Genomic DNA, 115,343 nt, shown 5'->3' with positions numbered 1-115,343 from the left:
CTGGGCAACGGCCTTTCGGCCATGGCATCCGGTGGCGGCACGCTGTGGACTGCACGCTTCATTGCCGGACTGGGGCACGGCGCGATCATCACACTGAGCTTCACCTTCGTCGGCCTGACGCGCAAGGTGGACCGCAACATCGCCTTGTATCTGGCTCTGCTGCTGACCTACGGCGCGATCGGCGTGTGGCGGATGCCGGCGTTTCTCGATCGGTTCGGCCTGCCGGCCCTGTTCTGGCTGTTCGCCGCCCTTCTCGTTCTCGGGCTAGCCACCGTGCGCAACGTGCCCCGCACGCACGAGGCGCGGGCCGAAATTCCTGAAGGCGCGCGTGATCTGCCGCATGGCATGGTTGCGGTCGCGCTGGCGGGCGTGCTCGCGTACAACATCGCGCAGGGCATCGCCTGGGCCGTGCTGTTCCTCGTCGGCATCGCGGCCGGTCTTGGCGAACAATCCGTGGCCGACGCGCTGTTCGCCTCGCAGGTGCTGGCGATCGGCGGGGCGCTCGCCTCGGTGTTTCTGGCCGGGGCACTGGCGCGCGACCGGGCGATCATGATCGGCATTCTCGGCGGCGGGGCGTGCATCGGGCTGCTGCTGGCCCATCCCGGCATCGTGCTGTTCGCGATCAGCGTCTGCGGCTTCAACGTGTTGTGGAATTTCGTCCTGCCGTTCATCCTCGGCACCGTGGGCGAGTTCGACACGCGCGGGCGCATGATCGGCCGTGCCGTGGCGATGCAGATGCTCGGCCTTGGCACCGGGCCGTTCCTGGCCGGGCTGCTGACCAACGGATCGAGCTATGCCCTGGTCGAACTGGCCTGCATCTTCTTCTTCCTTGCCAGTTTCGCGCTGCTGCTTCTGCCGATGCAGGCGCACCGCCGCCTGCTCGCGCCGCAGGGCTGAGCGATACCGCACGCAAGGCGCGGGCGGCATCTGCAAAACGGAAATGTCCCGATCTGCCAAGCGTGACGGGACGCATCGGTATCTCCTGCAATCGACACCGGCGCGTCAGCCGCATGGCGACGGTCCGGGCGACACAGGGAGACTACGCAATGACGCAGCCGTATCATCGACTGTTCCAGGCTTCGCCGATGGCCATCGCGGCGGCCATCGCGGTCATCAGCGCCACACCGGCCTTCGCCGAGACGCAGCCGGCCGCGGAAGCGACCGAAGCGCCGCAGCAGGGCTTCGGCGATATCGTCGTCACCGCCAACAAGCGCAGCGAGAACCTGCAGAAAGTCGGCATCTCGGTCTCGGCCTATTCGGGTGACCAGCTCAAGGCGCTGGGCATCACCGATACCACGCAGATCACGCAGCAGATCCCGGCGTTCCAGTTGAACGCGTGGTCACCCAACGTTACGATCTTCAACCTGCGCGGCATTTCGCAGAACAACTTCACCGATTACCTCGAAGCGCCCGTCGCGGTGTATATGGACGATGCCTACATGGGCTCGATCAACGGCATTTCCGGCCAGTTGTTCGATACCAAGCGCGTGGAAGTGCTGCGCGGCCCGCAAGGCACCCTGTTCGGCCGCAACGCCACCGGCGGCCTGGTCCACTACATCAGCAACGATGCCAGCCAGGCCGATTTCAATGGCTATGCCGAAGCCAGCTATGAACGCTTCAACCGGCGCGCGCTGGAAGGCGCGGTCGGCGGATCGATCACGCCGGGGCTGCGCTTCCGCGTGGCCGGGCGCGTGGTCAAGGCGGATGGCTATATCAAGTCCGCCGCCGCCCTGCCCGGCACTTTCGACGGCAACGGGCAGGATCTGGGCGGCGAAAACGCCTGGGCCTTGCGCGGCACCGTGCAGGCCGACATCGGCAGCGACGGCAAGCTGGACCTGTGGTTTAAGCACAGCGAGGACAACCACGTCGCCACCGGCGGCTATGTCTTCGACAACTGCGATCTGCTCGCCAACGGCTATTGCCACGTCAATCCGGCCGGCCTCAGCGACGGCACCGGCGGCGTCATCAACGGCATCACCGGCGCCAAGGCCAGCCCTTACCAGAACTTCTCCAACGATCGCGGCAACTTCGATCGCCGGACCGACATCTATCAGGGCAAGCTGGTCAAGAAGTTCGGCGGCGTGGAACTGACCGCCATCACCAACTACACCGATCTCAAGAAGTCCTATGCCGAGGATGGCGATGCCCTTCCCGTCACCGTCATCCAGTTCCTCACCACCGCGCGTTACAAGCAATTCAGCCACGAATTGCGCCTTTCGGGCGACAGCGGCCCCTTCCGTTGGCAGGCGGGCGCCTATTACCTCAACATGAAGATCGCCGGCTCGCTCACCACCATCGGCGCGCCGGTGCTGGGCACCGCCTTCGCCATCAACGGCGCGGCCAACGATCCGCGCGTGGTCGAGGACTATAAGCTGCGGTCGAAGAACTGGTCGTTGTTCGGCCAGGGCGAATACGATCTGTCCGACAAGCTGACCGTGATCGCCGGGGTGCGCTATTCCAAGGACAACAAGTCGATCGACTATACATCGCGCCTGATCGACACGGGCTTCCCGACCGTGGTGCGCGCCACGGACGAAGCGTTTGCGGCCGTCGTTCCCGGCATCAACCGCATCAAGTATGGCGACTGGGCGGCCCGCGTTGGCCTGAACTACAAGCCCAATCCCGATACCCTGCTGTTCGTATCGTGGAACCGCGGCATCAAGGGCGGCAACTGGACGCTGAGCGCGGACGTGACGCCCGCCAACTTCCGCCACGATCCCGAACGGCTCAATTCGTTCGAGGGCGGCGTGAAGTGGTCCAACGCCGATCGCACGCTGCGCGCCAACCTGACGGCCTATCACTATATCTACGACAACTATCAGGCGTTCTCGGTACTGGGCGGCCTGCCTCAGGTGAGCAACAGCGATGCGCGGGCCACGGGCACGGAGCTGGAAGTGTTCTGGCAGCCGGTCAAGCGGCTCAACGTGAACCTTGGCGCGACGTGGGAAACCACCAAGGTCAAGCAGATCCTGGGGCCGGGCAGCCAGATCGGCCCCGAATTCTTCCCCGGCGCGCCCGATGCCCAGTATTGCGCCAATCAGCGTGACGGCACCTTCCTGTGCACCTATCCGCAGAAGGCGATCACGGACGCCAAGCTGCCCAACGCGCCGAAGTTCAGCATCAATTACCTGTTGCGCTACAATATCGACGCTTTCGGCGGCAACCTGGCGGCGCAGTTCGATGGCGTGTGGTACGATGACCAGTATCTGGAAGTCACCAACGGCGCTTCCTCGCTGCAGAAGGCCTACAACGTCTCGAACGCGTCGCTGACCTGGACCACCGCCAACGACCGCCTGTCGGTCCAGGTGTTCGGGCGCAACGTGTTCGACAAGGCCTACCGCGCCTACACGCTCAACCTCGGCATTCTCGGCACCACGTCGGTCTATGCCAAGCCCGCCACGTATGGGGCGAGCGTGACGGTGCGCTGGTAACACCCGACATGAGGGCGACGCCGGGCCGGGTTTTCCGGTCCGGCGCTGCCCCCTGCCGGCCGCCCCGGACTATCGGGCGCTTTGCAATTCTGGCCATTCACCCCTCAGCGCAAAAGGAATTGATCCTAAGCATCATGCTGCGCTGCAACTGCGGCCTTCGATCAATTGCATTTTCGGGACGGGCCATAGCTTTCGTTTCGTGAACAGAAGCCGGCCGCGACGATTCAGCGGCGGCATGAACAGGGGAGTTCATCATGGGGGTCCACCGCACATTGGGACGCAGGTTCGGCCTGCTCGGTACGTCGATGCTGGGGGCGATGATCGTCGCCGCGCCGGCCTTCGCGCAGGAAGCGCCGCAATCCGCCACGGAAGGCACGAACGACGCCAGCGGCGAAATCATCGTCACCGCCACGCGCAAGTCCGAAGCATTGAGCAAGGTTCCGCTGAGCGTCAGCGCCTTTTCGACCGAAACGCTCGACAAGCGCGGCGTGCGCGATTTCAGCGACGTGATCCGCCAGACGCCGGGTGTGGTGTTCGAAGCCACCAACACCACCACCAACATCGCGATCCGCGGCATCAATTCCACCGTCGGCGCGGCGACCACCGGCGTCTACATCGACGATACGCCGATCCAGGTCCGCGCGCTCGGCTACAGCGGCGGCAACGCCTATCCGGTGATCTTCGATCTGGAACGCATCGAAGTGCTGCGCGGCCCGCAGGGCACGCTGTTCGGCGCGGGTTCGGAAGGCGGCACGATCCGCTTCATCTCGCCCCAGCCGAGCGCCACCACCACCTCTGGCCGTATCCGCTCGGAACTCTCCTTCACCGAAGGCGGCGCGCCCAGCTATGAAATCGGCGCGGCGTTCGGCACGCCGATCGTGCAGGACAAGCTGGCGATCCGCGCCAGCGGGTACTACCGCCGCGATGGCGGCTACATCGACCGGGTGCGCTTCGAGGACAAGTCCGTCGTCCAGAAGAACGCCAACTGGAACGAATCCTACGTAGGCCGCGTGGCGCTGGCATGGACACCCACGCCGCAACTGACGATCACGCCCTCGGTCGTGTTCCAGAAGCTCAACACCAACGACAGCGGCGAATCCTGGGACAACATCGCGGCCGACCAGACCCAGCCGAGCGTGCCCTTCTCCGACTATGCGAACAACAAGCTGCTCAACGGCAACCGCGTCCGCGAATGGAGCAAGGACCGCTTCGTGCTGCCCTCGCTCAACATCCGCTATGACCTGGGCGGCGCGGACCTGATCGCGATCGGTTCCTATTTCGACCGCAAGCAGACGTTCGTGTCGGACTACACCACCTTCGACCAGAGCCTGTTCACCGGCATCACTCTGCCGATCTTCCCCAACCAGTCCGCATTCAGCGACTTCGTGAACACCCAGAAGAACTGGACCGGGGAACTGCGCCTGCAATCGACCGCCAAGGATTCGAAGATCTCGTGGGTCATCGGCACGTTCTACCAGCAGGCCAAGCAGACCTCTATCCAGCAGGTCAACGACACGTTCTTCTACCAGTACGCGCCGTTCCTCGCCGGCATCCTCCCGCCCTTGGTCAACGGCAAGCTGATCTATGATCAGGCCACCACGTCGAAGGACACGCAATACGCGGTCTATGGCCAGGTCAATTACAAGCCGGTCGACCGGCTGACGCTGACGGTCGGCCTGCGCTATGGCGAAACCAAGTTCGCGATCAACTCCTTCGCGCAAGGGCCGGTGGTCGGCCCGTCGGTCACCGACGTCGGCACGCAAAAGGAACATCCGTTCACGCCCAAGTTCGGCATCGATTTCCAGGTGACCGACCGCACGCTGATCTACGGCTCGGTGTCCAAGGGCTTCCGTCCAGGTGGCTACAACCCGCAGGTCGGTTCGCCCTGCGGACCCGAACTCGCCTCGCTCGGCTATCCCGGCGGTCGCCCCAAGCTTTACAATTCGGACTCGGTGTGGAGCTACGAACTGGGCCTCAAGACGCGCGTTGCGGACGGGCGGCTGGGCATCCAGGGCAGCGCCTACCAGATCGACTGGAAGAACATCCAGCAGTCGGTTGCGCTCAATTCCTGCGGCTTCCAGTTCACCGGCAACCTTGGCAACGCGCGCAGCCGCGGCTTCGACCTGCAGCTTGACCTGAAGGTCAGCGAGCAGTTCTCGCTCCAGGCCGAAGTCGGCTATACCGACGCCAAGTTCCTCAACACCTTCCTGGGCGGCCCCAGCGCGACGGTGCCTTCGGTGACCAAGGGCAACCACATCGCCTCGCCGCCGTGGACCGTGTCGGTGCATGGCCAGTACGACATCCCGCTCGGCGAGAACAAGGCCTACGTCCGGACCGACTTCGACTACCGCGCCTATCAGAGCGCGCTGACGCCGGGCATCGATCCGCGCAACGGCGGGTCCGACCCGACGCTGTCCAACCCGCCGGCGGTGAAATCGTGGTCGATGCGCGCAGGCTACCGCTTCAGCGGCGTTGATGTCTCGGTGTTCGTGAACAACCTGCTCAACCAGCACATCTGGGCCGGGCGGCGTTCGCGCGACAACGGCTTGTCCACGATCTACCGTTCGAACATCGTGCGTCCGCGCACGTTCGGCCTGACCGCCGCCTACAGCTTCTGAGGCGACGGCCAGCAAATCGAAAAGACGACAAGGGGGAATACCGACGATGGCTGCTCACTGGAAACACCTGCTTGCGGCGACCAGCCTCGTCGGCCTCCTTGCAACGGGCGGCGCAGCCGCCGCGCGTGCGCCCGCGAAAGCCGCTGCACCGCGAACGGCGGACATCCGTTTCATCAACGGCCACATCTACACACCCACCGGCTGGAAGACCGCCATGGCGGTGCGTGACGGCAAGATCGTTTCGCTCGATACGCGCACGCCCGCGCGGCAGGTGATCGATCTCAAGGGCCAGACCGTGCTGCCGGGCCTGTACGACATGCACGTCCACCCGATCCTGCAGGCCAAAGGCGGCGAGGGCCGCTGCCGCGTCCCGCAGGATGCCAACGCGGCCAAGCTGCTCGAACTCGTTACCGCCTGCATCAAGCAGGCGAAGCCGGGCGAATGGGTGACCGGCGGCCAGTGGCAGGCCTCGCTGCTCGAAGGCACGCCGATCACCGCCGCGACGCTCGACGCCATTTCGCCTGACAACCCGCTGATGCTGTTCGATGTCAGCGGCCATAGCGTGTGGGCCAATTCCAAAGCGCTTGCCGCCGCCGGCATCACCGACACCACGCCCAACCCCGAAGGCGGGATCATAGAGCGCGATGCGGCGGGCAAGCCAACCGGCGTGCTGCGCGAAACGGCGGGGCGGCTGGTTACCGGCAAGGTGCCGGCGCAATCGCGCGAGGAAACCGGGAAAGTCCTGCGCGAACACCTCGCGATGCTCGCGTCCTATGGCGTCGTTGGCTATGTCGAGGCGATGGCCTTCCGCGACGATCTGGAAGTCTATGCGGACCTGGCCGACAAGGGGCTGCTGAAGCAGCGCGTGCAGGCCTGCATCGCCTATTCCGAAGCTGGACAGGCCAATCCCGATTTCGACCGGACCGTGGCCGACCGCGCCAAATACGCCCGGCAGCTGTTCAACGCCAACTGCATCAAGGTCTTCGCCGACGGCGTGCCGACCGAAAGCCACACCGGCGCCATGCTGGGCGACTATCAGGCCGGCCAACCCAACGCCCCGGCCCGCGGACTGCTGCTGTTCGATCCGGCACAGATGGCGGCCAATCTGGTCAAGTGGGACAAGCTGGGCGTGACCGTGCTGTTCCACGCCGCCGGCGACCGGGCGGTGCGCTCCGCGCTCGATGCCATCGCCGCCGCGCGCAAGGCCAACGGCATGGGCGGCCCGATCCACCAGGTTGGCCATTCCACCTTCGTCGACCCGGCCGACCTTCCCCGCTTCAAGGCGCTCAAGGCGGCGGTCGAATATTCCCCCTACCTGTGGGACCCGCAGCCGATCAACGACGACATCACCAGCGCCGTAGGCGAACCGCGCATCGATCGCGTCTGGCCGATCCGCGAAGGGTTCGAGGCGGGCGCACTGGTCATCGCCGGGTCCGACTGGGCGGTCGTGCCCAAGCCCGATCCGTGGATCGGCATCGAAACCGCCGTCACGCGCCGCAATCCCGGCGGCGGCACGCGCAGCTTCGGCCTGAAGGAAGCGATCACCCTGCCCCAGGCGATCACGATGTTCTCGATCGATGCCGCCACCCGGCTCGGCACCGCCGCCACCGCCGGATCGCTGGAAACGGGCAAGGTCGCGGATTTCATCGTGCTGGACCGCGATCCCTTCGCCGGTCCGCCCACCGCGATCCATGACACCCGCGTGCTCGAAACCTGGGTGGGCGGCACGCGCATCTACCAGCGCGCGAAACCCTGATCGATGCGCCGGCTGGCGATCGCCCTCACCCTTGGCGTGCTGGCGATCGCCGGTTGCGGGCGCGCGCCCGACCAGCCACCCGCGCAGGCGGCGGCCGCGATCGCGGCGGTCGAACACGACGCGACCGGATGGCCGAGCTATGGCGGGCAGCCTTCGGGCACCAAATATTCCGCGCTCGACCAGATCAACCGCGGCAACGTCGGCTCGCTGCAAGTGGCCTGGACGTATCACACCGGCGAAATCTCGTCCGGCACGAACGATACCGACGCCACCGTCAGCGAACTGACGCCGGTCTATGCCAACGGGCATCTCTATATCTGCACGCCGTTCGGGCGCGTCGCCTCGCTCGATCCGGCAAGCGGCCGGCAGGTCTGGTCGTTCGATCCGAAGAAGCCGCGCAGCGGCAACATGTATGCCGAGAACTACTGCCGGGGCGTCGCCTACTGGGAAGCACCGGACCCGCAGGCCCGCGCCGCCGAGTGCGGCAAGCGCGTGCTACTGGCCGGGCAGACGGGCATGCTCCTGGCGATCGACGCCGACCGGGGCCGCGTGTGCCCCGGCTTCGGCCAGGGCGGGCGCATCAACCTCGCCGCGCTGGACTACAAGGGCGAAGGACCGCTCGCCAACACCTCGCCCCCGGCGATCTATCGCAACGTGGTGATCGTCGGCGCTTCGGTCACCGACAACAAGTTCCGCAACTCGCTCGACGGTATCGTCCGCGCGTTCGACGTCGTCACGGGGCGCGAGCTGTGGAGTTGGAACCCGATCCCGCCCGGACTGTCGGACCGGACCGGCGCGGCCAACACCTGGGCGCCGATCTCCATCGACGCGCAGCGCGGCTGGGTGTTCCTGCCCACCGGCAGCGCCAGCTGGGACACGCTGGGCATCAACCGCATCAACGCGATACCGGACGCGAACGCCGTCGTCGTGCTGGATGCGCAGACCGGCCGGCGAGTGTGGTCCTATCAGACGATCCATCACGATCTGTGGGACTACGATCTGCCCGCCATGCCCACGCTGGCCACGATCGAACACCAGGGCCGCCCGGTCGATGCCGTGATCCAGGGCACCAAGACCGGCAATATCTTCGTGCTCGATCGCCAGACCGGCAAGCCGCTGTTCCCGGTGCGCGAAATGCCGGTGCCCCGAAGCGACGTGCCCGGCGAACGAGCGTCACCAACCCAGCCGATGCCGATGCTGCCACACCCCGTCACCTCGCAGGCGCTCACCGCCGATCACGCCTGGGGCGCGATCGGGTTCGACAGGTGGCGCTGCAAGACGAAGCTGGCAGCGTTCCGCAACGAAGGCATGTTCACCCCGCCAAGCATCAAGGGCTCGCTCCTGCACCCCAGCTTCCTCGGCGGCACCAACTGGGGTGGCATTGCCTACGATCCCAACACCGGGCTGGCCGTGGTCAATTCTTCCAACCTCGTCTCCTCGGTAATCCTCAAGCCGCGCGCCGAATACGATGAAAAGCGCGACAAGCGGCCGGGCGTCTCGGTCTATGAAATGCGCGGTTCGCCCTACGTCATGCTGCGCGAAGTGCTGCTCTCCCCGCTGGGCGCGCCGTGCAATCCGCCGCCGTGGGGCCAGCTGACCGCGATCGACATGAGGACCGGGCAGACGCGCTGGCAGATCCCGTTCGGCCGCATCCGCTTCTCGTCCGGCCTTTCCTCCCCCGCCTCGTGGGGCGCGCCCAACCAGGGTGGCCCGATCGTGACGCGCGGCGGCCTGATCTTCATCGGCGCCAGCCTCGACAGCCGTTTCCGCGCCTATGATATCCAGACCGGGCGCGAGGTGTGGAGCGCGCGGGTTCCCGCACCCGCCACGGCTACGCCGATGACATTCCGCCATACCGACGGGCGGCAGTACGTGGTCGTCGCCGCCGGCGGCCATGGCGGATTTGGCACACCGCTCGGCGATGCGCTAATCGCCTATGCCCTGCCTCGAAAGGATTGATCCGATGCCCCGTATCGTTCCTGCCCTGATCGCGCTTGCGGTGGCGTGCATGCCACTGGCGGCCAACGCCGGCCCGCCCGCGTGGCGCGCCAAAGTCGAAACCTTCGCCGCCACCCATTTCAAGCACACCGCGTGGGGCTTCGCCCATTCGCGGCGCGACTATGCGCTGGCATCGGCGCTGGCGGCCGAGGACCATGCCACGGTCGATGACGATGTGCTTTATGCTGCAGCCATGCTGCACGATATTGCAGCCTTCGCACCATGGGAAGACGCCAAGAAGGACCATGCCGATCGCGCGGTCGAGCTCCTGCCCGCCGTGCTACGCGATGCGGGCTTTCCGGAGGCGAAGATACCGGCGGTGCTGGAAGCCACCCGCACGCACATGTTCGACCGCAAGCCGGTCGCGCCCGAAGCCGTCTATCTGCACGATGCCGATGCACTCGACTGGCTCGGCGCGATTGGCGTCTATCGGCTTGTTTCGCTGGTCGATGCGAACGGCGGACAGCCCGATGGAGCGGCCACCGTCGCGCAACTGCGCACCTTTCTCGCGGCGGTTCCGGCAGGCGTGGTCAGCCCCGCCGCCAAGCGGGCGCTACCGGGGCGCGAAGCCTGGCTCAAATCATTTCTGGAAACGCTCGGCGCGGAAAGCGATGGGATGAAGCAGCTTTAGGCGGTATGGACAAATTCCGGCCTGGCCGGAACGGCAGCTATCCGAGAATTTTCCGTGGGGTAGGCCTTTCCGAAAACGACAAATACATGTCATTCCGATGCCGCCCTGGGACGAAACCTGCCAATTTCCGCCATTCAAAATGTCGTTCAAGGCCCGCTGACTTTGCGGAGAATTAGTCGCTTGCGCCCCCCGTCTGAAAACCGTCGCTGGTAAATGTTGGCTGCGTTGTGCCCGCGAGAGGAATAATTCGATTGGCGATGTAGGCTGCCGCGAGGGCGACTGCCCCTACAAAAAGAGCGCCTACCCATTTGGGCGTTGCGAACGGCAGCAAGTCGAAAACAACTTGCATAGCGGGACCGGCGATTGCTCCCATCAGAATGGCCCGTTTCAGATTGATCCAGCTTTTCCAGCGACCGATTGTGAGCCTCACCGCAAAGACCAACAGAATCGCCCAACTGACGACGGAGATGGCGAGCAAGGTTAGGCTGCGATTTGAAGCCGCAATCCGGATGTCGAGCACCCTTCCATCGCTGAGCCAGATCAGGAATAGAACCAAAACCAGCATCGCAATGAATAACGCAGCTTTGAGCGTAGACAGAAACTTGGACTTGAATTGGTGCATAAGGCTCACATTAGCAAGCCTGTGAGTATTCACAATATAGAACGATGCGGGCGAAATCGCGCAAATGCAGTTGCATGAACGTCCGCATTCCGCGACGCGACAACTAAAACTGGACTGTTCGCTCCCCCTAACCCCGTTGCCGTTCCGTCCCTTGCCGGCGATTCCCGATAGCTGTCGGCCCTCCTGAGCAGGATTTGTCCACGTGCCCTATGCAACATCGCTTTCGCGATAGCGCTTTGGCGTGGTGCCGAAATAGCGGTTGAAACTGCGCACGAAGCTGGCGCTTTCGGAATAGCCGACGGCCAGCGCGATTTCGGCCACGCCGCGCTGGCTCTGGCGCAGCAGGCGCGCGGCGGCGTTCATGCGCCGGTCCTGCACGATCTGCCGCCAGCTAACGCCTTCCGAACGCAGCCGGCGGTTCAGCGTGGCGACCGAGATGCCCAGCGTCTCGGCCGCCTCCTCCAGCGTGGGCGTCGTATCCAGCGGGCTGGTCTCCAGCAGGCGCATCAGATAGCCCGAAGGGCATAGCGCGTTCTCGGTATCGGCGGCGCGGCGGCGCAGGTGCTCCTCGATGATGGGGAACAGCGCCGCATCCAGTACCCCTCCGCGCTTGTCGAGAAAGCGGTCCTCGAACGAGAACGAATTGGTGTCCTGGTCGAAATAGACATCGCACCGGAAGAAATCGCGATAGGCGCGATAATCCCCGTCGCGCGCGTGTTCGAAGCGCACTTCCACCAGTTCGAAATCGGACCCCACATAGTTGCGAGCGAAGGTGTGCATCGCGGCGACGGAAAATTCCGCATCCTGCCGCCGCTTCTGCAAGGTCTGGTCGGTGATGACGTATTCGAACGTGGCAATGCCGTCTTCTTCGACAAAGCCGTTGCGCGCGGCCTGCTGCATCGTTTCCAGCAGCGAGGTGAAGCCCCGGAATGCCGCGCGCAGCGTGGGCGCGCTGAGGAACAGGAAGCCCAGCGGACCAAGGCTGTCCGATCCCGCAAGCCGCCCGGCATAGAGCCCGAAATGCGGGTTGTTGGCCCTGATCGCCGCGATCTCGAAGAAGGAGAGGAAGTCCTCCAGCGCGATGACGCCCTTGGGATCGTCAAGATCATCACGGCGCAGGTTGTACATAGCCAGCAGCGGTTCCGGGCTGCATCCGGTGAGGACAAGGCAGTTGGCGACGTGGCGCAGCACCTGAATCGAAATCGTCGGCTTGCTCATGCCACGGTTGCCTCCCTCCGGCGGGATCATTCCATAGCATCGCCCCGGAGGACAGGGGCATGCGCTGTTTGGCCGATATTGCCAAATCGGCGCGCCTGCAAACTTGGCCGATGATGCAAAGACAGCGGTCGGGCGGCGCAGTCTGCTGCGCGGCGAAAGGAATCCCGGATGACAAGCCGATCCCGCTCCCTACCCCTTCTGGCCATGGCGCTGGCCAGCGTGGCGCCAACAACCGCCAAGGCGGCCGAAGCCCCAGCCAAAACCGACGCCAATCTCCTGTTCGTGAATGGCACGGTCCTGACGCCGCAAGGCACCGCCGAGGCGATCGCCGTGCGCGATGGTGCGATCGTCGCGGTCGGCTCCAGCGCCGATGTGCTCAAGCTGCCCCATGCCGGCGCCACCACCGTCGATCTGCAGGGCCGCACGCTGATGCCCGGCCTCTACGACATGCACGTCCACGTCTATCCGGCGGGACAGGCCAAGCTCGCGTGCAAGATTCCGCAAGGCGCGGGTGCGCCGGTCATCTTCGCCACGGTCAAGGCCTGCGCCGCCAAGGCAAAGCCGGGCGCATGGATCACGGGCGGAAGCTGGGTCGCCGCGGCGCTGAAGCCCGGCGAACAGACGCGGCAACTGCTGGACAGGGCCGCGCCCGATAACCCGGTCATGCTCGATGATGAAAGCCTCCACAGCGTCTGGGTCAATTCCCGCGCGCTGCAACTGGGCGGCATCACGCGCGCCACGGCCAATCCTGCCGGCGGCGTAATCGATCGCGATGCGAAGGGCGAGCCGACCGGCGTCCTGCGCGAAGCGGCCGCGCGCAACCTGCTGGCGGTGCTGCCGCCGGTTCCGATCGACCAGCAGGTCGCGGCGATCAAGGCCGCGACGGACGAGATGCTGTCCTATGGCATCATCGGCTTCACCGATGCCGCGATCCGGCGCGACGGGGCCGAGGCCTATGCCCGTTTCGCCGCCACCGGCGGCCTCCGGCAATATGCGCGCGGGTGTGCGGTGTGGGGGCCGAATTCGGGCGGGAGCGAAGGCCTTGTCGCCGCGCGGCAGGACTATTCGAAAGGCCGCTTCCAGCTCGATTGCGTGAAGATGTTCCTCGATGGCGTGCCGCTGGAAGGCCGCACGGCGGTGATGCTGCAACCCTATGAACCCCGCCACGGGGAACATGGTTCGGATGGTACGGGTGGTGAAAAGGGCTTGATGATGGTGCCGCCCGACAAGCTTAATGCCGCCGTCACCGACTTCGATCGGCAGGGCCTGCTCGTAAAGTTCCATGCTGCCGGCGATGGCGCGGTGCGCGAAGCCGCCGATGCCATCGCCGCCGCGCGCAAGGCCAACGGCTGGGGCGGACAACACCACGAGGTGGGGCACAATACCTTCATCGATCCCGCCGACGTACCGCGCGGGCGCGAACTGCACTTCACCTGGGAGCTTTCGCCCTACATCTGGTGGCCGACGCCGATCACCTCGGTCGATATCGCCGCCGCGGTCGGGCCTGAACGGATGAAGCGGTTGTGGCCGGCGCGCGATGTCATCGAAAGCGGCGCCAACGTCGTGACCGGGTCGGACTGGCCGGTGGTGCCATCGGTCAATCCGTGGCTGGCGCTGGAAACGCTGGTCACGCGGCAAGTGCCGGGCGCCACCGGCGCACCGATCAACGAAGGGCAGCGCATCACGCGCGAACAGGCGCTGGCGCTGATGACGCGCAACGCCGCCGCCGAAATGGGCCGGCTCGATCGTGGCGGCACGATCGAGGTCGGCAAACTGGCCGACGTGATCATCGTCGACCGTAATCCGCTGACCGCGCCGGTCGGCACGATCCACCAGGCCCGGGTAATCCGCACCTACATCGCGGGCGAACTCGTCTGGTCCAGCGAAGGGAATGCCAAGCCGTGACCACTCAACCCCTGTTCCTGACAGACGAACGCACGTTCTGGCACAGCACCGGCGTACAAGCGCTGTTCCTGCCGATCGGCGACTGGGTGGAGCCGCCCTCGGGCAGCTATGGCGCTGACACGCCGGGATCGAAGCGGCGGCTGGTCAACCTCGTCCGCGCCGCCGGGTTCGATACGAAGCTGACCGTGTCGAGCGCACCGTCCGCCACGCGCGACGACCTGCTGCGCGTTCATCCCGCCAGCTATGTCGATGCCTTCAAGACGCTAAGCGACGCGGGCGGCGGGGAACTGGGCCTGTTCGCGCCGTTCTCGAAGGGCGGCTATGAAATCGCCACGCTGTCGGCGGGCCTGGCCATCGATGCGCTCGACGCGGTGCTGACGGGCCGCGCCCGCAACGCCTATGCGCTGTGCCGGCCCGCCGGGCATCACTGCCTGGCCGATCAGTCCATGGGCTTCTGCCTGCTCGCCAACATCCCGATCGCCATCGAAACGGCGAAAGCGCGGCATGGCCTTGGCAAGGTCGCGGTGCTCGACTGGGACGTCCATCACGGCAACGGCACGCAATCGATCTTCTACGATCGCGACGACGTGCTGACGATCTCGATCCACCAGGATCGCTGCTTCCCGCCGGGCTATTCGGGTTTCGAGGAGCGTGGCGAAGGCAAGGGTGCGGGCTTCAACCTCAACGTGCCCTTGCCGGCGGGCAGCGGGCACGAGACCTATCTCTACGCGCTGGAGCAGGTGGTGATCCCGGCACTGCGCGATTACGCGCCCGATATGATCGTCGTCGCCAGCGGGCTGGACGCCAACGCGGTCGATCCGCTGGCGCGCCAGCTGCTGCACAGCGACAGCTTCCGTGACATGACGGCGCGTATCGTCGCGCTGGCCGACGAACTGTGCGGCGGGCGCCTCGCGGTCATTCATGAAGGTGGCTATGCCGAAGCCTACGTGCCGTTCTGCGGCCTCGCCATTCTCGAGGCCCTGGCCGGCGAGCGCAGCGCCGTGATCGATCCGGAACTGGATTTCTTCCAGGCCCAGCAGCCTGACGAACGCATGATCGCGTTCCACAAGGTGCTGATCGACGAAATGCGCGGGCAACTGGGTTTCTGACCTTTCCCGCCGCCGCTCCCCTCGTAGCGGAGCGGAAGGACCGCCCGCCCTCGCCCGCCGAGGGCGCACTGTGCAAGGACGGTTGCGGCATGGATCGTTCCCCGATCCTTGCACGCCTCCGTCCGCGCACGCGGTTCGGATCAACCGGCCGAAGCGTTCAGCGCAGCTTTAGCCTCCTCGGTCAGAGTAAGTTCCGCCGCCCCGCAGTTCTCCGCTAAATGCGCGGTGCTGGACGTCCCTGGGATCAGCAGCAGGTTCGGTGATCGCGCCAGCAGCCACGTCAGGGCCACCTGCAGCATCGCACTGACCGAAGCTGGCACGCGTCTTTTCGCAAGGCTCTCTCCGGCGATTGCGGAGAACGAGGCCGCCGTCGATACCGCGCAGGCCGCCAGCGACCAGCCCTCCGGTAGGCTGCGGCTGAACGCGCCCGCGAATGTCGCGCGGACGGTGTTGCCGGCGATTGTGCCGCCTTTCCTGAAGACGCATCCCCGGGTCCGTATCGAGGTGACGGTGGAAGACGGCTTCGTCGACATTCTCGCTTCCGGCGCGGCCGCTTATCCGCAGGCTCAGGATTGTTCGAGCCTTCCCGCCGCGAAGTCGCGCGCGAGCGCGATAAAGGCCTGGAAGGCCGCAGAGGAATTGCGCCGATTGGAATAATAGAGGCACAGCGGCACGAGCGGCGGCGTCCAGTCTTCGAGAATGCGCACGAGCCGCCCCGCTACAATGTCATCGCGTATATCGGCTTCCATGAAATAGCCGATCCCGGTGCCGTTAGTTGCCGCGATCCGGGCCAGGGAGGCCTCGTCGAGGGTGATCGGGCCCTCGACATCGAGCTGCAATTCTTCGCCGTCCTTTTCAAACCGCCATCGGAACAAGGCGCCATTGGAAAGCCGCACGCGAAGACAGGGATAAGCGAGCAACTCCTGCGGCGCCCGGGGAATAACCCTGCTTTCGAAAAAGGCAGGAGATGCGACCACCGCCATGCGTCGCATTTGACCCAGCGGTATTGCGATCGCGTCGCTGGGCACCAGATCCGCGCTGCGCACGCCCATATCGAAGCCTGCCGCAACGACATCGACAAGCCGGCCCTCGGTGACAAGGTCGATATGAACCTGCGGATAGCGCTGCAGATAGCTGAGGACCAGCGGCGCCATGATTTCACGCGCGGCCGTCGCGAAGGCATTGATGCGCAAGGTGCCGGACGGCGTCTCCTGCTGGGCGCGCACCGTATTCATCGCTTTCTGGATCTCCTCCAGCGCAGGCTTGATCTGAGCGACGAATATCCGGCCCGCATAGGTGAGCGAGACGCTGCGCGTGGTGCGATTGAACAATCGCACGGCAAGCTCCCGCTCGAGCTTGCCCACCGCGTTGCTGATGGCCGTGGTCGACATGCCAAGATCGAGCGCTGCCGCTCGAAACGAGCCGCACCGAACGATGGCCAGGACAGCCTCGAGCTCAATCAGCGAATGGCGAGTCATTGATCCGATTTTCGTGATACTTCATGCCAATTTGTCTCGATTATCAGGCGAAAAGTCCATCGCTAAATAGGCCTCGTCACTATCGAGGAGATCAACATGTCAATGGACCTACCCAAGCCGATCGCCGACTATGTCGAGGCAAATGCCCGTCTCGACATCGATGGCATGTTGAAGCCCTTCCTCAGCAACGCCGTGTTTATCGATAACGGTAAGCACTTCGAGGGCGAGGCCGCGATCCGCCAGCTGTTTGAGGAAGAAGTGATGCCGGTGAAGGCGATCTTCACGCCCGATACCGTTCGGGAAGACGGCGGCGACGTGGTCGTCGAAGGCCCCGCCCATGGTGAGTTCCCGGGCAGCCCGCTCCGCTTCACCTACCGCTTCACGCTGGAGCGCGGCGCCATCAGGACGCTGGAGACCACGGTATGAACATCAAGACCGATCCCACCGAGTTCGCCGGCAAGCGCGTTCTCGTCAGCGGTGGCACCAAAGGCTTGGGCCGCGCCACCGTCGAACGCTTCCTGGCCGGCGGAGCCCGTGTGGTCACCGCCGCCCGCTCGATCACGGATTCCATAGAAGGCGTCGAATATGTGCAGGCCGACCTGACGACCGCGGAGGGCGGCGAAGCCTTCGCCAAGGCGGCACTCGAGCGGCTGGGTGGCATCGACATTCTCGCCCATGTCATCGGTGGCTCGGCTTCGCCAGCGGGTGGCTTCGCCGCGCTGACCGACGACCACTGGCTCGCCGAGCTGAATCTCAATCTGCTGGCGACGGTCCGGCTCGATCGCCTGCTGATCCCGCAGATGCTGGAGCGGCACGGCGGCGTTGTGGTGCACGTCACCTCGATCCAGTCCGTCCTGCCGCTGCCCGAATCCACGACAGGCTATGCTGCCGCCAAAGCTGCGTTGAGAACTTACAGCAAGTCGATCTCGAAGGAACTCGGCCCCAAGGGCGTGAGGGTCAACTCCGTCTCGCCCGGCTGGATCATGACGGAGGGCGCTGACGACTTTCTCGAAACACTGCGGGCCGCCAGTGGCGGCACGATCGAGGATGCGCGTCAGTCCGTGCTCGATGCCCTGGGTGGCATCTCGATCGGGCGGGGAGCCGCGCCCGAAGAGGTGGCCGACCTCATCGCCTATCTCGCTTCAGACCGTGCCGCCGCAATCCATGGCGCCGAGTTCGTCATAGACGGCGGGACGATCCGCACCGTTTAAGGGCCGGCTGGCACTCGTCTCGCTCAGGGGAGTTCGCCGCCTTCAATACGGCTGATGTCCGACCCTGGCCTCCTGGCTGCAGTCAACGCTCGGTCACATCGCGGTCCATCGGTGCCAGCTTGGCCAGCACCCGGTTCTGCGCGGCGAAGGAAACATGCGCTTCGCGCATTGCGCGTTGCAGGTTTTCGACCAGCGTGCGCTGTAGCCGCACGAGGTCGTGCTCGGCGAAGATCGCCTTGATCCGGGGATCGGCCACGTTGAGTTCGACGAAACGTGCGGTGATGCGGCGGATACCCGCCTGCCCGCCCAAGGCCCGCGCCATGCCTTCGCCGGCAAATGGCTTCGCCCCGGCGTTGGCATCGCTCTGCGGGTAGGGATCGACCGGAAGCTCCTCCGCCACGCTGGCCGCCCCTTGTCGCCACCGAACCCACGTCGACGTAGGCTGCGGTCAGTGATACATGGCGGGCCACCGCCCAGGCCGTCCTCGCGCAGACCATCGTGCAGGCCCTCGCCGCCGCGGGGCTTCCGGCCGCCCGGCTCGAACCACGCATTGCAGACTGTCCGGCCCCGCTCGGTTGCCGTCATGTGCGCTTACCGGCTGGCGACTTACCCCCGAAGTCGAGCGTTTGCGTGCGACCGGCCGGCTCTATGGCGCTCCTATGTAAGTGAAAGCTCCCCAGAAAGCGGGGTGCGACTGGCGCGCGCGTATCGCGATCCGCAAGCTCTCCCGAACGCGAGCGAGCGCGCAAAGCCTCTTCGGTGGCGGCATCGTAAAGAAGCACATCACCCGGCCCGGCCGCGAAGGCCTGCTGTATCTCGGCAGCCTCGAGGCGCGTTCCGGGATGAATGCGACACGCACCTATGTGCACTACAGACCGTCGACGGCGCTCGCCGGACAACTTGACCCGGCGCGGGCCATCGATACGCTCCTGGCTAAGGCAAGGTCCGCACTGTTACCCGCGATGGTGGTGCTGATTGCCGTCTTCGCGCGGGAAGCGATCGCGTCAACCTTGCGCGTCAGCGGCATGATATTGCCGATCCTCGTTTCGTCTCTCTCGCTCGTCATCTTTTTCTCCGGCTTCGTGCTGGATATCATCGAGGGCGTAAGGGGGATCGAGGAAGCCGCGCGCGCAGGCCGGCAGGTGGACCTTGTCACCCCCGCCATCCTGACAGGACTCGACCTTTACCGCGAACTTGCGAATTCGCTCATGAAGCTGTTCGAGTCTTGGATCGTGGCGCTCATAACGGCGCCCACCAGGGCGATCCGCTGGGTCGGGGCACAACTTCTCTGACGAGAACCTGCGCAAGGCGTCGGCATTGCCAGCGGGCGCGCATCTGTGCCAGACGGAGCTTCCCGACAACGATCCGATCCGGTTGCGACGTTCGGGGCCGGGGGATGCAAGCACAAGAGAAGCGCCGCACACGCATGAGCCGCGTCACCATCAAGGATGTCTCCAAAGCCGCCCGTGTCTCGATCAAGACGGTTTCCCGCGTTCTCAACAAGGAACGCTACGTCAGCGAGGAAACGCGCATCCGCGTCGAGGAAGCCGTCGCGCAGCTCAACTATCATCCCAATCTGGCGGCGCGCACGCTGGCCGGGCACCGGTCGTTCCAGATCGGCCTGATCCACGACAATCCCAGTCCGTTCTACATCTACAACATGCAGGCAGGGGTCGGGCAGCGCTGCCGCGAATCCGGCTATCGCATGATCGTGCAGCCTTGCGACATCGCCGCGCCGGGCCTGCTGGGCGATATCGGCGCGCTGGTCGATCAGGTGCAGCTGGACGGCATCATCGTGACACCGCCGGTAAGCGATTCCGTGGAGGTCCTCGCGGAACTCGAAAGGCGGCGCATCCCGATCGTGCGCGTGCAGCCCGGCACGGACCTGACCGCCACCTCCGCGGCCAGCATCGATAACGTGCAGGCCGCCGATGACATGACCTCGTACCTCATTTCGCTCGGTCATCGCCGCATCGGCTTCGTCAGCGGCCACGCGGGGTATGCCGCCAGCACCCAGCGCTTGACCGGTTACCGGCAGGCGCTGCTGCGCGCCGGCCTTGGCTATGACGCGGCGCTGGTTTCTCCTGGCCGGTTTGACTTCCAGTCGGGCGTGGAAGCGGCGGAAGCGCTGCTCGCAATGGACCATCCGCCCACCGCAATCTTCGCCAGCAGCGACGAGATCGCGGCCGGCGTGCTTGCCGCCGCGCACCGCAAGGGCATCGCCGTGCCGCGCGATCTTTCCGTGGCGGGCTTCGACGACAACGATCTGGCGCAAGTCGTCTGGCCGCCGCTCACCACCATCCGCCAGCCCGTCCAAGCTCTCGGCTATGCGGCGGCGGACCTCCTGATCGGCGCCGCCGACCGGATCGAGCGCCGGCTCCTGGCGCACGAACTCATCGTGCGCGGATCGACCTCAGCGCCCGGCGAAGGGTAATTGCTTCCGGGGACGATTATCCTTGTCTTTCTGCGTATGACAACGTTATCCTATACGCGATAAAGAGTGACGTTGGGGAGAATGCAGGATGTCGCAGGTCAGCGATCGACGCCGATGGCTTGTCGTGGGACTCGTTTTTGTCGCCATCGTGCTCAATTACGTCGACCGCCAGATTCTCGCGCTGCTGAAGCCCACGCTCCAGGCAGAGTTCCACTGGTCGGACCGCGATTACAGCCACATGGCCTCGGCTTTCCAGTTCGCTGCCGCGATCGCCTTTCTCGGCACCGGCTGGTTCATCGACAAGGTCGGGCTGCGACCCGGTTTCGCGCTGGGCGTCGGCGTGTGGAGCCTGGCCGGCATGGCCCATGCCTTTGTCTCCTCCGTCGGCGGGTTCGTGGGCGTACGCGCCGTGCTGGGCGTGGCGGAATCGATCGGCACGCCGGCCGCGGTAAAGACGGCGGCCACCTATTTCGAGCCGCGCGAACGTTCGATCGCGCTGGGGCTTGGGGGGATCGCGCCCAACGTCGGCGCGATCCTCACGCCGCTGCTCATCCCGCTGATGGCGCTGATGATGGGCTGGAAGGCGACCTTCCTGATCGCCGGCGGCCTGGGTCTGGTGTGGGTCGTGGTCTGGCTGGCGGTGCGCCTGCCCGAACAGCCGCAATCCGATGCCGAAGCGCCGACGATGGCGTGGAGCGCGCTGCTCACCGACCGCCGCCAGTGGGCCATCATCCTTGGCAAGGCGCTGACCGATCAGGTCTGGTGGTTCCTGCTGTTCTTCCTGCCCGACCTGTTCCACCGCGTGTTCGGGCTGGACCAGAGCGCGCTGGGGCTGCCCGTGGCGCTGGTCTATGCCATGGCCGCTGTCGGCGGCATCACTGCCGGGTTCCTGCCGGCCGCACTGATGGGGCGCGGCTGGAGCGTCAACGCGGCGCGCAAGGTCACGATGCTGATCTACGCCGTGATGGTGCTGCCCGTGCCGCTGCTTATCCATGCGCAGAGCCCGTGGCTTGCCGCATTCATCGTCGGCGTCGCGCTGTTCGCCCACCAGGGCTTTTCCACGAGCCTGTTCGGCCTCACGACCGATGTGTTTCCCGCGCGCGTGGTCGGCTCGGCGATCGGCATCGGAGCGTTTGCCGGAAACCTTTCGGGCATGGCGATGATCGAGTTCACCGGCTGGTCGCTCGATGCGGGGCATGGCTATCTGCCGATGCTGCTGATCTGCGCCGTCACCTATCTGGCGGCGCTGGGCGTCATCCACCTGCTGCTGCCGCGCTTTACCGCGATCGGCGGCGAACAGGAGGGCGCGTCCCCCGTCCTTGCCCACTGACGCCGCGCGCACGGCAAGGCAGGGGTTGGCTCAGCTTACCATCTCTTCGCGGATCGAGCCGCGCGCCATCCAGAACAGCGCCGACGCCACCGCGCCGAACAGCACGAAGATGAGCAGCGACCAGCGCACGCCTTCCGCTGGCCCAAGCCCGAACGTATTGCCGATCAGATCGCTCACCGCGCCGACGCCCAGCGGCCCCAGGCCCAGCCCGATCAGGTTGACGAGGAACAGCAGCACGGCAGCGGCCGTCGCCCGTGTCTGCGGCTGGACCAGACCCTGCACGGCGGCATAGCTCGGGCCGTACCACAGCGTGTTCAGCACGGGCGGGAACGCGAACATGAAGAGGGCGAACACTGCCGATTCCGTGAGCAGCCCGATGATATAGAAAGGAATGCCCAGCAGCGTGGACACTGCCGGGATCGCCACATAGGCGCGCAAGTCGCGCGCGCCGTGGCGATCCGCCAGAAAGCCGCCCAGCCAGGTGCCAGCCGCGCCGGTCAGGCCCAGCACGATCCCCAGCGTGACCCCGAGAAAGCCGGTCAGCCCCAGGCCGAAGCCATCGGCCAGCGGGATCAGCTCGGCGGCGTGGTTGCGGAAGAAGAACGGCGCCAGAAATGTCGCCGCACCATAGCCGATAAAGGCCTTGATCGCGCCGGCGAAAGCGATCAGCCAGAACGTCCGCTTCCCCCTGATTTCGGCGATAGCGTCGCGGAAGGGAATGCGCGCCACGGCCGTTGCGATCATGTCGGCGCGCAACCGGCTACGCGGCTCGATCAGCGTAAAGCGCGCCACCAGCGCCATCAGCAGGCCGGGCACGCCCGCCAGCAGGAACGCCGCGCGCCAGCCGTGCGCATCCGCCACCATTCCGCCCAGCGCCATGCCGAACAGACCGCCCAGCGGTGTGCCCAGCGCATAGAAGGCCAGGGCGGACGCGCGCTTTTCGCGCGGGGTGTAATCGGTGATCAGCGAATGGGCCGGCGGGGTGCAGCCCGCCTCCCCCACGCCCACGCCAACCCGGCACAACACGAGCTGGGCGAAGTTCTGCGCAAAGCCGCAGGCCATGGTGAACAGGCTCCACACCCCGGCCGCCGCCGCGATGATCCGAGGGCGATTGCCGGTTTCCGCCAGCCGCGCGATCGGAATACCCAGAACGGTGTAGAACAGGGCGAAGGCCAGCCCGTTCATCACCCCCAGTTGCCAGTCGGCCAGATGGAGATCGTGCTTGATCGGCTCCGCCAGGATCGAAACGATCTGCCGATCAAGGAAGTTGAGGATGTAGATCACCAGCAGAACCCACAGGGCATAGCGCCGATAGCGCTCCGGGACGGGCGACGGGGCCGTGGGCTGTTCAGTCATGGGATCCTCTCGCAACGGGTTGACACGTCGCTCCCTGCCGTTCTTATGACAACGTTATCAGGGAGAGAACACAATGGCGCGCCTGCTGGTCTTGCAGTCTGTCTGGGGTTTGGACAAATGCCCGGGCTTCGACATCGAGAACGACCTCGACACCGCGCTGGAGCGGGTGATCGACGCCGGGTTCGACGGCGTTGGCGTGAATATCGTGCGCGCGGCCCGGACCGCGGGCGTCGTCCGGGCGATGAACCCGCGCGGGCTGGCGTGGGAAGGGCAGGTCCTGGTCCATTCGGCGGATCAGCTCGCCGCCGCCATTGCCGAAGCGCACCGGCTGGGCGCACACCATCTCAACGTGCAGATCGCGGGGCCGGTGGCCCACCTGTCCGATGCGCTCGCGCTGGTCGATAGCCTCGTTCCGCTGGCGCAAAGCGCCCCGCTGCCGGTGTGGTTCGAAACGCACCGGGGCCGGCTGACCAACGACCTGCTGTTCACGCTGCGCCTGCTGGAAGCGCGGCCCGACCTGCCGCTGACGGGCGATCTTTCGCACTATCCCGTGGCGGGCGAAATGGAGCTGCCGCTGCGCGCGGACCAGCTGGCAGCGATCGAGCGCATCCTGCGCAATTGCCGCAACTTCCACGGCCGCATCTCCACAACGCATCAGGTGCAGGTCACCTTCGACGCCCCGCAGCACCATGCCTGGCGCGACCAGCATCGCGCATGGTGGCGCCGGGGCTTCGAGCTGTGGCTGGAACGGGCCGGATCGGATGAGGCGCTCCCTTTCATGTGCGAACTGGGGCCGCCGCCCTACGCGATCACCGCGCCCGACGGGTCGGAGCTTGGCAACCGCTGGGACGAAGCGCAACGGATGAAGGACATGGTGCGCACGCTCTGGCGCGAGGTCAACGGCGCACCCTGATCCGGTAGCGAAGGCCATCCGTCACGCGTCGACGTCGACCGCCGCCCGCCATGCGGCGTAAGCGGCATCGGCCTCATCCCGCGTAACCGCAGGGTGGAATTCACGGCCATACCGCACGACGGCCGACAGGTCGGCCGCGTCGAGCAGCCCCGCCCCCAGCCCGGCCGCCAGCGCTGCCCCATAGGCCGTGCCCTCCGGCACGGCATGGCGGCGCACCGGGCGCTGGAGCGTGTCCGCCTGCAACTGCAGCAAGGTATCGCTGGCGGAAAGCCCGCCATCGGCGGGCAGCGCTTCGGGCACCGGCAGCGCCTTTTCGATCACGTCGACAATATCGCGAAAGCGATGCGCGATTCCGTGCAGCGCGGCGCGCGCGACTTGCGCCGGGCCGCTGCCAAGGTTCAACCCCGCGATCATCCCGCGCGCATCGAAGCGCCCGTGGGGTGCGCCCATGCCCGCCAGCGAAGGCCGCACGATCACGCCGCCGCTATCCGCGACCGAGGCCGCGGCGGCCTCCAGGACGGAGGGGGATGCGAACAGCCCCAGCGCACCGCACATCCATTCCACAAGCGATCCCGCCGTGATGACCATCCCCTCGATGCAGAACAGCCGCTCGCCTCCGGCAAAAGCCAGTGCTTCGGCCGGCATGCTGAAGTGGGGCGCCATCGGTTGATCGCCGGCGTTCGCCATCAGCACGCCGGACGTGCCATAGGTTACCTTCCACGCGCCGCGTTCGAGCGCGCCATGCGCGACCATGCCTGCCTGCTGGTCGGCAATCAGCGCGGTGATCGGCACCACTGCGCCCAGCGCGGCGGGCGCGGTCCACGCGATCGGCCCCCAGCTTTCGACCAGCGCCGGAAACATGCTTTCGGGCAGCCGCTGATACTCCAGCAGGGCCGGGTTCCAGCCCCCGCCGCCGGCGTAGTCAAAATAGCCCGTCATCCAGCCGCAGGAAATGTCGGTCACATGCGCCGCGCCGCCGCTGAGGCAATAAACCAGCCAGCTATCGAGCGTTCCCCACTGGAGATCGGCCGCAGGCTTGCCGGAAAGCGCGATGGCGGCGGGAAGCTTGGCGGAGGGCACCTGCGGCCAGGCGGTGAAGCCGGCCGCGCGCAGATCGCGATAGGCGTCCATGCCGCGCAGGTCGCTCCACACCAGCATCGGCGCGGCCGGCTGGCCGGTGTGCCGGTCCCACACCACCACGCTGGCGCGCTGCGAGGTGACGCCGAGGACCGCGACATCCGCCATCGTGCGGCCCGCCGCCACCAGCGCTCCCGCGATCACGGCGCGGCATATGTCCCACACGCCGGCCGGGTCCTGTTCGACCAGGCCCGGGGCGGGATAGGTGCTGGCGATCGGCCGCTTGTCGACGCCCAGCACTGTGCCGGCCGGATCGACCAGCATGGCGCGGGCGCCGGTGGTGCCCGCGTCGAGCGCCAGCAACAGTTCAGGCATCGGGGATCAGGTTGCCGGGATTCATGATGCCCTGCGGATCGAGCGCCGCCTTGATGCGCCGCAACAGCGCCACGCCTTCATCCCCCAGATCATGGTGCAGGTAGGGCTTGCGCAACCGTCCCGCACCATGATGGTGCGCCACGCCGCCGCCATGCCGTGCCGTCGCTTCCATGATCGCGCGCCAGCCAGCGAAATAGGCAGGCTCCATCTGCGCCGTATCGTCGAAGGTCGCGGCGAAGCTGAAATAGAGGTTGATGCCCGAACGATAGACATGGGAGCTGTGCGCCGACGCGTTCACAACCCCCGGAAGCGCGTTCAGCGCGGCGATCGCATCGTCATAGATCGCGCCGATTTCGCTCCAGCGGCCTGAAATCTCGACCGTGTCGGCGATGTAGCCGCGCTCGAACATCTCGCGCCAGCTCGGCACATGGTTGCGCCGTTCGATCCATTGCCGCGCAGCGGCGGGATCGCCCGCCTCCAGCCCGGACGCGGCCGCGATCTCGTGCATCGCCGCCAGTTCGGCGTCGATCCGCGCCTGCGGGCCTTCGTGCACCATCAGCAGCATGGCCTTGCCGCCGCGTTCGTAGTCGCGGAACAGGCGGCGGACTTCGCGGCCATCGTACTGGCGCATGACGGGCGGACGCCAGTCGGCGCGGATGATCCGGCGCTGCGCCTCGAAACCGGCCTGCATGTCATCGGCATAGAAGATGCTGTAGCCGCGTTGTTCGGGCTTGGCACGCAACGAAAGCGTGACCCCCGTAACCACGCCCATCGTGCCTTCCGCGCCCATCAGCAGGTGCCGGAGATCCGGCCCCGCCGCCGCGCGCACCGCCTTGCCCAGCGTGACCAGCTCGCCCGTGGGCAACACCGCCTCGATCGAATGAATGATGTCCTCGATATTGCCATAGGCGGTCGAGAATTGGCCCGAAGCGCGCGTGGAAACCCAGCCGCCCACGCTGCTGATCGCGATGGACTGCGGCCAATGGCCGATGGTGAGGCCCTGCGCCGCCACGGCCTCCTCGGCCTCCATCCCGTTCAGCCCGGCATCGAAGCTCGCTAGCAGATCGTCGCTGTCGATGAAGCGAACCTTGTTCATCGCGCCCATGTCGAGCAGGATCGCATCCGGCGACGGCTCGATCCCGCCGCAGACGCCGCTGCCCAGGCCATAGGGGATCAGTGGCACGCGGTGTTCGTTCGCCAGGCGCACGACCTTCTGGACGTCCTCGACCGATTGGGGCCGCACGATCCAGCCCGGCGCGGGCACCGCTTCCCCACGCCAGTCGCGCAGATGCTTGACCGCCCACTGATCGTACCGGCGCGCGTTCCGCGCATCGCCATCGCTGGCCACCTTGTCGCCGCCCAGCGCGCTCACCAGCGCTTCTCCGATAGCCTTCATTGCCTGCATTCTCCCTGTACCTTGGCCACGCGATGCGTGTCAGGCTTGTATTTCCATCCCCGGCGTCGCTTCCAGCAGACGCCGGCTGTCCCGTTCGAGCGCGCGGCACCGGGCGACCTGATCCGCATGCTCCTGCGCGCTCCACCCCAACAGCAACCCCATCGCGGCCGCCGCCGGCTCCAGCGCATCCAGCCCCGCGCCGTGATCGAACCACGCGCGCGCGCTGCGGCGCACCCAGTAGTCCTCCAGCGTCGCCGCGCCTTCGTGCGTGACCGCGCGGCGGGCTTCGGCCGCGACATCGCCGCCATCGGCGACGATTTCCGGCGCCTCGCTGCCGTAAAGTCCCGCCAGCCGCTCGGCGGCGACCGGGGCGATGCCCGCCAGATCGGGAGCCGCCTCCCCACCGGGCAACGGCACATCCGCCGTCGCGCAGGCGCGGGCAGCGGCGCCGGTACGTTCGACCACCAGATCGACCACCCGCTCGGCCATCGCGCGATAGGCGCTGAGCTTGCCGCCCGCGATCGAGACCAGCCCGCCGGGCGACGTCCAGATTTCGTCCTTGCGCGAAACCTCGTTGGCCTTCTTGCCGGGCTGCGCGATCAGGGGCCGCACGCCGGACCACAACGCCTCGATCTCGCCATCCCTGATAGGCGCGATGTCGAGCGCCTTCTCCGTCGCGCGCAGCAGATAGTCGATGTCGGACCGTTCGGGCGCAGGCCAGTAATCCGATCCCGTGTGGAACACATCGGTCGTGCCAAGGTACGTGAACGCGCCACGCGGCACGGCGAAGATGCTCCGCTTGTCCGGCGCGCGCAGGATCAGCGTGGCGTTGACAGGGACGCGCGCGCGGGGCAGCACCAGATGGATGCCGCGGCTGAGCGAAAGGCGCGTATCGCCCTCCCCCGCTTCCAGCGCCCGCACGCGATCGACCCACGCGCCCGCCGCGTTGACGACCAGCTTCGCGCGGACCCGTGCCCCCAGCGCCTCGCCCTCCAGCGTGGAGCGCGCCACGAGGCCGTTACCGGTCAGTTCCGCCGCCGCCGCATAGTTGAGGACCACCGCGCCCGCCGCCTGCGCGGCGCGGATATTGGCCAGCACCAGCCGCGCGTCGTCGGTCAGGAACTCGGGATAGAGGATAGCGCCATTGAGGCCATCGGTGCGCATCAGCGGTTCGCGCCGGCGCAATTCCGCGAGGCCGATCGCCTCGTGCCGTTCGGCTTCGGGTACGCCGCCCAGCTTTTCGAACGTCCACAGCCCGGCGCGCAGCTTGGCCGCCATCGCCATCGACACGGTGGGGATCAGGAACGGCGTCAGCCGCGCGAGATGCGGCGCGATGCGGCGCAGGATCTGCCGCTCCGAAGCCGCCTCCTTGACCAGCGCCACATCGCCCTGCGCCAGATAGCGCAGCCCGCCATGAATCATCTTGGAACTGCGGCTGCTGGTGCCGCTGGCGTAATCGCGCGCTTCCACCAGCGCCACCGAAAGGCCCCGCATCGCGGCATCGCGGGCAATGCCGGCGCCGGTGATCCCGCCACCGATCACCGCAAGATCGAACACGCCGGCTTCCAGCCGCGCGAAAGTGGCGCGCCGGGTCCGCGAGTCAAGGAAAGTGCCGTTCATGCGCTGTACGCTACGCGAATGTCCGATGGCTTGGTAATGCAAAACAGGAATGATATGGTGACTGTTGATGAACCTGCGCCGGCTCCGCCATTTCGAAACGCTCTACCGCATCGGCAATTTCGCGCGGGCGGCGGACGAGCTTGGCCTCACCCAGTCCGCCCTGACGCGGTCGATCCAGAAGCTGGAAGGCGAACTGGATGCCCCGTTGTTCGACCGCTCGACGCACTATGTCCGGCCGACCGGCGCCGCCGAACGCCTGATCCGTTCCGCGCGCGACGTGATCGCCGCCGCCGCCAATCTCGAACAGGAAGCGCGCGGCCTGAAGCAACCGACCACCGGCACCGTCCGCATCGGCGCCGGCCCCTATCCCCTACAACCCCTGCTGACTGACGCCATCATCCGTTTCGCGCGCGATCACCCGGCGGTGCGGATAACCGTGACCGGCGGGCCGTCGGAGCAACTGCTGGAAACGCTGGTGGACCGGCGCCTCGATCTGGTGGTGTGCGATCGCGCCAAGTTCGCGACATCAGGCCATGCCGACGAGGTGCTATGCATTCCCCTGCCGTCCGAGCCGCTGGTGGTGGTCTGCCGCGCGGATCATCCCCTGCTGGCCGCCGAAGGACGCCCCGACACGGCGGCCTGGCGCTGGGCCTTGCCCCGCCCGGCACCGGGCAGCAACTTTCCGCGTGCCCTGCGCGCGCGCTTCGCCGCCGGCCTGTTCCCCGATTACGAGCTGGATTCCACCGCCGCCTGCCTCGACATGGCGCGCAGCGGCCTGGCCATCACCGTCGTGCCGCGATCGCTGGCGGCGCGCGCCTGCGCCGACGGCACGCTCGCCACGCTACCGCTGCCGGAGGGCGAACAGACGCGCGATGCCATCCACCTTCTACGTAACCGCAGCCGCAGCGCGCTGGTATCGGCCTTCGTGACCATCCTGCGGGGTACGGCCTAGGTCAGCCCCCGGCTGACGAGGCATTCCTGCACCGCGCGCTCCGCCTCGTCGATCGCGACATTGGTGAACGCCGCCGCGCCCGCATCGGCGTTGGCAATGGCGATGCGCCCAAGCGGGCGGCGACCGATCACATGCGGGCGCTGCGCATCGGGCATGTCCGGATCGCCCAGCGTGTCATACGTATAGGCATAGCCATGCGGCCAGCGGTTGACCGTGATCGCCAGGATATCGCGCCGCGCGTCGAACCCGCCCGCGCCAAGCATCCGCTGGAGTTGGGCGCGGATTTCGCGCTCGATCGTTTCGAACGGCGTCGCCAGCATGTCGGCGCGACCGGCGCGATTCTGGTCCTTGCGCGAAAGGCCGGGCTGGTTGGGATTGCGCACCATGTGCACCACCACCGGTTCGGCCGGGTCCATCGCGCTGGCATAGCCGCCGATCGCCATCGCCGTGTCGAGCGAGGCCGAGGTGTGATAGCCATTGGGCGCGCTGATCGAGCGCACGCCCAGCGCCTTCCACGCCTTCCAGTCGCGCAGCAGGACATTGGTGTACTGCATCGGCACCTTGGACGGATAGCGCAGCGCAGCTTTCTGCTCCTCCGGCAGTTCGGGCACGATATGGGGGATGATGTTGTTGAAGCAGGCCAGGATTACGTTCGCGCCGGTGACCGAACGGGGCTTGCCGTCCCGCATGTAGACGACCCGTACCGCCTTCTCGGTCAGCACGGTGGGCGCGCCGAGATGCTCGACGCGGATCGCCGTGCTGCTCAACCGCACGCGCGTCGCGTTGTCAGGCCGGTCGAGCGCCGCATAGTCGGCCGGCGCGCGTACGATCGTCTCCTGATCGAGCGCGGCGGGGCCGAACACGCCGGGCACCAGACGGTTGACCAGCAGGCGCGCGATCGAGGCGTTGCCATCGGGAAAGTGGAAATGCTCCGCCTCCGCCTCGATCGGATGCGGTAGCGCCATCCCCGCGAAGCCGGGCGACCGGCCACCGCGCGCGGCGGTATAGGCGGGGCAGGTATCGACGCGCATGTTGTTGCGAAACGCCATACCCGCAAACCAGGGCAGACTTTCGGGCCGCAGCCGCGCGTGCTTCAGCAGGAAATCGGCATAGCTCATGCGCTGGAGCGCGGCGACTTTCGCCTCGGGCGCGAGGGCCGGCAGGTAATCGACCTTGTCGGTATAGAGCCGCGTCAGGTCCGCGCGCACCGCCGGGGTCAGCGGCGCGGCGGCGAAGAACTCCGCCCACGGGCGGCGGTTCATGCCTGCAACGGTGCGATCCGCGCCGAAGTGCTCCTTATCGAAGAACGCCCCCTGCCCCAGCCCGGCATAGACCTGCGCCGAGCGGTCGTAGCGCGCATACGTCGATGGCACCACGCCAAGGTCCGCCAGCAGCGCCTTGGACGAATGGCTGTAGGGGAACGGCGTCTCGATGCTCATCGTGCCGCCGTAAGCCAGGATCGTGCGCCCCTCGTGGCGGAACTCGTTGCGCTTGGCATGGCCGCCGAAGTCGTCGTGGTTGTCCAGCACCAGTACGCGCACGTCCGGCCCCAGCGCCTTGCGATAGAACCACGCGGCGGAAAGGCCCGATATGCCGCCGCCGACCACCACCAGGTCGTAATGCTCGCCGGTATCGTCCGCCGCGACGGGGCCGGTGAAACCGCCGTCGCGCGCCAGGTGTGCTACCTCGAACGAGCCCGGATACTGTCCGCGCAGGCCGGTGCGCAAAGGCGGATAGGATGCCGCGTCCGGCGCGAGGCCAACCTGTCCGGAGGCGGCGGCCGGCATCGCGCCCACCGCCGTCGCCACGGCCATTCCCTGCATGAAATCCCGGCGCGCGATGGGTAGATCCATCCCCAGCCGCCGCGCTTCGCCGTCGCCCATCGCCATACCCCCCGCACGCTCTGCGGGGATCAAGCCTGCTTAATCCGCTTCGGGCAAGTTCTTATCGGGCGATCGGGTTTGGCGCGGCTATCCCAGCCGCTCGAACACCCGTTTCAGCACATCGTTGAGATGGGCTTCGTCCTCGGCGGGGATGTCGTGAAACACGGTCTGGTAGATCGCGTTGGCCACGGTCCAGGCCCGATCGCACGCTTCCTGCCCCGCCGGCGTCAGCGACACGTCGGTATAGCGCGCGTCCGATGCGCGCGGGGCGCATTGCACCAAGCCATCCGCTTCCATGCGCTGGATCAGCTTGAGCATCGTCGGCAGCTTGACGATGGCGAGGTCGGCGATCTCGCTCACGCCAAGCTGGCGGTTGCCGACCGACATCAGCACGCGCCAGCGCGCGACATCCAGCCCCTCACGCTTCAGGTGCTGTTCCAGCTTGCGCAGGTAGCGGCCCACCGCCTGCGTCATCCAGAAGAACGGCCAGCCGCGCGGATCGAAGTGCGCGGGGCGCGAAGCAGGCGAACTCTCGGTCATGTCCGCGCGTTTGCCGCCCGGCGCGCCGGATTGCAACGACCGCCTCAATAGAGGTTGTAGATGCCGGGATCGACGGCAAGGATCGGGGCTATCCGTTCCATCGGAATGCGCGAATCATAGGTGTCCGACGCGAAGCGGAAGGTGACCTCTCCGTCAGCACCGAAATCGAACGCGGCCGGATCGACCGCCAGCGCCGGCGCCAGATCGTCCATCGTCACGCGAACCTGCGAGCCGATCCGCGTCAGATCGTACAACTCGCGGGCAAAGGCATAGGGCATACGGATGCACCCATGGCTGGCGGGGTGGCCGGGATTGTGTCCGGCATGCAGCGCGATGCCGGTCCAGGTCAGCCGCTGCATGAACGGCATGGGCGCGTTGCTGTAGAGGTTGGAGCGGTGCCATTTCTGCTTCTGCAGAATCGCGTAAACTCCTTCCGGCGTGCTGTGCCCCTTCCTGCCCGTCGATACGGACGCCATGCCGATCAACCGGTCGCCCGCATAGACCGCCAGCGTCTGCCGCCGCAGACCGACGACGATGCGAACCGGATCGCTCCACGGCCCTTCGTCCAGCCAATAGGAGCCGGGCGCGGGCGGCGGCGCGGTAACCACGATAGCGCTGGATGACGAGGGCGGCGGCGGGGAGGATGGCTGTGCGGACTGCGGCGCGGTCTGGGCAATACAAGGCGCCGCGCAGGCGAGCGCGATCAGCCCCAGCGCCGCAACAGATCGGAAGCCCGTCATGACCATGGGATTCGTGTTAACCATGCCGGTGACCGGAGTCACCAGCAGGTTGTCATTGCCACCGCCGCGGAATGAAATTCCCCGGCGACGCGATCCTCACCGCATGTAAAGGCCCCCGTTGATGTCGATGGTCGCGCCGGTGATGAAGGTGGCATCGCGCGCGCAAAGCCGGACCGCCATCGAGGCAATGAAGGCGGGATCGCCGATCTGGCCGACGGGCACGTTGGTCAGGAACTGCGCCATGCGGTCCGCCGGCACCGTGCGATGCACCATCGGCGTATCGAGCGGCCCCGGCGCGATCGCGTTGACCGTGATCCCGAACGGCGCCAGATCGCGCGCGAAGACCTTGGTCATCGTGATGATGCCGCCTTTCGACACCGCGTAATGCGCGCCCGTCGCCGTGCCCCCGTTCTGCCCGGCCAGCGAGGCCAGATTGACGATCCGGCCATAGCCCGCCGCCTTGAACGCGCGCGCGAAGACCTGGCTGCCGACGAACGTGCCGCGCAGGTTGACCGCGAGCACGGCGTCGAACTCGTCGGGCGTGATATCCAGCACCGGGCGCGCGGCAGTGAGCGCGGCGTTGTTCACCAGCGCTTCCACGCTGCCCCAGCGCGCGACGAGCAGGCCATGCGCCGCCTCGAACGCGGCCTGATCACGCACGTCCAGCGCGATGCCCGTCGCGGTCTCGCCGCTGGCGTCGAGATCGCGCGCCAGCGCCACCGCGCCGTCCGCGTCTATATCGCCTATCCCCACATTGAAGCCGGCGGCGTGGAAGGCCCGGGCGATCGCCGCGCCAAGGCCGCTCGCCCCCCCGGTGACCAGTACGGTATCGCGCTTCACAGCAGGTATCCTATGCCGAACAGATCCTCGTCGGAATTGAGCAGCAGGATGGTCTTGCCCGCCATCCTGAGCCCCGCATCGGTACGGACGAGCCGGTAGGTCACGTCCGCTGCCAGCGTGCGGGTGCGGCCATACTTGTATTCGACAAGAATCTGCGCGCAACGCACCGTCAGCGCGCCGGGCGCGCTGTCCTCCACCACGAATCGCGAGGCGGCGCGCACCGTCCGCGCCGGCGGGGCCGACGACATCGAGAAGCCCGAAAGCAGGCGCTTGACCCGCGCTTCGCGCATCGTCGCGTCGTCATAGGCGATGTTCAGCGCATCGGCCGGGTCGCTGGCCTCGCGGTCGATCGGGATCACATAGTGCCCGCCCGCCCACAGCGGCAGCCATTCCCTGTAGGCCAGCCGGTCAAGCAGTTCGCCTTCCGCCCAGATGAAGACGGCGGCCTCGTCCAGGCCGATCGCGGCTGTGATCGTTGCCGGAGCGCTCATGCTTCCATCATCCTCTTCCACATGCGGTAAGCCGCGCGCATTCCCGTTTCGGAGGACACGTCGCCCGCGTTATGGCCCGGCTCGGCCACGCCATCGGGCGCGGCGACGCCGCGATTGACCATGATCCACACATCCTGCCCGGCCTGCGCGCCACGCTGGACGCGCTCCCAGCCTTCGGCGTCGTCGGGCGTGCCGAAACCCATCGGCCCCTGGAAGTGCTCGTGCAGCCGCAGGCGCATCCGGTTCGCCGGCGCGGGGCCGCCGTCCATGCCGATGGCGATGTGCTGGATCTCGGTCTCGTCCACGCTGACAGGCCGCAGCACGCGGAAGAACGCCATCGAACAGGCAATGTTGGGAAACATGTTGAGGTTGAACCCGGTGCCGCCCACGGCGCGCACGACCTTGCGTACCAGCGCCTCGTCATGCCCCTCGGCGCGCAGTTCATCGGCCAGCGCGGCGAAGCGTTCGGGTATCGGCGCGTCGAGGTTGTCCTCGAGATCGATGAGATCGGGGATCATGACCATGACCGAGTGGCCATTGCCCAGGTCCTCGACCCAGCCGCCCTGCCCCAGCACGTCGAACACGTCCTCGGTCTCCTCGTCCAGGCTGTCGAGGAAGGTCTTGTGGACGATCGGGAAGTGATAGGCGTCCGTCGTGTTCTCGAGCTGGATCTTCCAGTTGCCGGGGAAGCGGAACTTGTGTTCGCCCAGCGCCTTCACGCCGAAGCCCGCGCCCTGCTTCATGAACAGGTCGATCCACTTGCGCGCCGGGCCAAGCCATTCCTCCAGCGGCATGATGTCGTCGCGGAAGGTCGCGTAGATCATGCCGTTGTAGCTTTCGGTGCGCAGCGACAGCAGCGGAAACTCGTCCTTGTCGAAATCGGCGGGATAGCCCTTGGCGTGCGGCACCATGCGCAACGCGCCGTCGGGGGCATAGCTCCAGCCGTGGTATGGGCAGACGAAGACCGAGGCCTTGCCTTTCTTCTTCTCGCACACGCTGGCCGCGCGATGGCGGCAGCGGTTGAGCAGCACGTGGACTTCGCCCGCCTTGTCGCGCGTGACGATCACCGGCTCCAGCCCGACATGCGCGGTCTTGAACGTATTTGGGCCGGGCAGTTCGCTGGCGTGTGCCACCCAGACCCAGCTGTTCTTGAAAATCCGGTCCATCTCCGCGTCGAACAGCGCGGGATCGGTATAGAGGCTGGTGTGCACGCGGTCTTCGCGCACCAATGTGTTCGCTGGATCAGTCATGCAGACCTCCTTGCGGGCTGGAACAAAGGATCGATCGAAAGGTCACGCCGGGATCACCAGCTCGCGCCCGATCCGCGCTTCGACGCGCATGTAGCGCCACAGGCGATGTTCCCCGACCTCGATCGTGCGGAACAGGTTGCAGGCGGCAACGACCGTATCGCGATCGGGCACTTCGGCGAGGATATAGAACGTCCACGGCCAGCCGTTGGGTGATGTGCCGACCATGGTCTGATCGTCGTCGATCGTGCCGAGCACGGTCACACCCGGCAAATCACGGATGCCCTTCAGCATCTCGCCGGTCGCCTGCCAGACCTTGCCGATCTCGGCGGCGGGAAGGTCGAAGAAGTTCTGGAGCACGGCGCCGCAGAACAGAACGCGAAGCGGAGGCTTGGTATCGGTCATTTCGGGGATCCTTGCTGAAGGTCTGGAGTGCGGGTGCTCATGGGAAGCCGGCGGGGGCGTCGAGGCCCAGCAGCACGCGGCCGGCGTTCTGCCAGGTGCCGTCCGAGAGGAACGCGTGCTGGGGCACGACCATCGCGTCCTGCAGGTGGCGGGCGATCGGGTGGTTCGTGGCGATGCCGGTAGTGCCGCTCAGGCGATAGACCGCCTGCGCCACGTCGGCGCCCACCCGCGCCGCCTGCGTCGAGGCAAGGCGGAGCAGGGCGCGTGTTTCGATGCTGAGATCGTCGCCGGCGACCAGCGTATCGTAGGCTTCCTCGGTGATCTCGTAGAAGAACGCCCGCGCGGAGCGCAGCGCGGCTTCGGCCTTGGCCACGTCGGTCTGCAGATAGGCCCGGTCCGCCAGCGTGGGCGCGCCGGTGATCGAGGTGCGCCCGCCCGCCATCTCGATCAGGCAATCGAGCGCGCCCCGCGCGGTGCCGAGCGCGACCACGGACAGCACCTGCGCCGCCAGCGGCATCGAGGGATAGCGGTAGAGCGGCGTATCGAGGCTCGAAGCCCCGCCGCGCACGAACGTCCATTCCTCCGGCACGACCACCTTGTCGACCACCATGTCATGGCTGCCGGTGCCCTTGAGGCCGTTGACGTCCCAGTTGCGCTCGATCGTGACCTTGCCCGCCGGCATCACCGCGATCAGTGGAAGCCCCGCATAAGGGCCGCTGTTCGCGCCGTTTTCGACCTTGATGCCCACGCCGATCAGGTCCGCCCCGGTCGAGCCGCTGCCCCATGACCAGCGGCCCGAGACTTCCAGCCCGCCAGCGACCGGCACCGCGCGCTGCGGCGGATAGATGCCGCCGGCGAAGATCACGTCCGGCCCGTTGGCGTACATCTTTTCGAGCGTCGGCAGCGGCAGCGCGGACAGATAGACCGCCGAAAAGCCGAAGCTCGCGACCCAGCCCGACGAGCCATCGACCTGGCTGATCGTTTCGATCAGGCGCAGGAAGCTGGCCGGCGACATCTCGTCCCCGCCAAAGCGCTTTGCCACCATGGCGCGATAGATGCCGGCCTCGCGCATCAGGCGGACCACGTCCGCGCTGACCTGCTGGCTTTCGGAAAACGTCTCGCGCTGTTCGCGCACCGCGAGCAAGAGGCGGTCCAGCGCGTTTACGTCCTTGCGGACATCGAGTGCCACGTTCATCAGGCCTGCTCCTCTCGTTGCAGATAGGTTGGAATATCCAGCGACGGCGCCAGCGCGCGCGCCACGGCACACAGCGCGGCGTCGCCACCGATGCGGCCAACCAGCTGGATACCGATCGGAAGTCCGGTAGGCGTCGCCACGGGGATCGACAGCGCGGGATGGCCGGACAGGTTGAACTGCCGCACCAGCGCGGTCAGCTTGAGCATCGCGGCCGCGTCGGCGGCGTCCTCCAGCGTGGGCACGAACACCGGCATGGTCGGTAGCACCAGCGCGTCGACGCCTTCCAGCGCGGCATCGACTTCGGCCCGGAACCGCGCGCGCACGTCCTCCGCCTTCGCCAGATCGTCAGCCGTCACCTTGCTGGCGTTGAGCAGGCGCTGGCGCACGTCCTCACCCATGTCTGGCGATGCCGTAAGCGAACCGAACGCCGCCCAGGTCTCCGCGCCGATGATGGCGATATTGGCGGCAAACGCCGCGTCCATGCCCGGCAGCATTCTTTCCGTGAGATGTGCGGCGGAGCCAGCGAGCGCCGCATCGAACGCCTGCGCGACCGCCGGGTCAGTGGCGCAGGCCACACGCCCGAGCCGAATGGTCACGGGCTTTTCCGCGATCTCGAACGTGGGATCGATGATCGCCATCGCCCGCTCCAGCATCGCCACGCTGCCGGCAAACGGCCCGACGCAATCGAGCGAGGAGACCGCCGGGTGCGCGCCCTGCCGGCTGACCCGGCCGAATGTGGGCTTGAGGCCGAACACGCCGCAGCAGGCGGCCGGTGTGCGGATCGATCCGCCGGTGTCGGTGCCCAGCGCGAAATCGCACAGCCCGGCCGCGACCGCCGCCGCCGAACCGCTGGAGGAACCGCCAGGGACGTGGCCGGGATACAAGGGATTGACGGGCGTCCCGGTCCAGCCGTTTACGCCGGTCACGCCATAGGCCAGCTCGTGCATGTTGGCCTTGCCGATGATCCGGCAACCGGCATCGAGCACGGCCTGCACCACATCAGCATGGCGCGCGGCCGGGGGCGCATCCGCCAGCGCGGCGCTGCCGCCCCGCGTGGGATAGCCCGCGATGTCGAGCGAATCCTTGACCGCGACCCGCAGTCCGTCGCCGCCAAGCGACATCGCCTGAATGATGATGGCGTCCGCCATGTCCGTCGGTTTCTCCCCGTTATGACGAAGAGCTTACCCTAGATACTTGAATATTCAAGTATCTTAATATGCATTAGATTCAGTGCTATAGTGAAAAGGGTGCGATCCGCACGAATCATCGTTTCGATGTGTCGGTATCTTCCCGCGCGACCGGCGGATGAGACGCGCCAGGACGGACGAACGCCTCGCGGGCAGACCTAAACGCCCGCCCGGAAACGCCGCCCGACGCTCGCGAAGTCAGACGCGCGAACCGTCCGCATCCATTGGGCCAAGCGGACGGAGCGTGGCAGTTCCAGACCAAGGTCGACCAGCAGTTCGTCGACATGGTGGATCGAGAACGGCACGATATTGGTGCCCTTGCAATGGCGGCCGCCGGTGCGCGCGTCCATCCACGCCAGCCGCCGGTCGATATCGGCAACCTGCGCCGGTTCATCGGGCAAGGTGAGCCGGCCGGTCAGCAGCGCGGCGATCCAGATCGCGCCCATTTCGGCGTTGAGCTGGCAGAAGAACGACGAATTGTAGCCGTTGAACAGCAGGCGCGGCACGCCCAGCGGCACCATCGAGCGGTACAGACGGAAATTGCCCTGACGGTCGGTCACCCTGGCGCGCGTCGCATCGGGCAGGAAATCGACGCGCTGATGCCAGCCCGTGCCGCAGATCACCAGATCGGCGGGCAGGTCGCGGCCGTTAGACAGCGTCGCGCGGCCGGGCGCCAAAAGGACGATCTCGGCATCGCGCTCGAACCCGAGCTGGCCGCTGGCCACCTTGTCGTAGAAGCCGTCGCTGACGAGGCTGACCGTGCTGCGCGCGATGGTTTCCAGCGGCGTTCCGGGGTCCAGCCCGATCCGCTTGAGGCCAAGCTGGCGGCCGATCACGCCCTGCACCGTGGCCAGCAAGGCATTGCGGATGAATTTTCCGAACCCGAGCAGGCCGGAGCCGTGCAGGAACGCCTCGAACCCCTTGAGCTCCATCCACGGAAAGAGCCCCTCGCCCAGCCGGTTTAGGAACAGGTGCTTGAAATTGAGGACATTGCCGATGCGCTTCGGTATCTTCCAGATCAGATGGCGCACCACCATCGTGGTGCTGGCGCTGCGCGCGGCGATGGCGTTGGCGACATCGCACGAAGACTTGCCGTAGCCCACCACCAGAACATGGCGACCGCTGGCTTGGGCGGGATCGGTGAACTGGCTGGTATGCAGCACCCGGCCCCCCGCCGCCTCGAACGCGTCCGTACCCGGAAACGGCGGCACTGCGGGGATCGAAAAGATCCCGTTGCACAGGATCAGCCAGTCGAACGACTGTTCCGTCTCGCCGCCGGGGCCGGCAAGCTTCAGGGTCCAGCCCGGCGCATCCGCGCGTTCGCGCGTCGCCAGGACAGTGTGCGAAAAGCGGATGCGGGGCGTTACTCCGAAATGATCGGCATAGCTCGCCAGATAGGCCTGCATCTGCGCGCCCGACGGCCATTCCGGATAGTCATCAGGCATCGGCCAGTCGGAAAAGGCGTAAGTCTCGCGCGGGTTCTGCGTGGTCAGGCCCGGATAACGGCGCGAGGATGACCATACCCCGCCGAGATCCGGCTCCTTTTCGAACACCGTCACCTCGAACCCGAGCGCGGCCAGCGTCTTGGCGGTGCACAGCCCGGCAATGCCCGCACCCACGATCGCGATTGTTCCTGCCATCCTGTCTATCCCCTATGCGACAGGACATCGGGTAGGGTTTCGCGGCGCGGGCGGCCTATGCGCCCAGTGCGTGGATTGTGCGCGGGCGGCAGCATTTGCACGGCACGCCCGCGCCGCCTGCGGCAAACGCATGCAAAGTCGCACTGGACGCACATTGCCTGCAGCCGCTGAATATTCCCCCGTGCCAACCCGTGACGAGATGCACCCCACTCCGTCGACCGAACGGATCAAGCGATCTTCCGTGATCCCTGGGGGGAAATATGACTGCTCTGTTCAATGGCCCGCGCCTTGCGGGATTGCTCGTATCCCTTTCCACATCCGTTGCCCTGCCCGGCATCGCCATGGCGCAGGCGGCCGCACCTGCCACCGAAAGCGCGTCCGCGGCCGATCCGCTGGCCGGCGACATCGTGGTCACGGCCCGCAAGCGCGAGGAAAGCGCGCAATCCGTCCCGCTGGCCATCTCCGCCTTCTCGGGCGCGGCGATCGAGGCGCGCGGCGTGCAGAAGATCGATGGCCTTGCCAGCTTCACCCCGAACATGACCTTGCAGAACAACCCCAGCTTCGGCGGTGCGGGATCGTCGGCGGCGATCTACATTCGCGGGATCGGGCAGAAGGAATTCCTGCCCACCACCGAACCCGGCGTGGGCGTCTATGTTGATGGCGTCTATGTCGCCCGTTCGGTCGGCGCACTGCTCGATCTGGTCGACGTCGAACGTGTCGAGATCCTGCGCGGGCCGCAAGGCACGCTGTTCGGCCGCAATACTATCGGCGGCGCGATCAGCATCACCACGAAAAAGCCGGATGAAACGCCATCGGGCAACCTGCAGGTCACGACCGGCCGCTTCAGCCGCATCGACGTGAAGGCGAGCACCAACATCCCGCTTTCGGACACGCTGTTCTCCAAGGTCACCGTCGCCACCTTCAACCGCGATGGCTACGTCAGGCACCTCGTCGATGGCCGCGAGTTGGGCGATGTCGGCACGCTGACCGGCCGGTTCGACCTGCGCTGGAAGCCAAGCAGCACGTTCGAGGTCAATCTTGCGGTGGAAGGAACGCGCGATCGCACCAACGGCCCGGCTTTCGTGCTCTCGGGCGTCACGTACAAGTCCGCCATCTTCAACCCGCAGAACCTGCCGATGCTGCCACCCGGCAGCCCGGCCACGGCGGGCGCCTATGTGCTGAATCCTCCGTTCGATGCGCCCACCGACAACTTTACGCTGCTGCACAACTATTTCGCCACGCTGCTGGGCGGGCAGCCGTGCTTCGCGTTCGCGCCCTACAGCCCACAAGGCAATGCCGCGGCCTGCTTCAGCGATCGCTTCATCGTGGGCGACAGTGCCGATGCCGGCACCGGCCCGCAATATGCGAGGAACGACCTGTGGGGAGCGCAGGCCGTGATCGACTGGGATCTCGGCCCGGTGCAGTTGAAGTCGATCACCGCCTATCGCCATGTCAGCGGCGACTATGCCCGCGACGGCGATCATTCGCCGTTCACGATCCTGCACCTGGCGGACATCCTCAAACAGCACCAGTTCAGCCAGGAACTGCAGGTGCTCGGCAATACCGCCGACGACAAGCTGAAATACGTGGTCGGACTCTATTACTTCAACGAGAACGGCAACAATATCAACAATCTGGACTTCACGCCGGTGACCTTCCGGTCAGGCGGCAAGTTCGCCACGAAAAGCTATGCCGCATTCGGCCAGGCGACCTGGACCCCGATCCCGCTCATTGATCTGACGTTCGGTTTGCGCTACACCAAGGACCAGAAGTCGTTCCTTCCCGATCAGGAAATCCTGGTGGACAAGACTGGCGGCGCGCTGATCGCGGCCAGCCCGAACACCCCGCAGACGCGCGTGCTGCCCTATGTCACCGCCTATCGCAACGAGGATGCGGTAACGCCCAGCGCCAATATCGCGTTCCATGTGGCCGACAACGTGCTGGCCTATGCCTCGTTCTCGAAGGGGTTCAAGAGCGGCGGCTTCGTGCAGCGCGTGTTCCCGCCGCAGGCGAACATTCCCCAGTTCGGCGCAGAAAAGGCCACAGCCTATGAAATCGGCTTCAAGTCGAAGCTGTTCAACCGCCGCCTGACGCTGAACGGCGCCCTGTTCCTGACCAAATACGATGAACTGCAGGTGCAGGTCTTCACCGGCATCGCTCCGGTCACCAAGAACGCGGCTTCGGCCGAAATCAAGGGGCTGGAACTGGAGGGCCGCCTCGACGCTGGGGCCGGCTGGTTCCTGGAAGGCAGCCTTGGCTATCTCCACCCCCGTTTCACCGCGATCGATCCCGCCGCCGCCGAAATCACGCTGGCGTCGAAGTTCGAACGCGTTTCCAACTGGAGCTTGAGCGGCGCTGTCTCCAAGAGCGTGGAACTCGCAAACGGCGGCAACGTCCGTGCGCGGATCGACTGGTCGTACCGTTCGGGCGCCTACATGGACGCGCTCAATTCGCCCGAACTCTACCAACCGGGCTACAGCCTGTTCAACGCCAACGTGACCTACACTTTCCCCGGCGAAAAGGTTTCGGTCTTCGCCGGCGTGACCAACCTGACCGACAAGCAGTACCTTCAGACGGGGGTCTATGGCGCATCGTTCGGGCTCTACGAAAAGCTTTACGCACGGCCGCGCGAATGGTCGGCCGGCCTCAAGTGGTCGTTCTGACCATGGCGCGGTACGAAGAACTGGCGGGCCGTACCGCCATCATCGCCGGGGGCGCCACCCTGATCGGGGTGGCGGTCGCCCGCGCCTTCCTCGCGCAAGGTGTGCGGGTGGTCATCGCGGATATAGACCGCACAGGCGGCGAGCGCGCCGAAGCCGATCTCGGCTCCGAATCCCTGTTCGTCGAAACCGACGTCACGTCCGACGCGGCGATCGCAGCCTGCATCGCCAGCACGATCGCGCGGTTCGGGCGGCTGGACTTCCTCGTCAACGTGACGACCTCCTACCTCGACGACGGACTGGCGACGGAGCGCGAGACCTGGCTCAAGGCGCTCGACATCGGCCTGGTCGGTGGCGCGATGTTCGCGCAACTGGCGCAGGAACACCTTGCCGCCCATGCCGGCGCGATCGTCAACTTTTCCAGCGTCAGCGGCCATCGCGCGCAAAAGGGGCGCTTCGTCTATCCGGCGATCAAGGCCGCCGTGGCGCAGCTTACGCGCAGCCAGGCGCTGGAATTCGCGCGCCGTGGCGTGCGCGTCAACGCGGTGACGCCGGCGTGGACGTGGTCCAACGCCATCCTTGCCATGAGCGCGGACGATCGGGCGAAAGCCGATGCGGTGGGTGGGGTGTTCCACATGCCCGGCCGGATCGCCGACGCGGCGGAAGTGGCGGACGTGGTGATCTTTCTCTGCTCGGACGCGGCGCGCTTCATGAACGGCGCGGAAGTGGCCGTGGATGGCGGCTATCTGGCGCTGGGGCCGGAACAGCGCGAGGATCCGATCGACCGGTTGATGACCGCATAATCCCCGATCCGCGCCACACCTGTCGCATCGGTGACATGCCAGCGCGGAAAGCAGCCTTCGGGCGCAGGATTCAGGGGTTCGCGCCTCGTCCCTGCCCATTGACTCTCCACGGTGCCCGTATGATCCTGACTGTCAAAACAGGGAGCAAAATCACGGGGGGAACAGTGGGCAGCGGTTCCATTTCAGGCCTTGCCGGCCAGATTGCCATGATGACAGGCGGCAATGCCTGCGAGACATTGCCGGGCTTTGCCGTCTTTTCGTCCAACAGCCTCAGCGAAGTGCGCGAGCACATCGCGCGGACCTATTGCCCGCACCACCTCTCGGTGGCGCGGCGCGGCGAGCGGCTCGACGCCTGGCTCAACCACAAGCGCCTCAACGACATCGGCATCGGGGCGATGACCTATGGCGCGGAAGTCTCGATCGAAGGGATCGAGGACGAGGACATGCTGCTGCTGATGCAGCCGCTCGCGGGGATGGCCGAGATCGGTACACGCCAGGGAACCGTCCTGAGCACTCCGGCGATCGCTTCGGTGGTGAACACGCGCGATCTCAAACGGATGCACTGGTCCGCCGACTGCACGCAGCGCGTGGTCCAGATCAGCAACCGGGCGCTCGACCATCACGCCACGATGATGATCGGCCGTCCGCTCAGCCGCGAACTCGAATTCGCGCAGGAGATGCCGGTCAGTGCCGAGAACGCGCACTGGTGGCACTATGCCTCATTGCTCAGCATGGAACTTTCCGCCGCATCGGGAAGCGAAAGCCGCGCGGTGCTGGGAAGCCTTGAAACGCTGCTGATCCTGAAACTGCTGGAAAGCCACCCCAACAACTATTCGGAGCATCTGCGCCCGCAGCCGTGCAAGATCGCCCCGCACCACGTCCGCCGCGTGGAGCAGTTCATCATCACCCATGCCGCCGAACCGGTGACGCTGGACCAGTTGGTCGATGTGAGCGGTGTCAGCGCCCGTGCGCTGTTCGATGGCTTCCGCCGCTTTCGCGGCACCTCGCCGATGGCTTTCCTCAAGGCCGTGCGGCTGGAACGTGCACGGGACGATCTGCGCCAGGCAGAGCCGGGCACATCGGTTACGTCGGTCGCCTGCAAATGGGGCTTTTACCAGTTCGGCCGCTTTTCCGCGCAGTATCGCAAGATGTTCGGCGAGCTGCCTTCGGAAACGCTGCGCAACCTCAACTGAGGAAATCGAGCAGCGCGGCGTTGAACGCCGCGGGTTGTTCGATATTCGACAGATGCGCGGCGTCGAGCGTGACCAGTTGCGATCCCGCAATCCGGGCGGCAAGGACTTCGGCGTCGGCCGACGGCGTGGCCGGATCGCGGGCGCCGGCGATCAGCTGCGTGGGCAGGTCGATCAGGCCGATGATCGGGCGCATGTCCATGTCGCGGATCGCGGCGCAGCACCCGGCATAGCCCGCAGGCGATGTCGCCAGCAGTCCTTCGCGCACCGGCGCGATGCCGCCGAGCGCGGCGGCGCGGAATTCGGGCGTGAACCAGCGTTCGAGAATGGCCGAGGTCATCCCCGCCATGCCGTTCTCCAGTACGCTGGCAATGCGCGACTGCCATCCCGAAGGCGGCCCCATGTAGGCGGCGGTGTTGGCCAGCACGAGCCGGTCGAACCGGTCGGGCGCATGAACGCCGAGCCACTGGCCGGTCATCCCGCCGAGCGACAGTCCGCAGAAATGCGCGCGTGCGATGCCAAGCGCATCCATCAGATCGAGAACGTCGCGGCCCAGTCGGTCCAGCCCGTAGGCGCCGGCCGGAACGTCGGAGCGGCCATGGCCGCGCGTGTCATAGCGCAGCACCCGGAAGCGGGCGGCCAGCGCCGCCACCTGCGCCGACCACATGTCCATCGCGGTGCCGAGCGAGTTGGACAGGACGACGACCGGCGCATCTCCCGCTCCGTCCTCCGGACCGTCCATGCGCCACGCGATCGCGCAGCCATCGCCTACCGTCGCCATTCCCGTTTCGATCATGCCGCTCGTCTCCGTCCTTGCCAAAGGCGCAGGGACCACGCGCCGTCCCCACGGCGCATGGTCCCGGCAATGCGATCGTTGCGCGGGATCAGGCCGCTACCGCCGGCGCGCGATGGCGAGCCATGAGTTCGGTTTCGGCGGTATCGACGGCCGGGTGCAGCACGAAGTCGAAAGCGATTTCACTGAACGGGCCGTTGAGGTTCTCGGCATGGATCGCTTCCGGTTCCTCGCGGCGCACGATCTCGGGGATGAGATCATCGTGCGTGGCGAAGGCGAAATCGTCGTGCAGATAGGGATCGCCGTTGATGTTGATCTGCGTGGTCAGATGGCGATGGCCCGGCGCGGACACGAAGAAATGGATATGCGCCGGACGGTTGCCATGGCGACCGATCGCCGACAGGAGGCGGTCCGTGCCGCCCTGCGGCGGAACCGAATAGCCCGATGGCACGATGCTGCGGAACTTGTAGCTGCCATCGGCGCCGGTCTCGATGCGGCGGCGGTTGTTGTAGGCCGTCTGCGAGGGATCGAACACCGAATAGCCACCCTTGGTATTGGCATGCCAGACATCGACGATCGCGCCGGCCACAGGCTTGCCATCAAGGTCGAAGACGCGCCCGTGCATGATCAGCGTCTCGCCCGTGTCGGTGCCATCGTCCAGCCGCGCAAAGCTCTTGGCCAGCGGCGCGCCGGGAACGTAGAGCGGGCCTTCGATCGTGCGCGGGGTGCCGCCCGCGATGCCGGCGGCCTTGTCGGCGCGGTCCATCCGGATGTCGAGGAAGTGATCGAAGCCGAGACCCGGCGCGATCAGCCCGAATTCCGGCGCGGCTTCCTGCAGGAAGTGCAGCGCGTGCCAGAATTCCTCGGCCGTCACATCGAAATCATCGATGGTGGTGAACAGGTCGGACACGATGCGCCGCACGATCGCCTTGGTGCGCGCGTCACCGCCAGCCTGGTCCACGCCGGCAATGCGGGCGAGATAGCTCTGCACGCCGGATTCCTGCACGAGTTGTGATGCCATGAAACCTCTCCTTGAGCTTGCGCGACCTCAGCGGTCGTCGCTGTGGATTGACGAAGGGTGGCGGCACAGCGCCGTCACCGTGATGTCCATGAAAGGGAACAGCGGCAGGCCAGTGAGGATGGCGTGAAGCTCCTCGTTGCTCGCCACGTCGAAGATGCTGGTGTTGGCATAGGCGCCGACGTGCCGCCACAGATGTCGCCATGTGCCGGCCCGCTGCAGGTCTTCGGCCCGCGCCTTTTCCTCGGCCTTGAGCCGGTCGAACTCGGCCGGATCGAGATGCGCCGGCACCTTGACGAGCATTTCCACCTGAAAGAGCATGATTACCTCGCGACCTGGTTGAGCATGACGACGGTGCGCTCCGGCGCATCGCGGCGGAAGTGGCGGACCTTGTCCTCGTCAAGCTCGATCCCGAGCCCCGGACCCTTCGGCACCGTCAGCGCGAAGTCCGCGTATTCGAGCGGCGTGGCGAGAATTTCCTCGGTCTGGAGCAGCGGCCCGAACAGTTCGGTGCCCCAGGCCAGCGTGGCGAACGTCGAACACAGGTGCGCCGCCGCCGCCGTACCCACGCTGCCTTCCAGCATGGTGCCGCCATAGAGGCCGATATGCGCCGCCTCCGCGATCGCCGCGACCTTCCCCGCCGCGATCAACCCGCCGGCCTGCGCCGCCTTGATCGAGAAGGCATCGCCCGCGCGGATCGCCGCAAGATCGAACGCGTCGTGCGTGCCGCGCAAGGCTTCATCCGCCATGATCGCGATGGGGGCGCTGGCGGCAAGGCGCGCCATGCCCGCCCGGTCGGCGCGCGGCAGCGGCTGTTCGATCAGATCGATGCCCGCGTCCGCCAGCATCCGCGCACCCTTCCGCGCGGTCTGTTCGTCCCATGCCTGGTTGACGTCCACCCGCACCGAGGCGCTGGCGCCCAGCGCCCGCTTGATCGCCCCGGCATGGGCGACGTCATCGGCCAGGGGGCGCTTGCCGATCTTGAGCTTGAACACATTGTGCCGCCGGGCCTCGATCATCGCTTCGGCTTCGGCGATGTCCTGCGCGGTATTGCCGCTGGCCAGCGTCCACAGCACCGGCAGGCGATCGTGCTGGCGCCCGCCCAGCAGATCGGACAGCGGCACGCCGGCACGCCGCGCGATGCAATCGAGCAGCGCGGTCTCCACCGCGTTCTTGGCGAAGTGATTGCCCACGACGTTCTGCCGCAGCCGCGTCATCAGCGCGGCGGGCATCGTGGAATCCGCTCCGACCAGCAGCGGCGCGAAATAGGTGTCGATGGTGAGCTTGATGCTCTCGGGGCTTTCGTCGCCATAGGCAAGTCCGCCGATCGTCGTCCCTTCGCCCAGCCCGGACACCCCGTCCGAACAGCGCACGCGCACAAGCACCATCGACTGCCGACTGATCGAGGTCATCGACAACACATGCGGGCGGATCGTCGGGACATCGACGATCCAGGTATCAATTGTATCTATGGTCGCCAAAGGCCGAATCCTTTCCCAACCGCCATATATTGCGGCTCTTCTATTGACTCCCCCCGCGTTCGTGAAAGATCGTCTCGGTACGGATCGATACCTTTTGGATATGATATGGAACTGAGGCACCTCCGCTATTTCGTCGCCGTAGCCAACGAACAGAACTTCACGCGCGCGGCGGAACTGCTCAACGTGGCGCAGCCGCCGCTCAGCCGGCAGATCCGGCAACTGGAGGAGGAAATCGGCGCCGACCTGTTCGACCGCGATTCCCGCCCGGTGCGGCTGACCGAGGCCGGGCGGCTGCTTTACGAACATGCCGTGCCGCTGCTGGCGGGCGTCGACCAGTTGCGCGACATGATGCGCCGCTTCACCGGGCACGGGCAGCGGCGGTTCGTGATCGGCTTCGTCGGTTCCATCCTGTTCGGCCCGCTTCCCGAAGTGATCCGCCTGTTCCGCGACCGCGCGACCAATGTGGAGGTCTCTGTCCTCGAATGCACCACGACCGAACAGATCGCGGCGCTTAAGGAAGGACGCATCGACGCCGGCTTCGGACGATTGCGCTTCGAGGACCCGGCCATCCGCCGGATCGTGCTGGCCGAGGAGAAGCTGCTGGCGGCCGTTCCAGCCGATCACCCCCTCGCCCTGGCACGGCGCCCTGTCCATCTGGAAGACCTGGTCGGGCAGACCCTGATCGCCTATCCGCGGCCGGCCCGCCCCAGCTATGCCGACCAGGTCTTCAGCATCTTCCACGACGCCGGCCTGCAACCAAGCGGCGTGCAGGAAGTGCGCGAGCTCCAGACCGCGATCGGCCTTGTCGCCGCCCATGCCGGCTTCACCATCGTTCCGGAATCGGTGCAACGCTTCCGGCGTGACGACGTGGCCTATCTCCCCATCGCCGACAACACCGCGCGCTCGCCGATCATGATGATCCATCGCATGGGCGACATTTCGGCCGAACTCGCCCAGCTCATCGCGATCAGCCGCGACGTGCACGGGGTGCCGCGAGACTGAACCGACGCAGCGGAGTTCCGGGCGTGGGATACCCGGTCATCCGACGCCCGCGTGCTCATGCCAAGCTGCTGAGATGCTGACGCATCACAGCTTGGAAATGCTCAAGCGCCGCACGGGCTTAACCCCAATGCGGTGAGCCATGCTCGCCGCATTGGGGTGTCACTCCTGCCATCCACCGCCCAGCGCGCGAAAGAGCTGGACCGTTGCCGTGGCCTGCGCCATGCGCGCCTGCTCCACCGCATCCTGGTCCGACAGCGCGGAAAGGCGCGCCTGCAACACATCGCCCAGCGTCATGCGGCCGGCACGGTAGAGCGCGTCGGCCTGGTCCGCGCGTTGCGTCGAAGTCGCCAGCGCCTGCTGCAATCCCGCAAGCCGCCCATCGAATCCCGTGCGCAGGCCGTAAGCGCCTTCCACTTCCTCCAGCGCGGTAACCACCGCCTTGTCATGGCTAGCCATCGCCGCAACGAGTTCCGCATCGCCCATCGCCACGCGCGCCCTGAGGCGGCCGGCGTTGAACACCGGCACCCAGGCGGAGATGCCCGCCAGCCCGCCGGTGCCGCCGAAGCCGGGCAGCCCGCCGAGGTCGATCCGCCCGTTCTGGCCAAGGAACTGGATGCCGAAGCGCGGCAGAAGATCGGCCTTCGCGCTGCGCAGCCTCGCCGCGCGCGCCGTAACCGCGAAGGCGGCGGCGCGCACGTCCGGGCGGCGGTCCAGCACGGTCGAGGGCAATTGCCCGCCGGGCGGCGGCGGCACGGTCAGGCCATCGGCAGGGCCGGTCTCCACCGCCTGTTCGGGCGTCCCTCCGGCCAGCACTGCCAGTCGGCGACGGCGCACGTCGATCAAGGCCTCGATCGGGGCACGGCCGGCGCGCAAGGTCTCCAGCGCGGCACGGGCCTTGCTGACATCGGCGGCGGTCGCCGACCCCGAACGCATTCTCGCCCCGGCATAGGCGACAAGGCGCCCGGCGGTCGCCACGCTGGCATCCAGCAGCGCCAGCCGTCGACGCAGGCCCTGCAACTGCTGGTAGTTCTCGACGACATCGCCGACCACCAGCAGCCGCGCGCCGGCCTCGGTCTCGGCCGTACCCAGCGCAAGCGCGCGCGCCGCGGCGACATCGGCGTGGCGTCCGCCGAACACGTCCGGTTCCCAGCTCGCGCCAAGGCCGATGGCGTACCCTCCGCCGGTCACGCCGTTGTCGGCGCCGGGCAGCGACGACACCAGCGTCCCCAGCGCCCCATCCAGCCCACCGTCGCTGACGGTTCCGAACGCGGCGCCATGCGCGGCCACCGTCGGATAGAGCGCGGATTCGGCGACGGCAACCATCGCCCGCGCCGCCGCGACATTGGCGCGCGCAATGCGGATGTCGTGATTGGTGGTCAGCGCGCGTTCCACCAGCCGATCGAGCGCGGGATCGCCCCAGGCCGTCCACCAGCGCCGCACGTCTTCAGCCCGCGCATCGGCATCGCCTTCCCCGTTCGCCCGCGGGGCATCGAACCGCGCGGGCGCGGCCACGGGAGCGACGGGCGGCGAAGCCGGCGGCGGGGCCACGCACGCCGCCAGCGGCAGCATCGCAAGCAGCGGAAGTGCAAGCGCCTTCATTTTCGATCGTCCCCGCATTTCATCCCTGCCGCGCCAGCATCGCGCGGAAGCGCTGCACGGCCAGCGTTACGAACAACGCACCCCAGCCGCAGATCAGCGCCAGTTCCGGCCAGATCACGTCGATGCCCGCACCACGATAGAGGATCGCCTTGGACAGCGTGACGAACTGCGTCGTCGGCAGACACTCCGCCAGCGCCTTGATCGTCGGCGGCATGCTTTCCAATGGCGTGGCCGCTCCGGACAGCAGATAGGCGATCGCATAGACCGGCACCGCGAAAAGGCCGAACTGCGGCATGCTCGGCGCCATCGTGGCCATCCACATGCCAAGCGCGGTCACCGAGAACAGATAGATCAGCATCGAGCCGGCGAACAAGGCCAGCGACCCCGCCAGCGGAACGTCCAGTGCGCCATGGACCACGAACCACAGCGAGGCGACCGACGCAACGAGAATGACGAAACCGTTGGCCAGGATCTTGGCGAAGGCGATCTCGCTGGCGCGGACCGGCATGACCAGCAAATGCTCGATCGTACCGTGTTCCCGCTCGCGGATCACCGCCGCCCCGACGAGGATGATCGCCAGCACGGTGACGTCGGTGACGATCTGCATGACCGAGGTGTACCATGCGGAGGTCGCGTTGGGATTGAAGCGGATGCGGCTCGTCACGCGCAGCGGCAACTGTTCCATCAACCCCCGCGCGCGGAGGAACTCCAGCGTCTCCTGCGCGAAAATCTGCTGGAAATACGATGCGCCGAGCCCGGCCTGCGTCATCGCCGTGGCATCGACGAGCAGTTGCACCGTTGGCGCGCGACCGGCCAGGACATCGGCCTGGAAGCGTTCGGGAATCTCGATCACGAAGATATAGCGGCTGGCGTCCATCGCCGGCACCACGTCGGCGCGGGCGATGTCTTCGGGCGGCTTGAAATAGGGCGCCCGCACCGCATCGCGCAACTGGCGCGAAAGTTCGGAGCGATCGTTGTCGATGATCGCGACCGAGGCGTTGGAGACTTCGGCCTTCACCCCGTTGGCGACGACGACGATGGCCCCCGTGAAGGCGAACACGATCAGCAGGACCAGCGTCACGTCCTTCATCAGGCTGCGCAGTTCCTTCGCGCCGAGCAGCCAGACATTGAGAATCCAGCGCCTCATACGTCCTGCTCGCGCAGCATCAGGCGGGCGGCGGCGACATAGGCAAGCGCGAAGCCGCCCAGCGCAAGATAAGGTTCGGCGAAACTCGCCAGGCCCAGCCCCTTGGTGAACGTGCCCAGGCTGACGATCTGGAACCACGACGAGGGGAAACCGACGCCGATCCAGTAGCTCCCCCCGTCCAGGGTCGAAACCGGATAGAGCAGGCCGGAGAAATTGACCGACGGAATCAGGCAGATCAGCGAGGTCGCGAAAATGGCGGAAACCTGCGAGCGCACGAACGTGGAGATCATCAGGCCCAGCCCCGTCGCGGCAAGCAGGAACAGCAGCCCGCCGATGGTCAGGGCCAGCAGCGAGCCACGGAGCGGAACGCCCAGCACGGTGACGATGGTCGTCACCAGCAGGCCGAAGCTGACCATCGCCAGCGCCACGTATGGCGCCTGCTTGCCAAGCAGGAAGGCCCCGCCGCTCGCGGGCGAGGCATAGAAGTTGGTGATCGAGCCGATCTCCTTCTCCCGCACGATGCCCAGCGCAGTCAGCATCGCCGGGATCAGGATCAGCGTGAGCATCAGCACGCCCGGCGTGATCGCGTAGATGCTGCGGAATTCCTGGTTGTAGATGAAACGCGGCTCGATCCCGAGCGGCAGCCCGGTTATCGGCGCGCCCGGCGTCGCGGCAAGTACGTCGGCGATATAACCGGTCAGGATCGCTTCACCGTAAGCGCGGGCATTGGACGCCGGAAACGGGCTTCCGCCGTCGATGAGCAAGCCCACCTCCGGCCGCCGCCCCGCGGCGAGGTCGCGGCCGAACCCCGGCGGAATGTCGAGCACGAGTTGCACCGTCCCGTCGCGCAGCCCCCGCTCCGCATCGGCATCGCCCTGTGGCGGCGGCATCTCCCGGAAATAGCGCGAACCCTGGAAGTGCCGAACGAGATCGCGGCTGGTCGCGGTGCGATCGTGGTCGAGCACGGCGAGGCGGATGTCCTGCACATCGAACGAGATGCTGAACGCGGCGATGCAGAGAAGCGCCATCGGACCAGCCAGCGCGAAGACGAGCCGGGTCCGGTCGCGGAGCAGTTCCAGCGCCTCGCGCCGCGCGAAGGCCCAGGCGTAGGCGAACCAGCGGCCAACGCCACCGGCGCGCGGCGCTTCAGGCGGTGCTCCGGCGACATCGGCCGGCTGCAATGCCGGCGGATTGCCCGCATCGCCGTCAAGCACCGCGATGAACGCATCTTCCAGCCGCGTCACCCCCTGTTCGCGAACGAGGTCGGCCGGCGCGCCGACCGCCAGCACTCTCCCGCGATGCATCAGCGAGATGCGATCGCACCGCTCGGCTTCGTTCATGAAATGGGTCGAGACGAAGATGGTCACGCCCTCTTCGCGCGAAAGGCGGATCAGGTGGCGCCAGAACATGTCGCGGGCCGCCGGGTCGACGCCCGAGGTCGGCTCATCGAGGATCAGCACTTCCGGACGGTGGAGGCAGGCCGCGGCAAGCTGAAGGCGCTGCCGGATACCCAGCGGCAGCGAGGAAGGCGGCGTATCGGCATGGTCGGCCAGCGCGAACTCCGCCATTGCCCGTTCCACCAGCGGTCCCGCCTCCGCGCGCGGCACCCGGTAGAGCCGCGCGTGCAGCGCCAGATTCTGCCGCACCGTCAACTCCTCGTAGAGCGAGAAGGCCTGCGACATATAGCCCACCCGCATCCGCGTCGTCATGTCGCCGGGCGTGATCGTCTTGCCGAACAGCCGGGCAGCCCCGCTGGTCGCGTCGAGCAGGCCGGTCAGCATCTTCATCGTGGTGGTCTTGCCGCAGCCGTTCGAGCCGAGGAAACCGAAGATTTCGCCCTTGCCGATGCGGAAGTTGACGTGATCGACCGCGACGAAATCCCCGAATTGACGGACGAGATCGTGCGCCTCGATCGCGGGAGCGCCGCCCTCGTCACGCCACGGCGGCACCACCAGCGCTTCCTGCGAGGGCCGCCGCGCCTCGGGCAGCAGCCGAATATAGGCTTCCTCCAGCGTATCCGCGCCAGCTTGCTCCATGATCGCGCGCGTGCGCCCCTGTGCGATCACGCGGCCCGCGTCCATGGCGACGAGATGGTCGAAGCGTTCGGCTTCCTCCATATAGGCGGTCGACACCAGCACGGTGAGCGCGGGCCGCTCGGCGCGCAGCGCATCGACCAGCTCCCAGAACTGGCGGCGCGACAGGGGGTCGACCCCGGTCGTCGGCTCGTCGAGGACAAGCAGGTCGGGATCGTGGACCAGCGCGCAGCACAGCCCCAGCTTCTGCTTCATGCCGCCGGAAAGTTTGCCCGCGGGCCGGTCAGGAAAGGGCGCCAGACCGGTCGCATCGAGCAGCCGCCGCATATGCGCGGCGCGCTCGGCGGCATTCAGCCCGAACAGGCGGCCGAAGAAATCGATGTTCTCGGCCACGGTCAGCGTCGGATAGAGGTTCCGCCCCAGCCCTTGCGGCATATAGGCCACGCGTGACAGGAACCGGTCGCGTCCTGCCGCCTGCGAAAGGTCCAGTCCCAGCACCGACAGGCGCCCCTGCTGCAACTTCCGGACCCCGGCTACCAACCCCAGCAACGACGACTTGCCCACGCCGTCGGGGCCAACCAGCGCGATCGCCTCCCCCTTGGGCAGGCACAGGGATACGTCGTCGAGCGCCAGTACCGCGCCATAGCGATGCGTCACTCCGACGACGTCGATAGCCGCCGGCTCCCGCTCGTCCGGGGCGCGGTCGACCGCCACGATCACGGTTTCCGGGGCTTGAACGATGGCCAGGCCTGGCGGGGATCGGTCCTGACGAAGCCATCGGCGGTCATCCCCGCCTTGAGCCTGCCATCGAGACCGCGCGCCACGTCCGCCGGGATGCGCAGCTTGACGCGATAGGACAGCTTCTCGCGCTCGCTCTTCGTTTCGACGAACTTGGGCGTGAACTGCGCATCGGGCGCGATGAAGCCGATCCGCGCCGGGATCGCCGTGTCGAAACCTTCCGGCAGCACCCGCGCCTCGTCACCGATCCTGAGCCGCGCCACGGTTTCGGCGGGCAGGAAGATCGTGAGGTAGACGTCCTCGGGATTGACCAGCGAGACGATCTTGCCCCCGGCCGGCAGCACGGTTCCCGGCTCGACGATGCGGTATTCGACACGGCCCGGCCCCGGCGCCCTGATCTTCAGGTCGGCAAGGACAGTGTCGATCTGGGCGATCTGCGCGTCGGCCTGCGCGATCGCGGTGCGCGCTTCGTTCACGCCGCCGCCCGCGGCCGTGACGCCCGCGCTCGCGGTATCATACGCCACGCGGCGCTGCTCCAGTTCCACCGGCGAGACCATCGCCTGATCGCGCAGCTTCGCCGTTTCGCGCAGATCGATTCCCGCCAGACGGGCCTGGCCGGCGCGAACCGCGCGTTCCCCTTCCGCCCTCTCCACCGCGGCGGCCGCGCGATCACGCGCCGCCCGCGCGCCGCGCAACTGCGCCAGCGTGTCCGCCGCGTCTTCCTCGGCGATCACCTCGCCCGCGCGGACGAGGTCACCCTCCTGCACGCGCAGGGCCAGGAGGCGCCCCGGATACTTCACCGCCACATCGGTCCGCGTCATTTCGATGCGCCCGTTGCCCCGCACGATGCCATCGGGAAGATCGCTGCCGCGCGTCGCCTGCCACCACGCGAAAAAGCCCGCCGCCAGCAGGACGGCGATCACCGCCGGCACGATCCGACGAACAAGACGCTTCATTGAACGGGCCTCCGGGGCGGCGAAACGACGGGAAATACGGACGGAACCATGTCAGGCCATCAGATGCTGGCCGCTGTCGACCGGAATGACGGTGCCGGTAATCCGTCGCGCCGCGTCGCTGGCAAGGAACGCCGCCAGCGCGCCCACGTCGGCTATGTCGACAAGCTGGCCTTCAGGCACTTCGGACGCGGCGCGGTCGAGCAGTTCGTCGAACCGGTCGATCCCGCTGGCGGCGCGCGTCGCGATCGGCCCCGGCGAGATGGCGTGCGCGCGAATGCCCTTCGGCCCCAGTTCGGCCGCGACATAGCGCGTGGCGCTTTCCAGCGCGGCCTTGACCGGCCCCATCAGGTTGTAATGCCGCACCACGCGCTCCGAACCGTAGAACGTCACGCACAGCAGGCAGCCGCCCTGCGGCATCAGCGGTTCGGCGAGCCGCGCCATCCGCAGGAAGCTGTGGCAGGAAACATCCATCGCCACCTCGAAGCCCTCGGCCGAACTGTCGATGACGCGCCCGTGCAGATCCTCCTTGGGCGCGAAGGCGATCGAATGGAGCAGGAAATCAAGCCCGCCCCATTCGGCCGCCACACGCGCGAACAGCGCTTCCAGTTCGCCCGGCACGCGCACGTCGCACGGCGCCAGCCATTCCACGCCCAGCGCATCCGCAACCGGCTGGACGAAAGGCTTTGCCTTCTCGTTGAGATAGGTTGCCGCCAGACGTGCCCCGCAATCGCGAAACGCCTGTGCGCAGCCAGCCGCGATGCTGTGTTCGTTGGCGATTCCCACCACCAGCCCGCGCTTACCGGAAAGATCGACCAGCGGCGCCATCATGCCTCCTTTGCCGAAGCCAGCAGTTCGAGCGTGTGGAGCGCGATCATGCGCTCCTCATCCGTCGGGATCACGCGGACCTTCACCGCGCTGTCGGCCGTGCTGATAAGCGGCGCATGGGCCGTGTTAGCCTGCGGATCGATCGTCACGCCGAGCCAGCCCAGCCGCGCACAGACCATCGCGCGTACATCCGCCGCGTTCTCTCCGATTCCGGCGGTGAACACGATCCCGTCCAGCCCTTCGAGCGAGCACGCCAGCGCCCCCGCCTCACGCGCCGCACGATAGGCGAACAGTGCGACCGCCTCCGCCGCGCGCGGATCATCGCTGGCGGCAAGGTCGCGCATATCGCTCGAAAGGCCGGAAACGCCGAGCAGCCCTGACTCGCTGTAGAGCAGGTGCTCCACCGCCTTCGCGTCGAGGCCCTTCTGCTGGAACAGATAGAGCACCACGCCCGGATCGATCGTGCCGCAGCGCGTGCCCATGACCAGTCCGTCAAGCGCGGTGAAGCCCATCGTCGTATCGATGCTGACCCCACCCTTCATCGCGCACAGGCTCGCCCCGTTGCCGAGATGCGCCGCGATCACGCGGCCCCCGGCCATCACCGGATCGATCTCGCGCAGGCGGCGCGCGATATATTCGTAGGAGATGCCGTGGAAGCCATAGCGGCGCACGCCTTCCCCGGTCAGCGCGCGCGGCAGCGCCAGCCACGTGGCGACGGACGGCTGGGTCTGGTGGAAGCCGGTATCGAAGCAGGCCACTTGCGGAAGCCGGGGCCGGGCCGCCTTCACCGCGCGGATCGCCGCAAGGTTGTGCGGCTGGTGCAGCGGCGCCAGCGGACACAGCGCGTCGAGCTTCTCCAGCAAGGCATCCGTTATTCGCGCCGGCTCCGCGAAATCGGCGCCGCCATGAACCACGCGATGCCCCACCGCCACCAGTTCCCGCCCGACATGCGCTTCGACGCTGTCGAGAAGGTCCGCAAGCAGCGTTTCATGCGTCGCGCCGTCCTCATGCGACCAGCGCCGTTCTGCGAGCGTGACGCCGGCGGCATCCCGCGCGATCAGGTGCGGCGCAAGACCGATGGCTTCGATCTTGCCATGGGCAAGCAACCGCACGTCCGTTCCTTCACGGGCATAGAGCGCGAACTTGAGGCTCGAAGACCCGGCGTTGAGGCACAGGAGGGTTGCGCTCATGCGCGCGCATCCCCTGCTCCCGGAGCGGCCTTGGTGCCAGCGCGCGCCAGCAGCACCGCCAGCGCACACGAGGCGATCCGCGTCCGCCGGCTGTCCGCGCGGCTGGTCAGGATGATCGGCACGCGCGCGCCCAGCACGACACCGGCGGCATCCGCCCCGGCCAGGAACGTGAGCTGCTTGGCCGCGATATTGCCGGCCTCCAGATCGGGCACGAGCAGCACGTCCGCCTGCCCCGCCACCGGCGAAACGATCCCCTTTTCCCGCGCCGCCGCCTCGCTGATGGCGTTGTCGAGCGCCAGCGGCCCGTCCAGCACGCCACCGGCGATCTGGCCCCGGTCCGCCATCTTGCACAGCGCGGCGGCATCCAGTGTCGCCTGCATCTTCGGGTTGACCGTCTCCACCGCCGCGATGATCGCCACGTTCGGTCGCTCGATCCCGATCACATGGGCCAGATCGATGGCGTTGCGCGCGATATCGGCCTTGTCCTCCAGCGTCGGGGTGATGTTGATCGCGGCATCGGTGATGACCAGCGGACGCGGATGGCCGGGCACGTCCATCACATAGGCATGGCTGATGCGCCGTTCGGTGCGCAGGCCCGTATCGGCATGGACCACTTCGGCCATCAGTTCGTCAGTATGGAGCGAGCCTTTCATCAGCAAGGCCGCCTCTCCCGCGCGCACCAGTTCCACCGCGCGGGCGGCGGCGGCATGGCTGTGCGGCGCATCGATCAGGCGGAAGGCCGAAATGTCGAAGCCCGCCGCTTCCGCAGCCGCCTGGATCTTCATCGCCGGACCAACCAGCACCGGCCGGATCAGCCCCGCCTCCGCCGCTTCGGCGACCGCTGCCACGGCATCGGCGCTGCACGGGTGCGCGACGGCGGTGACCGCAGGTTCGCCGGAAGCGGCGCCCTGAACCAGCGCATGGAAGCGGTCATGACGCGCGATGCGCACGTCGGGCACGGGCACGCGCGCGCGGCTGACCTTCTCCGTCGGCGCCTTGACCTCGGCCTCCCCCGAAATCACCGTTTCACCGATCTGGTTTATACAAGCGCAAGCGAGCGTGACAATATGGTGTTCAGGCTTCTTGGCGGTGACAGTGACCGTCGCGGTAACCGTGTCGCCTACCCCCACCGGACGGCTGAACCGCAGCGACTGGCCCAGATAGATCGCGCCGGGCCCCGGAAGTTCGGTCCCCAGCACCGCCGAAATCAGCCCCGCGCCCCACATGCCATGCGCGATCACGCGATGGAACATATCGGTCTCGGCATAGGCCGGGTCCATATGGGCCGGGTTCACGTCACCCGATACGGCCGCGAAAAGCTGGATGTCGTCGGCGGTAAGCTGGCGCGTCAGGCTGGCGCTGTCGCCGATGGCGATCTCGTCGAAGGTCCGGTTCTCGATAAGGGCGGGATCGGTCATAGTCATCGCTCCAGCACGTAGCGGCCCGGCGCGGGTTCCAGCGGCGGATAACCGGCGTCGGCCCGCCCCAGCGGCGGCGGTTCCGCCGGATCACCCGAATGCGCGGCCAGCCAGACGCCCCATTCCGGCCACCACGATCCTTCGTGCCGCTCCGCCGTGGCCAGCCAGTCGTCGGGCGCCGGCGCGGCCCCGTCGAGCGGGCGCGTCGCCACGCTGTAGTGCCGGTGGCGATGGCCGGGTTCGGACACGATCCCGGCGTTGTGCCCTCCACTGGTCAGCACGAAGCGCAGCTCCGCGCCGGTGAACATGTGCAGCTTATGCACGGAGCGCCAGGGCGCGACATGATCCTGCTCGGTGCCGACCATGAATAGCGGCATCCTGAGTCCCGACAAGGTGACCGGGCGGCCGCCCACACGATAGCGCCCCTCTGCCAGGTCGTTATCAAGGAACAGGTGGCGCAGGTATTCGGAATGCATCGCATAGGGCATCCGCGTGCCATCCGCGTTCCATGCCATCAGGTCGGTCATCGGCTCCCGCTCGCCCATCAGGTAGGTGGTCAGCAGGCGCGACCAGACGAGGTCGTTGGAACGCAGCATCTGGAACGCACCGCCCATCTGGCTGCTGTCGAGATAGCCCTTCGCCCACATCATGCTGTCGATCAGATCAAGCTGCGCCTCGTCGATGAACAGGCCCAGTTCCCCCGGCTCGGAGAATTCGGTCTGCGCGGCGAAGAACGTCGTGGTGGCCAGTCGTTCGTCCCCGTCGCGCGCCATGGTAGCGGCAGCGATCGCCAGGAGCGTTCCGCCCAGGCAGTATCCCGCCGCGTGAACCTTCTGCGCGCCGGTGATCGCGCCGATCGCATCCAGCGCCGCCATCGGCCCCAGCCTGCGATAATCGTCGAGATTGAGGTCGCGATCGGCGCTGACCGGATTGTGCCATGAGACCATGAATACCGTGAAGCCCTGATCGCGCAGCCAGCGCACCAGCGAATTTTCGGGCGACAGGTCGAGGATGTAGTATTTCATGATCCAGGCCGGGACGATCAGCACCGGTTCGGGGCGCACCGTCGCGGTCGTCGGCGCATACTGGATCAGTTCCATCAGTTCGTTGCGGAACACGACTTCGCCCGGCGTGACCGCGACCTTATCCCCCACCGGAAAGGCATCGACTCCGGCAGGCGGTTCGCCGCGCAACTGGCGCCGCATGTCGTCGATCAGGTAGTTCATGCCATCGGCCAGACAGTGCCCGCCGGTTTCGAGGATGCGCTGTTGCAGAACCGGATTGAGCGCGGCGAAATTGGTGGGCGCCACCATGTCCAGTATCTGCCGCACCGCGAATTCGACAACCGCCTCGTGATGCCGGGTGACGCCACCGACCCCCGTGGTGGCGGCGTGCCACCATTGCTGCTGCAGAAGGAAGCCCTGAGCCACGATGTCGAACGGCGGCTTGCGCCATGCCGGATCGGCGAAACGCCGGTCCTGCGGCAACGGTTCGATCGCCGGCTCCGGCTCCGTTCCGGCAGGCACTTGCTGCATGGCATAGTCGGCAAGGCGCAACGCCTTGCGCCCCGCCTTGGCCGCCAATTGCATCTGTTTGCCGGGCGAAGCCGCCAGATGCATCCACCAGTCCGTGAAGGACTGGGCGATGGAAACTGGCGACAATCCCCCGGAAACCTTCGCAACGATCGCCCTGGCGGCGCTATCGACGGTCGCAGCCACGCCATCGAGCGGATCGGGACCGGAATTTTCGCCTGCTATCACCTTGGTTGCTCCGTAGCGTCGCCATCACCGACCCATGCAAGGATCACGGCCGCGATACCTTGCATTCGGTCAATTCGACAGCCTCGCCCGGACCGGCAGCACTGAAAGCGGCTCATTTTTACGTTCTGCACGAATAACTTACATTTGTGTCAATTTCTTCTCAACCCCCTTTCATGCGCCCTAGCAGATCAATCAGGGGTTGCCGCGCCCATATGGCCATCACCGCGCCACCCGCGCTTCGTCAAGCCCGCTAAACGTCTTTGTTTTTGCTGATAAAAACATATGTTGCATTTATTCGAGAATCATGAAACGTTTGTTTCAATAAAGGAAGAGCGGAGACAGGTCGCAGCCAGCGAGGTTGCCGGCCTGCGGCATCAGGCGTCCCGGCACCGGACGCGATCGAACAGGGGGTATCGGGATGAAATCATTCAGTCTTTCAATGGCGTCGCTGCTGCTCGGCAGCACCATGCTGGCCACGCCCGTGCTGGCCCAGGATGCGGTGCCAGCCGCAGACGAGGCGGATAGCACCGCCATCGTCGTGACAGGTTCGCGCATTTCCCGGTCGGACCTCAAGACCTCAAGCCCGCTGAGCGTGATCAGTTCGGCCGAAATCGCCCTGCGGCAACCCAATTCGGCCGAAGAACTCATCCGCAACCTTCCGTCGGTGCGCCCTTCGCTGGGTTCCGGCGTCAACAACGGCGGCAACGGTTCTGCCACGATCGACCTGCGCGGCCTTGGCGACAATCGCACGCTTGTCATCCTCGACGGCCGGCGGATAACGCCGTTCGGCCTCGACGGCATCGTCAACCTCAACGTGATTCCCGTCGGGCTGGTCGAACGTGTGGATGTCGTGACCGGCGGCGCTTCATCGGTCTATGGCGCGGACGCCGTCGCCGGGGTCGTGAACTTCATCACCAAGCGCGATTTCTCGGGCGTCAAGCTGACGAGCAACTACCGCATATCCGAACGCGGCGACGCGCGTCGCCTGCGCACGGACCTGCTGGTCGGCGCCAACCTCGATGGCGGGCGCGGCAACGTGGTGCTCGGCATTTCCTACAGCAAGCGCGATGCCCTCAAGGCGGTCGATCGCGATTTCTCCGCCGTTCCGGTCAGTTCGGTGACCGGCCAGGCCAGCACCTCATCGCTGTCCGTCCCCGCCATCTTCCAGTCCTCGCTGGCATCCGCCACAAGGCCCGGCGGGCTGCCCACCATCGGATATGGCGCGATCATCGATCCGACGACCGGGGCATTCCGCGCCGCCACGCTGGAGGACGCCGCGACCAGCAATATCGGCAACTATCTCCAGACTCCGCTGGAAAGCATCAATGCCTATGCCGCCGCACGCTACGAGGTAACCAGCGGAATCGAACTCTATGCGACAGCGATGTTCTCGAAGAACCGCACGCAACTTGCGCTCAATTCGACGGGCACGTTCAGCAACGCCTATGCGCTGCCGCTCAACAACCCCTATCTCCCGGCGGCGGCCCGGGCGCAGTTGTGTGCCGCCAACAACATCAGCGTCTCGGCCTGCAACGCCGCGGCAAGCGTGATCGGCGGACCGGAGGCGGCGGGATACCGCACGGTCACCGTCACGCCCTCGCGCCGGTTCAGCGAATACGGCTTCCGCTACAATACCAACGATTCCACGATGTTCCAGCTTCAGGTCGGGCTGCGTGGCAACATCACCAGCACGCTGAAATTCGATGTCTCCGGCCAGTACGGCGAAACCACCCAGAACCAGTTGCGCGAAAACTGGGGATCGAACAGCCGGGTCACGCAAGCGCTGCTCGCCTATCGTGACGCGTCGGGCAATCCCGTGTGCCAGAACACCGCCAACGGCTGCGTGCCGCTGAACATCTTTGGCGGCCTTGGTTCGATCACGCCCGACATGCTGACCTTTGTCGGGCTGGATTCCATGGTCCGCCGGCTGGTCAAGCTGAGCGTCGTCACCGGCTCGGTGTCCGGCGATCTCTTCGGCGTGACCAGCCCGTTCGCGACCAACCCGATCGCCTTCGCGATCGGCGCGGAATATCGCAAGACATCGGCGCGGGCGACGCCCGATGCTTCCGCCCAGATCCAGGGCGAAGTGCTGGGATCGGGCGCGCGCACGCCGCCAGACTATGGCAGCTACAACGTGAAGGAAGCATTCGGCGAACTGATCGTACCGCTGATCGAGGATGGTTTCGTCAAGTCGGCCACGCTGGAAGCCGGCATCCGCCTGTCCGACTATTCGACCACCGGATCGAGCACCACCTGGAAGGCAGGCGGATCGGTGGAACCGGTGGGCGGCATCAAGCTGCGCGCCATGTACCAGATGGCGGTGCGCTCGCCCAACATCCAGGAACTCTATCAGTCGCCGGTGCGCGCGCTGGGCAACCTCACGGTCGATCCCTGCGCCGGGGCGAGCCCCAGCGTCCCGGAAAGCCTGTGCCTTGCCACCGGCGCGCCCGCAGGCAGCTACGGCAGCATCCCGCAGCCCGCGTCGGGGCAGATCAACATCAGCACCCAGGGCAATCCGAACCTCGACGTGGAGCGCGCCCGCACATGGACCGTGGGCGCGGTGTTCGCACCGTCCTTCCTCCCCGGCTTCAGCGCGACGGTGGACTGGTTCCGCATCCGCATCAGCGATCTGATTTCGGCGCCCTCGCAAAGCGACATCCTCAACGGCTGTTATTCCTCGTCACTCAACCCGTCGCTCACCCCGAACGCGTTTTGCGCGCTGATCGAGCGCAACCCGGTGACCGGCACGCTGAACACGGGCGTCGAAGCCGCCGGCGTCATCCTTTCAAGCTCCAACCTCGGACGGATGGGCACGGGCGGGATCGACTGGACGGTACAGTACAGGTTCGATCTGGCGCGCGTGTTCGGCGGAAACCCCGGCCAGTTCGATCTCGCCATGAACGGCACCTGGCTCGACTACTTCTGGACCCAGTCCACGCCGAACACGATCACGCGCGAATGTTCGGGCCGCTATTCCACGGGCTGCACCAACGCTCGGCCCAAATGGAAGTGGAACGTGCGCGGCACCTATTCGTCCGGCCCCTTCTCCGCGTCGTTGCTGTGGACCCATCTGAGCGGCGTGGAGTTTGAACCGATCGGGCCGGCCGCCGGCACCGTGCCGCTGACGACGCCGCAGGCCGGCAGTTCGTCAAGCGCCTACAACGGCGTGCTGGCGGCATTCCGCAACATTCCGGCCTACGATTACTTCGACCTCAATCTCGGCGTCGATGTCACCAAGGAGCTCAGCCTCTCCCTGCTTGTCGAGAACCTGTTCGACAAACAACCGCCCCAGCTCGGCTCGGGCGTCGCCGGGACGGCGTTCAACAACGGCAATACCATGCCCACCACCTACGATCCGATCGGTCGGTCGTTCACGGTGAGCGCAAGGGTGAAGTTCTGAAATCGCGGCAGCAGCGCAGCAGGCAGGACCGGCCGGCAAGGCCGGACCGAACGGCATTGAAGGCAAATGGCAGCGTGATAAAACATTTGTTTCGTTGGGCAGGATCATGCGATGCGGGTGTAGCGTCGGGCCGGAAGGCACGAACTGCAACGTTTCGTCCGGCATTCATGGTTCGCCATGGTGCCGGCCGTGCGGGAATGCGGGATAACGGTCGGCAATTCCGCATGTCGCACGGCTATGGGCCGGCCGGACGAATATCCGCTGTCCTGCCCGACCGCACGGTGCCGTTCACTCCTATGACCAAGCCAATCGCCAGCCGGCTGCGCGAAGCCGCCCTTCAATTGCCGCCGAAGCTCGCCTCGGCCGCGCGCTATGTGGCCGATCACCCCTTCGATGCCGCAAGCATGCCGATGCGCGCGCTGGCCCGGCAGACCGGCGAGCCGCCGACGACGTTCACGCGCCTTGCCCGCGCGCTGGGCTTTCAGGGGTGGGAAGCCCTGCGCACCGAACTCATCGACGATGCCCGCATCGATCTCGAAGCCGCGCGCGAGGCTCCGTTCTCGTCACGCCCGCTGCTCCCCTCGGGCGAAGGAACGCTGGCCGGCCGGATGTTCTCCACCGACATTCACAATCTGGCCGAGCTGGACGCCACGGTGCTCGATGCCGCGGCGGCGGTGATCGAACAGGCGGGCCGCGTGTTCGTTTCGGGATACCGCTCGTGCTACGCGCCGGCGGTCCACTTCCACTACCTTTACCGCCTGTTCCGCAACGAGGTTGCGCTTGTCGGCGCGGCCGGGGGGATGCTCGACCTCGAACTCGGCGCGATCGGCAAGGGCGACGTGGTCGTGCTGTTCGGCTTCGCGCCCTATTCACGCGACGGCTTCCTGACAGCGCAGACGGCGACGGCAGCGGGCGCCGCGCTGATCGCCATCGTCGACCGCGCGGATTCCCCGCTGGCACAGGGGGCGGCGGTCACGCTCATCTTCAATCCCGATTCTCCGGGCTATTTCCCATCCCTCTCCGCCTGCACCGCGCTGATCCAGGCGCTGGCCGTCACGCTCTACCTGCGCTCGGGCGCGGAAGGACGGGATCGCCTGCGCGCATCCGAAACGCGCATCGCCGCGCATACCGCCTATCTCGACACGGACACTTCGCGTTGACCAGCCACGTTCTTCACCGGCGCCTGACCGGTGCAGCCTTGCCCCGAGCGGTGTCCGCCACAGGCATGGTCATCACCGACCATGCCGGCCGGCAGTACATCGACGCATCGGGCGGCGCGGCGGTATCCTGCCTGGGGCATGGCCACCCGCGCGTGGTGGAAGCGATCCGGCAACAGGCCGAAACGCTGGCCTATGCGCACAACGGCTTCTTCACCTCGCAGGCGGCCGAGGAACTGGCGGACGTTCTGGTTGGCCATGCCCCCGGCGGGCTGGCTTCGGCCTGCTTCGTTTCGGGCGGCTCCGAAGCGACCGAAACGGCCCTGAAGCTGGCACGGCAATACTATCTCGAGATCGGCGAACCGGACCGCGTGCATTTCATCGCGCGAAGGCAGAGCTACCACGGCAATACCTTCGGCGCGCTGGCGCTCTCCGGCAATCCGGGACGGCGCGCGCCTTATGCGCCGATGCTGCCCACCGGCTTTTCCCATGTCTCCGCGGCAGACCCGGTGCATGGCCGGCTGGCCGGGGAAACCGACGACGGCATGGCCACAAGGCTTGCCGCCGAACTGGAAGCCGAGCTCGAACGCATCGGCCCCGACCGCGTCGCCGCGTTCTGCGCCGAGACGCTGGTCGGCGCGACGGCGGGCGCGCTCGCGCCACCGGCCGGATACTTCCGGGAAATCCGCAAAGTCTGCGATCGCCACGGCGTCCTGCTCCTTCTGGACGAGGTGATGTGCGGCATGGGCCGCACCGGCACGACCCATGCCTGGGAACAGGAAGGGGTATCGCCGGACATCCAGGTCGTGGCCAAGGGCCTTGGCGGGGGTTATCAGCCGATCGGCGCCGTGCTGGCCTCGGCGCGTGTCACGCAGGCACTGGCGCGGGGGTCCGGCGGCCTGCGGCACGGCTTCACCTACATGGGGCATCCGCTCGCCTGCGCCGCCGCGCTGGCGGTGCAGCGTGTAATCGCCGAGGACTGTCTGCTGGACAACGTGGCGGCGATGGGAAGCCTGTTGCTGTCCCGCCTGCGGGATCGGTTCGCGGACCATCGCCATGTGTTCGACATTCGCGGTCGCGGCCTGCTGGTGGCAATCGAATTGTCGGCCGACGGCAACACCGGCACGCCATTTCCAGAAGCCGCGCGGGTAGCCGATCGGATCAGGACGCAGGCGATGGACCTGGGCCTGGCCTGCTATCCCGGATCAGGCACGGTGGACGGCACGCTGGGGGATCATGTCCTGCTGGCCCCGCCCTATATCGCGACCGCGGAAGACATCGCGATGATCATCAGCAGGCTGGGCGATGCCGTCGACCGGGTCTGCCAGGACGTGATGCGCGCGGTGCCGTGATGCTGACGCGGCGTGCAGCCATGGCCGGCGGGGCCGCATCGCTGGGCGTCATGGCCATTCCAGGCTGCGCGCCGCCCGGCGATCGCCAAGTGCTGCGGTTCGTGCCGCAGGCCGATCTTGCCTCGCTCGACCCCGTGTGGACGACCGCCGCGGCCACGCGCGCGCATGGCTATCTCGTCTATGATACGCTGTTCGGGCTTGACCGGCATTTCCGGCCGCAACCGCAGATGGTCGATGCCTGCGAGCAGGCCGACGAAGGCCGTCGCTGGACGCTGCGATTGCGCGAGGGACTGCATTTCCACGATGGCGAGCCGGTCCGCGCGCGCGACTGCATCGCCAGCCTCCTGCGCTGGAGCCATCGCGACGCCATGGGGCAGGCCCTTTTCGCGGCGACCGACGAGGTTTCGGCCCCGGACGATCGCCACATCATCTTCCGCCTGCGCCATCCTTTTCCGTTGCTGCCCGATGCGCTGGGCAAGATCGGCGTGAACGTGCCTTTCATCATGCCCGAGCGCCATGCCCGGACCAGCCCGTTCGAGCAGGTGACCGACCCCGTGGGCAGCGGCCCCTACCGCTTCCTTGCCGATGAACGCATCGTCGGCGCGCGGGCGGCCTATGCGCGGTTCGATGGCTACCGCCCCCGCGCCGGCGGCCGGACCGAATGGACATCAGGCCCCAAGCACGCCCGGTTCAAACGTGTGGAATGGACGATCGTGCCCGATCCGGCCACCGCGTCGATCGCGCTGCGCAACGGCGAGATCGACTGGCTCGAAGCGCCTTCGATCGACCTTCTCCCGCTTCTCCGGACCGACAGCACGGTCGCCCTGCCCGATATCGATCCGACCGGCGCGGTCGCGGTCATGCGTCCCAACCACCTGTGGCCCCCGTTCGATAACGCCGAGATCCGCCGCGCCGTCCTGCGCGTGGTCCGGCAGGATACCTTCATGCAGGCCGCCGGCTTCACACCGGACGCACGGCGCGCCGGGGTCGGCATCTTTCCGCCGGGAACGCCCCTCGCCACCGATGCCGGGCTGGATATCTGGAATGGTCCACCCGATTACGACCGTGCCCGGCGCGAAATCCGGGCCGCAGGGTACGATGGCGCACCGGTCGTGGTCATGGGGACGACCGACCCGCCCATCCTGCGCGCACTGGCCGAAGTGGGTGCCGACCTGCTCACCCGTTGCGGCTTCAACGTCGACTATCAGGTCATGGACTGGAACGCCGTGATCCAGCGGCGCGCGCGCAGGACGCGCCCCTCGGAAGGGGGCTGGAACGTGTTCTTCACCCACTGGACGGGCCTCGACCTGCTGACCCCCGCCGGCCACATGTCGCTGCGCGGCAACGGCGAAAAGGCCTGGTTCGGCTGGCCCACCGCACCCCGGCTCGAAACGCTGCGCGAAGCCTGGATGCGCGAGGCCGACCCGGAAGGACAACGGCGCATCGCACGGGAAATCCAGCTTCAGGCGCTGCACGACGTGCCCTACGTTCCGCTGGGCCAGTTCCACATGCCCACCGCCTGTCGCCGCACGCTGACCGGCATGTTGCAGGGGTTGCCGCTGTTCTGGAACGTGGAGGCGCTGCCCCATGCCTAGGCTCGCAATCGCCATGTTCCTGCACGAAGGCAACAGCTTTTCCCCGGTCACGACCGACCGGTCCGCGTTCAAGGCCGCCGTCTGGTGCCAGGGCAACGCAGCGGCTGCTGCCTTTCAGGGCACGGCCAGCGAAATGGGCGGCGCCTGCGATTTTCTGGCCGCGCGACCGGACTGGAGCGGGCAATTCCTGCGCCTGGCCCACGCGATGCCGGCCGGCCCGATCGACGCGGCGTTGTTCGATGAAACCTGCGACGAGATCGTCGCCGGGCTGATGCGGGAGCGGTTCGACGCGGTATATCTCGCCTTGCACGGCGCAATGGTGGTCGAAGGGCGTGATCTGGCGGACCTCGAGATCATTCGCCGCGTGCGCGCGGCTATCGGCCCCGACGCGCTGCTGGGCGTCTCTTTCGACATGCACGCCAACCTCGAACCCGAAATCGCAGGGCTGGTGGATTTCGCCAGCGGGTACAAGACGCATCCGCATGTCGACCAGCGTGAAACCGCGCTGCGCGTGCTGGAAGGGCTCGAACGAACCCTGAGGGGGGAAATCCGCCCGATCGGATGCATCGCGCGAACGGGCGCGATCCTGCCTTCCATCAATATGCGGACGGATGCCGGGCCGATGGCCGTGCTGGAAGACGAAGCGCGGTCGATGCTGGGCAATGGCGTGCTTGAAGCCGTGCCGTTCGGCGGCTTTTCCTACGCCGATACGATCGCCGCGGGCGCGTCGGCCATGGTCTTCGCGGACGGCGATCCCGCCCTTGCGGCGCTGACCGCCGCACGCCTGCGCGATCGCATGGATACCTTGCGGGACGACTTCTTCGTCCCCCTGCCCGACGCGCGCACCGCGATCGCGCAAGCGGTCATGGCGGCCGGGGCTGGAGCCGGCCCGGTCGCGGTCGTCGACGCCGGCGACAATCCGCTCTCCGGCGGCATTCTCGATACGCCGGCGATGCTGCGGGCACTGGTGGATGCGAACCCCGATCTGGCCAGCCTTGTCGTGCTCCATTGCGATCCCGGCGTGGTCGCCCGGGCCGTAGCGGCGGGTGTCGGGGGCACGATCGATGGTACACTGGGCGCAAGGCTGAGCGCAAGATTCGGGCCGCCTGTGCCATTTACCGCGAAAGTGCGCGCATTGGCCGCTGGCTCCTTCGCCGCGCGCCCGCCCCTGCTCTGCGGCCCCACCATGAATTTCGGGCAGCTTGCCCTGCTCGGGCTGGAGGATACGCGAATCGGGGTGATCGTTTCCAGCCTGCCGGCGTCCCCGCACGATCCCGGCTTGCTGGAGGCGCTGGGAATCGACCTTGCTGCCATCGACCTGTTCTGCGTGAAGGCCAAAAACCACTTCCGGGCCGCCTATGCGGAACGGTTCGGCACCATCATCCCCTGCGATGCCCCCGGCCCCGCCGCGCTGGATATCGCCGCGTTCCCGTTCGTTCGCGCGCCGGCGCACCTCTATCCGCTGTGCGAGCGGGACGCCTGATGGCCGGCTATGCGATACGCCGGCTGCTCGCCGCGCTCCCGGTGGCGTTCTGCGTCGCCATTCTGGTGTTCGGCCTGCTCTATCTGGCCCCTGGCGATCCCGCCGCGATCATGGCGGGCGACGCCGCATCGCCTGCCGACATCGAGAAGCTGCGGGCCACGCTCGGACTGGACCGGCCGTTCGTCAGCCGTTTCGCCGCCTGGCTGATGGCGATCGCGCATGGCGATCTGGGGACGTCCCTGTTTACCGGACTGCCCGTCGCCACCCTGATCGGGCAGCGGCTGGTGCCCACCGGCTGCCTGATGCTCGCCGCCATGACCATCGCTGTCTGCATCGGCGTTCCGCTGGGCGCGGGCGCCGCCCACAAACCGGGAGCCATAGCCGACCGGGTCGTGATGGCGGGAGGTGTCCTGGGTTTTTCGCTCCCGGTCTTCGTGGTCGGCTACCTTCTGTCCTACATCTTCGCCTACCGGCTCGGCTGGTTCGCGGTGCAAGGCTTCGTTTCCCCGCGCGAGAGCGTGCCCGGCTTCCTGCGCACGATCCTGCTGCCGGCAACGTCGCTTGCGCTGGGCCAGAGCGCGCTGATCGCGCGGGTCACGCGCGCCGCCATGCTGGAAGTGCTGGGGCAGGACTACATCCGGACGGCACGCGCCAAGGGGCTGGGTGAATTGCGCGTGATCGCCGTCCATGGCCTGCGCAACGCGGCGGGACCGGTCGTCACGGTCGCAGGATCGAGCATCGCGGCGCTGCTGGGCGGCGCGGTGGTGACCGAAACGGTATTCTCGCTGCCCGGCCTGGGGCGGCTGACCGTCGATGCCGTGCTCCGGCGCGATTATCCGGTAATCCAGGGCATCACGCTGGTCTGCGCGCTGACCTTCGTGATCGTCAACCTCGCCACCGACATGGTCTGCGCGGCGCTCGATCCCAGGGTGCGGCGATGATCGCGGGCATCAGAAAGCCAGCCGCACCGATGCTGACCGCAGGGCTGGCGCTGCTCATCCTGATCGCGATCATCGCCATCGCCGCGCCCGTTCTCAGCGGCGGTCGCGATCCCGCGCTGGTCCTGCCCCACGAACGCGCCCTCGCTCCCGGGCTGGCCCATCCGTTCGGCACCGACCAGCTCGGCCGCGACCTGCTCGCGCGGACTCTCTACGGCACGCGCATATCGCTTGCCGTGGGGCTGGGCGTGGCGTTTGCCGCCACCATCGCGGGAACGGCCATAGGCATGATCGCCGGCTATGCGCGCATTCTCGACGGTGTCCTGATGCGCGGGATCGATGGCCTGATGGCGATTCCGCCCGTGCTGCTGGCCGTCACGCTGATGACCGTCATGCGCGGATCGCTGATCAACGTCATCGCGGCGATCGCGCTGGCGGAACTGCCGCGCGTTGCCCGGCTGGTGCGCGCCAGCGTGCAAGCGGTCCGCGCCAATCTCTACGTTCAGGCCGCGATCGTGGCCGGCGCGCGGACGCCCGCGATCCTGCTGCGCCACATCCTGCCCAACATCGCGGCGGTGATCGTGGTCCAGGCGACTTTCATCGGCGCTTCGGCCATCCTGCTCGAAGCGGTCCTGTCGTTTATCGGAGCGGGCATCCCGCCGACGACGCCGAGCTGGGGCAACATCATGGCCGAGGGGCGCAGCCTCTGGCAGGTGAAGCCGCATATCCTGGTCTTCCCGGCGATCTTCCTGTCGCTGACCGTGCTGGGCGTGAACCTTGTCGGCGATGGCCTGCGCAATCGGCTCGACCCGCGCGGAAAGGCATTCTGATGCCGCTGCTGGAAGTATCGGGCCTGCGCGTGGCGTTTCCCTCGCCCACCGGGCCGCTCGTGGCACTCGAAGGCCTCGATCTAACCGTCGAAGCGGGGGAAACCGTTGCGCTGGTGGGGGAATCGGGCAGCGGCAAGTCGGTCGCCTCGCTGGCGATCATGGGCCTGCTCCCTGCCGGCACCATGGTCACCGGTCGGGTCAGGCTGAAAGGCGCTGACGTTCTGACGCTGCCGGCACGGGAACGGCGTGCCCGGCGTAGTGGCGGGATCGCCATGGTCTTCCAGGAGCCGATGACGAGCCTGAACCCCGTGCTCCCGATCGGACGCCAGATCATCGAAGCGTTGCCCGATGACGAGCGGAGATCGCGCACCGTGGCAAGCGCGCGCGCCGTCGATCTGCTGGCTTCCGTGGGCCTCACCGCGCCCGAACGGCGCCTGTCGGAATATCCCCACCAGATCTCCGGAGGAATGCGCCAGCGCGTGATGATCGCGATCGCCCTGGCCAGCCGGCCCGCGCTGATCATCGCCGACGAGCCGACCACTGCGCTCGACGTGACGGTGCAGGCGCAGATCGTGGCCCTGCTCCGCCAGATCCAGGACGAATCCGGCACCGCACTGCTGCTGGTCAGCCACGACCTTGCGCTGGTGCGGCAGATGGCCCGCCGGGTGGCGGTCATGTATGCGGGACGGATTGTCGAGCAGGCATCTGTCGAAGCCCTGTTCGCACGCCCGCGCCACCCTTATTCGGCCGGGCTGGTCGGCGCGATCCCGCGCCTTGGCGGCGGGCGGGCGGAACGGCTGGTCGAAATTCCCGGCCTTGCGCCCGGGCTTGCCGAACGCGGGCCGGGATGCGCTTTCGCGCCCCGTTGCCCGCAAGCCGCCGCCATCTGCGCCAGCCCCCCGCCCGCGCACGGAATCGCCTGCCATTTCGCGGAAGCCGCGCGATGACCGCGCTGCTGGAAATCAGCGGACTGGAGAAACGTTTCCGGCTGCGGGGCGGGCGCGTGCTGCAGGCAGTCGCCGGCGTGTCGCTGTCGATCGCGCCGGGCGAGGTGCTGGCGCTCGTCGGCGAATCGGGTTGCGGCAAATCCACGCTCGGCCGCTGCCTTCTGCGGCTGGAGGAAATCGACGGCGGCGAAATCCGCTTCGACGGCCAACGCATCGACGCGTTGCGAGCCCCGGCCTTCCGCCCCTTGCGGCAGCGCATCCAGATGGTCTTCCAGGACCCCTACGGCAGCCTCGACCCGCGCATGACGGTGGCCGAGATTCTCGCCGAGCCGCTGACCAGCCTCGGCCTCGTCCGGAACAGACATGACGCCGCGCCGCGCGTTCTCGAACTGCTCGATATGGTGAGGATGCCCCGGTCCTGCGTCACGAAGAAACCGCACGAGTTTTCCGGCGGGCAGCGGCAGCGGATCGGCATTGCCCGCGCACTCGCCACGCGGCCGGACCTGCTGGTCTGCGACGAAGCCGTTTCGGCGCTCGATGTCTCGGTCAAGGCGCAGATCGTCAACCTCCTCAGCGATCTGCGCGCGGAACTGGGGCTGGCGATGCTGTTCATCAGCCATGACCTCGCCATCGTCGAACGGATCGCGAACCGCGTGGCGGTGATGTACCTGGGGCGCATCGTCGAAACAGGCGATACGGAAGCGATCTTCTCGTCGCCCGGCCATCCTTATACGCGCGGCCTGCTCGCCGCCGCGCCCAGGATCGACGCTCCTTTCACCACCGACGGGCTGCTGTGTGGCGAACCGCCCGATCCGGCGGCTCCGCCGCAGGGTTGTCGTTTCCACACGCGCTGTCCGCAAGCCGTAGCACGCTGCGAGACCGACGACCCGTCGCCCGTTCCGCTGGCACCCGGCTGGAGCGTCGCCTGCCACTTTGCCGCCAATCCCGTTCCCGAGCCGATGGAGAACCCATGATGTCCCGTTTCCGACCGATCCTGCTCGCGCTGTCGATGGTGCCTGCATTGGCGGCACCGGTTCTCGCGCAGGAAGCGCAGCCGGCAACGCCCTCCGGAATGACGGCTCGCCTGCTGGTGTCGATGGATCGCCTCGGCGATGCCGCGATATCTCCCGACGGACGCTGGATCGCCTACGTGGTGCGGACGATGGCTCCCGATCTGTCGAAAAGCGCCACGCACATCCTGCTCGCCGATCAGGATCACCCGAAACAGCCGCATGCCGCGTTGCAGGGCGGGCCAGGACGACAGGACATGCCCACCTGGTCCGCCGACGGGCATACGCTTTATTTCCGCGGGCCGGATGCGAAGGGCGTGGCGCAAATCTGGCGGGCCGGCAGCGATGGCGCGGCGCCCGTTCAACTGACGCATGCGCCGCTCGATGTCGGTGCCTTTCAGATCGCGGCGGACGGCGGATTCGCGGTAGCTTCGTTCCGGGTCTTTCCCGATTGCCCCACGCTGGAATGCACCGTTGCGCGCGCGGCGCAGCCTTCGGTGGGGACGCTCTATACGAGCCTGAACGTGCGGTTCTTCGACAGCTATGGCGACGGGCGCTATAATGCACTGTTCCGGCTGGACCTTGGCGACGGGAAGGCGCCAGCCCCGCTGATGCCCGGCTTCGCCAGCGACGTTCCATCGCGGCCGGCGGGTTCCGCCAGCGCGTTCGCCCTGTCTCCGGACGGGAAGACGCTGGTGTTTTCGGCGCGCCCCTCCGGCGTTTCGGCCAACCTCAGCACGCTGCACCGGCTGTTCGAGGTATCGCTTGCCGCGCCCGCCGCCCCGCGCGAAATCGGCGCGGGAGACCCCGGATCGAAGCTCAACCCGGTGTTCTCGCCCGATGGCCGGCAGCTCGCCTACATGGACAAGGACGGCGTCGGTTCGGATGGCGACCGGGCGGCGGTGCGCGTGCGCGACCTTGCCAGCGGAACCGTCCGCGAAATCGGCGCCAGCATCGACCGCTGGCCCAATGCGATCGCTTGGGCGGCGGACGGGCGGACGATCTATGCGCGCAGCGACGATGACGGGCGCGAGCGGCTCTACGCCTATCGCCTTTCCGGAAAGGTCGAACGCCTGCCGGTGGACGGCGTTTCCGCGATCGATGTATCCCGACGCGGGCTGATGCTCGTGACCAGCAGCTTCTCCAGCCCGCCGCAGGTCTACACCGCCGACGCCGCCGGGCGTTCACTGCACCGGGTCAGCGACGTCGGAGCCGGCCAGATCGCCGGCATGGCCATGGCGCGGACGCATTCGCTGACGTTCAGCGGCTGGAACGGCGAACCGGTGCAGGCCTTCGTCACGGAACCGCTCAACCCCCAGCCCGGCCGCCGCTATCCCGTGCTGTTCGTGATCCATGGCGGGCCGCACGGCGTCTATCAGGACGAATGGAGCTTCGGCCGCAATCCGCAGGTCTGGGCGGCGCGCGGCTATGCCACGGTCATGGTCAATTTCCATGGCTCGACCGGGTTCGGCAAGGGCTTCGCGCAGGCGGTGCTGGAACATCGCGGCGATCGCGTGCTGGAAGACCTGCAAAAGGGATGGGCCGCCGTGCTCGCCGCCTACCCGTCTCTTGATGGCGACCGGGCCTGCGCCATGGGCAGTTCGTTCGGCGGCTACATGGTGGACTGGATCGCCGGCGTCTGGAACGAGCCGTGGCGCTGCTTCATCACCCATGCCGGCACGTTCGATACCCGCGCCTACAGCAGCGACCTGCAATGGCACGGCGACAGGCAGACCGGTGGCGCGCCCTGGGAAGTGCCCGAGGCGATCGAGCGGTTCAATCCGGTCCGCTATGCGGCGCAATGGAAAAAGCCGATCCTTGTCACCCATGGCGGTCGCGATTTCCGCGTGCCATTCGACCAGGGGCTTTCCGCCTTCACGCTGGCGCAGCGGCGCGGCATTCCCAGCGAACTCCTGTACCTGCCCGGCGAGAACCATATCGTCAGCGGCGCGGCCGCTTCGGTGCTGTGGTACGACACGGTCGACGCGTGGCTCGACCGCTGGACCGCGAAATGAGCCTGGCACTGCGGCGCTGGGCTGCTATCCCCCTGTGGCGACGTATTCTCGGCGCTTTGGTTGCCGGCGTCCTGCTCGGACAACTGGTCGGCGAGCACGTTTCCGCAGTCGCGTGGATTGGCGAACTCTGGATCCGGTTCATCCGCATGATGGTGCTGCCACTCGTCCTCGCGCTGGTGGTAAGCGGGGTGGCGGCGCTGGGCGACCCCGCACGTCTCGGACGGCTGGGCGCGCACACGATCCTGTTGCTCGTGGCCATGACCACTTTCGCGATCTGCATCGGCCTCGCGCTCGGCACGTGGCTGCAACCGGGCGCGGGCATGGCGGTGACGGTGGCCGCGGGCGCACCTGCCGCGCCCGTCGCCAGTCTTGGCGCGCAGCTCATGGCGATCGTTCCGGTCAACCCGTTCCAGGCACTCGCAGGGGGCGAGACGCTTTCGGTGATCGTCTTCGCGCTGATGCTGGGAACCGGGGTGCTGCTTGCCGGCGAGGCAGCGCAACCAGTTGCCGTTTTCGCCCACGCGGCAGGGCAGGCCATCCTGCGCGCGGTGCGGCTGGTGATGGAACTGGCGCCGCTCGGCGTGCTGGCATTGGTGGCCAATGCCGTCGGCCAGCACGGGCTGTCGGTGTTCGCCAATCTCTCGCTGCTGGCGATCGGGCTGTCCTGCGGCGTGCTCTTCCAGATCATCGTGGTGCAGGGCCTGCTCGTCCGGCTGGGCGGCCGCATGGCGCCAGCCTTCTACTTCCGCGCGATCGTGGAGGCGGTGCTTGTCGCGTTCTCGACCACGTCCAGCGCGGCGACGCTGCCGGTCAGCCTGCGCGTAGCCCACGAACGTCTGCGGCTGCCCCCGGCACTGTCGAATGCGGTGATCCCGCTGGGCGCCAGCATCGCCCGCGACGGGACCGGCATCTACGTCGGACTGCTCTGCACTTTCGCGGCGCAGGCCTTCGGCATCGCTCTCACGCCTGCCGACTACCTCGTCCTTGTCGTGGGAGCGGTGCTACTCTCGCTCGGCGCGGCAGGAGTGCCATCGGCGGCGCTGTTCATGCTCTCGGGCGTACTCTCGCTCATCGGCGTGACCGAACAGCAGACCGCCGCCATCGTCGCCCTGATCCTTCCGTTCGATCGCCTGCTGGACATGATCAGGACAGTGCCTAACGTAACCGCCAATCTCGCCGTAGCGACCGTCGTGACCCGCCACGACGCCCCCCATCAAGGAGACCCGCTGTGAAATCCGCACCGTTCAGCCCGTTCATGGCCGCCCTTTCACTGACGGGCCTTTCACTGACTGGGCTTTCGCTGGCTTCAACACCGGTCATGGCCCAGCAGGCCTCGCAGGATCATGCCGCCATCCTGACCGGGGTCGAGGAACAGACGCAGCAGATCACCCGCATGTCGCGTTCGATCTGGGACTATGCGGAAGTCGGCTACCGTGAAACGCGCAGCAGCGCGCTGCTGCAACAGGAACTGCGCAAGGCCGGCTTCACCATCGAGGCTGGCGTGGCGGGCATCCCGACCGCTTTTGTCGCGCGCTATCGCAAGGGTGCAGGACCGGTAATCGGCATTCTCGCCGAGTTCGACGCCCTGCCGGGGCTGGCGCAGGCCGCCAGCGCGGAACATGCGCCAATCGCCGGCAAGGCAGCCGGGCACGGCTGCGGTCATAACCTGTTCGGCGCGGCTTCGGTGGGCGCGGCGCTGGCGCTCAAGGCATGGATGGACAAGAGCGGCACGCAGGGCGAAATCCGGCTTTATGGCACGCCCGCGGAAGAAGGCGGCGGCGGCAAGGTCTACATGGTCCGCGCCGGGCTGTTCGACGGCGTCGATGCGGTCCTGCACTGGCACCCTGCCGATGCCAACAGCGCCGCGCAGGATCTCGCGATGGCGAACATCAGCGGCAAGTTCCGTTTCCGCGGCATTGCCGCCCACGCGGCGAGCAACCCCCATCTCGGCCGTTCCGCGGTTGATGGCGTGGAAGTGATGGACGTGGCCGTCAACGCGATGCGCGAACACGTGCCGGAAACGGTCCGCATCCACAATATCATCACGTCGGGCGGCAGCGCGCCCAATGTCGTGCCAGACTTCGCGGAAAGTTACTACTACGTGCGCGACTGGGACCCGGCGGTAGTGCGCCAGGTGCTGGGCCGGGTCCGCAAGGCCGCCGATGGTGCGGCCATGGCAACCGAGACGCAGGTCGAATTTGAACTCGTCAACGGCGTCTACGGACTGCTGCCCAACGATGCGCTGGGCCGCCTGCTGGATGCTGACCTGCGCGAAGTCGGCCCGCCGCGCTGGGACGCCGCCGACCGCGCCTTCGGCGAACGGCTGGCGACGCAGCTCGCCAAGCCGCGCCCGCTTGAGGAAGGACAGCGCATCCATCCCTATTCCGTGGGCGAGCGCGGCGCGGGTTCTACGGATGTCGGCGATGTAAGCTGGGTCGTGCCCACCGTCGGCCTGCGCGTCGCGACCTATCCACCGGGCACGTCGGCCCATAGCTGGCAGGCCGTGGCGGCGGCGGGATCGCCGTTCGGAGAAAAGGGCGCCATGGTCGCCGCCAAGACGCTGGCCCTGACCGCCGCCGACCTGATGCGCCAGCCCGAGCTGCTCAAGCAGGCGCGCGCGGAATTTGACCAGCGGCGCGGCGCCGGCTTCAAGTATGAATCGCTGGCCGGGGACCGCGCACCGCCACTCGATTACCGCAGCCGGCCGGGAGAATGACGCCCTCAGCCGGCGCCGCCGGATCGTTGCGCGCCCGGAACCCTGGCCCGATTCAGGCCAGACCCCGCACGCAACGATCGACACCGTTGCTGAGGTGCCGGGCCAGCATCTCCTCGTCCTGGAAGAAGATGTGGTTCTTCGCGCCGGACTTGAGCTGCGCGCAGATCAGTTCGTGCGTGAAGCAGTCTTCCATCATCGGATCGCGCAGGCCGATCTTGGAATATTCGCGGGCGAAGAGTTCCCCGGCGGTGCGCACCGGCGGATAGTATCCCTTGATCTCCCACACGCTGCGATCGACCGCGACGGGCCAGATGTTGAACGTGAAGAACAGGCCATTGAGCAGCCCGACGAAGAAGTTCGGGAAGATGTGCCAGAAATCGAACGAGCCCCGGAAGCGATAGCCTTCGCCCGCGTTTTCCACCTTGGTCCCGAAGGCCTGCACCGTGCCCGTGCCGAAACGGCTGGCGAGCAGCGCGGTGGGCGGGGGCGTGAAGGCATCGGGCGGCGGGGAACCGAGCACGCCGTGCAGGCCATGCAGTTCGATGGCGGTATGGCGATACTGGTTGCCATCGATCTTGACCGCGCGGGCCAGCGTCTTTTCGTGCAGGTACGGCAGATGCCAGCCTTCGAGCTGGGCTTCCTGCAAGGTCTTCCAGTTCACCTGCTCGTCGATGCGATAGGAGAATGCAGGCGTATAGCCGTCGAAGTCGAACCGGCCGATCTCGTCCGCCACCGGCCCCAGGTATTCGAGCAGCGTCTGTTCGGGCCGGTCCGCCAGATTGACGAAGATAAAGCCCTTCCAGATGGCGCAATGAACCGGCGTGAGGCCATTTTCCGCCGGGTTCACGCCGGGGAAATTCTCCGCATCGGTGATCTGCACCAGCTTGCCGGTGGTGTCATAGACCCAGCCATGGAAGCGGCACGCCAGATAGCCACGGCACGATCCTTCCGCATCCCACGCCACCGGCGCGCCACGGTGCGAACACATGTTGTGGAACGCACGATATTCGCCATCCTTGCCGCGGATCACCAGCAGCGAGGTGTCGAGAATCTTGAGGTCGGCGACGAAATAGTCCCCCGGATTGGGCGCCTGCTCCACCCGGCCCACGTTGAGCCACTTGCGGCGGAACACCCGCTCGCGCTCGAGGTCGAAGTATTCCTGCGAGGTATAGCGCTCGACCGGGATCGGGCCGCGGCCCTCTTCGGGATAGCGATCCATGAAACGGCACGGTGCGGTGCTCATGCGGCGGCTCCCTTGCCGGCCAGCGGCCAGGCATCATGCGTGGGGACGAAGCGGGAGATCGGGAAGACGTATTTCGGCGTGGGATCGCCGTACATCTCGATCGTGGCGGAACATTCCGCGAGGGCAAGGCACATGTCGAGGAGAGTGCGATCCGCCCCGTCGATTTCCGGCAGAGGCCGCTGCCCGAAATATTCAAACGCGGCCGGGCTGCGCTCCAGCATGATGTCGTAGAACGCCTGGCTCTCTTCGAGCGAGGACGACCAGCGCTTGTTGTTGCGTTCCAGTTCGCTCGGCCTGGCCCATTCCAGGAACGGCAGGAGATCTTCAAACCCGTCCGGCAATTCTCGTTCCACAAAGCCCTCCCTGTCGCACGCCACGGCATGAAAAGACTGCGGGAACGCCGCGCCGGAACGCTATCCCGCCCCTGCAACGGGTGACCGCTGAGTGCGGAATTGCGACGCGATCCGCACCGGCGACGGACAGGCGGCGTGACCCCGTCATTCCGATGGCATATAATACCTGCAAGGTATGGAGTTACGCAGATTCAGTATTGGACGCGGCAAACCGCAGGCATCACCCTTCTGCCGGAATCAGGGGAATTTTGCCGCCGGGCGCCACAGGGAGCGCTTGCGCAAGGCGATACCCGGAGAACCGTTCATGACCCATCGCATCAAGATGATCGTTCCCGTACCGGTGCCCCGGCAAGCCCTTGCCGCATTCGCCGGCCAGATCCCCGCCGGACTGGTCCGGCCGGACATCGCCGTCGAGTTCGCCTGCGCGGCGCGCGGCGGAGGAACGCTCGATTCCCTCTATGAAGGCACGATCGCCGATGCCTTCTGCCTGGAGGCGGGATGCCGCGCGGAAGAGGAGGGCTTCAGCGCGGTCTGCATCAATTCGATGAGCGATTCCGGTGTGGCGGCGCTGCGTTCGCGGCTGTCGATCCCCGTCGTCGGCACAGCACAGGCGACCTATCACCTCGCTTGCCAACTGGGCAAGAAATTCGCGATCCTTTCGATGTGGGACAACTGGCGCTGGCTCTACGACAAGGTCCTGACCGAACAGGGACTGCACCACCGCCTCGCCTCGATCCGGTCGATCGGGGTGCGCCCCGATACCGCCGAACTGCTGGCGGGCAAGGAAGACAGCGTCTTCCCGCTGCTGATGGACGCCGCGCACCGCGCGATAGAGGAAGACGGCGCCGATGTGCTGGTGCTGGGATCGACCACCATGCACCAGTCGCACGCCTATCTGGCGGCGCACCTGCCCGTGCCGGTGCTCAATCCGGGCCTTGTCGCGTTCAAGGCTTGCGAAACTTTGATCGACCTTGGCCTGTCTCATAGTAGAAAGGGCTTTGCGCCGCCGGAGAGGATAATCGACACCGTGTTTGAAGCAGCCTGAATCGGGAGTGGAATCGACCAGCTCAAGCGGAGGTCCAACGATAATGATCCCAGCCATGACTTCTGTCCGCTCGTGGGATGGCAGCGATCTTCCGCTGCCAAGCCTGACGCGTCTGGCCACACGCGACATCAACGAGGTCCACGACCACATGAGCCGCATGTTCTGCCCGCACGACCTGCGGGTGGAAGGCGGCAACCCGCCCATCGCCTTCCGGCACCATCAGGCCTCGCTCAAGTCGGTCACGTTCAACGCCACCGACTATGGCAACCCCTATGGCCGGGTGGTGGTGAACATCCCGCCGATGGACGCGCTCTATCTCGTCCAGTTCTCGCTGCGTGGCGTGGCACAGATCACGCAGGACAACGCGACCATAGAACTGCATCCCGGCCAGATGTGCGTGCTGGGCCCCGACGCCAAGGTCCGGCAGATGTTCGGAGACGGCTACAAGCACTTCACCGTCAAGATGGACAAGAACGGGCTGGAAGCCATTCTGGCGCAGGAACTGGGGTTTCGGCCGGGCGACCTCCATTTCTCGCCGCAACCGGTGCAACTCGAAGGCGCGGCCGCCGCGTTCGCGCAGCTTGTCCGGACCGTCTGCGACAATCTCGACACCGGGCTCGAAACGGGCCTGAGCGGCTTCAACCATGCGCGGGCGAGCGGTGCGGTAGAGGAGACGCTCCAGCGCCTGCTGCTGGCCGCCGTGCCCCACAACCATTCCGACCTGTTCGACGCGCCGGCTTCGTGCCCGGCCCCCTATTACGTGCGCCGGGTCGAGGAGTTCATCCACGAACACGCGCAATCGCCGATCACGCTGGAAGAAATGATCGTCGTTTCGAGCGTCAGCGCGCGGTCGCTCCATGCGGGCTTCCGGCGCTTCCGCAACACCACGCCGATGCTCTATCTCAAGAACCACCGGCTCGATCTGGCGCGGCGGCAATTGCGCGAAGGTGCCGATACCGGCGTTTCGGTGACCGAAGTCGCGCTGGCCTGCGGCTTCACCCACCTGTCGAAATTCGCGCGCGATTACCTCGAACGGTTCGGCGAGCGTCCGTCGATGACACTCAAGCGCATGTCCGGACGCTGATCGCGAAAGCGCCCCCTCAATCAAGCCCGAACTGGGCGGCAGTGAAGACGAAGCGCTCCTCCCCCGGAAAAGCCGCCAGAGCGAGCAGCCGGCCGCCTTCATGGCGCAAGTGCCATGTCCGGCGGATCACCGGTTGCTTGCGCTCAAAAGCAGTCGGATCGAACAGCACCAGATTGCAGCCGCCGCCCGGATCGCGCGCGGAACGGGTACGGATCAGCGCGATCCGGGCCTCGCGCGCCTGCGCGGCAAGGTCCTGGCAGGCCGCATAGTCCCGCGGATCGGTCCAGCGCGCCGTATCACTGTCGAAAGGCGGAAGTGTCAGATCCAGCGCCGCAGCCGTCGCCAGCGCGGCGGTGAAACTGGTATGTTCGCTTGTCGTCGAAGGCGGCGCGAAACCGGGCGACCGCTGGAAGAAACGCAGGCGCCAATAGGCCGTTTCGGCAATGGCCGTGGCCTCGCTCTCGGCCGCGTAGAAGATGCCGGGGCGCTCGTTCGCGCGACGAAAGCGGCTTTCGCTGCGATGGCCATAGCGGAAGGGCGAGGCCAGCAGGTAATGCAGCCCGCGCGTTTCCGGCGGCAGATCGGGCTTGACCGCGTCCGCCAACACTTCGAGCCGCGCCTGATCCGCCAGCCCATCGGCCAGCCGGTTGGTGGAGATGCGGTGCTGGGCTTCCACCACCCGCCAGGCGTCGCCCCGCCACAGGCGGGCTTCAGACGCGAGCGCGGTAGGCGTCCACATAGTCGCACACGGAAATCAGCCCCCGGAAACTGTCGATCAGGTCGAGCGGGCGGGCATTGAGATCGAGATTGGCGGTTTCCAGCCAGCGCCGCGCGGCGGCATCGTCACTGCCGAGCAAGGCATCGAGGCTGCGGAACAGCCGCAGCAGGAACTGGCCCGCCTCATAGGACTTGGAAGCCGGATCGAGCACCGACCGGCCGCTGCGCAGGCGCGAGACGGTGGCGGCGGACACGCCCAGCACGGTGCCCAGCTTGGTGTTGCTGAAATTCCAGAAATCGGCGATCCGCCCCAGTGCCGAGGTCAGGATTTCAGCGTCGCCGCGCGGCTGGCCATCGATCCGGGTCGCCATGACTTCTCCTTTCACATGGATGATATAGGAGAAATTCATTCATTTGAACAGATGCGTCCGCAAAAATTACCGTCAGGCATCGATCACCACGTCATCGCCCGCTACCGAGACGCAATAGGTCCTGACCGCGATCGAGCAGGGCGCACCAATCGCTTCCCCGGTGCGGATGTCGAAACTGCCCATGTGGAACGGGCAGAGGATCTTGCCGCCATCCACTTCGCCTTCGGCCAGCGAGGCATCGCCATGCGTGCACAGATCGTCGGTGGCGAAGAATTCGCCATCGAGGTTGTAAACGGCCAGCGCGCGTCCGTCGTCGAGATCGACGCGGATGACTTCGCCGGCGGGTATGTCACGGGTTGCGCAGAGTCTGATCGTCACAAGGTCACCGGTTTCTTGAATTGCCATGAAGGCACGGCCTCGCCCTGAAGGCGGACGTCGAGCTTCACTCTTGAAAAGCGCCAGCCTTCGGGTGTGAGCACGACGTCGCTGTCATACCAGCCGCCGAACCAGGTGTCGGTCGGGCTGGCGTGCGCCGGATCGCCGCCTGCGGGAGCCATCGTGCACAGCTCCCACAAGTACCAGTGGCAACGCCCGGAGCGCAGGTCCGCCGCCAGTTCGATCAGCGGCGAGACCATGTAGTGGATCGACCACAGCACCCTGTCGGCCGCCAGACCGGCCAGGCCCGCCGCGATTACATCGCGGCCGACGAGATCGGAGAACCCCTCGGCCGACCACACCGCATCGGCGGCGAAGAGCGGCCCGAGAATCGCGGGATCGTTCTTGCGGTCCGCCCCCAGCGCATAACGCGCCACGAGATCCCCGATCTCCGCGCGCGCCTCCAGCCGCGCCAGCCTGTGTTCTCCGGAAGCGCCGGGTTCCGGCATCTCAGGGATGCGCCATCGGCTGCAGACCCTGCCAGGTCGGTTGCGCGCCATGCACCGCCACGAAGCGCGCTTCCTCGAAGGCATAGGGCACGCCGACCGCACCGCCATAGAGTTCCAGGTGCGGCGCGACTTCGGCCAGCGACAGCGCGATGTTGTAGAGCGGCTGCAGCGCCTCGGGCAGGCCACCGAGCGGATACTTGTCGACTTCGGCAAGGATCGCCTCAAGGCGCGGCAGGGTCGCGTCGTAGAACGCCTTGAGCGCCTGCGGCGTTGCGGTGCGACGATGCGTCTGGCGTTCGTCGGCCGTGGGCAGCGCCCATTCGAGCCAGGGCGAAAGGTCTGCGAAATCCGCAGGCAGCGAAAGCTGGGTCATGATCTGCGTCCTGTTCAGGCGTTGACGTACTGGTCGACGACCGCGGCGCTGTGGCGGATGAGGATTTCATCGTCCTGCAGGTGCTGCTGCGTCTTCGCCCGCGATTCCATCGCCCGCTGGGTGTCTTCCATGGTGGCGGTGTCTTCGAGCCAGGCATTACGCTGGAGCGTCATCGCATGCTCGATCGCCCAGCGTTCCGCATTGGTCCTGGGCGCGCGCACGTAATAGCGGCCTTCCCAGACGGTGCGGTTATGCGCGGTCGGCCAGAACTGGTGGGTAAACCAGATCCCTTCCGACACATGCAGCAGCGTGTTCGGGAAAATGACGCTCAGCTCGAAGGCGAAATCGCCGCGATGATCGGGATTGATCGTCTTCGGCAGCATCGATTCGCCGCGGCGCGAAACAAGGCTCGCACCGGATATCGCGTTGGCCACGGCGGAAACCGGCGTCGGCTTGGCGTCCAGCGTCAGGCACACCGCGCAAGTCCGGTGAGGCCCCATCAGCTTCACGTTCTGCAGGCCGGTGGAAAACACGTTCGGGAACGAGCCCGCGTGGATCGTATCGACGTGATAGGCTTCGGCAAAGGCATCGTGCGCCACCTTCCAGTTGCACGCCAGCTCAGTGCGATAGGTGAAGCCGAAGTCCATCTCGTCGAACGGATAGCCGCGGAAGTGCTCGGCATAGTCGCCCAGGTATTCTTCCAGCGTCTGTTCGGGCTGCGGGGCAACGTTGATGAAGAGGAACCCCTCCCACACCCCCAGCGCGATTTCGGTGAGGCCGTTGTGCGCCTTGTCGAAGCACGAATAGAACCGTTCCTCGCTCGGCACACTCTTGAGCGCGCCGTCCGCGCCATAGACCCAGCCGTGAAAACGGCAGGTAACGACGGCGGCCTTGCTCTTGCCGTAGGTTTCCTCGCCGATCTCGGTCACCACCGTATTGCCGCGATGCGCGCACATGTTGTGAAACGCGCGAACCACGCCGTCCTTGCCCCGGATGATGATCGCCGACGTACCGGCAGCCTCGATCCGCTTGACCTTGTAGTCCCCGGCCTTGGGAATTTCGCTGGCGCGGCCGACGCAGAGCCAGACCTTGCTGAAAATCTTTTCCTTCTCCTGCTCGTACCAGGCGGGGGAGATGTAAGGCTCGGTCGGGATCGGACCGGAGCCGAGTTCGGGGTACTTTTCCAGCCAGCGATGTTGGATGTTCATGGCCATTCTCTCCAATGGATGCGCGTGTCCCGCCTCACTCGACGAAGATGTCGAGCGGCAGGACCGCCGAAACGATAACGTTGGGAACGTCGACAAGCTGGCCGATGCGCAGGTCCACGGCGGCGGCGCAGATCGCATAGGCCTGTTCGCGGGTGTATCCCTTGTTGGTCGCGATCCAGTCGATCATCCGCAGCAGCGCGTCGCGCGCGGCGAGCGAGAGGTCTTCGGACAGGTTGGTCAGCGCGGCAACCTTCGGGCTGTCGAGATAGGCAAGGTGCGGCGGCACTTCGCCCGCCTTCTTGACCGGCATCCCGACGATGGCGTGGAAGCGGCCGGGTTCGGTGTTGCGAAGCTGGCTGCCGCCGGTGACGTGCGGGAACACGATGTCCTTGCCGCCACCCTTGATGACTTCGCATTTCAGCGTCACGCGCGCGGCCATTTCCACGGCCGTGCCGCAGACCTCGCCATCGCCCTGCGCGAAGTGGATGTCGCCGGTCCACAGGCCCGCCCCGTCGACGAGAACCGGGAACAGGATCGTGGTGCCGACCTGCATCGCCTTGATGTCCATGTTGCCGCCGTTCTCGCGCGGGGCCACGGTGCGCAGGCCTTCGGCGGCATAGGGAGCGCCTTCGCCGAACAGCTTTTCCGGCACGGCGCGGCCCGGATCGGGCATCAGCACGAAGCCGCCCGCTGCCGCCAGGGCGCCTTCACGCTCCAGCGCGGCGGCGACTTCGGGCTTGCCGGGCAGCACACCGATCGAACCGGGGAAGGCGCACATCGGAATGCGCACGCCGGGGATCTGCTCGGAAACGGCGCAGAGCCTATCCAGCTTCCAGTTCGCGATGAACGGGCCGGAGATGACATCGCGCAGATAGCCGAAGCCCGGCACAATCGCGGTATAGCCATAGTCCGACGGCGCGATGTCGACGATCGTGACCGCCAGCGCATCGCCCCGTTCCGCGCCCTCGATATGGACCGGGCCGGTCATCGGATGGACACGGTTGAGATCGCAGGCGGCGACCTGTTCAGGCGTGGTGTCGAAATCGAACTGGCTGTCGAACGCGTCACGCGTCTCATAGACGACATAGTCCCCCGGATTGGCGCGGGCGACGGGCTCAAGCGCCCAGTGCAGGCGGTTGAAGCAGTTCGGATCGTCCTTGGCAGTGGCTCCGCTGCGCTTGATTTCGACGGTCTTCGACATGGCGCTCCCTCGTTCTGTCCGGGCATGGCCGGACCGTGGTCTGTGCGGCCATGATGGGGGTGTCCGCCGCTTGCGGGCTATCCCCGTGCCGTGCCGAATAGCCAGCTACCGCATCAAACCACGCCCCGGTCGATCACGGCGAAACCCGCAATTCCTTCATTCCCCGCCACCATTCGATCGCGCTGAGGTGTTTCTTCCAGCGCCCTGAGGCTAGCGCGCCTGCGCCCCGATGATGTTGCATGAAAGGGTCACGAAGACGCTTGCCGGCGTCCCGTGGGCAGGCGGAGCTTCCGGCAATATCGCGTAGAGCTATCCAACAGAGCGCGAAGGCCGGATCGGGGAAATCACATCGGGAGGAATCCAATCATGACACAGCACAACACGCCGGCCAGTCCTGCCGGCCTGACGGCCCATCACACCACGCGAACCTTCCGGCTGCTTGTAGGCGCATCGCTGCTGGGCCTCGCCCTGCCCGCCGTTGCCGCCCACGCCCAGTCCGCATCCGCCGAAACGTCGGCCGGCGCGGCCGAGGAAGCGAACACCGGCGTCGAGACGATTACCGTAACCGCACGCCGGCGCGCGGAATCGCTGCAGGATACGCCGATCTCGATCTCGGCAATGACCGGCGAAGGCATTGCCGCGCGCGGCATCGAGAACGTCACGCAGATCGGCGATTTCACGCCCAACGTGAAGTTCAACAGCTCCGTCCCGGTTTCGGCCAGCAACGCCACGGCCGCCATCTTCATCCGCGGCATCGGCCAGAATGACTACCAGCTTTCCGCCGATCCCGGCGTCGGCCTCTATCTCGATGGCGTCTATATCTCGCGCGGGGTGGGCAACGTGCTCGATGTGCTCAATATCGAGCGCGTCGAAGTGCTGCGCGGTCCGCAGGGCACCTTGTTCGGCCGCAACACCATCGGCGGCGCGGTCAGCGTGGTGACCAAGAAGCCGTCCGAGACGCTGAACGGCAATATCGAAGCCACGACCGGCAGCTTCAACCGCTTCCAGATCAAGGGCAGCATCGACGTTCCTCTGGCGCAGGGGGTCTATTCGAGCTTCGCCGGCTTCTACCACCGCCGCGACGGCTATGTGAAAGGCATCGTTCCCGGCGCGCCGGACCTGGGTGATACCGACAACCTTGCCGGCCGCTTCGCGCTTCGCCTCGAACCGTCCAGCAACGTGACCATCGACCTCGCCGTCGACGGATCGCGCACCCGCGAGAACTCGGCGCCCAACGTCGCGCTCAAGATCAACGAGAACGCACCCGCCGCGCAAGTGTGGAACGCGCTCTATTCCGGCGCGGCGGCGATCTGCACCAATCTTTCCAACCCCGCCCGGCTCAGCGACCAGCGCTGCTTCAACAGCCAGTGGGCGGTCGGCCCCTACCGCCACGGCGGCACCTTCACGTCGATTTCCAGCGTTTTCACCAACGGAAACCCCAGAAAGTACCAATCCGGTTCCGACGTGAACATCTGGGGCGCATCGGGCACAGTAGAGTGGAAAATCTCGCCCGAAATCGCGGTGAAGTCGATCACCGCCTACCGCAAGGTGACGGGCTTCTGGACACGCGATTCCGATCACAGCCCGGCCACGATCGTCGAAACCAACAGCGACTGGAAGCAGGACCAGTTCTCGCAGGAACTTCAGCTTCAGGGCAAGATGCTGAACGGCAAGTTCAACTGGGTGCTGGGCGGCTACTATTCGAGCGAGCACGGCAACCACAGGGACCTCGTCAACATCGTCGATGCCGTGTTCCTGAGCGGCGCGGTGCTTGACGGGGAGAGCCTCGCCTTCTTCGGCCAGGGCACCTACGAGATCGTGCACGATCTGAACCTGACCGCCGGCGTGCGCTGGACGCAGGACAAGAAGACGTTCGGCAACGCCAACCAGTACGTCGTCGAAGCCGGCTTCCTGACCGGCGCGCCCTACAACCCCGACGGGTCCGGGCTCAAGAACGGCGATCCGCTGATGGGGCCGCTCGGCCAGCGCGCGACGATCAAGGACAAGGCGTGGACGCCGATGGTCAGCCTTTCCTATCGCTGGAGCCCGGAGCTGCTGACTTATGCCTCCTACTCCGAAGGGTTCAAGGGTGGCGGCTTTACCCAGCGCGTGTTCCCGCCGTTCGCCTTCATCCCCTCGTTCAAGCCGGAAACCAGCAGGACCTACGAACTGGGCTTCAAGAGCGATCTCGCCGGCCGGCGCCTGCGCCTGAACGGCGCGGTCTTCCTCAACGACTACAACAACCTGCAGATCACCGTGAACGACCCCACGCTGGGCTTCGCGCCGATCATCCAGAACGCCGCCAAGGCCCGCATCAAGGGCTTCGAGCTGGAAATGCTGGCGCGCCCGGTGCCGGCGCTGTCGATCGAGGCGGGCATCGGCTATCTCGACGCCAAGTACCGTCAGGTGGACCTGCGCGCGCTGAGCGCGGGCGTGACGACCGCGACCAGGCTGCAGAACGCGCCCAAGTGGACGCTGAGCGCCGGCGCATCCTATGCGATCGAGGCCGCGGGCATCGGTACCTTCACGCCGCGCATCGACTGGTCCTATCGCTCGACGGTCTACAACGACGCGGTCAACACGCCGGAACTGGTCCAGCCGGGCTATCACCTCGTCAACGCCTCGATCGGCTTCAGTGACGAGGACAAGCGCTGGGGCGTGACGCTGGGCGTCAAGAACCTGACCAAGGCGCTCTACCTCGGCTCCGGCTATGCGGACTCGTTCGGCGGTATCATCGAGGGCGTCTACGGCCGTCCGCGCGAATGGTACCTCAGCGCGCGCACGTCGTTCTGATCCCGTGGCGGAAGCGGCCCGGCGCAATCCCGTCCGCTTCCGCCACCCCGGCTCGTTCATCAAAGGCCTGGCATCATGACCGAACCATCGTCGCTTGAGGACCGGATCGCCCGGCTCGAAGCGCTGCGCGCGATAGATGACCTGATTGTTGCGCTGGGCCGGGCGTTCGATGGCGGCCCTTCCGCCGATGCGCTGCGTCCGCTGTTCACCGTAGATGCCACCTTCCGCATCGACCGCTACGGCGATCTGCAGGGCCGCGATGCCATTGCCGATGGCGTGGCCGGCAATGCCGATGCGGGTTTCCGCTGGACGCTGCACTACCTCGTCTCTCCCAAGGTGGAACTGGCCGCCGACCGCACGGTGGCCGACGTGGAATTCTATCTCTGGGAGGTCGCAACCGCGGCCAGCGGACGCGCCTACTGGATCGGCGGCCGTTATCTCGCCACCACGCGGTCCGATCGGGGCCAATGGCGCTTCAGCTATCTCGAACTGATCGCCGATCTCATTTCCCACTATCCCGCGGGCTGGTCGCCAAAGCCCGGGGCACTCGCCGACGCCTGAAACCGACCACAGAGAGGACACCTCGACGATGACTGACCCCGCCAGCACCACGCTGAAGCCGGGCGCGGAGACGTTCGCCCACCTCGGCCGCAGCGTGGCTGCGATCCGCGCCGAACTCGGCACCGAACCCGTATCGGTGGACGCCATCCGCGATCCGGCGATCTACGAACTGGAGCGGGAGAAGATCTTCCGCCGCACCTGGCTGAAGGTGGCAACCACGTCGGAGCTGCCCGCCATCGGTGACTACAAGGTCAAGGACCTGCCGGTCATCGACGCCTCGGTGCTGATCGTGCGCGGCAAGGACGGCGTGGTCCGCGCGTTCCACAACGTCTGCACCCATCGCGGCAACAAGGTGGTGCCGACCTCGGACGCCGAAACCTTCGGCCGCGCGCGCGCCGGCGTCGTCACCTGCCGGTTCCACGGCTGGGTCTTCGGCACCGACGGCCCGCTGCGCTCGGTGCCGCTGGAGGACCATTTCGGCACGCTCGACAAGGCCTGCCTCGGCCTGCGCGAGATCGCCTGCGATACCTGGGAAGGCTTCGTGTTCATCAACATGGCCGATCCGCCCGAACAGACGCTGGCGGAATATCTCGGCGATTTCGGCACGCTGTTCGGCGGCTATCCCTATGCCGAAGCGACGACGGCCTATCGCTATTCCACCGTGCTCGAATGCAACTGGAAAGTCGCGCTCTATGCCTTTTCCGAAGGCTATCACGTTCCCACGATCCATGCCGGATCGCTGCCGGGCTTTCGCGGGATCGAACATTCCGATTTCAAGCTGATCGGCCCGCACGCCTCGTCCACGATCTACGGCCTTGGCATGGAAGCCGCCGCTTCCACCGCCGAATGCGCGCGCGTGCTCCACGGTAGCGCGGCCCATGCCCCGCATCCCGAGCAGGTTCCGCCCGGGATCAACCCGACGCGGCGCGCGGATTTCCAGTTCGAGCTGCCGAACGTCTTTCCCAACCTGCTGATCCATCTCGCCGCCGGCTGCGGCTATCCGGGCATGGCCTTCTTCACCCACCAGTTCTGGCCGCTCGACCACGGGCGGACCCTGTGGGAGGGCATCAACTACTTCCGCCCGGCGCGCAACGCGGCCGAACGGGTGGCGCAACTGCATGTGAACGCGCTGCATCGCAACGCCTGGCTGGAAGACACGGCAACGATGGAAGACACCTTCACCGGCATCCGTTCGGGCGCAATCGATACCATGCAGCTCATGGATCAGGAGTTCCTGATCCGGCACGCGGCGCGCACGCTGGACCGCTATCTCGCCGCCTGAACGGAAAGGATCCTCCGATGACCGATACCATCACCCTGCCCGCCGGCTTCGAAGACCTGACCGAGCTTGCGGCACACTGGGCACGCGCCACGGAAAATGCGCGGAGCGCCATCCGCTGGGCCGCTTCGGCGCAGGATTTCGCGGCGTTCTACACCGCCTTCATGCCACGCCTGCGCGCCGCGCTTGATCTGCTCGAACAGGTCCCGCTCGACGCGATGGACGAAGCACAGACCAACCTGTTCGAACTGGCCTGCGCCTTTGCCGAGGCCGCGCCCCACCACGAGCTTTATGGTGGCAGCGCGGACGTGCCGCACAGCTTTTCCGCACGCCGGTTCGTCCCCGGCCACGGCGACACGGCTTCGCGGCTGTAGGCGGCTCAGCCGGGCGCGAAGACCTGCTCCAGCAGGCCGGCCGCGCCCGGCGCCACGCATTGCGCCACGTTGAAGCGCATGAAATCGGGCGCGGTCCGCGTCAGGCTGAAAACATCGCCGGGGGCCAGAACTACCCCCTGCGCCAGCGCGGCGCGCGCGCATTCGGCGGCGTCCATCCCGCCAGGCAATTGGCACCACAGGAACATGCCCGCGCGCGGTTCGATCCACGGCACGATGCCCAGCGCGCCCAGCCGTTCGATCGTGGCGCGCCGGGCCTTGCGTAGCCGGGCGCGCAGCGTCTGCACATGGCGGCGGTAACTGCCGTCCTGGATCACGCGCAACACCAGTTCGCTCGACAACCGCCCCGCCCCGAAGGCCGTCGCGATCGACAGGTCCACCAGCCGGTCCATCCAGTCGGCGCGGATCGCGACGTAGCCGCAGCGCACCGCCGCCGACAGCGTCTTGGAAAAGCTGCCGATCTGGATCACCCGCTCCAGCCCGTCGAGCGCGGCCAGGCGCGGAGCGGGTTCCTCGTCGAAATCGGCGAAGATGTCGTCCTCGATGATGGTCAGGTCGTGGGCGTCCGCCAGCCGCAGCAACCGGTGCGCGGTGGTCAGCGAAAGGGTGGCCCCGGTGGGATTGTGGACGCCCGAATTGGTGATGTAGAGCCGCGGACGGTGCGTGACGAGCGCGTGTTCGAACGCGGCAAGGTCCGGCCCTTCCGCCGTCATCGGCACGCTGACCACGGTGACGCGGTGCGCGCGCAGCAGCGCGAGGAAATTGAAGTAGCAGGGATCGTCCACCAGCACGACATCGCCGGGCGCGATCAGCAGCCGGCAGAGAAGATCGATCGCCTGCGTGCCGCTTTCGGTCAGCATGATCTGGCCGGGGCCGCAATGCACCCCGCGTTCGCCGAGGCGCCGGGCGAGGATCTGCCGCAGCGCGGGAAGGCCCAGCGGCGTGCCGTAGTCGGCCAGGGCGCCACCACCGTCACGCGCCAGCGAACGCAGCGCCCGGCGCACCTCCTCCTCCGGCAGCCATGCGGGCGGCAGCCAGCCGCAGCCGGGCTTGGGCAGTTCGCCGGGGCTTTCGAGCGACTGGCGCGAGACCCACAGCGGATCGATCGCCCGGTCCAACCGGGGCGCGATGTCGGCCAGCGACAGCGGCTCGCCCTGCCGCGCGACATAGAACCCCGATCCGCGCCGCGCCGAAACGGTGCCTTCGCTCGCCAGCCGGTCATAGGCTTCAACGACGGTCGACTTGGACACGCCCGCCGCTTCCGCCGCGCTACGGATCGAAGGCAGCTTCGCCCCGGGCGGCAGCGCACGCGAGGCGATCTGGCGGCGCACCTGCCCCATGACCTGTTCGACGAGCGTGCCTTGCGATGAGGCCATGATCCGAAACCTTATTGCCGATTGAACCAGTACAGTTTGTTTCAACCTTACTGGATTGTCCCTGTCGCCCATCGCCGCTTCCGAGGCAAGGAGGTTGCCGGAGGACTTATGGAGAAATCGCTCGAAGGATGGTTCAGCGGCCTGATCGGCGTGGTGATCTTCAGCGGATCGCTGCCGGCGACACGCGCGGCGGTGATCGCTCTCGATCCGCTGTTCCTGACGCTCGCCCGCGCCGCCATCGCCGGGCTGATCGCGCTGGCGCTGCTGGTCGTCCTGCGCCAGCCCCGCCCGGAACGGCGCGATCTGGTGCCGCTCGTTGTCGTGGCGCTGGGCGTGGTCGTGGGTTTTCCCCTGCTTACCGCCGTGGAGCTGCGCCACATGAACGCGTCCGCATCGATCATCTTCACCGGCCTGCTGCCGCTGTCGACCGCGACGTTCGCGGTGCTGCGGGCGCGCGAACGGCCGGACCGGCGGTTCTGGCTGTTCGCCGCGCTCGGCGCGATGTGCGTGGGGAGCTACGCCTGGTCGCCGTCGCTGCGCGCCGACCCCACCGGGATTGCGTTGATGATCGCGGCGGTAATCGTCTGCGGGCTGGGCTATGCCGAAGGTGCCGTGCTCTCGCGCCGGCTGGGCGGCTGGCAAGTGATCTGCTGGGCGCTCGCGCTGACGCTGCCGGTCTCGCTCGGCGCGCTAGGGCTGGCCACGGCGCCGGTGTGGAGCGCGGTCGGTGCGCCGGCCTGGCTCGGCCTTGGCTATGTCTCGCTCGGCAGCATGTTGATCGGCTTCATGTTCTGGTATCGCGGCCTTGCGCTGGGCGGGATCGCGGCCGTGGGGCAACTCCAGCTCGTCCAGCCGCTGCTGGCGCTTGGCCTGGCCGCGCTGCTGCTGCACGAGCCGGTCGGCATGGACATGGTTGTGGTACTCGTTCTGGTGATCGGCTGCGTGGCCGGCGCCCGTCATTTCTCGCTGCGAAAGGCTTGATGCATGACCCGCTATTCCTTCCAGATCGTCGACGTCTTCGGCACCGGCGCGTTCAGCGGCAATCCGCTGGCGGTCGTCACCACGCCCGAGGAAATGGATCCTGACACGATGCTGCGCATCACGCGCTGGCTGAACTTCTCGGAAACGACCTTCCTGCTGCCACCGACCGACACGGGCGCGGACTATCGCGTGCGCATCTTTACCCCGGCGCGCGAACTGCCATTCGCCGGGCATCCCACGCTCGGCACCTGCCACGCCTGGCTGGCGGCGGGAGGAACGCCGCGCGAGGCCAACGAGGTCGTGCAGCAATGCGGCGCGGGGCTGGTGCGCGTGCGCCGCGCCGGGTCCGCGCTGGCCTTCGCCGCCCCGCCGACGATCCGGTCCGGCGCGGTCGAGGAGGACAAGCTCGACGAGATCGCCGCCGTGCTGCGCATTCCGCGCGACGCGATCGTCGCGTCGCGCTGGGTGGACAACGGCCCGGGCTGGGTCGCCGTGCGGCTGGCCTCGGCGGAAGCGGTGCTGGCGCTCGATCCGGTGCGCTGGCACGGGGCGACGATCGACCTCGGCGTGGTCGGGTCCTATCCCGCGGGTCATCCCGCCGCTTACGAGATCCGCGCGTTCTTCAGCGATCCGTTCGGCGGCCTGATCGAAGACCCGGTATGCGGCAGCCTCAACGCTTCGGTCGCGCAATGGCTGATCGGCGAAGGGCAGGTCAAGGCGCCCTACCACGTTACGCAAGGCGCGTGCCTGGGCCGGGACGGGCGGATCACGGTCGAGGCCGATAGCGAAGGCCAGGTCTGGATCGGCGGCCATACCGCAAGCCTGTTTGCCGGGACGGCGGACATCTGAACAACGCTTGGCTAATTTCCTACCAGGTAGTACCACCATGGCATCACAGCCTGGTGGTACACCCCGCATATGCAGCTTTCCCCGACTGACGGACATTTCGGCAGACTGGTGGAGCGTATCGTTGCCGGCGGGCCGGTCGTGGCGCTGTGCGCCCCTCCGGGCTTCTACAAGGGCCGGCTGGCGCAGGCGGCGGCGCGGCGCCTGCACGGCGCGGGCACGGACGGGATCGCGGTGTTCGGCCTGTGGGAACATGGCCGCGATCCGCAGGCGGCGGCCGAAGGGTTGCTGGCCGGAACGGCGCCGGTCACCGTGATCGAGGAAGCCGGCGCGGCCGACGGCAGGTTGCTGGCGCAAGTGCTGGACCGGATCGACCTTGAACGCGCCGACCGCCGGGTGATCTTCACGATCCACCAGCCCGGCGATCTGCCGCTGGCGCGCATGGCCCTGCGGACGCCGATCGACGTGCTGGACGCCGATGCCTTGCGCCTGCGCCCGCAGGATATCGCCAGCACACTGAAAGGCTCGCTGCGCCCGGCGATCCGCGCCCGCATCCAGGCCCTGGCCGGCGCCTGGCCGGTGGCGCTGGACGTGCTGACCCGCTGGGCCGCCTCTGCGCGCGAGGTGTCTGCAAGCTGGAGCGATCTCGACATCGTGCGCGAAAGTGGACTCGGCACGTTCATCGCGCAGGAAGTGCTGGCGTCGCTCACACCGGCCGAATGCGCCGCGCTGACGCACGCCAGCTGGCTGGACGCGCCCGATCTGGCGACTTTGCGAGCGATCGACAGCCAGCGGCGGGAAGACACGGTCGTCGCCGATCTCGCCTATCGCCTGAAAGGGCTGGTCGACCGGCAGGGCCAGCGCATCCATCTCCATCCCGCCTTGCGCGTCCTGCTGCGCGACGGACCACAGACCGCAGGCGCGGGGGAGGACCGCGAGAGCCTTCTGCTGGCCATGGCCGACCACTATTCCGGCACGGGCCAGCTTGCCGAAGCTGCCACGCTGGCCCGGATGGCAGGCAATTCCGGCCGTATCCGCGAATATGCCGATGCGCATGGCGCGCTGCGCATCTGGATCGTCCACGGCTTTCCCGTTCTGCGCGAACTCGTCGAGAAATCCAGCGTGGAGGACGTGGCTGCCTCGCTCGTGCTGCGGATGATGGACTGCATCGTCCACCTCAAGGGCGGCCGCATCCGCGTGGCGCAGCACCTGTACGAAACGCTGGCGGCGGAAATGGCGCAGGCCGGGATCGGCCCGCCCGATCCGCTGGCGCGCGATCTGGAAATCGTGCGCGTAACGCTGCTGGTCTATGGCTGCTCGCTGGAACGGACGAACGACCTTGAACTGCTGCGCGGCCTGACCGCCGAGCAGGCCGAAGACGCCGCCCTGCGCAGTTTCCTCTCGACGCTTTCGTGCATCCTCAATTCGCAGCGCGCCCGGTTCGATGTGGCGAGGGCCAGCCTGATCGACGCGCGCGCACAGGCCAAACTGGCCGCTTCGCATTACAACGTCATGTTTCTGTTCATGCACGAAGCCGCGATCCACCTGGCCGAAGCAAGGCTCAAGCAGGCGCGTACCTGCATGTCGGAGGCGCGCCGTCACTGGCAGCAGGGCTTCGCGCATGATGTGGGCGTGGAAACGGTGATCGCCGCGCTCACCGGATCGATCGAGTACGAAGCCGGCCAATTGACGAGCGCGCGCAATTCGGTCCGCAAGTCCGCGCACAGGATGCCCGACGCCGAAGCCTGGTTCGACATCTACTTCCTGGCCTATGAAACGATGGTGCGGCTCAACCGCATCGACCATGGCCTCGGGACCACCCTGCGCGCCATCGAGGACGAAGTCGGCAAGCTGCGCGCGCAAGGCCTGCCGCGCGTGGCCGATCTGGTGACGGGGATTGGCCTGTGCATCGTCGGCGAGGAAGCGATGCAGGGCAACGAAAGTCCCGTTCCCCCGGGCTGGATCGCGCCGGAGCCCGGGCCGACGGCCAGCTGGCAGGAGCACGAGGTGTATACGCTGGCCCGCTTCTATGAACTGCGCGCCGATGGTGCGCGCGACCTGGCCGACGCGCTTCTCGAAACCGCGCTGGAGCGTGCGGCCGCGCGCGGGCTCGAACGATCGCGGCTGCGCTTCCTGCTCGCCCGCTTCAGCGCCGCCTGCATCGATGGCGAGGACGACCGCGCGCGCGATCTGCTGGGCGCGGCCATCGCGATCGGCGCGCGCACCGGGACCAGGCAGATATTCCGCGACATGGCAGGCCCTCTCCTCGCCACTCCGCTGGCGCGCTTGCGCGAGGAGGCCCGCCTCGACGAGGTCGGACTCGCGTTTGCGGAAACGCTTGGCAACCGGCTGCGCGACCGGGGCGGTGCCGGCGCGAGCGCCCTGTCCGAGCGCGAGCGCGAAGTGTTGCGGCTGCTGGAAGGCGGCGGTTCGGACAAGCGGATCGCACGCCAGCTGGCCATTTCCGAACACGGTGTCCGCTATCACCTCAAAAGCATCTACAAGAAGCTGGGCGTCCACGACCGGGTCTCGGCGATTGCCGCTGGCAGGCGGTTCGCATCCGCCTGACTACTAATCCGAGTAGTGCCGTAATCCGATGCACTATCTCATGACTACCATGTAGAACCCTTCCCCTCCCAGCCGGGCGCGTTGCGCACCGGCCACGGCGCAGGAAAGCTGTCCTCCACCAGCGGAGGGCTTCAATGCGGATTGGCGTGGATGTGGGCGGCACGAATACCGATGCCGTTCTTCTATCAGGCAAGAACGTGCTGGGGGCAGTGAAACGCCCGACCAGCAAGGACGTCAGTTCGGGCATTGCCGAAGCGATCACCGCGCTGATTTCCGAATGCGCGATCACGCCGGACGCGATCGACGCCGTCATGATCGGCACGACCCATTTCACCAACGCCTTCATCCAGCGCCGCGAACTGGTGCCGGTGTTCGCCATCCGCATCGGCTTCCCCGCCGGGCGCGGCATTCCTCCGTTCACCGCGTGGCCCGACGATCTCAAGGCGGTGGTGCGCGGCGGATCGGCGATGGTGCGCGGCGGCTTCGAATTTGACGGGCGCGAAATCTCCCCGCTGGATGAAGCCGCCATCCTCGCCGCTGTCGAGCAAGCGCGCGCGGCGGGCATCGGCCAGATCGCCGTCTCCTGCATCTTCAGCCAGCTGAACCCGGCGCACGAGACGCGCGCCGCCGAACTGATCGCGCAGCACGCCCCGGGGATGGAAGTCTCGCTCTCGTCCGAAGTCGGCCGCGTGGGCCTGCTGGAGCGCGAGAACGCCGCGATCATGAACGCCAGCCTGCGCCCGCTCGCCGCCACCATCACGTCGGCGTTCCGGCGCGCGCTGGCCGAACTCGGCATCGCCGCGCCGTTCTACATCAGCCAGAACGACGGCACGCTGATGAGCGCCGACCACATGCAGCGCTATCCGGTGCTGACCTTCGCCGCCGGTCCCACCAACAGCCTGCGCGGCGCGGCGTGGCTGACCGGCGCGAGCGATGCGATCGTGGTCGACATCGGCGGCACCACGTCGGACGTGGGCGTGCTGGTCGCGCGTTTCCCGCGCCAATCGACCGTCCATGTCGACGTCGGCGGCGTGCGCACCAACTTCCGCATGCCCGATATTCTCTCGATCGGCCTCGGCGGCGGCAGCCTTGTCCGCGAGACGCCGGACGGCGTCACCGTCGGGCCGGATTCGGTGGGTTTCCGCCTGCGCAGCGAGGGGCTGATCTTCGGCGGCGAAACGCTCACCACCAGCGACATCGCGGTGGCGAGCGGACAGGCGACGTTCGGCGATCCCGCCCGGGTGGCCCACCTGCCCACCGCGCTGGTGGAGCAAGCGCGCGGCGCGATCGACCGGTTGATCGACGATGCCATCGACCGCATGAAAACCGCGCCGGGCGATATCCCGATGATCCTTGTCGGCGGCGGATCGGTGCTGGTTTCGGCCACGCCGCAGGGCGTTTCCGACATGATGCGCCCCGAACACGCCGGCGTCGCCAACGCGATCGGCGCAGCCATCGGCCAGGTCAGCGGCGAGATCGACCGCATCTACAACGCGCCCGACGCTGCGAGCCGCGAAGCGGCGCTTGCCGATGCCCGCGCGCAGGCGACCGAACAGGCCATCGCCGCCGGGGCCAACGCCGTCACGGTGGAGATCGTCAACATCGAGGCGGTCCCGCTGCAATACCTGCCGGGCGGGGCAACCCGCGTTGTCTGCCGCGCGGTCGGCGATCTGGCGCTTGCGGAGGTACGGTGATGGTTCGCGAAATCACGCTCGACAATATCGAACACCTGGCGATCGGATCGGCCTTCCTGGGCACCGGCGGCGGCGGGGATCCCTATCTCGGCTCGCTCCTGTGCCGCGAGGCGATCGCGCAATACGGCCCCGTCCCGATCGTTCGGCCGGAGGATCTCAAGGACGAGGACAACGTGTTCGTCGCCGCTGCGATGGGCGCGCCGACGGTGATGATCGAGAAGCTGTTCTCGATCGAGGACCAGCACCGCGCCGTGGAAGTGCTGGAACGCTTCCTGGGCCGCACCGCCACCGCGATCATTTCCGCCGAAATCGGCGGCTGCAATTCGATGATGCCGGTCGCCTACGCGGCGATGCGCGGGCTGCCGATCGTTGATGCCGACGGCATGGGCCGCGCCTTCCCCGCGCTCCAGATGACCAGCTTCAACATCGAGGGCGTGGCCTGCGCCCCGATGACGATCGCGGACGAGCACGGCAACAGCGTACTCTACCAGACGGTCACAGGTCTGAAAGCCGAGGAACTGGCGCGCCCCGTCGCCGCGGTGATGGGCGCCAGCGTGTGCATGTCGTGCTATCCGATGACCGGGGCGCAGGCGCGCCGCGCCGCCGTGCCGCTGACGCTGAGCGGCGCGATCGGGATCGGCGAGGCGATCGCGCGCGGCGGCGATCCGCGCCCGCCGCTCGACCGGCTGATCGACGCCTTGCGCGCCCACGCCTACTATGCGGACGCGGCGGTGGTGTTCCGGGGCAAGATCACCAGCCTCGAACGCGATACCACGCGCGGCTGGGTGTTCGGCAGTTGCACGATCTCCGCCATGGGCGGGGCGGATGCGGCGACTGGTGTGGCTGAAGTCCGATTCCAGAACGAGAACCTCGTCGTGCACGTCAACGGCGAACTGCGTGGCATCGTCCCCGATCTCGTCACCATCGTCGATGCCGAAACCGCGCATGCCATTCCCACCGAACGCCTCGCCTACGGCCAGCGCGTCGCCGTGGTGGCGTGCAGCGCACCACCGATCCTCACCACCCCGCACGCGCTGGACGTGGTCGGCCCGCGATGCTTCGGGCTGGACGAGGACTATGTGCCTGTCCGCGACCTGATCGGGGAGTGCGCGTGATGCGGATGCACCTGATCACCCCCGTCATCACCGAAGGGATCCGCACGCTGGACGACGTGGCACCGCTGATGCGCGACGATCTGGTGATCACCCAGTCGCTGCTCGCGCCACGGTCTGCATGGCGGACGGCCTGGTCCGCGCCGGGCTGGCGCACAGCAAGCGCACGTACGGCACGCCACGCGACAAGGAACTGAGGGGATACCCGGAGATAGGCATCGCTCGACACGGGGCATAAAAGGGGAAAGACGATGGGAACGAACAACATGAGGGGCGCTGGCCGGCTGGCCATCGCAATTGCCGGACTGACCGCCGGAACGCACGCAATGGCGCAGGAAGCGCCGCAGAACCAGGGCTTTGGCGATATCGTGGTGACCGCGCAGCGGCGCCAGGAGAACCTCCAGAACGTGCCGATCCAGGTGGCCGCGTTCTCCGAGCAGAAGATCACCGACGCCGGCATCAAATCCACCCGCGAATTCGTCAATCTGGTGCCCAACGTCTCGTTCGACGAAAGCTTCACCTATCTCAATTCGTTCGTGGTGGTGCGCGGCGTCACGCAGATCAACAATGCGGATTCGCCCGTGGCGGTGATCGTCGACGGCGTTCCCCAGAACAGCCAGAAGCAGTTGCGGATGAACCTGTTCGATATCCAGCGGATCGAGGTGTTGAAGGGACCGCAGGGCGGCCTTTACGGGCGCAACGCCATCGGCGGGGCGATGAACATCATCACCAAGGACCCGTCCGACCACATGGAAGGCGCGCTCGACGCCAGCTATGGCCGGGGCGACGCCATCGACGTGACCGGTTCGCTCTCCACCCCGATCGGCGATGACGCGGGCCTGCGCGTCGCCGGATCGTACAAGACCGACAACGGGCGCATCCGCAACACCTACAGCAACAAGAACGTCGATTTCATCGACCACGACTGGGAACTGCGCGGCAAGTTCAAGGCCTCGCTCAGCGACAACCTGAAGATCGACCTGCGCGCCTCCTACCGCGATTTCCGCGCCGGCGCGATCTATGACAGCCGCGTCCCTTCCGGGCTGGCCAACGATTTCCGGCTGCCCAGCTCGAACATCGAAGGCCTGACGTTCGGCAACCTGTTCGATACCTCGGCCAAGATCGATCTCGATCTCGGCGCCGCCACGCTGACCAGCATCACCGCCTATACCGACATCAAGGAGAGCTATCGCGGCGATCTCGATTTCGGCAATCCGGTGGACAATCCGGGTGGCTTTCTCGGCTTCGGCATCCAGGCCGGCCAGGGGCAGGACCTGCGCGTCAAGCTGACCAGCCAGGAATTGCGCCTCGTCTCCAACGGCAAGGGGCCGTTCCGCTGGATTCTCGGCGGCTATTACCTGCACACCAAGCGCAGCCTGCTGACCCGCGCCTTCATCGACCTGAACGGATCGCGCGATCAGATCGACAATCCCGCGCTGGCCCTGATCCGGCTGAGCGAGGACAACAGCAACAACGCCTATGCCGTCTATGGCAACGTCGACTACGACCTGAGCGATCACCTCACCCTGTCGGGCGCGCTGCGCTACGATCGGGACGAACGACGGCAGACCGACCTGGCATCGGGCGCGGTGCGCAAGACCAGCTTCGACAACGTCCAGCCCAAGGCGACGCTGACCTACAAGTTCAACGACCGGCAGCTCGTCTATGCGACGTACAGCACCGGCTTCCGTTCGGGCGGATTCAATGCACCCACGGTGAGCATCCCGGTGTTCCGCGCGGAAAAGCTGGCGAACTACGAGGCCGGCTTCAAGACGAGCTGGTTCGATCGCCGCCTGATCCTGAACGGGGCGGTCTACAAGGCCGTCAGCAAGGATTTCCAGTATTTCTACATCGATGTCGCCACGGCCTCGCAGATCATCGGCAATATCGACAAGGTGCATATCTGGGGCGTGGAACTGGAAATGCAGGCGCTGCCCACCAAGGGCCTGCAATTGTTCGGCGCCATTGGCACGACCGATACCAACATCCGCAAGAACGTGGTCGATCCCGCCTCCGTGGGCAACCACACGCCCAAGACCACGACCTGGTCGATGAACGCCGGCTTCCAGTACAACCGCCCGCTGACCGACGATTTCGGGCTGCTGCTGCGGCTCGACTATGCGCACAAGGGGCGCAAGTACTGGCAGGTGGACAACCGCCAGGTGCAGAACCCGATCAACCTCGTCGATGTGCGCGTGGGCGTCGAGAACGAGCGCTGGGGCCTCTATTTCAGCGGCCGTAACATCTTCAACGAGAAATATTACAGCGACTACAACCCGAAGGCCTATTCCGGGTCCGATACCGATATCGGGTTCCGCGCGCAGCCGGCGACCTGGGCCGTGGAAGCCAAGGTCAAGTTCTGACGCGGTCGGGCCATCGCGGCATCAGCCCGCCGCGATGGCCCGAATGTCTAGGCGGCCAGCAAGGCATCGATCCAGCGAGCGACTTCGCCGTTCTCCCAGGTATCGGACGCCGCCCCGATCACCACTTCGGCGATCGAACGTCCCTCGATCGGGGATTCGGTGAAGGCGTTGAACAGCCAGACGCCATGCTGCCGCGCGAACGCCGCGTGTCTTTGGTGCAGATCGGCGGACGTTCCCGGCAGCAGGAGCTGGAAGCTGTTCGCGTGGGGAATGACCGGGTGAACGATGATCCGCCCGTCGGAGGCCAGCACCTCGGCCAGATCGCGTGCGCGGCGGACATATTCGGGCATGCGGGCCAGATGCTGATCGATGCCCGCCAGCGCCGAAAGCGCCTGCGGAAAAGCCGTCGCGAGGTTGCCCGCGAAGCGCGTTTTCCATGGCGCGAGACGCCGGACGAAGGCGTCATCGCCAACCAGCGCCGCGCCGCCCAGGCCGCCGAGCCCCTTGTAATAGGACACATAGACCGTATCCGCGAGGTCGGCGAGGTCGGTCAGCGCGACGTCATACCCCGCCGCCCCTTCCCACAGCCGCGCACCATCGAAATGCAGCGGGATACCCTCTTCACGACACCACGTGGACATCGCCCGCAATTGGTCCAGCGGAGGCAGCAAATAGCCTGACCGGCGCAGCGGCAGTTCGACGACCACCGCCGCCAGCTTCTCCTCCACGGCTTGCAGCGCGGCAAGGTCGAACGGCTGATAGCGGCCGAGGCGGACAGCCTTCAGGCCGGCCACGCGTTCCAGCCCGTCCCCTTCGTCCGACGCGATATGCCCCTGCGGATGGATCGCGACCGTGTCAGTCCCGCGCGCTTCGGCGTGGACGCGGAGCGCGCAGTATTGCGCGGTCATGCCCTTGATGAAGAACCGTGCAGCCGGCTTGCCCAGCAATGCGGCCGTGCACTCCTCGAGCCGCGCCACGGCGCCACCGGCGCCATAGACATCCGCGGCCTCATCCTCGGGCGCATAGTCGGCCAGCGCGAGAAGCTGTTCGCGCGGTCCGGAAAAGCCATGGTACGATAGCGAGCGGGTGCAGGATTTCCTGATATCGGGATCGTTCATGCCGCAATCGTAAGGACTTGAGCCTATGCCGCAAGGCACGGCCGCCCCGTCAGGCGAACGGTTCGTCGATTGCCCGCGAAGGCTCGGTAAACCAGCGCGCGCCGTGATCGGTGACGTGGAAATGATCCTCCAGCCGCACCCCGAACCGGCCCGGCACCACGATCATCGGCTCGTTGGAAAAGCACATGCCGGGTTGCAGCGGCGTCTCGTCCCCGCGCACCAGATACGGCGCTTCGTGGACCGACAGGCCGATGCCGTGCCCGGTGCGATGGGGCAGGCCCGGCAGGCGGTAGTCCGGACCCAGTCCGTGCCGTTCCAGCACCGCCCGCGCCGCCGCATCGATCGCGGCGCAGGGCACGCCGGGCCGGACGGCATCGAACGCCGCGCGCTGCGCCTCGGCCTCGATCTCCCAGATCCGGCGCTGTTCGTCATCCGCCTTGCCGAAGACGTAGCTGCGGGTGATGTCGGAATTGTAGCCTTCCACCGCGCAGCCGGTGTCGATCAGCACCATGTCGCCCTCGCGCAGTTCGTCGTCCTGCGGCAAGCCGTGCGGGAAGGCGGTGGAAGCGCCGAACTGGACGATGCAGAACGTGCTGCCCCCGCTGCCGATCGCCTTGTGCGCGGCATCGATGAAGCCGCGCACGGCGCTGGCGCGGATACCGGGGGCGAGAACGCGGGCGGCGCGGCGCTGGACTTCCAGCGTCATCCGCTTGGCTTGCCGCATCAGCGCCAGTTCCGGCTCGGACTTAATCGCCCGGCACCCGTCGATGATCGGGGTGGCATCGAGGACCGAGGCAGAGGGCGCCGCCAGCCGGACCCGCTCCGCCATGCCGAACGGCAGCGCCGGATCGATCGCCAGCCGCGTGGCGCCGGCTTCGCGCAGGATCGCGGCGACCAGCGCGGAAGGACTTTCGTGCTCCTCCCACAACCGCAGATCGACATCCAGGGTCAGGATCGCCTCGAGCGACCCCTGCTCGAACGCCGGACAGACGATGTAGGGCTTGCCGCGCGGCGTCAGCACCATTGCCACCAGCCGTTCGATCATGCCCCAGCCGATCCCGGTGAAGTACGAGAGGCTGAGCCCCGCCCCCACCAGCAGCGCATCCGCCCCGGCATCGACCATGGCCGCGCGGGCACGCTCGATCCGGGCCTGCCGCTCCGCCAGCGTGATCGCGGGCGCGCGATCCGCCCACGGCTGGATGGTGGCCAGTTCGGCCGCGATGGTCGATCCGCCGATCATGCCGCCGGATCGAACCCGTAATCGCGCCGCGCCTGCTCCGGCGTGACATAGCCATCGCGCAGGTCGGCCAGCAGGCGGGATCGTTCGCGTTTCATCGGATCACCATAGCCGCCGCCCGTCGCGCTGACGAGCCGGAAGGTCTCCCCTTCCACCGCCCGCGCGCCGGTGACCATCGAATAGGTCTCCACCGAGCCATCGCGGCGCAGGATCTCGGCGCGGTTGGTGGAGCCTTCGCCACCGCCGGCCAGCCCCCACGGGCGCGAGGTGGTGCGCGTGGCGGAATAGGTGAGGAAGGCTTCCTTCGCCGTCACGCGATAATCCAGCACCACGCCCTTGCCGCCACGGTATTCGCCCGCGCCGCCGTCCTCGTCGTGCAAGGCATACCGGTCGATCTCGAAGCCGTAGCGGCTTTCGGCCAGTTCGATGGGGATGTTGAACGTCTCGCCATTGGCGGCGCAGAACTGGCCGGCATCGCCGTCGTGATCGATGCCCGCGCCCCAGCCGCCCACCAGCGGCTCGCCCATCACGAACAGGTCTTCCGTCCCCGGCAGCAGTCCGGAAATGAACGTGGCGCCCACGGTGCGCTGGTGGCCCACCGGCAGCTTGTGCGGCATCAGCGGGGCCAGCGCCTTCCACATGACCTCGATCGCGCCCAGCAGCGATTCATAGTAGATCGATACCGGCGCCGGGCTTTTCGCCGACAGGATCGTGCCTTCCGGGCAGATCACCTCCAGCGCGCGGAAGCAGCCGCCGTTGGCCGGAATCTCGGTATTGGTCACCGCCTTGAACGTGCAGCGCACGCCGGTGATCAGGCCGGCATAGGACAGGTTGATCGGCCCGGGCGCCTGGCCGCTGGTGCCGGTGAAATCGGCAACCATCCGGTCGTCGGTGATCGTCACCTTCACCTTGATCACGAACGGGCCGTTGCCGTGCCCGTCCTCTTCCACCACGTCCTCGGCGGTGAACACGCCCTTGGGCAGCTTCTTCAGCTCCTCGCGCGTCATGCGCTCGCCATAGTCGAGCAGCGAATCCATCGCCGCCAGCAGATTGTCGACCCCGTATTTCGCGGCGAGTTCGACGATCCGCCGCCCGCCCACGCGGCAAGCGGCCACGCCCGCGTGCATGTCGCCGATGGTGCTGTCGGGCAGACGGACGTTGGTGCGGATCATCTCGACCAGCGCCTCGTTCATGCGGCCTTCGTCGAACAGCTTGAGGAAGCGCAGGTGCAGCCCTTCCTGGAAGATGTCGGTCGATGCGGTGGTCGCGCTGCCGGGATAAGTGCCGCCCACTTCGGTCCAGTGCGCCTTGTTGACGGTCCAGGCGATCAGCCGGCCGTCGACGAAGACCGGATAGAGGATCACCACGTCCGACAGGTGCGTGCCGCCGCCTTCGTAGGGCGAATTGGTGACGAAGATGTCGCCCGGCCTGATCCGGTCGAGCGGCCAGTGCTCCAGCGTGCTCTGCACGGCGGTATCGAGCGTGGCGAGGAAGCCGGTCACGCCGTTGCCCTGCGCCAGCAGGTTGCCGCGCGCATCGGTCGCGCCCACGGCGAAGTCGGTCGTCTCGTAGATGATCGGGCTCATCGAGGTGCGGATCATCGCGTTGAACATCTCGTCGCCCAGGGCCACGAGCGCGTCCTTGATGATTTCCTGGGTGAAGGGATCGGTGCTCACGGGCGCGCTCCTTCGGGCTGGGGAAGGTGGACATGGTAGTTGCCAAGGCGATCGACTTCGGCGCGCGCGCCCGGCGGCAGCGGCAGGGTAACGGCCGGCTCCTGGATCACCGCCGGGCCGGACAGCGCCATCCCCGGCTCCAGCCGCAACCCGTCGTAGATCGTCGCGTCATGCACGCCGTGCGTGTCGAAATCGACGCGCCGGGTGCCCTTGACCGCATCCGCCAGCGTCAGGCCGGTCACCGCCCGCTCGGCAAGGTCGGGCTTGTCGACCGGCAGGGTGGCGACAAGGTGGAAGTTGACGAGCTGCACCGCCGCGTCGAGCCGGTAGGTGAAGCGCTTCTCGTGCGCCTCGTGAAACGCGGCGATCGCGGCGTCCACCGGCGCATCGCCATCAAGCGGGAAGGCGATGCCCACGGTATGTTCCTGCCCCACATAGCGCAGGTCCGCCCGGTATTCGAACAGCGGCGCGCGATCGCCCGCTTCGCCGGCGAAATCGCGCAGCGCCTCCGCCTCGATTTCGGCGAAGATGGCGCGCACGGCGTCGATGCTGCCGGGCGCGAGCGGAGTCAGCCGGGTGCGGATATAGTCGCGCCGCAAGTCGGTCAGCAGCATCCCCCAGGCCGAGAACACGGAGGAGTTCACCGGGATGATCACGCGCGGCACCTTGAGCTCCTCGGCCAGCGCCACCGCGTGCATCGCCCCGCCGCCACCGAAGGCCATCAGCGCGAAATCCCGCGGATCGTAGCCCTTGTTGGTGGACACCAGCCGCAGCGCGGTGGTCATGTTGGCGTTGGCGATGCGGATCACCCCCCGCGCCAGTTCCGCGCGGCTGAGCCCGAGCTGGTCGCACAGCGGCGCGAAGGCGGCATCCACCGCCTGCCAGTCCGGTTCGACCTCCCCGCCGACGAAGCTGGCCGGATCGATGCGGCCCAGCAGGAGATTGGCGTCAGTCGTGGTCGGACGGGTGCCGCCGCGCCCATAGGCTGCCGGCCCCGGCCGCGCGCCGGCCGATTGCGGCCCGACATGGAGCTTGCCGCCGGCATCGACCCACGCGATGGACCCACCGCCGTTGCCGATCTCGACGATTTCGGAAACGGGCGTCTGCACCGGATAGCCGGGCGACTTGCCGTCGCGCTCGATGTAGTAGTCGGTCGAGACCTTGATCTGACCGCCCTCGATCAGCGTGCATTTGGCCGTGGTGCCGCCGATGTCGAGCACGATCAGGTTCGGCTCGCCGATCGCCCGGCCGACATGGGCGGCGGCGTAAATGCCGCTGGCAGGGCCGGATTCGACCATGGTGATCGGGTTGGCCTTGGCCGCGGCGGCGGTGGCGATGCCGCCGTTGGACTGCATCATGTAAGGCTTCTGGGCAAAGCCGCCGTCGGCCAGTCGCTGTTCCAGCCGCTCGATATAGCGCCGCGCGATCGGCGAGACGTAGGCGGAAAGAACCGTGGTGTTGGTCCTTTCATATTCGCGCCATTCGCGACTCACTTCGTGGCTCGCCAGTACGGCCACGCCGGGCCAGGCCGCGCGGATCGCCTCCACTGTGCGGCGTTCGTTTTCGGGATTCACATAGGCGTGAAGAAAGACCACCGCGATCGCCTCGACGCCTTCCGCCCGAAAGAAATCGAGCAGCGCGGGCAACGGCGCGAGGTCGACCGGCTTCACCAGATCGCCCCGGAAATTGCTGCGTTCCACCAGTTCGGCGCGCAAGTAGCGGTCCACGAACGGCCGGGGCTTGCGGAAGTTGAAGTTGAACAGGTCCGGCCGGTTGCCCCGCGCGATCTCGATCACGTCGCGGAAGCCCGCCGTGGTGATCAGCGCGGTCTTCACGCCCTTGCGCTCGGTCAGCGCATTGATCACGACGGTGGAGCCGTGCGCGAAGAAATCGAGCGCGGCCGGCGAAAGGCCGGCCTTGACCATGGCGTTCATCACGCCCTGTTCGAATTCGGGCGGGGTGGTATCCGCCTTGGCCACCTGCACCGCGCCGGGGCGGCCGGTCTCGGGATCGACGGGATAATAGACCAGGTCGGTGAAGGTGCCGCCGACGTCGCTTGCTGCACGCACGGGAATTCTCCGGTTGGGCCTGTCGCCAGGCCCCGGTGGGAAGGGATCAGGGAAAGTGCGGCGCGGTCAGGCGCGGGGCACGATCACGGTGTTGCCGATCGGCGGCGGCGCGGCGAACAGGCCGCTGGCCGCCAGCCGGTCCTCGCCGGGCGGGGCCATGCTGTAGAGTCGGCTGGGCTTCCATCCGAACTGCACCTTGGCCAGCGCCGCCGCCTCGGTCGCCTTGTAACAGGCATAGACGGCATCGACGATCGGGACGCCGAACTCCCGCTGCAACTGCGCGTAGAAGCCGAATTCGATCGTGCAGCCCAGGATCACCGCCTCGGCCTTGTCGATCTCCACCGCCTCGCGCACCGCGCGGCGGATGGCGTCCTCGGTGGCGGCGGTATCCTGCTGGAATTCATCGACGTGGCGGCCGATGGTGCGGAACGAGGCCAGCCGGTCATGATAGCCATAGTGGCGGATGCGATCTTCCATCTGCACCTTCCACTTCTCGACGCCGATCACGACCGAGAAGCGGTTGGCGAGGTTGGACACGATCTGGAGCGCCGACTGGCACGGCGCGCAGACCACGGCATCGCCGGAAATCTCGCGCGCCTCGTCCAGCGCGGTGTCGTAGAAGCAACCGATGGCATAGCCATCGAAGCCATGGGTCGCGGCATAGCGCGCGATCGCCGTCACCGGAAACCAGATGCTGCTTTCGAACACCCGCCATTCCAGGTTGGTCAGCGCGACCGGCTCTGGAATGGCAAGCGAAACGACATGGACTTCGGCATTGGGCAGTTTGACGCGGCCGATCAGGTCGGCGATGGGCGCGTCATAGCCCGGCTGGTTGATCGGGTTGACCCAGAGGATCCTGAGCGGCGCCGTGGCCGGCGCCTCGCGGTGATGGGCGATCGCGGTCATGTCCTTTCCCTCAGAAGCTCGTCCGCAGCTCGAAGCCCCAGGTGCGCGGCGAAGCCGGCTGGACGAAGCCCCCGCTGACGAACTCGGCGTTGTACTTCTTGTCGCCAAGGTTGCGGACGAACCCGGTCAGGCTCCACTTGCCGCTGGCGTCCTCCAGCCCGGCATGAAGGTTGACGAGCTGGAAGGAAGACCGCGCCGTGGCGTTTTCCGGGTCCCAGTACTGCTTGCCGTGGTGTTCCATCTCGCCGCGCGCGAAGACGTTGAGGCCATCGGACACCGGGAAGCGGTATTGCGCGCCGATCGATCCGCTGTCGCGCGGGATATAGGGTGCCCAGTTGCCGACATCGGCGGGATTGAACGTGAACTTCTTGATCCGGCTGTGGGTGTATCCGTAGTTGGCGTAGAGGTCCAAGCCCTTGACCGGGGTGAAGGCCACCTCGATTTCCCCGCCGTAGAGATCGACCTTGTCGACGTTGACAAGGATCTGCGCGCCCACCGCGCCGACGAACACGAAGTAGAACGGGTTCTTGTCGGCGGTGTAGAACGCGGTGCCGTTGATCCGCAGGCGGCCACCGAGCAGCGTCGCCTTGAAGCCGGCCTCGGTCGTTTCCGCGCTTTCCTGCCGGGCCAGGTCGAAAGCGCCGGGCAGGTTGGCGGCGGACGCCGCGCCGGCCTGGTTGAACTGGCCAGACCGGAAACCGATGCCCCAGTCGGCGAACAGCGTGAGGTTCGGGCTGGCCTTATAGTTCAGCGTGACCTTGGGCTGCGCCTTGCTGAAATTGGCGACGCGCGAACAGGCGGTGGTGGCCGCCGCCGTGCAGCCGGCGGGAACGCCCGCGCTGCTCAGCGGATCGATCATCTGATGGCGGTGATCGTGGTCGTAGCGGAACGCGACCGCGGCTTCGAGCTTATCGGTCAGGTCATAGGCAACGTTGCCGTAAAAGGCATAGGCGGTGTTGCGGTTGTTATCAGCCAGGAACGACAGCGTGGGGTTGATCGGATTGCTGTACTGCGGCGCCTTGTAGATGCTGACGATGCCCTGCCCGTTGTCCTGCCCCGTCGTGGTCGAGATGAACCGGCGGGTGCCGAGGATGTAGGCACCGATCATCCAGCGGAAGCGGCCGCCATCGGGCGATGCGATGCGCAGGTCGTTCTGCCAGGCCTTGACGGTTTCGTACTGCGTCTGCGTGCCATCCGTGCCGAACACGTTGCGGCTGGCGGTGTAGGGGAATTGATCGCCTTCGAGGTATTCCTTGATGCGGATATAGGACAGGACGTTGGTAATCGTGCCCCAGTCCGCCTTGTTTTCCAGCTTCAGCGAAACATCGGTCAGCTCGCGGAAATTGCGGCCCCGGTTGGTGGCGCAGAACCGGCGGCTGACGCGGTCGGCATCGGGCGCCGGGCCGCCGAACGGATTGGCCGGATCGAGGAAACACGATGTGTCCGAGGCGAACTTGGCGCCCTGATACTGGAACTGATCGCCGATCGCGTTGGTGTGGCTGTAGCTCGCGCGCAGATCCGCGGTCAGCGTATCGGTCAGGAACGCTTTCAACTGGCCGCGCACGTTGCGGTCGTGCACCCAGTCGACCGTCTGGTTCAGATAATCGTTGCGCAGCAGGCCGCCGAAGTTGCGCGCGCTGCCGGCCAGGCGGAACAGCAGCTTGTCCTTGACGATCGGCCCGCTGACCGAAACCTCGCCGCGATAGTCGTTGCCGTTGCCGGCGGAAATCTGCGCGTCGAGATGAAAGTCGTTGGTCGGCTGCTTGGTGGTGACGATGATCGCGCCACCGATCGCGTTGCGCCCGTAAAGCGCCCCTTGCGGGCCGCGCAGCACTTCGATCTGCTTCACGTCGAACAGGTCGCTGGTGAACTGGCGCGCGGAAATCTGCTGGATACCGTCGGTCACCACCGCGATCGGGCTTTCGCCGTTGCGGACCTGCGAGATGCCGCGAATGGTGACGAACGAATTGCCCGCGCTCTGCGACTGGACGATCGAGATATTGGGCGTGATGCCGATAAAATCCGCCACGCCCTTTACCCGCGCATCCTCCAGCGCCTGGCTGGAAAAGGCGGTGACCGACAGCGGCGCCTGCTGCAGCGCTTCCAGGCGGCCACGCCCGATCACGACGATCTGGCTGGGGTCGGCGGGCGCGGCAGCGGCCTCTTCCGCCGGCGCTTGCTGCGCGTGCGCCACGCCAGCGGCGGACAGGACGAGCGCCGAGGCGCAGGCGGACAGGCGTATCGTGCTACGAACGGACATTGGACCCCCCTTGGTCGGATTTGTGTCTCTTCCGGCAAGGTCCGTCATCGGGCGGTCACGAACAAGCTGCCCCGGAGAGTAGCTACCCATCGGTGGAGGCGGCGGCGGACCTACCCGAACGGGGAGGTCCGGCGGCGGGCGGAGAGTCAGGCGCGGGAGGACCAGCCGGTGTCGCGCAAGGCAGACAGCGCGTGGGCGCGACGGTCCACGCCCAGCTTGGCGAAGATGTTTTTGAGGTGGAATTTGACGGTGTGCTCGGTCATGTCGAGCGCGCGGGCAATTTCCTTGTTGGTCAGTCCGCGCGAAAGCTCGGCGACGACCTCCTGCTCGCGCGTGCTGAGCACCGCGATCGGGCTGTCGTCCGCCGGGCCGGTCTCCGCCATGCGCTCGTCGATGGAGGACAGGAACGAGGCCTCGACGGGATTGCCGCCGCCGTCCCACAGCGCGCGCTTGAGCCGGCGGATCAGCGGCGCGAGTTCGGGCTGCTCGAAGAACGGCAACGCGATCCCTTCACCGGCAGCGCGCTCCACCGCCTCGCGCAAATGGCCCATGGCGTCGTCCGGCCGCCGGCCCAGCGCGGCGATGCGCGCCAGCAGCAGATGCGCGCGCACTTCATAGGGACGCGCGCCGATCGCCCGGGCACAGGCCAGCATGTCGCCCGCCCGTTCGCGCGCCTGCGCCGGATCGCGGATCGCCAGCCACGTTCCCAGTGCGAACGCCACGTCCACACCGGCGCGCCAGTGGACGGGATTGTCGCGCCAGATGCCGAGGGGGAAACGGGCGGCGAGGTGTTCCGCCAGCGGCTGCGCCTGCGCTGTCTCGCCCGCCGCACTATGGCGCAGCAGGCGCTGCGCCTGGACGATGCTCGCCAGCCGCTCCAGCCCGCGAGCGCGGGTCAGCGCATCGCCATCGGCAATCACGCGGTCCATGGCCGCGCTATCCTGTGCCAGCCAGGCAAGGCGGAAGCGGCTATCCAGCCCGGCGGCATAGATTTCGAACCAGCCATCGTAATCACAGACATGGCGGAACGCCTCGTCAAGCTCCTGCGCGGTCATCGTCAACCGCCCGTCGCCCCACAGCTCGACCAGCGCCAGCAGCGTCTCCGCCAGTGCCTTCAGGCCGCTGTCCGCGCCGAAGTTCTCGACCGCCATCGCCTTCGCGCGCTGGAGATAGGCGGTGGCGCTACGCAGTTCGCCGCGATAGCCGCACGACAGGCCCGCGTGCAGGAAGCAGTAGTTGAGGCCCAGCACCGAATTGACCGAGCGCATCGCGCCCATCGCCTGCCGCGCGAAATCCTCCGCCCTTGCCAGCTGGCCCGCGCACAGGCTGGCGACCGCCCCCGCGCAATCGAGCACGCCGCGCGTCAGTCCGTCGGCATCCGGCATCCGCTGCCGCATCGTCTCGAAGAACGACAGGAACGGCACGTCGACGGTATTGTCCTCGTACGTGCGGATCAGGACGTTGATGTTGAGGGTATCGCGCTCGTAATCGTTCAGCAGGCTCCAGTCCCCACCAGGCCAGTCACCCGCCGGCGCACCCGGATCAAGGGCCACCAGATCGAACGTCGATCGCGCCTCGCGCAGCAGACCCATCTTGAGCTTCACGTAGGCTTCGGCCAGCAGCAGGCGCGGGTGCGACAGGCGCTCTGCCGGAGGAATGAAACCCAGCAGCTGGTTGAGCTGTCCCATCCCGCCGAACAGCACCAGCCGCCAGCCGCCCGCCTGTTCCACCAGTTCGGCGCAGCGCGCGAAATCGCCGGCCAGGCTGGCGTGGCGCACCGCCTCGTCCAGCAGTCCCCGCCGTTCGAATGCTTCCGAGGCGCGCAAGTGCAGCGCGGGCACCGCCGTCGGCCTGCGCTGGCGCAACTGCGCCTGGAGATAATCGGCGAAGAGATGGTGATACCGATACCAGATCGCGTCGGCATCGAGCGGTGTCAGCAACGATTGCAGCGGCTCCAGCTGCTCCATGATCCGCCAGCTGTCGTCACGCCCCCGCAGCGCATCGGTGATCTCCACGCTGAACCGTTCGAGGATCGAGGTTTCCAGCAGAAAATCGACCGCCTCCTCGGTCAGCCCGCGCAGGACCTGATCGGAAAGGAAGCTCCACAAGTGCCCTCCCCGCGTTGCCAGCCGGCCCAGAGCGGGCGCACCGGAGGCCTGCCCCTGGCCCTGCAAGGTGATCAGGCGGGCAAGCTGCAGCGCCACCGGCCAACCCTCGGTCCGCTCCGCCAGCGCGTCGCGATCGGCTTCGGCCAGACCGACATCGAGCACCTGCCGCGATTCCGACGGCGTGAAGCGCAGCATGTCGCTGGTGATCTCCACCGCCGCGCCGCTGCCCAGCAGGCGGTGCAGCCCGATATCCGGTCGGCGGCGCGTGCTCATCAGCAGGCGCGTGCCTTCGGGCAGCAGCGCGATCCACTGCCCGAGGAACCCGTCGAGCGGCTGGGCGGACGCGCGGTGATAATCGTCAAGAATCAGCGTGACCGGCGCGCCGCTGCCGGCGAGGCGCGCGTTCAATTCGCGCACCGCGCTGTCGATGGTGATCTCGGTCAGGCCCCGGTCGGCCTGCGCCACCAGATCGCCCACGTCGACATCGGCGCTTTCCAGCGCCCGGATCACCCCGATCATGAAGCGGCGCACGTCCGCATCACCCTCGTCGAGCGTCAGCCAGCCCACGCGCCCGCCGGCGTCGCGCAAATGATCGCGCCATTGTGACAGCAGCGTGGTCTTGCCGAAGCCGGCCGGCGCGGTCAGGAGAACCAGGCGGCTTGCCGCCACCGATCCCAGCGCGGTCATCAGCCGGGCGCGGTGGACCACGCTCGACGGCATGCGCGGCACTTCCAGCTTGAGCTGGAGCATCCGCTGGGCGTCACTGGCGGTTCCGGTGCTGGGCATTCCCCCTCGACGCTGGCCGGATGGCCCCGCGCCATCCCTGCTTGCCGCCGCATAGTGTGCCGCCCCGCGCTCCGGCGCAACCTCCCCTTCCCGTGGCGGCGGCAGCGACGTCACGGCCCGTCGCGCCGGACCAGCGACAGTGGCCAAAGCGAGGTCTGGAGGTAGGCGCCGTCCAACGGCGTGGCATGCCCGGTCAGTGCCTGCAGCAGGAGCGCCCCCGCCTCCCCCTCCAGCCAGCCGCCCATCGCGACCGTCCGGTTCCGCGCCTCGTCGCAAGCGGTGATCGCCAGCGCACACCGGTCGCCTTCCTCCGCCTGCCCGTCCAGATCGGCAAAACCGGTGATGGCGATTTCGCGCCCGTCTTGCTCCAGAAAACCGTCCACCAGCGCGACGCGCCCACCCGGTTCGGCCAGCACGCGGAGGGCGAGCCGCATGCCGTCCGCGCCGCTCCAGACGCCCGACGCCGGATGGGGAACGGCCACCCCCGCCGGCGGCAACCCGGCATAGGGGGTATCCGAAGTCCTGCGATAGGTGAGCTTGTCACAATAGAGGCCGGGGCCGCACAGGCCCGGAAACTCCCCGGATGCCACGAGCAGATGATTGACCGTCACCTGCGCTCCGCCATCCTGGTCATGATACTGGCCGGCCATCGCCGACGCCCAATGCCAGCTCGGATCGGCAGGATCGCCACCGACCGAACGCCATGCGATCGCAAGAGCAAGCGGCTGGCCGTTCCCGCCGGAAGCGGTCCCGCCCCGACGGCCGGTCACGAGGTAGCGGCCCGTCGATCCGGTGGTCGATTCATACACGCCCCAGATCGCGCCGCTGCCCGCAGGCTTCTCCTCCACCGCGAGGATCATGCGCGAGCCGTACTCGTTCTCCCAGACGCCTGCGACCGTCACTCTGCCATCCCGTCATCACCAACCGGGCGAACTATCGCAGGCGCCAGAGGGCTCACATATCCTGACAGTCCAGCGCTAATGTGAATTCCAGCGCCATTTTTGCGAACCTGTTTCACGCCGCCATCTCCTCGGCCTGGGGCTGCTGGGCATGCATCCAATCGGCTGCGGCCTGGGCCTTGCTGG

Annotated in this window: 94 protein-coding genes (1 of these 94 running past the window's edge); 45 read left to right on the top strand and 49 right to left on the bottom strand. The window is 66.8% G+C overall.

What is annotated here, in order from left to right:
- The 6 genes from EH199_RS07175 to EH199_RS07150 form a co-directional block, all read left to right on the top strand.
- A protein-coding gene (locus EH199_RS07175; RefSeq protein WP_124808591.1) for an MFS transporter crosses the window boundary here: on the top strand, positions 1 to 897 show its 3' portion. It extends 261 nt beyond the left edge of the window; only the last 897 of its 1,158 coding nucleotides appear in the window; its start codon lies off the left edge, out of view; it ends in the stop codon at positions 895 to 897.
- 149 nt (positions 898 to 1,046) lie between these two features.
- A complete protein-coding gene (locus EH199_RS07170; protein WP_223806523.1) occupies positions 1,047 to 3,431 on the top strand; it encodes a TonB-dependent receptor in 2,385 nt (794 codons plus the stop codon).
- A gap of 254 nt (positions 3,432 to 3,685) precedes the next feature.
- Complete coding sequence (locus EH199_RS07165; RefSeq protein WP_223806522.1) at positions 3,686 to 6,049, top strand: TonB-dependent receptor; 2,364 nt, start codon at positions 3,686 to 3,688, stop codon at positions 6,047 to 6,049.
- A 46-nt stretch (positions 6,050 to 6,095) separates the two neighbouring features.
- Positions 6,096 to 7,805, top strand: a complete 1,710-nt coding sequence (locus EH199_RS07160) for an amidohydrolase (protein WP_124808590.1) — start codon at positions 6,096 to 6,098, stop codon at positions 7,803 to 7,805.
- A gap of 3 nt (positions 7,806 to 7,808) precedes the next feature.
- Positions 7,809 to 9,764, top strand: coding sequence for a pyrroloquinoline quinone-dependent dehydrogenase (locus tag EH199_RS07155; protein WP_124808589.1), 1,956 nt, complete (start codon positions 7,809 to 7,811; stop codon positions 9,762 to 9,764).
- Positions 9,765 to 9,768: 4 nt separating this feature from the next.
- A complete protein-coding gene (locus tag EH199_RS07150) occupies positions 9,769 to 10,434 on the top strand; it encodes an HD domain-containing protein (protein ID WP_190287177.1) in 666 nt (221 codons plus the stop codon).
- A gap of 172 nt (positions 10,435 to 10,606) precedes the next feature.
- On the opposite strand, the gene EH199_RS07145 is transcribed toward EH199_RS07150, so the two are convergent.
- The gene (locus EH199_RS07145; RefSeq protein ID WP_124808587.1) at positions 10,607 to 11,056 is read right to left on the bottom strand and encodes a hypothetical protein; all 450 of its coding nucleotides are present in this window, start codon (positions 11,054 to 11,056) and stop codon (positions 10,607 to 10,609) included.
- A gap of 207 nt (positions 11,057 to 11,263) precedes the next feature.
- Positions 11,264 to 12,274: an AraC family transcriptional regulator gene (locus EH199_RS07140; protein WP_168196151.1), complete on the bottom strand. Its 1,011-nt coding sequence runs from the start codon at positions 12,272 to 12,274 to the stop codon at positions 11,264 to 11,266.
- A gap of 168 nt (positions 12,275 to 12,442) precedes the next feature.
- Between EH199_RS07140 and EH199_RS07135 the strand changes: the two genes are divergently transcribed.
- On the top strand, positions 12,443 to 14,179 hold the full coding sequence (locus EH199_RS07135; RefSeq protein WP_223806521.1) for an amidohydrolase: 1,737 nt from the start codon (positions 12,443 to 12,445) through the stop codon (positions 14,177 to 14,179).
- Positions 14,176 to 15,288 (top strand): class II histone deacetylase, encoded by a 1,113-nt coding sequence (locus EH199_RS07130; protein ID WP_124808585.1) that lies wholly within the window; start codon positions 14,176 to 14,178, stop codon positions 15,286 to 15,288. The genes EH199_RS07135 and EH199_RS07130 overlap by 4 nt, the downstream gene beginning before the upstream one ends.
- A 140-nt stretch (positions 15,289 to 15,428) precedes the next feature.
- On the opposite strand, the gene EH199_RS07125 is transcribed toward EH199_RS07130, so the two are convergent.
- On the bottom strand, positions 15,429 to 15,821 hold the full coding sequence (locus EH199_RS07125; RefSeq protein WP_124808584.1) for an aldo/keto reductase: 393 nt from the start codon (positions 15,819 to 15,821) through the stop codon (positions 15,429 to 15,431).
- On the opposite strand from EH199_RS07125, the gene EH199_RS25055 reads away from it, so the two are divergent.
- A complete protein-coding gene (locus EH199_RS25055) occupies positions 15,736 to 15,945 on the top strand; it encodes a hypothetical protein (RefSeq protein WP_370449670.1) in 210 nt (69 codons plus the stop codon). The genes EH199_RS07125 and EH199_RS25055 overlap by 86 nt on opposite strands.
- On the opposite strand, the gene EH199_RS07120 is transcribed toward EH199_RS25055, so the two are convergent.
- Entirely contained in the window at positions 15,855 to 16,766 is a 912-nt protein-coding gene (locus EH199_RS07120; RefSeq protein ID WP_124808583.1) for a LysR family transcriptional regulator, read from the bottom strand. The genes EH199_RS25055 and EH199_RS07120 overlap by 91 nt on opposite strands.
- A gap of 96 nt (positions 16,767 to 16,862) precedes the next feature.
- On the opposite strand from EH199_RS07120, the gene EH199_RS07115 reads away from it, so the two are divergent.
- Both EH199_RS07115 and EH199_RS07110 read left to right on the top strand, forming a co-directional pair.
- Positions 16,863 to 17,192 carry a nuclear transport factor 2 family protein gene (locus tag EH199_RS07115; RefSeq protein ID WP_190287176.1) on the top strand — a complete coding sequence of 110 codons (330 nt, stop codon included), beginning with the start codon at positions 16,863 to 16,865 and terminating at the stop codon, positions 17,190 to 17,192.
- Complete coding sequence (locus tag EH199_RS07110) at positions 17,189 to 17,977, top strand: SDR family oxidoreductase (RefSeq protein ID WP_124808582.1); 789 nt, start codon at positions 17,189 to 17,191, stop codon at positions 17,975 to 17,977. The genes EH199_RS07115 and EH199_RS07110 overlap by 4 nt, the downstream gene beginning before the upstream one ends.
- Before the next feature lie 82 nt (positions 17,978 to 18,059).
- Here the strand turns inward: EH199_RS07110 and EH199_RS07105 are convergent, their stop codons facing one another.
- Positions 18,060 to 18,377 carry a group 1 truncated hemoglobin gene (locus EH199_RS07105; protein WP_124808581.1) on the bottom strand — a complete coding sequence of 106 codons (318 nt, stop codon included), beginning with the start codon at positions 18,375 to 18,377 and terminating at the stop codon, positions 18,060 to 18,062.
- A gap of 265 nt (positions 18,378 to 18,642) precedes the next feature.
- On the opposite strand from EH199_RS07105, the gene EH199_RS07100 reads away from it, so the two are divergent.
- From EH199_RS07100 to EH199_RS07090, 3 genes are all read left to right on the top strand, one after another.
- Complete coding sequence (locus EH199_RS07100; RefSeq protein ID WP_124808580.1) at positions 18,643 to 19,269, top strand: hypothetical protein; 627 nt, start codon at positions 18,643 to 18,645, stop codon at positions 19,267 to 19,269.
- A 134-nt stretch (positions 19,270 to 19,403) separates the two neighbouring features.
- Positions 19,404 to 20,411, top strand: coding sequence for a LacI family DNA-binding transcriptional regulator (locus tag EH199_RS07095; protein WP_124808579.1), 1,008 nt, complete (start codon positions 19,404 to 19,406; stop codon positions 20,409 to 20,411).
- Between the two features lie 88 nt (positions 20,412 to 20,499).
- On the top strand, positions 20,500 to 21,741 hold the full coding sequence (locus tag EH199_RS07090) for an MFS transporter (protein WP_124808578.1): 1,242 nt from the start codon (positions 20,500 to 20,502) through the stop codon (positions 21,739 to 21,741).
- Positions 21,742 to 21,771: 30 nt separating this feature from the next.
- Here the strand turns inward: EH199_RS07090 and EH199_RS07085 are convergent, their stop codons facing one another.
- Entirely contained in the window at positions 21,772 to 23,097 is a 1,326-nt protein-coding gene (locus EH199_RS07085) for an MFS transporter (protein ID WP_124808577.1), read from the bottom strand.
- 73 nt (positions 23,098 to 23,170) lie between these two features.
- On the opposite strand from EH199_RS07085, the gene EH199_RS07080 reads away from it, so the two are divergent.
- Positions 23,171 to 24,010, top strand: coding sequence for a sugar phosphate isomerase/epimerase (locus EH199_RS07080; RefSeq protein WP_124808576.1), 840 nt, complete (start codon positions 23,171 to 23,173; stop codon positions 24,008 to 24,010).
- A gap of 21 nt (positions 24,011 to 24,031) precedes the next feature.
- Here the strand turns inward: EH199_RS07080 and EH199_RS07075 are convergent, their stop codons facing one another.
- Genes EH199_RS07075 through EH199_RS07065 form a run of 3 tightly spaced genes read right to left on the bottom strand, consistent with a single transcriptional unit; the run spans position 24,032 to position 28,478 of the window.
- Positions 24,032 to 25,462, bottom strand: coding sequence for an FGGY family carbohydrate kinase (locus tag EH199_RS07075; RefSeq protein WP_124808575.1), 1,431 nt, complete (start codon positions 25,460 to 25,462; stop codon positions 24,032 to 24,034).
- Positions 25,455 to 26,858 carry an FAD-binding oxidoreductase gene (locus EH199_RS07070; protein WP_190287175.1) on the bottom strand — a complete coding sequence of 468 codons (1,404 nt, stop codon included), beginning with the start codon at positions 26,856 to 26,858 and terminating at the stop codon, positions 25,455 to 25,457. The genes EH199_RS07075 and EH199_RS07070 overlap by 8 nt, the downstream gene beginning before the upstream one ends.
- Before the next feature lie 39 nt (positions 26,859 to 26,897).
- On the bottom strand, positions 26,898 to 28,478 hold the full coding sequence (locus tag EH199_RS07065; protein WP_124808573.1) for a glycerol-3-phosphate dehydrogenase/oxidase: 1,581 nt from the start codon (positions 28,476 to 28,478) through the stop codon (positions 26,898 to 26,900).
- Positions 28,479 to 28,545: 67 nt separating this feature from the next.
- On the opposite strand from EH199_RS07065, the gene EH199_RS07060 reads away from it, so the two are divergent.
- Positions 28,546 to 29,430, top strand: coding sequence for a LysR family transcriptional regulator (locus EH199_RS07060; RefSeq protein ID WP_124808572.1), 885 nt, complete (start codon positions 28,546 to 28,548; stop codon positions 29,428 to 29,430).
- Here the strand turns inward: EH199_RS07060 and EH199_RS07055 are convergent.
- From EH199_RS07055 to EH199_RS07010, 10 genes are all read right to left on the bottom strand, one after another.
- The gene (locus EH199_RS07055; RefSeq protein ID WP_223806520.1) at positions 29,427 to 31,313 is read right to left on the bottom strand and encodes an FAD/NAD(P)-binding protein; all 1,887 of its coding nucleotides are present in this window, start codon (positions 31,311 to 31,313) and stop codon (positions 29,427 to 29,429) included. The two genes, EH199_RS07060 and EH199_RS07055, sit on opposite strands and share 4 nt — an antisense overlap.
- 87 nt (positions 31,314 to 31,400) lie before the next feature.
- The gene (locus EH199_RS07050; RefSeq protein ID WP_124808571.1) at positions 31,401 to 31,853 is read right to left on the bottom strand and encodes a MarR family winged helix-turn-helix transcriptional regulator; all 453 of its coding nucleotides are present in this window, start codon (positions 31,851 to 31,853) and stop codon (positions 31,401 to 31,403) included.
- 44 nt (positions 31,854 to 31,897) lie between these two features.
- A complete protein-coding gene (locus EH199_RS07045) occupies positions 31,898 to 32,593 on the bottom strand; it encodes a L,D-transpeptidase family protein (protein WP_124808570.1) in 696 nt (231 codons plus the stop codon).
- Positions 32,594 to 32,689: 96 nt separating this feature from the next.
- Positions 32,690 to 33,433 (bottom strand): SDR family NAD(P)-dependent oxidoreductase, encoded by a 744-nt coding sequence (locus EH199_RS07040; protein WP_223806519.1) that lies wholly within the window; start codon positions 33,431 to 33,433, stop codon positions 32,690 to 32,692.
- Complete coding sequence (locus tag EH199_RS07035; RefSeq protein ID WP_124808569.1) at positions 33,430 to 33,924, bottom strand: aromatic-ring-hydroxylating dioxygenase subunit beta; 495 nt, start codon at positions 33,922 to 33,924, stop codon at positions 33,430 to 33,432. The genes EH199_RS07040 and EH199_RS07035 overlap by 4 nt, the downstream gene beginning before the upstream one ends.
- Positions 33,921 to 35,174, bottom strand: a complete 1,254-nt coding sequence (locus tag EH199_RS07030) for a Rieske 2Fe-2S domain-containing protein (protein ID WP_124808568.1) — start codon at positions 35,172 to 35,174, stop codon at positions 33,921 to 33,923. The genes EH199_RS07035 and EH199_RS07030 overlap by 4 nt, the downstream gene beginning before the upstream one ends.
- Positions 35,175 to 35,216: 42 nt before the next feature.
- Positions 35,217 to 35,576 carry a hypothetical protein gene (locus tag EH199_RS07025; RefSeq protein ID WP_124808567.1) on the bottom strand — a complete coding sequence of 120 codons (360 nt, stop codon included), beginning with the start codon at positions 35,574 to 35,576 and terminating at the stop codon, positions 35,217 to 35,219.
- Between the two features lie 37 nt (positions 35,577 to 35,613).
- Complete coding sequence (locus EH199_RS07020; protein ID WP_124808566.1) at positions 35,614 to 36,771, bottom strand: acyl-CoA dehydrogenase family protein; 1,158 nt, start codon at positions 36,769 to 36,771, stop codon at positions 35,614 to 35,616.
- Positions 36,771 to 37,919 carry an amidase gene (locus EH199_RS07015; protein ID WP_124808565.1) on the bottom strand — a complete coding sequence of 383 codons (1,149 nt, stop codon included), beginning with the start codon at positions 37,917 to 37,919 and terminating at the stop codon, positions 36,771 to 36,773. Before EH199_RS07015 ends, EH199_RS07020 begins: the two co-directional genes overlap by 1 nt.
- A gap of 197 nt (positions 37,920 to 38,116) precedes the next feature.
- Positions 38,117 to 39,598 (bottom strand): NAD(P)/FAD-dependent oxidoreductase, encoded by a 1,482-nt coding sequence (locus tag EH199_RS07010; protein WP_124808564.1) that lies wholly within the window; start codon positions 39,596 to 39,598, stop codon positions 38,117 to 38,119.
- A gap of 260 nt (positions 39,599 to 39,858) precedes the next feature.
- Between EH199_RS07010 and EH199_RS07005 the strand changes: the two genes are divergently transcribed.
- The 3 genes from EH199_RS07005 to EH199_RS06995 all read left to right on the top strand — a co-directional run bounded on the left by EH199_RS07005 (position 39,859) and on the right by EH199_RS06995 (position 44,254).
- Positions 39,859 to 42,261 (top strand): TonB-dependent receptor, encoded by a 2,403-nt coding sequence (locus tag EH199_RS07005; protein ID WP_124808563.1) that lies wholly within the window; start codon positions 39,859 to 39,861, stop codon positions 42,259 to 42,261.
- A complete protein-coding gene (locus EH199_RS07000; protein ID WP_223806518.1) occupies positions 42,231 to 43,061 on the top strand; it encodes an SDR family oxidoreductase in 831 nt (276 codons plus the stop codon). Before EH199_RS07005 ends, EH199_RS07000 begins: the two co-directional genes overlap by 31 nt.
- Positions 43,062 to 43,225: 164 nt before the next feature.
- Positions 43,226 to 44,254 (top strand): AraC family transcriptional regulator, encoded by a 1,029-nt coding sequence (locus tag EH199_RS06995; RefSeq protein ID WP_223806517.1) that lies wholly within the window; start codon positions 43,226 to 43,228, stop codon positions 44,252 to 44,254.
- On the opposite strand, the gene pcaD is transcribed toward EH199_RS06995, so the two are convergent.
- From pcaD to EH199_RS06975, 4 genes are all read right to left on the bottom strand, one after another.
- Positions 44,247 to 45,032 (bottom strand): 3-oxoadipate enol-lactonase, encoded by a 786-nt coding sequence (gene pcaD, locus EH199_RS06990; RefSeq protein WP_370449672.1) that lies wholly within the window; start codon positions 45,030 to 45,032, stop codon positions 44,247 to 44,249. The two genes, EH199_RS06995 and pcaD, sit on opposite strands and share 8 nt — an antisense overlap.
- Positions 45,033 to 45,135: 103 nt before the next feature.
- Positions 45,136 to 46,065 (bottom strand): catechol 1,2-dioxygenase, encoded by a 930-nt coding sequence (gene catA, locus EH199_RS06985; protein ID WP_124808561.1) that lies wholly within the window; start codon positions 46,063 to 46,065, stop codon positions 45,136 to 45,138.
- Positions 46,066 to 46,092: 27 nt separating this feature from the next.
- Positions 46,093 to 46,383: a muconolactone Delta-isomerase gene (gene catC, locus EH199_RS06980; RefSeq protein ID WP_124808560.1), complete on the bottom strand. Its 291-nt coding sequence runs from the start codon at positions 46,381 to 46,383 to the stop codon at positions 46,093 to 46,095.
- A 2-nt stretch (positions 46,384 to 46,385) separates the two neighbouring features.
- Positions 46,386 to 47,543, bottom strand: a complete 1,158-nt coding sequence (locus tag EH199_RS06975; RefSeq protein WP_124808559.1) for a muconate/chloromuconate family cycloisomerase — start codon at positions 47,541 to 47,543, stop codon at positions 46,386 to 46,388.
- A gap of 105 nt (positions 47,544 to 47,648) precedes the next feature.
- On the opposite strand from EH199_RS06975, the gene EH199_RS06970 reads away from it, so the two are divergent.
- Positions 47,649 to 48,545 carry a LysR family transcriptional regulator gene (locus EH199_RS06970; RefSeq protein ID WP_124808558.1) on the top strand — a complete coding sequence of 299 codons (897 nt, stop codon included), beginning with the start codon at positions 47,649 to 47,651 and terminating at the stop codon, positions 48,543 to 48,545.
- 159 nt (positions 48,546 to 48,704) lie between these two features.
- Here EH199_RS06970 and EH199_RS06965 read toward each other — a convergent pair whose 3' ends face one another.
- From EH199_RS06965 to EH199_RS06930, 8 genes are read right to left on the bottom strand one after another with little or no spacing between them, the layout of a single operon-like run.
- On the bottom strand, positions 48,705 to 50,144 hold the full coding sequence (locus tag EH199_RS06965) for a TolC family protein (protein WP_206694940.1): 1,440 nt from the start codon (positions 50,142 to 50,144) through the stop codon (positions 48,705 to 48,707).
- A 19-nt stretch (positions 50,145 to 50,163) separates the two neighbouring features.
- Positions 50,164 to 51,291 (bottom strand): ABC transporter permease, encoded by a 1,128-nt coding sequence (locus EH199_RS06960; protein ID WP_124808557.1) that lies wholly within the window; start codon positions 51,289 to 51,291, stop codon positions 50,164 to 50,166.
- Positions 51,288 to 54,038: a ribosome-associated ATPase/putative transporter RbbA gene (rbbA, locus tag EH199_RS06955; protein WP_148092135.1), complete on the bottom strand. Its 2,751-nt coding sequence runs from the start codon at positions 54,036 to 54,038 to the stop codon at positions 51,288 to 51,290. The genes EH199_RS06960 and rbbA overlap by 4 nt, the downstream gene beginning before the upstream one ends.
- A gap of 2 nt (positions 54,039 to 54,040) precedes the next feature.
- On the bottom strand, positions 54,041 to 55,018 hold the full coding sequence (locus EH199_RS06950) for an HlyD family secretion protein (RefSeq protein ID WP_124808556.1): 978 nt from the start codon (positions 55,016 to 55,018) through the stop codon (positions 54,041 to 54,043).
- A 51-nt stretch (positions 55,019 to 55,069) separates the two neighbouring features.
- A complete protein-coding gene (fabI, locus tag EH199_RS06945) occupies positions 55,070 to 55,843 on the bottom strand; it encodes an enoyl-ACP reductase FabI (protein WP_124808620.1) in 774 nt (257 codons plus the stop codon).
- Positions 55,843 to 57,033 carry an acetate/propionate family kinase gene (locus EH199_RS06940; protein ID WP_124808555.1) on the bottom strand — a complete coding sequence of 397 codons (1,191 nt, stop codon included), beginning with the start codon at positions 57,031 to 57,033 and terminating at the stop codon, positions 55,843 to 55,845. The genes fabI and EH199_RS06940 overlap by 1 nt, the downstream gene beginning before the upstream one ends.
- Positions 57,030 to 58,451, bottom strand: a complete 1,422-nt coding sequence (locus EH199_RS06935; protein ID WP_124808554.1) for a bifunctional enoyl-CoA hydratase/phosphate acetyltransferase — start codon at positions 58,449 to 58,451, stop codon at positions 57,030 to 57,032. The genes EH199_RS06940 and EH199_RS06935 overlap by 4 nt, the downstream gene beginning before the upstream one ends.
- Before the next feature lie 2 nt (positions 58,452 to 58,453).
- Complete coding sequence (locus EH199_RS06930; protein WP_124808619.1) at positions 58,454 to 60,208, bottom strand: alpha/beta hydrolase; 1,755 nt, start codon at positions 60,206 to 60,208, stop codon at positions 58,454 to 58,456.
- Positions 60,209 to 60,629: 421 nt separating this feature from the next.
- Here EH199_RS06930 and EH199_RS06925 point away from each other — a divergent pair, with 421 nt between their 5' ends.
- The 12 genes from EH199_RS06925 to EH199_RS06870 all read left to right on the top strand — a co-directional run bounded on the left by EH199_RS06925 (position 60,630) and on the right by EH199_RS06870 (position 77,654).
- Entirely contained in the window at positions 60,630 to 63,611 is a 2,982-nt protein-coding gene (locus EH199_RS06925) for a TonB-dependent receptor domain-containing protein (protein ID WP_223806516.1), read from the top strand.
- 224 nt (positions 63,612 to 63,835) lie between these two features.
- Positions 63,836 to 64,771, top strand: coding sequence for a MurR/RpiR family transcriptional regulator (locus EH199_RS06920; protein ID WP_190287174.1), 936 nt, complete (start codon positions 63,836 to 63,838; stop codon positions 64,769 to 64,771).
- Complete coding sequence (locus tag EH199_RS06915) at positions 64,768 to 66,120, top strand: aspartate aminotransferase family protein (protein WP_124808552.1); 1,353 nt, start codon at positions 64,768 to 64,770, stop codon at positions 66,118 to 66,120. The genes EH199_RS06920 and EH199_RS06915 overlap by 4 nt, the downstream gene beginning before the upstream one ends.
- A complete protein-coding gene (locus tag EH199_RS06910; RefSeq protein ID WP_124808551.1) occupies positions 66,120 to 67,715 on the top strand; it encodes an ABC transporter substrate-binding protein in 1,596 nt (531 codons plus the stop codon). The genes EH199_RS06915 and EH199_RS06910 overlap by 1 nt, the downstream gene beginning before the upstream one ends.
- Positions 67,708 to 69,198, top strand: a complete 1,491-nt coding sequence (locus EH199_RS06905) for a M81 family metallopeptidase (RefSeq protein WP_124808550.1) — start codon at positions 67,708 to 67,710, stop codon at positions 69,196 to 69,198. Before EH199_RS06910 ends, EH199_RS06905 begins: the two co-directional genes overlap by 8 nt.
- Positions 69,198 to 70,139 carry an ABC transporter permease gene (locus tag EH199_RS06900; protein WP_124808549.1) on the top strand — a complete coding sequence of 314 codons (942 nt, stop codon included), beginning with the start codon at positions 69,198 to 69,200 and terminating at the stop codon, positions 70,137 to 70,139. Before EH199_RS06905 ends, EH199_RS06900 begins: the two co-directional genes overlap by 1 nt.
- Positions 70,136 to 70,966: an ABC transporter permease gene (locus EH199_RS06895; RefSeq protein WP_124808548.1), complete on the top strand. Its 831-nt coding sequence runs from the start codon at positions 70,136 to 70,138 to the stop codon at positions 70,964 to 70,966. Before EH199_RS06900 ends, EH199_RS06895 begins: the two co-directional genes overlap by 4 nt.
- Complete coding sequence (locus tag EH199_RS06890) at positions 70,966 to 71,913, top strand: ABC transporter ATP-binding protein (protein WP_124808547.1); 948 nt, start codon at positions 70,966 to 70,968, stop codon at positions 71,911 to 71,913. The genes EH199_RS06895 and EH199_RS06890 overlap by 1 nt, the downstream gene beginning before the upstream one ends.
- Entirely contained in the window at positions 71,910 to 72,887 is a 978-nt protein-coding gene (locus EH199_RS06885) for an ABC transporter ATP-binding protein (RefSeq protein ID WP_124808546.1), read from the top strand. The genes EH199_RS06890 and EH199_RS06885 overlap by 4 nt, the downstream gene beginning before the upstream one ends.
- Positions 72,884 to 74,938, top strand: coding sequence for a S9 family peptidase (locus EH199_RS06880; RefSeq protein WP_124808545.1), 2,055 nt, complete (start codon positions 72,884 to 72,886; stop codon positions 74,936 to 74,938). The genes EH199_RS06885 and EH199_RS06880 overlap by 4 nt, the downstream gene beginning before the upstream one ends.
- Positions 74,935 to 76,170, top strand: a complete 1,236-nt coding sequence (locus EH199_RS06875; protein ID WP_124808544.1) for a dicarboxylate/amino acid:cation symporter — start codon at positions 74,935 to 74,937, stop codon at positions 76,168 to 76,170. Before EH199_RS06880 ends, EH199_RS06875 begins: the two co-directional genes overlap by 4 nt.
- A 23-nt stretch (positions 76,171 to 76,193) precedes the next feature.
- On the top strand, positions 76,194 to 77,654 hold the full coding sequence (locus EH199_RS06870) for an amidohydrolase (RefSeq protein ID WP_124808617.1): 1,461 nt from the start codon (positions 76,194 to 76,196) through the stop codon (positions 77,652 to 77,654).
- Between the two features lie 52 nt (positions 77,655 to 77,706).
- Here the strand turns inward: EH199_RS06870 and EH199_RS06865 are convergent, their stop codons facing one another.
- Together EH199_RS06865 and EH199_RS06860 are read right to left on the bottom strand one after the other, a co-directional pair.
- A complete protein-coding gene (locus EH199_RS06865; protein WP_124808543.1) occupies positions 77,707 to 78,897 on the bottom strand; it encodes an SRPBCC family protein in 1,191 nt (396 codons plus the stop codon).
- The gene (locus tag EH199_RS06860) at positions 78,894 to 79,250 is read right to left on the bottom strand and encodes a hypothetical protein (protein WP_124808542.1); all 357 of its coding nucleotides are present in this window, start codon (positions 79,248 to 79,250) and stop codon (positions 78,894 to 78,896) included. The genes EH199_RS06865 and EH199_RS06860 overlap by 4 nt, the downstream gene beginning before the upstream one ends.
- Positions 79,251 to 79,554: 304 nt before the next feature.
- Between EH199_RS06860 and EH199_RS06855 the strand changes: the two genes are divergently transcribed.
- Together EH199_RS06855 and EH199_RS06850 are read left to right on the top strand one after the other, a co-directional pair.
- Positions 79,555 to 80,295: an aspartate/glutamate racemase family protein gene (locus EH199_RS06855; RefSeq protein WP_124808541.1), complete on the top strand. Its 741-nt coding sequence runs from the start codon at positions 79,555 to 79,557 to the stop codon at positions 80,293 to 80,295.
- 55 nt (positions 80,296 to 80,350) lie between these two features.
- A complete protein-coding gene (locus EH199_RS06850; RefSeq protein WP_223806514.1) occupies positions 80,351 to 81,379 on the top strand; it encodes an AraC family transcriptional regulator in 1,029 nt (342 codons plus the stop codon).
- A gap of 16 nt (positions 81,380 to 81,395) precedes the next feature.
- Here the strand turns inward: EH199_RS06850 and EH199_RS06845 are convergent, their stop codons facing one another.
- From EH199_RS06845 to EH199_RS06815, 7 genes are all read right to left on the bottom strand, one after another.
- Positions 81,396 to 82,118 carry an RES family NAD+ phosphorylase gene (locus EH199_RS06845; RefSeq protein WP_124808540.1) on the bottom strand — a complete coding sequence of 241 codons (723 nt, stop codon included), beginning with the start codon at positions 82,116 to 82,118 and terminating at the stop codon, positions 81,396 to 81,398.
- Positions 82,090 to 82,467, bottom strand: a complete 378-nt coding sequence (locus tag EH199_RS06840; protein WP_124808539.1) for an antitoxin Xre/MbcA/ParS toxin-binding domain-containing protein — start codon at positions 82,465 to 82,467, stop codon at positions 82,090 to 82,092. The genes EH199_RS06845 and EH199_RS06840 overlap by 29 nt, the downstream gene beginning before the upstream one ends.
- A 72-nt stretch (positions 82,468 to 82,539) precedes the next feature.
- Positions 82,540 to 82,872 (bottom strand): non-heme iron oxygenase ferredoxin subunit, encoded by a 333-nt coding sequence (locus EH199_RS06835; RefSeq protein WP_190287173.1) that lies wholly within the window; start codon positions 82,870 to 82,872, stop codon positions 82,540 to 82,542.
- Complete coding sequence (locus EH199_RS06830; protein WP_190287172.1) at positions 82,842 to 83,351, bottom strand: nuclear transport factor 2 family protein; 510 nt, start codon at positions 83,349 to 83,351, stop codon at positions 82,842 to 82,844. The genes EH199_RS06835 and EH199_RS06830 overlap by 31 nt, the downstream gene beginning before the upstream one ends.
- 1 nt (position 83,352) lies before the next feature.
- On the bottom strand, positions 83,353 to 83,724 hold the full coding sequence (locus tag EH199_RS06825; protein ID WP_124808537.1) for a hypothetical protein: 372 nt from the start codon (positions 83,722 to 83,724) through the stop codon (positions 83,353 to 83,355).
- A gap of 14 nt (positions 83,725 to 83,738) precedes the next feature.
- The gene (locus EH199_RS06820; protein WP_124808536.1) at positions 83,739 to 84,932 is read right to left on the bottom strand and encodes an aromatic ring-hydroxylating dioxygenase subunit alpha; all 1,194 of its coding nucleotides are present in this window, start codon (positions 84,930 to 84,932) and stop codon (positions 83,739 to 83,741) included.
- Positions 84,933 to 84,966: 34 nt separating this feature from the next.
- Positions 84,967 to 86,133 (bottom strand): acetamidase/formamidase family protein, encoded by a 1,167-nt coding sequence (locus EH199_RS06815; RefSeq protein ID WP_124808535.1) that lies wholly within the window; start codon positions 86,131 to 86,133, stop codon positions 84,967 to 84,969.
- 366 nt (positions 86,134 to 86,499) lie between these two features.
- Between EH199_RS06815 and EH199_RS06810 the strand changes: the two genes are divergently transcribed.
- The 4 genes from EH199_RS06810 (at position 86,500) to EH199_RS06795 (ending at position 91,140) form a co-directional block, all read left to right on the top strand.
- Positions 86,500 to 88,926 carry a TonB-dependent receptor gene (locus tag EH199_RS06810; RefSeq protein ID WP_124808534.1) on the top strand — a complete coding sequence of 809 codons (2,427 nt, stop codon included), beginning with the start codon at positions 86,500 to 86,502 and terminating at the stop codon, positions 88,924 to 88,926.
- Positions 88,927 to 89,001: 75 nt separating this feature from the next.
- Complete coding sequence (locus EH199_RS06805; protein WP_124808533.1) at positions 89,002 to 89,487, top strand: nuclear transport factor 2 family protein; 486 nt, start codon at positions 89,002 to 89,004, stop codon at positions 89,485 to 89,487.
- A gap of 28 nt (positions 89,488 to 89,515) precedes the next feature.
- On the top strand, positions 89,516 to 90,769 hold the full coding sequence (locus EH199_RS06800) for an SRPBCC family protein (RefSeq protein ID WP_124808532.1): 1,254 nt from the start codon (positions 89,516 to 89,518) through the stop codon (positions 90,767 to 90,769).
- A gap of 17 nt (positions 90,770 to 90,786) precedes the next feature.
- Entirely contained in the window at positions 90,787 to 91,140 is a 354-nt protein-coding gene (locus EH199_RS06795; protein ID WP_124808531.1) for a hypothetical protein, read from the top strand.
- A gap of 5 nt (positions 91,141 to 91,145) precedes the next feature.
- Here the strand turns inward: EH199_RS06795 and EH199_RS06790 are convergent, their stop codons facing one another.
- A complete protein-coding gene (locus EH199_RS06790; RefSeq protein ID WP_190287171.1) occupies positions 91,146 to 92,534 on the bottom strand; it encodes a PLP-dependent aminotransferase family protein in 1,389 nt (462 codons plus the stop codon).
- Between the two features lie 108 nt (positions 92,535 to 92,642).
- On the opposite strand from EH199_RS06790, the gene EH199_RS06785 reads away from it, so the two are divergent.
- The 7 genes from EH199_RS06785 (at position 92,643) to EH199_RS06755 (ending at position 102,098) form a co-directional block, all read left to right on the top strand.
- Positions 92,643 to 93,515, top strand: a complete 873-nt coding sequence (locus tag EH199_RS06785; RefSeq protein WP_124808530.1) for a DMT family transporter — start codon at positions 92,643 to 92,645, stop codon at positions 93,513 to 93,515.
- A 3-nt stretch (positions 93,516 to 93,518) separates the two neighbouring features.
- Positions 93,519 to 94,364: a PhzF family phenazine biosynthesis protein gene (locus EH199_RS06780; RefSeq protein ID WP_124808529.1), complete on the top strand. Its 846-nt coding sequence runs from the start codon at positions 93,519 to 93,521 to the stop codon at positions 94,362 to 94,364.
- Between the two features lie 108 nt (positions 94,365 to 94,472).
- Complete coding sequence (locus EH199_RS06775) at positions 94,473 to 96,929, top strand: LuxR C-terminal-related transcriptional regulator (protein WP_190287170.1); 2,457 nt, start codon at positions 94,473 to 94,475, stop codon at positions 96,927 to 96,929.
- A 134-nt stretch (positions 96,930 to 97,063) separates the two neighbouring features.
- Positions 97,064 to 98,623 carry a hydantoinase/oxoprolinase family protein gene (locus EH199_RS06770; RefSeq protein ID WP_124808527.1) on the top strand — a complete coding sequence of 520 codons (1,560 nt, stop codon included), beginning with the start codon at positions 97,064 to 97,066 and terminating at the stop codon, positions 98,621 to 98,623.
- Positions 98,623 to 99,738 carry a DUF917 domain-containing protein gene (locus tag EH199_RS06765; protein ID WP_124808526.1) on the top strand — a complete coding sequence of 372 codons (1,116 nt, stop codon included), beginning with the start codon at positions 98,623 to 98,625 and terminating at the stop codon, positions 99,736 to 99,738. Before EH199_RS06770 ends, EH199_RS06765 begins: the two co-directional genes overlap by 1 nt.
- Complete coding sequence (locus tag EH199_RS06760; RefSeq protein ID WP_124808525.1) at positions 99,735 to 99,932, top strand: hypothetical protein; 198 nt, start codon at positions 99,735 to 99,737, stop codon at positions 99,930 to 99,932. The genes EH199_RS06765 and EH199_RS06760 overlap by 4 nt, the downstream gene beginning before the upstream one ends.
- Before the next feature lie 69 nt (positions 99,933 to 100,001).
- A complete protein-coding gene (locus EH199_RS06755) occupies positions 100,002 to 102,098 on the top strand; it encodes a TonB-dependent receptor (RefSeq protein WP_190287169.1) in 2,097 nt (698 codons plus the stop codon).
- Between the two features lie 47 nt (positions 102,099 to 102,145).
- On the opposite strand, the gene EH199_RS06750 is transcribed toward EH199_RS06755, so the two are convergent.
- The 8 genes from EH199_RS06750 to EH199_RS06715 form a co-directional block, all read right to left on the bottom strand.
- The gene (locus EH199_RS06750; protein WP_124808523.1) at positions 102,146 to 103,216 is read right to left on the bottom strand and encodes a low specificity L-threonine aldolase; all 1,071 of its coding nucleotides are present in this window, start codon (positions 103,214 to 103,216) and stop codon (positions 102,146 to 102,148) included.
- Between the two features lie 49 nt (positions 103,217 to 103,265).
- Positions 103,266 to 104,456, bottom strand: a complete 1,191-nt coding sequence (locus EH199_RS06745; protein WP_124808522.1) for a Xaa-Pro peptidase family protein — start codon at positions 104,454 to 104,456, stop codon at positions 103,266 to 103,268.
- Positions 104,453 to 106,129, bottom strand: coding sequence for a hydantoinase B/oxoprolinase family protein (locus EH199_RS06740; protein WP_124808521.1), 1,677 nt, complete (start codon positions 106,127 to 106,129; stop codon positions 104,453 to 104,455). Before EH199_RS06740 ends, EH199_RS06745 begins: the two co-directional genes overlap by 4 nt.
- Positions 106,126 to 108,198, bottom strand: a complete 2,073-nt coding sequence (locus EH199_RS06735; RefSeq protein WP_124808520.1) for a hydantoinase/oxoprolinase family protein — start codon at positions 108,196 to 108,198, stop codon at positions 106,126 to 106,128. Before EH199_RS06735 ends, EH199_RS06740 begins: the two co-directional genes overlap by 4 nt.
- Positions 108,199 to 108,264: 66 nt before the next feature.
- Entirely contained in the window at positions 108,265 to 109,104 is an 840-nt protein-coding gene (locus tag EH199_RS06730; protein WP_124808519.1) for an aspartate/glutamate racemase family protein, read from the bottom strand.
- A 10-nt stretch (positions 109,105 to 109,114) separates the two neighbouring features.
- Entirely contained in the window at positions 109,115 to 111,364 is a 2,250-nt protein-coding gene (locus tag EH199_RS06725) for a TonB-dependent receptor (RefSeq protein ID WP_223806513.1), read from the bottom strand.
- A 146-nt stretch (positions 111,365 to 111,510) separates the two neighbouring features.
- On the bottom strand, positions 111,511 to 114,258 hold the full coding sequence (locus EH199_RS06720; RefSeq protein WP_124808518.1) for a LuxR C-terminal-related transcriptional regulator: 2,748 nt from the start codon (positions 114,256 to 114,258) through the stop codon (positions 111,511 to 111,513).
- 110 nt (positions 114,259 to 114,368) lie between these two features.
- Positions 114,369 to 115,160: an avidin/streptavidin family protein gene (locus EH199_RS06715; protein ID WP_124808517.1), complete on the bottom strand. Its 792-nt coding sequence runs from the start codon at positions 115,158 to 115,160 to the stop codon at positions 114,369 to 114,371.
- Between the last annotated feature and the right edge of the window lie 183 nt (positions 115,161 to 115,343).

This window comes from Novosphingobium sp. LASN5T (genome assembly GCF_003856955.1).
GTDB lineage: Bacteria > Pseudomonadota > Alphaproteobacteria > Sphingomonadales > Sphingomonadaceae > Novosphingobium.
The sequence above is the reverse complement of the archived record's forward strand: the minus strand, read 5'-3'. Positions and strand labels throughout refer to the sequence as shown.

Coding starts and splice junctions, on each gene's coding strand:
- EH199_RS06720 (WP_124808518.1), bottom strand. CDS start 114,258: ATGCCCAGCACCGGAACCGCCAGTGACGCCCAGCGGATGCTCCAGCTC.
- EH199_RS07020 (WP_124808566.1), bottom strand. CDS start 36,771: ATGAACGTGGCACTCGATGTCCGCAAGGACGTAAACGCGCTGGACCGC.
- EH199_RS07045 (WP_124808570.1), bottom strand. CDS start 32,593: ATGACGGGCTTCCGATCTGTTGCGGCGCTGGGGCTGATCGCGCTCGCC.
- EH199_RS07085 (WP_124808577.1), bottom strand. CDS start 23,097: ATGACTGAACAGCCCACGGCCCCGTCGCCCGTCCCGGAGCGCTATCGG.
- EH199_RS07165 (WP_223806522.1), top strand. CDS start 3,686: ATGGGGGTCCACCGCACATTGGGACGCAGGTTCGGCCTGCTCGGTACG.
- EH199_RS06870 (WP_124808617.1), top strand. CDS start 76,194: ATGGCCGCCCTTTCACTGACGGGCCTTTCACTGACTGGGCTTTCGCTG.
- EH199_RS06815 (WP_124808535.1), bottom strand. CDS start 86,133: ATGTCGAAGACCGTCGAAATCAAGCGCAGCGGAGCCACTGCCAAGGAC.
- EH199_RS06830 (WP_190287172.1), bottom strand. CDS start 83,351: ATGCCGGAACCCGGCGCTTCCGGAGAACACAGGCTGGCGCGGCTGGAG.
- EH199_RS06905 (WP_124808550.1), top strand. CDS start 67,708: ATGCCTAGGCTCGCAATCGCCATGTTCCTGCACGAAGGCAACAGCTTT.
- EH199_RS07015 (WP_124808565.1), bottom strand. CDS start 37,919: ATGGCGGACGCCATCATCATTCAGGCGATGTCGCTTGGCGGCGACGGA.
- EH199_RS06800 (WP_124808532.1), top strand. CDS start 89,516: ATGACTGACCCCGCCAGCACCACGCTGAAGCCGGGCGCGGAGACGTTC.
- EH199_RS07065 (WP_124808573.1), bottom strand. CDS start 28,478: ATGAACGGCACTTTCCTTGACTCGCGGACCCGGCGCGCCACTTTCGCG.
- catC (WP_124808560.1), bottom strand. CDS start 46,383: ATGCTCTTTCAGGTGGAAATGCTCGTCAAGGTGCCGGCGCATCTCGAT.
- EH199_RS06890 (WP_124808547.1), top strand. CDS start 70,966: ATGCCGCTGCTGGAAGTATCGGGCCTGCGCGTGGCGTTTCCCTCGCCC.
- EH199_RS06845 (WP_124808540.1), bottom strand. CDS start 82,118: ATGTGGACGCCTACCGCGCTCGCGTCTGAAGCCCGCCTGTGGCGGGGC.
- EH199_RS06810 (WP_124808534.1), top strand. CDS start 86,500: ATGACACAGCACAACACGCCGGCCAGTCCTGCCGGCCTGACGGCCCAT.
- EH199_RS06805 (WP_124808533.1), top strand. CDS start 89,002: ATGACCGAACCATCGTCGCTTGAGGACCGGATCGCCCGGCTCGAAGCG.
- EH199_RS06875 (WP_124808544.1), top strand. CDS start 74,935: ATGAGCCTGGCACTGCGGCGCTGGGCTGCTATCCCCCTGTGGCGACGT.
- EH199_RS06950 (WP_124808556.1), bottom strand. CDS start 55,018: ATGAAGCGTCTTGTTCGTCGGATCGTGCCGGCGGTGATCGCCGTCCTG.
- EH199_RS07170 (WP_223806523.1), top strand. CDS start 1,047: ATGACGCAGCCGTATCATCGACTGTTCCAGGCTTCGCCGATGGCCATC.
- fabI (WP_124808620.1), bottom strand. CDS start 55,843: ATGGCGCCGCTGGTCGATCTTTCCGGTAAGCGCGGGCTGGTGGTGGGA.
- EH199_RS07060 (WP_124808572.1), top strand. CDS start 28,546: ATGAACCTGCGCCGGCTCCGCCATTTCGAAACGCTCTACCGCATCGGC.
- EH199_RS06730 (WP_124808519.1), bottom strand. CDS start 109,104: ATGACCGCGATCGCCCATCACCGCGAGGCGCCGGCCACGGCGCCGCTC.
- EH199_RS07030 (WP_124808568.1), bottom strand. CDS start 35,174: ATGACTGATCCAGCGAACACATTGGTGCGCGAAGACCGCGTGCACACC.
- EH199_RS06965 (WP_206694940.1), bottom strand. CDS start 50,144: ATGAAGGCGCTTGCACTTCCGCTGCTTGCGATGCTGCCGCTGGCGGCG.
- EH199_RS07145 (WP_124808587.1), bottom strand. CDS start 11,056: ATGCACCAATTCAAGTCCAAGTTTCTGTCTACGCTCAAAGCTGCGTTA.
- EH199_RS06765 (WP_124808526.1), top strand. CDS start 98,623: ATGGTTCGCGAAATCACGCTCGACAATATCGAACACCTGGCGATCGGA.
- EH199_RS06920 (WP_190287174.1), top strand. CDS start 63,836: ATGTCGCACGGCTATGGGCCGGCCGGACGAATATCCGCTGTCCTGCCC.
- pcaD (WP_370449672.1), bottom strand. CDS start 45,032: ATGGCGACGGTAGGCGATGGCTGCGCGATCGCGTGGCGCATGGACGGT.
- EH199_RS07160 (WP_124808590.1), top strand. CDS start 6,096: ATGGCTGCTCACTGGAAACACCTGCTTGCGGCGACCAGCCTCGTCGGC.
- EH199_RS06780 (WP_124808529.1), top strand. CDS start 93,519: ATGACCCGCTATTCCTTCCAGATCGTCGACGTCTTCGGCACCGGCGCG.
- EH199_RS06795 (WP_124808531.1), top strand. CDS start 90,787: ATGACCGATACCATCACCCTGCCCGCCGGCTTCGAAGACCTGACCGAG.
- EH199_RS06960 (WP_124808557.1), bottom strand. CDS start 51,291: ATGAGGCGCTGGATTCTCAATGTCTGGCTGCTCGGCGCGAAGGAACTG.
- EH199_RS06850 (WP_223806514.1), top strand. CDS start 80,351: ATGACTTCTGTCCGCTCGTGGGATGGCAGCGATCTTCCGCTGCCAAGC.
- EH199_RS07075 (WP_124808575.1), bottom strand. CDS start 25,462: ATGCCTGAACTGTTGCTGGCGCTCGACGCGGGCACCACCGGCGCCCGC.
- EH199_RS07140 (WP_168196151.1), bottom strand. CDS start 12,274: ATGAGCAAGCCGACGATTTCGATTCAGGTGCTGCGCCACGTCGCCAAC.
- EH199_RS06900 (WP_124808549.1), top strand. CDS start 69,198: ATGGCCGGCTATGCGATACGCCGGCTGCTCGCCGCGCTCCCGGTGGCG.
- EH199_RS06895 (WP_124808548.1), top strand. CDS start 70,136: ATGATCGCGGGCATCAGAAAGCCAGCCGCACCGATGCTGACCGCAGGG.
- EH199_RS06790 (WP_190287171.1), bottom strand. CDS start 92,534: ATGGCCTCATCGCAAGGCACGCTCGTCGAACAGGTCATGGGGCAGGTG.
- EH199_RS07005 (WP_124808563.1), top strand. CDS start 39,859: ATGACTGCTCTGTTCAATGGCCCGCGCCTTGCGGGATTGCTCGTATCC.
- EH199_RS07010 (WP_124808564.1), bottom strand. CDS start 39,598: ATGGCAGGAACAATCGCGATCGTGGGTGCGGGCATTGCCGGGCTGTGC.
- EH199_RS06785 (WP_124808530.1), top strand. CDS start 92,643: ATGGAGAAATCGCTCGAAGGATGGTTCAGCGGCCTGATCGGCGTGGTG.
- EH199_RS07050 (WP_124808571.1), bottom strand. CDS start 31,853: ATGACCGAGAGTTCGCCTGCTTCGCGCCCCGCGCACTTCGATCCGCGC.
- EH199_RS07110 (WP_124808582.1), top strand. CDS start 17,189: ATGAACATCAAGACCGATCCCACCGAGTTCGCCGGCAAGCGCGTTCTC.
- EH199_RS06745 (WP_124808522.1), bottom strand. CDS start 104,456: ATGATCGGCGGATCGACCATCGCGGCCGAACTGGCCACCATCCAGCCG.
- EH199_RS06865 (WP_124808543.1), bottom strand. CDS start 78,897: ATGAGCACCGCACCGTGCCGTTTCATGGATCGCTATCCCGAAGAGGGC.
- EH199_RS07035 (WP_124808569.1), bottom strand. CDS start 33,924: ATGAGCGCTCCGGCAACGATCACAGCCGCGATCGGCCTGGACGAGGCC.
- EH199_RS07155 (WP_124808589.1), top strand. CDS start 7,809: ATGCGCCGGCTGGCGATCGCCCTCACCCTTGGCGTGCTGGCGATCGCC.
- EH199_RS06970 (WP_124808558.1), top strand. CDS start 47,649: ATGGAACTGAGGCACCTCCGCTATTTCGTCGCCGTAGCCAACGAACAG.
- EH199_RS07115 (WP_190287176.1), top strand. CDS start 16,863: ATGTCAATGGACCTACCCAAGCCGATCGCCGACTATGTCGAGGCAAAT.
- EH199_RS06840 (WP_124808539.1), bottom strand. CDS start 82,467: ATGGCGACCCGGATCGATGGCCAGCCGCGCGGCGACGCTGAAATCCTG.
- EH199_RS07055 (WP_223806520.1), bottom strand. CDS start 31,313: ATGGGCGACGGCGAAGCGCGGCGGCTGGGGATGGATCTACCCATCGCG.
- EH199_RS06925 (WP_223806516.1), top strand. CDS start 60,630: ATGAAATCATTCAGTCTTTCAATGGCGTCGCTGCTGCTCGGCAGCACC.
- EH199_RS06880 (WP_124808545.1), top strand. CDS start 72,884: ATGATGTCCCGTTTCCGACCGATCCTGCTCGCGCTGTCGATGGTGCCT.
- EH199_RS06855 (WP_124808541.1), top strand. CDS start 79,555: ATGACCCATCGCATCAAGATGATCGTTCCCGTACCGGTGCCCCGGCAA.
- EH199_RS06750 (WP_124808523.1), bottom strand. CDS start 103,216: ATGAACGATCCCGATATCAGGAAATCCTGCACCCGCTCGCTATCGTAC.
- EH199_RS06770 (WP_124808527.1), top strand. CDS start 97,064: ATGCGGATTGGCGTGGATGTGGGCGGCACGAATACCGATGCCGTTCTT.
- EH199_RS07090 (WP_124808578.1), top strand. CDS start 20,500: ATGTCGCAGGTCAGCGATCGACGCCGATGGCTTGTCGTGGGACTCGTT.
- EH199_RS07000 (WP_223806518.1), top strand. CDS start 42,231: ATGGTCGGCCGGCCTCAAGTGGTCGTTCTGACCATGGCGCGGTACGAA.
- EH199_RS07125 (WP_124808584.1), bottom strand. CDS start 15,821: ATGTCGACGAAGCCGTCTTCCACCGTCACCTCGATACGGACCCGGGGA.
- EH199_RS06725 (WP_223806513.1), bottom strand. CDS start 111,364: ATGTCCGTTCGTAGCACGATACGCCTGTCCGCCTGCGCCTCGGCGCTC.
- EH199_RS07120 (WP_124808583.1), bottom strand. CDS start 16,766: ATGACTCGCCATTCGCTGATTGAGCTCGAGGCTGTCCTGGCCATCGTT.
- EH199_RS06820 (WP_124808536.1), bottom strand. CDS start 84,932: ATGAACATCCAACATCGCTGGCTGGAAAAGTACCCCGAACTCGGCTCC.
- EH199_RS07135 (WP_223806521.1), top strand. CDS start 12,443: ATGACAAGCCGATCCCGCTCCCTACCCCTTCTGGCCATGGCGCTGGCC.
- EH199_RS07070 (WP_190287175.1), bottom strand. CDS start 26,858: ATGAAGGCTATCGGAGAAGCGCTGGTGAGCGCGCTGGGCGGCGACAAG.
- EH199_RS07025 (WP_124808567.1), bottom strand. CDS start 35,576: ATGACCGATACCAAGCCTCCGCTTCGCGTTCTGTTCTGCGGCGCCGTG.
- EH199_RS06885 (WP_124808546.1), top strand. CDS start 71,910: ATGACCGCGCTGCTGGAAATCAGCGGACTGGAGAAACGTTTCCGGCTG.
- EH199_RS06835 (WP_190287173.1), bottom strand. CDS start 82,872: ATGGCAATTCAAGAAACCGGTGACCTTGTGACGATCAGACTCTGCGCA.
- EH199_RS06755 (WP_190287169.1), top strand. CDS start 100,002: ATGAGGGGCGCTGGCCGGCTGGCCATCGCAATTGCCGGACTGACCGCC.
- catA (WP_124808561.1), bottom strand. CDS start 46,065: ATGGCATCACAACTCGTGCAGGAATCCGGCGTGCAGAGCTATCTCGCC.
- EH199_RS07095 (WP_124808579.1), top strand. CDS start 19,404: ATGAGCCGCGTCACCATCAAGGATGTCTCCAAAGCCGCCCGTGTCTCG.
- EH199_RS07080 (WP_124808576.1), top strand. CDS start 23,171: ATGGCGCGCCTGCTGGTCTTGCAGTCTGTCTGGGGTTTGGACAAATGC.
- EH199_RS06935 (WP_124808554.1), bottom strand. CDS start 58,451: ATGACCGATCCCGCCCTTATCGAGAACCGGACCTTCGACGAGATCGCC.
- EH199_RS06910 (WP_124808551.1), top strand. CDS start 66,120: ATGCTGACGCGGCGTGCAGCCATGGCCGGCGGGGCCGCATCGCTGGGC.
- EH199_RS07150 (WP_190287177.1), top strand. CDS start 9,769: ATGCCCCGTATCGTTCCTGCCCTGATCGCGCTTGCGGTGGCGTGCATG.
- EH199_RS06825 (WP_124808537.1), bottom strand. CDS start 83,724: ATGACCCAGCTTTCGCTGCCTGCGGATTTCGCAGACCTTTCGCCCTGG.
- EH199_RS06940 (WP_124808555.1), bottom strand. CDS start 57,033: ATGAGCGCAACCCTCCTGTGCCTCAACGCCGGGTCTTCGAGCCTCAAG.